97 protein-coding genes and 3 pseudogenes (2 of these 100 only partly in view) are annotated in these 112961 nt (G+C 70.7%); 41 read left to right on the top strand and 59 right to left on the bottom strand.

All coding sequences use genetic code 11. From position 1 onward, the window contains the following. Positions 1-879: the 5' portion of a GNAT family N-acetyltransferase gene (locus tag AB0K52_RS13840; protein ID WP_363531026.1), read on the bottom strand. It extends 162 nt beyond the left edge of the window; the window shows 879 of its 1041 coding nt (coding positions 1-879); the start codon lies at positions 877-879; its stop codon lies beyond the left edge, outside the window. Positions 880-1054: 175 nt separating this feature from the next. Here AB0K52_RS13840 and AB0K52_RS13835 point away from each other — a divergent pair, with 175 nt between their 5' ends. Both AB0K52_RS13835 and AB0K52_RS13830 read left to right on the top strand, forming a co-directional pair. Next, positions 1055-1663, top strand: a complete 609-nt coding sequence (locus tag AB0K52_RS13835; protein WP_363531023.1) for a SigE family RNA polymerase sigma factor — start codon at positions 1055-1057, stop codon at positions 1661-1663. Next, complete coding sequence (locus tag AB0K52_RS13830; RefSeq protein WP_363531020.1) at positions 1656-2810, top strand: hypothetical protein; 1155 nt, start codon at positions 1656-1658, stop codon at positions 2808-2810. The genes AB0K52_RS13835 and AB0K52_RS13830 overlap by 8 nt, the downstream gene beginning before the upstream one ends. Before the next feature lie 62 nt (positions 2811-2872). Here the strand turns inward: AB0K52_RS13830 and AB0K52_RS13825 are convergent, their stop codons facing one another. The 3 genes from AB0K52_RS13825 to AB0K52_RS13815 all read right to left on the bottom strand — a co-directional run bounded on the left by AB0K52_RS13825 (position 2873) and on the right by AB0K52_RS13815 (position 5508). Beyond that, a complete protein-coding gene (locus AB0K52_RS13825; protein WP_208498324.1) occupies positions 2873-3076 on the bottom strand; it encodes a cold-shock protein in 204 nt (67 codons plus the stop codon). Positions 3077-3224: 148 nt separating this feature from the next. After that, a complete protein-coding gene (locus AB0K52_RS13820) occupies positions 3225-5099 on the bottom strand; it encodes an ABC transporter ATP-binding protein (protein WP_363531016.1) in 1875 nt (624 codons plus the stop codon). Positions 5100-5241: 142 nt separating this feature from the next. Further along, the gene (locus AB0K52_RS13815; protein ID WP_363531013.1) at positions 5242-5508 is read right to left on the bottom strand and encodes a helix-turn-helix domain-containing protein; all 267 of its coding nucleotides are present in this window, start codon (positions 5506-5508) and stop codon (positions 5242-5244) included. Between the two features lie 104 nt (positions 5509-5612). Between AB0K52_RS13815 and AB0K52_RS13810 the strand changes: the two genes are divergently transcribed. Then, a complete protein-coding gene (locus tag AB0K52_RS13810; protein ID WP_363531010.1) occupies positions 5613-6884 on the top strand; it encodes a hypothetical protein in 1272 nt (423 codons plus the stop codon). Positions 6885-6893: 9 nt separating this feature from the next. Here the strand turns inward: AB0K52_RS13810 and AB0K52_RS13805 are convergent, their stop codons facing one another. Beyond that, positions 6894-8513 carry an ABC-F family ATP-binding cassette domain-containing protein gene (locus AB0K52_RS13805; protein WP_208498320.1) on the bottom strand — a complete coding sequence of 540 codons (1620 nt, stop codon included), beginning with the start codon at positions 8511-8513 and terminating at the stop codon, positions 6894-6896. Between the two features lie 265 nt (positions 8514-8778). Between AB0K52_RS13805 and AB0K52_RS13800 the strand changes: the two genes are divergently transcribed. Beyond that, a complete protein-coding gene (locus tag AB0K52_RS13800; RefSeq protein ID WP_363531007.1) occupies positions 8779-9588 on the top strand; it encodes a M23 family metallopeptidase in 810 nt (269 codons plus the stop codon). Between the two features lie 263 nt (positions 9589-9851). Next, the gene (locus AB0K52_RS13795; RefSeq protein WP_363531005.1) at positions 9852-10697 is read left to right on the top strand and encodes a M23 family metallopeptidase; all 846 of its coding nucleotides are present in this window, start codon (positions 9852-9854) and stop codon (positions 10695-10697) included. A gap of 119 nt (positions 10698-10816) precedes the next feature. On the opposite strand, the gene AB0K52_RS13790 is transcribed toward AB0K52_RS13795, so the two are convergent. From AB0K52_RS13790 to AB0K52_RS13780, 3 genes are all read right to left on the bottom strand, one after another. Further along, positions 10817-11803 (bottom strand): LacI family DNA-binding transcriptional regulator, encoded by a 987-nt coding sequence (locus tag AB0K52_RS13790; protein WP_363531002.1) that lies wholly within the window; start codon positions 11801-11803, stop codon positions 10817-10819. Beyond that, the gene (locus tag AB0K52_RS13785; protein ID WP_363530999.1) at positions 11803-14655 is read right to left on the bottom strand and encodes a glycoside hydrolase family 3 C-terminal domain-containing protein; all 2853 of its coding nucleotides are present in this window, start codon (positions 14653-14655) and stop codon (positions 11803-11805) included. Before AB0K52_RS13785 ends, AB0K52_RS13790 begins: the two co-directional genes overlap by 1 nt. Positions 14656-14931: 276 nt before the next feature. Further along, a complete protein-coding gene (locus AB0K52_RS13780; protein WP_363530997.1) occupies positions 14932-16176 on the bottom strand; it encodes an ROK family transcriptional regulator in 1245 nt (414 codons plus the stop codon). Between the two features lie 297 nt (positions 16177-16473). Between AB0K52_RS13780 and AB0K52_RS13775 the strand changes: the two genes are divergently transcribed. From AB0K52_RS13775 to AB0K52_RS13755, 5 genes are all read left to right on the top strand, one after another. Further along, positions 16474-18159 carry a hypothetical protein gene (locus AB0K52_RS13775; RefSeq protein WP_363530994.1) on the top strand — a complete coding sequence of 562 codons (1686 nt, stop codon included), beginning with the start codon at positions 16474-16476 and terminating at the stop codon, positions 18157-18159. An 88-nt stretch (positions 18160-18247) separates the two neighbouring features. Then, positions 18248-19231, top strand: a complete 984-nt coding sequence (locus AB0K52_RS13770) for an ABC transporter permease subunit (protein WP_363530991.1) — start codon at positions 18248-18250, stop codon at positions 19229-19231. Next, positions 19228-20163, top strand: a complete 936-nt coding sequence (locus AB0K52_RS13765; RefSeq protein WP_208498299.1) for a carbohydrate ABC transporter permease — start codon at positions 19228-19230, stop codon at positions 20161-20163. The genes AB0K52_RS13770 and AB0K52_RS13765 overlap by 4 nt, the downstream gene beginning before the upstream one ends. Positions 20164-20341: 178 nt before the next feature. Beyond that, positions 20342-21298, top strand: a complete 957-nt coding sequence (locus AB0K52_RS13760; protein ID WP_363530988.1) for an ATP-binding cassette domain-containing protein — start codon at positions 20342-20344, stop codon at positions 21296-21298. Further along, positions 21295-22125: an ABC transporter permease gene (locus AB0K52_RS13755; RefSeq protein ID WP_363530985.1), complete on the top strand. Its 831-nt coding sequence runs from the start codon at positions 21295-21297 to the stop codon at positions 22123-22125. The genes AB0K52_RS13760 and AB0K52_RS13755 overlap by 4 nt, the downstream gene beginning before the upstream one ends. Before the next feature lie 12 nt (positions 22126-22137). Here AB0K52_RS13755 and AB0K52_RS13750 read toward each other — a convergent pair whose 3' ends face one another. Continuing rightward, positions 22138-25017 (bottom strand): BTAD domain-containing putative transcriptional regulator, encoded by a 2880-nt coding sequence (locus AB0K52_RS13750; protein ID WP_363530982.1) that lies wholly within the window; start codon positions 25015-25017, stop codon positions 22138-22140. 312 nt (positions 25018-25329) lie between these two features. Between AB0K52_RS13750 and AB0K52_RS13745 the strand changes: the two genes are divergently transcribed. After that, complete coding sequence (locus tag AB0K52_RS13745; RefSeq protein WP_208498286.1) at positions 25330-25818, top strand: Imm1 family immunity protein; 489 nt, start codon at positions 25330-25332, stop codon at positions 25816-25818. A gap of 77 nt (positions 25819-25895) precedes the next feature. Further along, the gene (locus tag AB0K52_RS13740; RefSeq protein WP_363530978.1) at positions 25896-26441 is read left to right on the top strand and encodes an N-acetyltransferase family protein; all 546 of its coding nucleotides are present in this window, start codon (positions 25896-25898) and stop codon (positions 26439-26441) included. A gap of 193 nt (positions 26442-26634) precedes the next feature. Here the strand turns inward: AB0K52_RS13740 and xylA are convergent, their stop codons facing one another. From xylA to AB0K52_RS13725, 3 genes are read right to left on the bottom strand one after another with little or no spacing between them, the layout of a single operon-like run. Further along, positions 26635-27807, bottom strand: a complete 1173-nt coding sequence (gene xylA / locus AB0K52_RS13735) for a xylose isomerase (RefSeq protein WP_363530975.1) — start codon at positions 27805-27807, stop codon at positions 26635-26637. 14 nt (positions 27808-27821) lie between these two features. Next, positions 27822-29216, bottom strand: coding sequence for a xylulokinase (xylB, locus tag AB0K52_RS13730; protein ID WP_363530972.1), 1395 nt, complete (start codon positions 29214-29216; stop codon positions 27822-27824). Beyond that, the gene (locus AB0K52_RS13725) at positions 29217-31514 is read right to left on the bottom strand and encodes a TIM-barrel domain-containing protein (protein ID WP_363530969.1); all 2298 of its coding nucleotides are present in this window, start codon (positions 31512-31514) and stop codon (positions 29217-29219) included. It lies immediately after the preceding gene. Between the two features lie 301 nt (positions 31515-31815). Between AB0K52_RS13725 and AB0K52_RS13720 the strand changes: the two genes are divergently transcribed. Then, entirely contained in the window at positions 31816-32286 is a 471-nt protein-coding gene (locus AB0K52_RS13720) for a DNA starvation/stationary phase protection protein (protein WP_363530966.1), read from the top strand. A gap of 65 nt (positions 32287-32351) precedes the next feature. Here AB0K52_RS13720 and AB0K52_RS13715 read toward each other — a convergent pair whose 3' ends face one another. Next, positions 32352-33770: an endo-1,4-beta-xylanase gene (locus tag AB0K52_RS13715; protein WP_363530963.1), complete on the bottom strand. Its 1419-nt coding sequence runs from the start codon at positions 33768-33770 to the stop codon at positions 32352-32354. A gap of 195 nt (positions 33771-33965) precedes the next feature. Between AB0K52_RS13715 and AB0K52_RS13710 the strand changes: the two genes are divergently transcribed. Continuing rightward, entirely contained in the window at positions 33966-34391 is a 426-nt protein-coding gene (locus AB0K52_RS13710) for a hypothetical protein (protein WP_363530960.1), read from the top strand. Positions 34392-34465: 74 nt separating this feature from the next. Here the strand turns inward: AB0K52_RS13710 and leuS are convergent, their stop codons facing one another. Then, positions 34466-37279: a leucine--tRNA ligase gene (gene leuS, locus AB0K52_RS13705; protein WP_363530957.1), complete on the bottom strand. Its 2814-nt coding sequence runs from the start codon at positions 37277-37279 to the stop codon at positions 34466-34468. Positions 37280-37597: 318 nt separating this feature from the next. Here leuS and AB0K52_RS13700 point away from each other — a divergent pair, with 318 nt between their 5' ends. The 6 genes from AB0K52_RS13700 to AB0K52_RS13675 all read left to right on the top strand — a co-directional run bounded on the left by AB0K52_RS13700 (position 37598) and on the right by AB0K52_RS13675 (position 47566). Next, positions 37598-38602 (top strand): MoxR family ATPase, encoded by a 1005-nt coding sequence (locus tag AB0K52_RS13700; protein WP_243901415.1) that lies wholly within the window; start codon positions 37598-37600, stop codon positions 38600-38602. Positions 38603-38604: 2 nt separating this feature from the next. Then, positions 38605-39849, top strand: a complete 1245-nt coding sequence (locus tag AB0K52_RS13695; RefSeq protein WP_363530953.1) for a DUF58 domain-containing protein — start codon at positions 38605-38607, stop codon at positions 39847-39849. Continuing rightward, complete coding sequence (locus tag AB0K52_RS13690; RefSeq protein WP_363530950.1) at positions 39846-42197, top strand: transglutaminaseTgpA domain-containing protein; 2352 nt, start codon at positions 39846-39848, stop codon at positions 42195-42197. Before AB0K52_RS13695 ends, AB0K52_RS13690 begins: the two co-directional genes overlap by 4 nt. 10 nt (positions 42198-42207) lie before the next feature. Then, complete coding sequence (locus AB0K52_RS13685; protein ID WP_363530947.1) at positions 42208-43977, top strand: DEDD exonuclease domain-containing protein; 1770 nt, start codon at positions 42208-42210, stop codon at positions 43975-43977. A 607-nt stretch (positions 43978-44584) separates the two neighbouring features. Next, positions 44585-46195, top strand: coding sequence for an HD domain-containing protein (locus tag AB0K52_RS13680; RefSeq protein WP_363530944.1), 1611 nt, complete (start codon positions 44585-44587; stop codon positions 46193-46195). Positions 46196-46321: 126 nt separating this feature from the next. Then, complete coding sequence (locus tag AB0K52_RS13675) at positions 46322-47566, top strand: endo-1,4-beta-xylanase (RefSeq protein ID WP_363530941.1); 1245 nt, start codon at positions 46322-46324, stop codon at positions 47564-47566. A gap of 52 nt (positions 47567-47618) precedes the next feature. Here the strand turns inward: AB0K52_RS13675 and AB0K52_RS13670 are convergent, their stop codons facing one another. The 4 genes from AB0K52_RS13670 to AB0K52_RS13655 all read right to left on the bottom strand — a co-directional run bounded on the left by AB0K52_RS13670 (position 47619) and on the right by AB0K52_RS13655 (position 51910). After that, the gene (locus tag AB0K52_RS13670; RefSeq protein WP_363530938.1) at positions 47619-49205 is read right to left on the bottom strand and encodes a ubiquinol-cytochrome c reductase cytochrome b subunit; all 1587 of its coding nucleotides are present in this window, start codon (positions 49203-49205) and stop codon (positions 47619-47621) included. Then, the gene (locus AB0K52_RS13665; protein ID WP_363530935.1) at positions 49202-50317 is read right to left on the bottom strand and encodes a Rieske 2Fe-2S domain-containing protein; all 1116 of its coding nucleotides are present in this window, start codon (positions 50315-50317) and stop codon (positions 49202-49204) included. Before AB0K52_RS13665 ends, AB0K52_RS13670 begins: the two co-directional genes overlap by 4 nt. Further along, positions 50314-51123 (bottom strand): c-type cytochrome, encoded by an 810-nt coding sequence (locus AB0K52_RS13660; RefSeq protein WP_363530932.1) that lies wholly within the window; start codon positions 51121-51123, stop codon positions 50314-50316. Before AB0K52_RS13660 ends, AB0K52_RS13665 begins: the two co-directional genes overlap by 4 nt. Before the next feature lie 172 nt (positions 51124-51295). Then, positions 51296-51910, bottom strand: a complete 615-nt coding sequence (locus tag AB0K52_RS13655) for a heme-copper oxidase subunit III (protein ID WP_307793012.1) — start codon at positions 51908-51910, stop codon at positions 51296-51298. A gap of 264 nt (positions 51911-52174) precedes the next feature. Here AB0K52_RS13655 and AB0K52_RS13650 point away from each other — a divergent pair, with 264 nt between their 5' ends. After that, entirely contained in the window at positions 52175-52534 is a 360-nt protein-coding gene (locus AB0K52_RS13650) for a hypothetical protein (RefSeq protein ID WP_363531454.1), read from the top strand. 22 nt (positions 52535-52556) lie between these two features. Continuing rightward, positions 52557-53618, top strand: coding sequence for an anthranilate phosphoribosyltransferase (gene trpD, locus AB0K52_RS13645; protein WP_363530928.1), 1062 nt, complete (start codon positions 52557-52559; stop codon positions 53616-53618). 201 nt (positions 53619-53819) lie between these two features. On the opposite strand, the gene AB0K52_RS13640 is transcribed toward trpD, so the two are convergent. The 3 genes from AB0K52_RS13640 to AB0K52_RS13630 all read right to left on the bottom strand — a co-directional run bounded on the left by AB0K52_RS13640 (position 53820) and on the right by AB0K52_RS13630 (position 56943). Next, positions 53820-54602 carry a C4-type zinc ribbon domain-containing protein gene (locus AB0K52_RS13640; protein ID WP_363530925.1) on the bottom strand — a complete coding sequence of 261 codons (783 nt, stop codon included), beginning with the start codon at positions 54600-54602 and terminating at the stop codon, positions 53820-53822. Position 54603: 1 nt separating this feature from the next. After that, positions 54604-55428, bottom strand: a complete 825-nt coding sequence (locus tag AB0K52_RS13635; RefSeq protein ID WP_363530922.1) for a Nif3-like dinuclear metal center hexameric protein — start codon at positions 55426-55428, stop codon at positions 54604-54606. 276 nt (positions 55429-55704) lie between these two features. Continuing rightward, positions 55705-56943 (bottom strand): helix-turn-helix domain-containing protein, encoded by a 1239-nt coding sequence (locus AB0K52_RS13630; RefSeq protein ID WP_363530920.1) that lies wholly within the window; start codon positions 56941-56943, stop codon positions 55705-55707. A 425-nt stretch (positions 56944-57368) separates the two neighbouring features. On the opposite strand from AB0K52_RS13630, the gene AB0K52_RS13625 reads away from it, so the two are divergent. Beyond that, entirely contained in the window at positions 57369-57626 is a 258-nt protein-coding gene (locus AB0K52_RS13625; RefSeq protein WP_363530917.1) for a hypothetical protein, read from the top strand. Positions 57627-57738: 112 nt separating this feature from the next. Here the strand turns inward: AB0K52_RS13625 and AB0K52_RS13620 are convergent, their stop codons facing one another. Next, a complete protein-coding gene (locus AB0K52_RS13620) occupies positions 57739-58533 on the bottom strand; it encodes a metallophosphoesterase (protein WP_363530914.1) in 795 nt (264 codons plus the stop codon). A 192-nt stretch (positions 58534-58725) separates the two neighbouring features. Between AB0K52_RS13620 and AB0K52_RS13615 the strand changes: the two genes are divergently transcribed. Beyond that, on the top strand, positions 58726-60780 hold the full coding sequence (locus tag AB0K52_RS13615; protein ID WP_363530911.1) for a M3 family metallopeptidase: 2055 nt from the start codon (positions 58726-58728) through the stop codon (positions 60778-60780). A 143-nt stretch (positions 60781-60923) separates the two neighbouring features. Here AB0K52_RS13615 and AB0K52_RS13610 read toward each other — a convergent pair whose 3' ends face one another. The 6 genes from AB0K52_RS13610 to AB0K52_RS13585 all read right to left on the bottom strand — a co-directional run bounded on the left by AB0K52_RS13610 (position 60924) and on the right by AB0K52_RS13585 (position 69462). Further along, on the bottom strand, positions 60924-62627 hold the full coding sequence (locus AB0K52_RS13610; protein WP_363530908.1) for a stealth family protein: 1704 nt from the start codon (positions 62625-62627) through the stop codon (positions 60924-60926). 233 nt (positions 62628-62860) lie between these two features. After that, positions 62861-63502 carry a 2'-5' RNA ligase family protein gene (locus AB0K52_RS13605; RefSeq protein ID WP_363530905.1) on the bottom strand — a complete coding sequence of 214 codons (642 nt, stop codon included), beginning with the start codon at positions 63500-63502 and terminating at the stop codon, positions 62861-62863. 97 nt (positions 63503-63599) lie between these two features. Next, positions 63600-65294, bottom strand: coding sequence for a thiol reductant ABC exporter subunit CydC (cydC, locus tag AB0K52_RS13600; protein WP_363530902.1), 1695 nt, complete (start codon positions 65292-65294; stop codon positions 63600-63602). Further along, a complete protein-coding gene (gene cydD, locus AB0K52_RS13595) occupies positions 65291-67042 on the bottom strand; it encodes a thiol reductant ABC exporter subunit CydD (RefSeq protein WP_363530899.1) in 1752 nt (583 codons plus the stop codon). The genes cydC and cydD overlap by 4 nt, the downstream gene beginning before the upstream one ends. Next, positions 67039-68037 carry a cytochrome d ubiquinol oxidase subunit II gene (gene cydB, locus AB0K52_RS13590; RefSeq protein ID WP_363530896.1) on the bottom strand — a complete coding sequence of 333 codons (999 nt, stop codon included), beginning with the start codon at positions 68035-68037 and terminating at the stop codon, positions 67039-67041. Before cydB ends, cydD begins: the two co-directional genes overlap by 4 nt. 18 nt (positions 68038-68055) lie before the next feature. After that, positions 68056-69462 carry a cytochrome ubiquinol oxidase subunit I gene (locus tag AB0K52_RS13585; RefSeq protein ID WP_363531451.1) on the bottom strand — a complete coding sequence of 469 codons (1407 nt, stop codon included), beginning with the start codon at positions 69460-69462 and terminating at the stop codon, positions 68056-68058. Between the two features lie 158 nt (positions 69463-69620). Here AB0K52_RS13585 and proC point away from each other — a divergent pair, with 158 nt between their 5' ends. Further along, positions 69621-70433 (top strand): pyrroline-5-carboxylate reductase, encoded by an 813-nt coding sequence (gene proC / locus AB0K52_RS13580; protein ID WP_363530893.1) that lies wholly within the window; start codon positions 69621-69623, stop codon positions 70431-70433. A gap of 33 nt (positions 70434-70466) precedes the next feature. Further along, a complete protein-coding gene (locus tag AB0K52_RS13575) occupies positions 70467-70907 on the top strand; it encodes a GNAT family N-acetyltransferase (protein WP_363530890.1) in 441 nt (146 codons plus the stop codon). A gap of 229 nt (positions 70908-71136) precedes the next feature. On the opposite strand, the gene AB0K52_RS13570 is transcribed toward AB0K52_RS13575, so the two are convergent. The 5 genes from AB0K52_RS13570 to AB0K52_RS13550 all read right to left on the bottom strand — a co-directional run bounded on the left by AB0K52_RS13570 (position 71137) and on the right by AB0K52_RS13550 (position 75587). Continuing rightward, complete coding sequence (locus AB0K52_RS13570) at positions 71137-72735, bottom strand: endo-1,4-beta-xylanase (RefSeq protein ID WP_363530887.1); 1599 nt, start codon at positions 72733-72735, stop codon at positions 71137-71139. Between the two features lie 282 nt (positions 72736-73017). Then, the gene (gene bfr, locus AB0K52_RS13565; RefSeq protein WP_363530884.1) at positions 73018-73500 is read right to left on the bottom strand and encodes a bacterioferritin; all 483 of its coding nucleotides are present in this window, start codon (positions 73498-73500) and stop codon (positions 73018-73020) included. 175 nt (positions 73501-73675) lie between these two features. Further along, positions 73676-73861 carry a (2Fe-2S)-binding protein gene (locus AB0K52_RS13560; protein ID WP_363530881.1) on the bottom strand — a complete coding sequence of 62 codons (186 nt, stop codon included), beginning with the start codon at positions 73859-73861 and terminating at the stop codon, positions 73676-73678. 123 nt (positions 73862-73984) lie between these two features. Then, entirely contained in the window at positions 73985-74992 is a 1008-nt protein-coding gene (locus tag AB0K52_RS13555) for a GntG family PLP-dependent aldolase (protein ID WP_363531448.1), read from the bottom strand. Positions 74993-75032: 40 nt separating this feature from the next. Continuing rightward, a complete protein-coding gene (locus AB0K52_RS13550; RefSeq protein WP_363530879.1) occupies positions 75033-75587 on the bottom strand; it encodes a TetR/AcrR family transcriptional regulator in 555 nt (184 codons plus the stop codon). 107 nt (positions 75588-75694) lie between these two features. Here AB0K52_RS13550 and AB0K52_RS13545 point away from each other — a divergent pair, with 107 nt between their 5' ends. The 6 genes and pseudogenes from AB0K52_RS13545 to AB0K52_RS13520 form a co-directional block, all read left to right on the top strand. Then, positions 75695-76954, top strand: coding sequence for an MFS transporter (locus tag AB0K52_RS13545; protein WP_363530876.1), 1260 nt, complete (start codon positions 75695-75697; stop codon positions 76952-76954). A 115-nt stretch (positions 76955-77069) separates the two neighbouring features. After that, positions 77070-77216 (top strand): annotated as a pseudogene (locus AB0K52_RS13540) (leucine zipper domain-containing protein); the annotation flags it as partial. Positions 77217-78399: 1183 nt separating this feature from the next. Continuing rightward, positions 78400-79071: a DUF3159 domain-containing protein gene (locus tag AB0K52_RS13535; RefSeq protein ID WP_363530873.1), complete on the top strand. Its 672-nt coding sequence runs from the start codon at positions 78400-78402 to the stop codon at positions 79069-79071. A gap of 103 nt (positions 79072-79174) precedes the next feature. After that, complete coding sequence (locus AB0K52_RS13530; RefSeq protein ID WP_363530871.1) at positions 79175-79855, top strand: Crp/Fnr family transcriptional regulator; 681 nt, start codon at positions 79175-79177, stop codon at positions 79853-79855. Positions 79856-79877: 22 nt separating this feature from the next. Beyond that, positions 79878-80075, top strand: coding sequence for a hypothetical protein (locus AB0K52_RS13525; RefSeq protein ID WP_363530868.1), 198 nt, complete (start codon positions 79878-79880; stop codon positions 80073-80075). A gap of 191 nt (positions 80076-80266) precedes the next feature. Then, positions 80267-81010 (top strand): annotated as a pseudogene (locus tag AB0K52_RS13520) (hypothetical protein); the annotation flags it as partial. A 111-nt stretch (positions 81011-81121) separates the two neighbouring features. Here the strand turns inward: AB0K52_RS13520 and AB0K52_RS13515 are convergent. The 3 genes from AB0K52_RS13515 to AB0K52_RS13505 form a co-directional block, all read right to left on the bottom strand. Further along, on the bottom strand, positions 81122-81802 hold the full coding sequence (locus AB0K52_RS13515) for an alpha/beta fold hydrolase (RefSeq protein ID WP_363530865.1): 681 nt from the start codon (positions 81800-81802) through the stop codon (positions 81122-81124). A gap of 127 nt (positions 81803-81929) precedes the next feature. Further along, a complete protein-coding gene (locus AB0K52_RS13510; RefSeq protein WP_363530863.1) occupies positions 81930-82148 on the bottom strand; it encodes a Beta-galactosidase C-terminal domain in 219 nt (72 codons plus the stop codon). 56 nt (positions 82149-82204) lie between these two features. Further along, positions 82205-82711 (bottom strand): hypothetical protein, encoded by a 507-nt coding sequence (locus AB0K52_RS13505; protein ID WP_363530860.1) that lies wholly within the window; start codon positions 82709-82711, stop codon positions 82205-82207. Between the two features lie 136 nt (positions 82712-82847). Here AB0K52_RS13505 and AB0K52_RS13500 point away from each other — a divergent pair, with 136 nt between their 5' ends. Further along, positions 82848-83306 carry a PH domain-containing protein gene (locus AB0K52_RS13500; RefSeq protein ID WP_363530857.1) on the top strand — a complete coding sequence of 153 codons (459 nt, stop codon included), beginning with the start codon at positions 82848-82850 and terminating at the stop codon, positions 83304-83306. Here the strand turns inward: AB0K52_RS13500 and AB0K52_RS13495 are convergent. Beyond that, positions 83303-84214 carry a 2-hydroxyacid dehydrogenase gene (locus tag AB0K52_RS13495; protein WP_363531445.1) on the bottom strand — a complete coding sequence of 304 codons (912 nt, stop codon included), beginning with the start codon at positions 84212-84214 and terminating at the stop codon, positions 83303-83305. The genes AB0K52_RS13500 and AB0K52_RS13495 overlap by 4 nt on opposite strands. 147 nt (positions 84215-84361) lie before the next feature. Between AB0K52_RS13495 and AB0K52_RS13490 the strand changes: the two genes are divergently transcribed. The 3 genes and pseudogenes from AB0K52_RS13490 to AB0K52_RS13480 form a co-directional block, all read left to right on the top strand. Next, a complete protein-coding gene (locus tag AB0K52_RS13490) occupies positions 84362-85513 on the top strand; it encodes a PQQ-dependent sugar dehydrogenase (RefSeq protein ID WP_363530854.1) in 1152 nt (383 codons plus the stop codon). A 44-nt stretch (positions 85514-85557) separates the two neighbouring features. After that, positions 85558-87135 carry a metallophosphoesterase gene (locus AB0K52_RS13485; protein ID WP_363530851.1) on the top strand — a complete coding sequence of 526 codons (1578 nt, stop codon included), beginning with the start codon at positions 85558-85560 and terminating at the stop codon, positions 87133-87135. Positions 87136-87244: 109 nt separating this feature from the next. Continuing rightward, positions 87245-87571: pseudogene (locus AB0K52_RS13480) on the top strand (VTC domain-containing protein); the annotation flags it as partial. Positions 87572-87762: 191 nt separating this feature from the next. Here AB0K52_RS13480 and mgtE read toward each other — a convergent pair. The 7 genes from mgtE to AB0K52_RS13445 all read right to left on the bottom strand — a co-directional run bounded on the left by mgtE (position 87763) and on the right by AB0K52_RS13445 (position 97245). Continuing rightward, positions 87763-89109 carry a magnesium transporter gene (mgtE, locus tag AB0K52_RS13475; RefSeq protein ID WP_363530848.1) on the bottom strand — a complete coding sequence of 449 codons (1347 nt, stop codon included), beginning with the start codon at positions 89107-89109 and terminating at the stop codon, positions 87763-87765. 318 nt (positions 89110-89427) lie between these two features. Further along, complete coding sequence (locus tag AB0K52_RS13470; protein WP_363530846.1) at positions 89428-89871, bottom strand: transposase; 444 nt, start codon at positions 89869-89871, stop codon at positions 89428-89430. Between the two features lie 159 nt (positions 89872-90030). Then, positions 90031-91518: an Asp-tRNA(Asn)/Glu-tRNA(Gln) amidotransferase subunit GatB gene (gene gatB / locus AB0K52_RS13465; RefSeq protein ID WP_363530843.1), complete on the bottom strand. Its 1488-nt coding sequence runs from the start codon at positions 91516-91518 to the stop codon at positions 90031-90033. Between the two features lie 5 nt (positions 91519-91523). Then, positions 91524-93023 (bottom strand): Asp-tRNA(Asn)/Glu-tRNA(Gln) amidotransferase subunit GatA, encoded by a 1500-nt coding sequence (gatA, locus tag AB0K52_RS13460; RefSeq protein ID WP_363530840.1) that lies wholly within the window; start codon positions 93021-93023, stop codon positions 91524-91526. 2 nt (positions 93024-93025) lie between these two features. Continuing rightward, positions 93026-93325 carry an Asp-tRNA(Asn)/Glu-tRNA(Gln) amidotransferase subunit GatC gene (gene gatC / locus AB0K52_RS13455; RefSeq protein ID WP_208498107.1) on the bottom strand — a complete coding sequence of 100 codons (300 nt, stop codon included), beginning with the start codon at positions 93323-93325 and terminating at the stop codon, positions 93026-93028. A gap of 354 nt (positions 93326-93679) precedes the next feature. Continuing rightward, the gene (locus AB0K52_RS13450; protein WP_363530836.1) at positions 93680-95494 is read right to left on the bottom strand and encodes an ABC transporter ATP-binding protein; all 1815 of its coding nucleotides are present in this window, start codon (positions 95492-95494) and stop codon (positions 93680-93682) included. After that, positions 95491-97245 carry an ABC transporter ATP-binding protein gene (locus AB0K52_RS13445; protein ID WP_363530833.1) on the bottom strand — a complete coding sequence of 585 codons (1755 nt, stop codon included), beginning with the start codon at positions 97243-97245 and terminating at the stop codon, positions 95491-95493. Before AB0K52_RS13445 ends, AB0K52_RS13450 begins: the two co-directional genes overlap by 4 nt. 252 nt (positions 97246-97497) lie before the next feature. Between AB0K52_RS13445 and AB0K52_RS13440 the strand changes: the two genes are divergently transcribed. Further along, positions 97498-98055 (top strand): hypothetical protein, encoded by a 558-nt coding sequence (locus AB0K52_RS13440; RefSeq protein ID WP_363530831.1) that lies wholly within the window; start codon positions 97498-97500, stop codon positions 98053-98055. A gap of 82 nt (positions 98056-98137) precedes the next feature. Beyond that, positions 98138-98725 (top strand): hypothetical protein, encoded by a 588-nt coding sequence (locus AB0K52_RS13435; protein WP_363530828.1) that lies wholly within the window; start codon positions 98138-98140, stop codon positions 98723-98725. Here the strand turns inward: AB0K52_RS13435 and AB0K52_RS13430 are convergent, their stop codons facing one another. The 3 genes from AB0K52_RS13430 to AB0K52_RS13420 all read right to left on the bottom strand — a co-directional run bounded on the left by AB0K52_RS13430 (position 98726) and on the right by AB0K52_RS13420 (position 100516). Further along, the gene (locus AB0K52_RS13430) at positions 98726-99592 is read right to left on the bottom strand and encodes an NAD(P)H-binding protein (RefSeq protein ID WP_363530825.1); all 867 of its coding nucleotides are present in this window, start codon (positions 99590-99592) and stop codon (positions 98726-98728) included. A 149-nt stretch (positions 99593-99741) separates the two neighbouring features. Next, a complete protein-coding gene (locus AB0K52_RS13425) occupies positions 99742-100146 on the bottom strand; it encodes a DUF1761 domain-containing protein (RefSeq protein WP_363530822.1) in 405 nt (134 codons plus the stop codon). A gap of 55 nt (positions 100147-100201) precedes the next feature. After that, positions 100202-100516: a cupin domain-containing protein gene (locus AB0K52_RS13420; protein ID WP_363530819.1), complete on the bottom strand. Its 315-nt coding sequence runs from the start codon at positions 100514-100516 to the stop codon at positions 100202-100204. Between the two features lie 56 nt (positions 100517-100572). On the opposite strand from AB0K52_RS13420, the gene AB0K52_RS13415 reads away from it, so the two are divergent. Next, complete coding sequence (locus tag AB0K52_RS13415; protein WP_363530817.1) at positions 100573-100875, top strand: metalloregulator ArsR/SmtB family transcription factor; 303 nt, start codon at positions 100573-100575, stop codon at positions 100873-100875. An 11-nt stretch (positions 100876-100886) separates the two neighbouring features. Beyond that, on the top strand, positions 100887-101537 hold the full coding sequence (locus AB0K52_RS13410; protein WP_363530814.1) for a class I SAM-dependent methyltransferase: 651 nt from the start codon (positions 100887-100889) through the stop codon (positions 101535-101537). Here AB0K52_RS13410 and AB0K52_RS13405 read toward each other — a convergent pair. From AB0K52_RS13405 to AB0K52_RS13365, 9 genes are all read right to left on the bottom strand, one after another. Further along, positions 101501-102118 carry a tyrosine-protein phosphatase gene (locus AB0K52_RS13405; protein WP_363530811.1) on the bottom strand — a complete coding sequence of 206 codons (618 nt, stop codon included), beginning with the start codon at positions 102116-102118 and terminating at the stop codon, positions 101501-101503. The two genes, AB0K52_RS13410 and AB0K52_RS13405, sit on opposite strands and share 37 nt — an antisense overlap. A gap of 69 nt (positions 102119-102187) precedes the next feature. Beyond that, positions 102188-103303, bottom strand: a complete 1116-nt coding sequence (locus tag AB0K52_RS13400) for a response regulator (RefSeq protein ID WP_363530808.1) — start codon at positions 103301-103303, stop codon at positions 102188-102190. Positions 103304-103378: 75 nt separating this feature from the next. Beyond that, positions 103379-104182 (bottom strand): 23S ribosomal RNA methyltransferase Erm, encoded by an 804-nt coding sequence (gene erm / locus AB0K52_RS13395; RefSeq protein WP_363530805.1) that lies wholly within the window; start codon positions 104180-104182, stop codon positions 103379-103381. Between the two features lie 195 nt (positions 104183-104377). After that, positions 104378-105931 carry a cation acetate symporter gene (locus AB0K52_RS13390; protein WP_363530803.1) on the bottom strand — a complete coding sequence of 518 codons (1554 nt, stop codon included), beginning with the start codon at positions 105929-105931 and terminating at the stop codon, positions 104378-104380. Then, complete coding sequence (locus AB0K52_RS13385; RefSeq protein ID WP_363530802.1) at positions 105931-106281, bottom strand: hypothetical protein; 351 nt, start codon at positions 106279-106281, stop codon at positions 105931-105933. The genes AB0K52_RS13390 and AB0K52_RS13385 overlap by 1 nt, the downstream gene beginning before the upstream one ends. Next, positions 106278-107027, bottom strand: coding sequence for a LytTR family DNA-binding domain-containing protein (locus tag AB0K52_RS13380; RefSeq protein WP_363530799.1), 750 nt, complete (start codon positions 107025-107027; stop codon positions 106278-106280). Before AB0K52_RS13380 ends, AB0K52_RS13385 begins: the two co-directional genes overlap by 4 nt. A 199-nt stretch (positions 107028-107226) precedes the next feature. Continuing rightward, positions 107227-108222 carry a histidine kinase gene (locus AB0K52_RS13375; protein ID WP_363531442.1) on the bottom strand — a complete coding sequence of 332 codons (996 nt, stop codon included), beginning with the start codon at positions 108220-108222 and terminating at the stop codon, positions 107227-107229. Between the two features lie 160 nt (positions 108223-108382). Next, positions 108383-110062, bottom strand: a complete 1680-nt coding sequence (locus tag AB0K52_RS13370) for a cation acetate symporter (RefSeq protein ID WP_363530796.1) — start codon at positions 110060-110062, stop codon at positions 108383-108385. Then, positions 110062-110418 (bottom strand): DUF485 domain-containing protein, encoded by a 357-nt coding sequence (locus tag AB0K52_RS13365; RefSeq protein WP_363530793.1) that lies wholly within the window; start codon positions 110416-110418, stop codon positions 110062-110064. The genes AB0K52_RS13370 and AB0K52_RS13365 overlap by 1 nt, the downstream gene beginning before the upstream one ends. A 304-nt stretch (positions 110419-110722) precedes the next feature. On the opposite strand from AB0K52_RS13365, the gene AB0K52_RS13360 reads away from it, so the two are divergent. Next, a complete protein-coding gene (locus AB0K52_RS13360) occupies positions 110723-111142 on the top strand; it encodes a VOC family protein (protein WP_363530791.1) in 420 nt (139 codons plus the stop codon). An 86-nt stretch (positions 111143-111228) separates the two neighbouring features. Here AB0K52_RS13360 and AB0K52_RS13355 read toward each other — a convergent pair whose 3' ends face one another. The 3 genes from AB0K52_RS13355 to AB0K52_RS13345 form a co-directional block, all read right to left on the bottom strand. Next, positions 111229-111555, bottom strand: coding sequence for a hypothetical protein (locus tag AB0K52_RS13355; RefSeq protein WP_363530788.1), 327 nt, complete (start codon positions 111553-111555; stop codon positions 111229-111231). Between the two features lie 72 nt (positions 111556-111627). Continuing rightward, positions 111628-112083, bottom strand: a complete 456-nt coding sequence (locus AB0K52_RS13350; protein ID WP_363530785.1) for a VOC family protein — start codon at positions 112081-112083, stop codon at positions 111628-111630. Between the two features lie 87 nt (positions 112084-112170). After that, positions 112171-112961, bottom strand: the 3' portion of a protein-coding gene (locus tag AB0K52_RS13345) for a sigma-70 family RNA polymerase sigma factor (protein WP_363530782.1). The gene runs 187 nt beyond the window's last position; only the last 791 of its 978 coding nucleotides appear in the window; the start codon falls outside the window, past its right edge; the stop codon is at positions 112171-112173.

Genomic DNA, 112961 nt, shown 5'->3' with positions numbered 1-112961 from the left:
GCGCAGGTTCGCGAGCTTGAGGAGCAGGCCGAGGCGGTGGCCGCGGTGGCCGGGGTCGACGATCGTGATGGCCTGGTGGGCGTCGCGGTAGTCGCCTTCGTCGACGCCGACCTCGGTCCAGGCGACGATCTCGCCGGCGGCGTCGAGGGCGACGGAGTGGGCGATGACCCGTCCTTCGGCGGCGTAGACGGCTTCGCTGGCGCGCAGCTTCTCGGGGGTCACGTGCTCGATCTCCATCTCGATCTCGCCGAGGGGGATCTCGTTGATGATGGTGGTCTCCATGCGGCACATGGTCTCGAGGAGGTCGTCGGGGACGGGCCCGATCCACTGGCGCACCTCGTAGGCGTCGCCCGCGGCGGCCAGCGCCTTCGCGTACTCCTCGGCTTCGCGCTCGGCGCCGAGCGGGTCGACGGGGCTGCGGCGGTTGACCGTGGTGAGGGCCTTCTTGTAGCCGCGGTCCTCTAGGAGCCGCGCGTATTCCTCGTGGCGCTCAGGGCCGCCTTCCCAGTAGACGGGCGCGCCGGTGAGCACGGTGGTGCGCCCGTGCTCGGCGCAGACGCGCTCGACATGGTCGAGGAGGGCGCTGCCGATGCCGCGGCCGCGGTGGTCGGGGTGGACGGCGCCGAAGCGGACGATCGCGAGTTCGCGGTTCTCGTCGGTGAAGAAGGTGGTCCGGGTGTGGCCGAGCAGGGCGCCGTCCTCCACGTACGCGTACCAGTGGTTCTCGCGGCCGGGGAGGGCGTGGGTGAAGAGGGTCTTGAAGAACCGCTCGACGGGGGCCGGGTTCTCCGGGGTGTCAGCCTGGTGGGCGGCTGTCATGACGGCGAAGGCCTCTTCGATCAGTTCGCGGTCTTCGGCGCTGAATTCGTTGATTTTCACTGGGACAGTGTGCCCGGGGCGGTCCAGGGTCACAATCCGGTTTCGGTGAACGCCTCGGACCTGTCCGTTCGGTCAGGTGTAGCCGACCGTTCGTACGATGCGGATCGCTGCCCGTTTTCCCGTCTTGACGGGTATCTCCACTCCACTGCCCGCTCCATCTAGAACGGAACCGATCGTGACCGGATCGTCAGTCCCCCCAGGGGAACCGCCCGGGCCTCCCCTGCCGCCGCCCACGCGGCAGAGCGAGTTCGAGGACTTCGTGCGGGCCCGGTCCGGGGCGCTGTGCGCCTCGGCGTACCTGCTCACCGGCGACCGAGGGCTCGCCGAGGACCTGGTGCAGGACGCGCTGGCGCGCACCTGGCGGTCGTGGAAACGCCTGCACCGCACCGCGAACGCCGAGGCGTACACCCGCCGCACCATGTACCACCTGCATGTGAGCCGCTGGAGGCGCACGAAGGTCGCCGAGGTCTCGACCGAGGCCGTGCCCGAGCGCCCTGGCGACGAGCCGGACACGGCGCTGCGCCTGGCCGTGCACGCGGCCCTGCTCTCGCTGCCGGCGAAGCAGCGCGCCGCGATCGTGCTGCGCTACTTCGAGGACCAGACTGAGGCGTCGGCCGCCGCGATCCTCGACTGCCCCGTGACCACCTTGCGCGCCCGCGTGCAGCGCGGCCTGCGGCGGCTGCGCAACGGCTTCCCCGAGCTCGTGCTCGGCGGGGACCCGGGGACCCATCTCGCGCGCTGGGAGACCGAGTTCGCGAACGTGAGGGGAGAGGCCAATGCCTGACTCGATCCGCGAAGTGCTGCAAGGCATCGCAGAGGGCGGAGCGCCGGAGCGGGACCTCGCCGCGGGCGCGTACCGCAAGGCCCGGTCGATGGCGCGGCGGCGGCTCGCCGTCGCGGTCGCCGTGGTCGCCGGGCTGGCAGCGGCGGGCGGTGCGACCGCCGCCCTCGTCGACCGCGACCGCGCGGAGGAGCTGCCGCCGGCTGACGGCCCGACGGCGAGCGAGACGGCGACGCCGTCCGATCCGGAGACGACCGCGACGGAGACCGGGGCCGCCTGCAGCGTGCCTGAGGGCTGGTCCGGTTGGGGCCCTTCGGGTTCGATGGGCGACCTGACCGCCATTCCGGACGGGCTCGTGTTCGAGGTCAGCCAGGACGACATCTCGTCCGAACCGACGTTCTTCCGCTTCGAAGGCGAAGAGGGGAACGAGGTCCTGCGGGACGGCGAGTACCACATGGCGCCCGACGGGAACCGCTTCGCGGTCGGCGGCGCGGAGGCATGCGCCGGATCGCTCGCGTCCCTCACCGGCGACAACCTCGACGAGCTCGGGGTCTTCACGGTGCAGTGCGCCCCGTCCTGGTCCCCCGACTCCGACCGGGTGGTGCTCAACCTGGCCGACGCCGAGAGCACCGGCGCGTACCTGCTCGACGTGGCGACCGGCGAGGTCTCCACCGACCTGCCCGAGGAGGTCGGCTGCTCGCCGCGCTGGTCGGCCGACGGCGAGTACCTGGTCAGCTCGGACGGGTCGGTCGCGATGCGGCCGGACGGCAGCGGCCGGGTCGAGCTCGAAGGGGCGGCGGCGTGGAGCGGCGACGACGGGTTCACGGGCCTGTCGTCGATCTCGGCCGACCTCAGCCGGGCGTGCCTGCAGTACGACGACGAAGGGACCGCCGCGGCCGGGCACACCCGGGCGGCCCGCTGCGACCGGTACGTGGACACCGCGACCGGCGAGGTCCTGGACCTCCCGGTGGACGCCGGACAGCCCAACGCGGTGTTCCTGGCGGACGGCTCGATGATCGTGTGCGACGACCGGTACGGCGAGATCGTGGTCACCCTCGTCGACGCGGACGGCACGGTCCTCGACACCCGGACGCTCCCGGGCCAGGGCACGGGCGGGACGATCCTGCGGGGCTACTACACCACGCTGTAGGACCCGGGACGCATAGAAGCCGCTGTCCTTCGCTCGGAAGGGCAGCGGCTTCGGCCAGTCGGTTAGAGCGCGCGCAGGTTGGCGGCCTGTGGGCCCTTCTTGCCCTGCTCCACCTCGAACTCCACGCGCTGGTTCTCCTCCAGCGAGCGGTAGCCGCTCCCGGTGATCGCGGTGAAGTGAACGAAGATGTCGGGGCCGTTGTCATCGGGAGCGATGAAGCCGAAGCCCTTTTCGGAGTTGAACCACTTAACAGTGCCTTGCGCCATTACTGCGTTTCCTTGCTTTGATTTCCAGACCCCGCCGTCCGTCCGCGCCGGAAACCCGGCGCGGCCTGCGACAACGCGGCCTGTGTGTACTGCCATTGCTGGCCTTTCACCACTTCGGCGAAAAATACTCCGAACCGGCTTCTGCACCCTACAATACTCCGACCTCCTCGAACTGGGTCTTATACAGCTCGGCGTACGGGCCCCCGCGGGCCACGAGTTCCTCGTGGGTGCCCGACTCGGCGACCTTCCCCTCCTCGAGGACCACGATCGTGTCCGCCCGCCGCACCGTCGAGAGGCGGTGGGCGATGACCAGGGAGGTGCGGCCCTCGAGTGCGGAGTCGAGGGCGCGCTGGACGGCCGCCTCGGACTCGGAGTCCAGGTGGGCGGTGGCCTCGTCGAGGATGACGATCGGCGGGGCCTTGAGCAGGACCCGCGCGATCGCGAGGCGCTGCTTCTCGCCGCCGGAGAACCGGTAGCCGCGCTCGCCGACGACCGTGTCGAGCCCCGATTCGAGACGGCGCACGGTGTCGCCGATCTGGGCCCGGTCCAGGGCCTCCCAGATGTCCGCGTCGGTCGCCTCGGGGCGGGCGTACTGGAGGTTCGCGCGCACCGTGTCGTGGAAGAGGTGCGCGTCCTGGGTGACCATGCCGATGTGCGCGGCGAGCGAGGCGGCCTTGAGGTCGCGCACGTCGACGCCGCCGACCTCGACCGCGCCCTCGGTGACGTCGTAGAGGCGCGGCACCAGGGTCGCCGTGGTCGTCTTGCCCGCGCCCGAGTGGCCGACGAGCGCCACGAGCTGCCCCGGCGCGACCTCGAAGGAGACGCCGTCGAGGATCTGGCGGCCGTTGTCGGACCGGTCGGGCCGGGCCAGGTCCTCCAGGCTCGCCAGGGAGACCTCGTCCGCGCCCGGGTAGCGGAACCGCACGTCGCGGAAGGCGATCGACGCGGCCTCGGCGGGGAGCTCCCGGGCGTCCTCCTTCTCGCGGATGAGCGGCTGCAGGTCCAGGACCTCGAAGACGCGCTGGAAGCTCACCAGCGCGCTCATCACGTCGACGCGCACGTTCGACAGGGCGGTGAGCGGGCCGTACAGGCGCGTCAGCAGCAGCGCGAGGGTCACGACGGTGCCGGCGCTGAGCTGCCCGGCGAACACGAGCGCGCCGCCCAGACCGTACGCGAGGGCCTGCGAGAGGCCCGCGACGAGGGTGAGCGCGACGATGAAGGTGCGGGCGTACATCGCGGTGGTGATGCCGATGCCGCGCACCCGGTCGGCCTTCTCGGCGAACTCCGAGGACTCGGTCGCGGGGCGGCCGAAGAGCTTCACGAGCATCGCGCCGCCCACGTTGAACCGCTCGGCCATCTGCGTGTTCATGGCCGCGTTCAAGTCGAAGCCCTCCTTCGTGAGCGCCGCGAGCTTGCGGCCGACCCACTTGGCGGGCACCAGGAACACCGGCACGAGCACGAGCGAGAGCAGCGTGATCTGCCAGGACTGGAAGAACATGACGCCGATGATGAGCGCGACCGCGATGCCGTTCGAGACGAGCCCGGAGAGGGTGCTCGTGAAGGCGCGCTGCGCGCCCATCACGTCGTTGTTCAGGCGGGAGACGAGCGCGCCGGTCTGGGAGCGGGTGAAGAACGCGACCGGCATCGACTGCACATGGTCGAACACGACCCGCCGCAGGTCGAAGATGATGCCCTCACCGAGCTTCGCGCCGTACCAGCGCATGGCGAGGTTGAGGAGTCCTTCGACCGCGGCAAGGCCGGCGATGACGGCGGCGATCGTGACGACGCCGCGCTGCGTGCCGTCAGGACCGGTGAGCTCGTTGACGATGTCGCCGGCGAGGACCGGGGTGGCGACGCCGATCGCGGCGATGAGCGTCACGAGCGCGATGAAGAGCCCGATGTCGCGCCGGTACGGCTTCGCGAAGCGGATGATGCGGCGCTTGACGCCGCGGGAGAGTTTGACGCCTTTGAGGTCGTCCGCGCGCCGCATGGAGCGCATCGCGTCCCATCCGGCAGGTCCCATCGATGACACCGGGCCTCCTGTGTTCAGGTGTGCCCAAGTGCGTCGTCGGCCGCGCTCGTCGTCCGCCTGCGAAGCGGAGAGCGGGATGGGCTTGGGCTTGCTGCTGTCTCGTCGACACCGTCAACGCCCGGCCCGGCCCGGTTTATTTCCGCGGCCCCTTGCGGGCGCCTCCCCGGGTGCGCAGTTCGGTGCCGGACTCGGCCAGGAGCCGGTGCACGAAGCCGTAGGAACGCCCTATGGTGGAGGCGATGTCCCTGATGCTCTGCCCTTTCTCGTACTCGACGCTCACGAACTCGGTGAGCTCTCGGCGCTCGTCGCCTCTCACCTGGCGGTTCGGGTCGGTCCTGGCGGACTCGGCCGCGGGGAGGCCGGGAACACCACTGCTGCGGGGTGGAACCTCTGGTGCCATGTGTCCTTTCCTATGCACGGAGGGTAATGAAGGTGCGTTGTGAAGTTTGCCGGAGTTTTCTCGCCCGGCGGTCGCTTGTGTCGGATACCCGATAGTTTCGTAACGTGACCGCACCGCAGAGCTCCTACACCGACCGGGTCGACGCCGTCGACGCCCTCGCCCCGGCCCGGCAGCGCCATGGGCGGCTGCGCGACATCGGCATCTGGATCACGCTGCTGGTGGCGACCCTGACGCTCGCGTCGGTCGCGGTCGAGACCTCGTCCGAAGTGGTCGGACCCTCGACGCTGCCCTGGTGGCCCGCGCAGAACTTGACGTTCCATGTCACGGTCGGCATGGTGGTCGCCCCGCTGACGGCCGCCGCGGTCCTCGCGGTCGCCTCGCGGCCCGCGGCGGCGCGCATGTCCTGGAACACGCTCCTGGTGCTCTCCTACCTGGCCTCGATCACCTGGGCCGGGGCCCTGCACACCAATGTGGACCCCACGACGATGACGACGGCGACCGCCGGCGCCCGGCAGGCGATCGCGCTCCTCGTGTCGTACACCGGATCGCAGGCGGGCCTGGCGATCACGGTCGTCGCGATCTCCTGCCTCTCGGTGCCGCTGACGCTCGTCGCGGTCAAGTCCGTGGCCGGACCCGTTGCGGCGCGGGCGCTCTCGCCGGTGCTCATCCTCGGGCCGTGGGCGGCCTGGACGACGCTCGGCATCGACGGGATCTCCGCGGCGGCGTGCGCGGCCGTGCTCGCTTGCGGCGCTGTCGTCTCGGAGCGGAGGGTCCGGGGCGCGGACGCGTTCTGGGGCGCGGCGGCCGCGGGCGGCCTGCTCGGGATCGCGGCCCTCTTGTCGTACGGGGCCGCGTGGTTCGCGGTCTCGCTGCTGGCCGTCTTCTTCGCGCGGCGGCGCTCTTCGCAGATCCTGGTCGCAGCCGGTGCGGCGCTGGCCGTTCTGGGTCTGGCCGCGGCCCTGGGGAACTCGTGGCCGTACGGGCTCGTCGACACCTACAACGCGGCGATCGGCGAGATCGCGGCGCACCCGGGTCAGCTGTGGTGGCTCGCGCTCATGCCCGCGCTGGTGTGCGTGGCGTGCGGCCCGGCGATCATCGAGAGCCTGCGGCGCTTCGGATCGAGCGCGGCGTGGCCGCTGATGATCGGGCCGCTCATGGCCCTGATGATCGCGCCGCTGAGCGGATCGAACCCGGAGCAGCCCGAGTACGGCTGGATCGCCTTGTGCCCCTGGCTCATCGTGGCCGCGACCGCCCCCCGCATCCACGGCCTGCGCGCCCCGCTCGGCTTCGAGCGGAGCAAGCGCTCCGTGCGGGTGCCGCTGGTGACCGCGGGAGCGGGCGCCTGCGCGGCGATCGTGCTCATGTACTCCGGCTGAGCGCGGCGCTCACGCCAGCTCGACGAGCTCCATCAGGTCGTCGGACCACAGGTCCTCGTCGCCGTCGGGCAGCAGGATCGCGCGCTCGGGACGCAGCGCCTCGACCGCGCCCGGGTCGTGCGTGACCATCACGATCGCGCCGCTGAACCCGTCGACCGCGTCGAGCACCTGCTGGCGGCTCGCCGGGTCGAGGTTGTTCGTGGGCTCGTCGAGCAGCAGCACGTTCGCGCCCGAGCACACCAGGCTCGCCAGCGCCAGCCGCGTCTTCTCCCCGCCCGAGAGCACGTGGACGGGCTTGTGCACGTCGTCGCCGGGGAACAGGAACGCGCCCAGGATCTTCCGCAGGTCCGCGTCCGGCAGGTCCGCGCCCGAGTCGGAGGCGGCCGACTGCATCTGCTCGAGCACCGTTCCGGTGTGGTCGAGCGTGTCGTGCTCCTGCGCGAAGTAGCCGATGCGCAGGCCGTGGCCGGGCTCGACCTGGCCCGTGTCGGGTTCGAGCGTCCCGGCGAGCATCCGCAGCAGCGTGGTCTTGCCCGCGCCGTTGAGCCCGAGGATGACCACGCGGGAGCCGCGGTCGATGGCGAGGTCGACGCCGGTGAAGATCTCGAGCGAGCCGTAGGACTTCGACAGGCCCGTGGCGGTGAGCGGGACCTTGCCGCACGGGGCGGGCTGCGGGAGGCGCACGTCGGCGACCTTCTCCTGCAGCAGGTCCTCTTCGAGGTTGTCGAGCATCTCCTCGGCGCGGCGCAGCATGCCCTTGGCGGCCTTGGCCTTCGTGGCCTTGGCGCCGAGCTTCGCGGCCTGCTTGGTGAGGGTCGCGGCCTTCTTCTCGGCGTTGGCGCGCTCGCGGCGGCGGCGCTCGGCGTCCTCGGCGCGCTGGCGCTGGTAGGCCTTCCAGCCGAGGTTGTACGCGTCGATCACCGAACGGGTGGGGTCGAGGAACCACACCTTGTTGACGACCTCGTCGAGGAGGTCGACGTCGTGGGTGATGAGGACGAGGCCGCCCTTGTGCCCGGCGAGGAAGCCGCGGAGCCAGTTGATGGAGTCGGCGTCGAGGTGGTTGGTGGGCTCGTCGAGGAGGAGGATGCCGTCGCCGTCGTCGGAGAAGAGGATGCGGGCGAGCTCGACGCGGCGCCGCTGGCCGCCGGAGAGGGTGGAGAGCGGCTGGGCGAGGATGCGGTCCTCGAGGCCGAGGTTGGAGCAGATGCGGGCGGCCTCGGCCTCGGCGGCGTAGCCGCCGCGGGCGGAGAACTGCTCTTCGAGGCGCGAGTAGCGGTTGACGAGCTTGTCGCGCTTGGCGTCGTCGGCGACCTCGGCGAGGGCGGCCTCGGTCTTGGCGAGGTCGGCGAGGAGCTGGTCGAGGCCGCGGGCGGAGAGCACGCGGTTGGACGCGGTCTGGGTGAGGTCGGCGAAGCGCGGGTCCTGCGGGAGGTACCCGAACGGGCCGTTGCTCTCGATCTTGCCGGTGTACGGCTGGGTGAGGCCCGCGAGGACGTTCATGGTGGTGGTCTTGCCGGCGCCGTTGCGTCCGACGAGGCCGATCCTGTCGCCGGGCTGGATCCGCAGATCGGCCCCGGACAGGAGGATGCGCGAACCGGCGCGCAGCTCGAGACCGGTGGCGGTGATCATGGGGCACTCCTAAAACGGCGATGGCGGGCCGATTGGCCGCAGACTCACCAAGTTTAGGCGGAGTCGTGGGTCACGGTCGCGTTGATATCGGCCGAGCCGGATTGATTCGTAAGGAACCGGCCACTTTGTGTGACCGATCTCAGCCTTTCGGTGGAAGGGACGCCGCCGGGCGTGCACAGTTCGCCCGAAATGGAACCAGTTCGGGCGTTGTATCGCCTGGTCACAGACCAATAGTCCAAATCATCCCATGTAGGTTTCCGTCCCTATGGAGACACCTCAGGAATCCACCGCACACCAGAGCGGCTCGCTGACGGGCCGTCGACTGAAGTCACTGATCCGCCGAGGCCGAGAGCGGGGCGAAGCCCTGATCCGCCGAGGCCGTCGCGAAGCGCTGATCCAGCTCGCCCGGATCCGTCGCGACCATCACCGTCCGCGTCTCGCGAAGGCGGGCCTCGGACTGGCCGTCCTCGTGGGCGTGGGGCTCGCCTCCGCCGTCGGGCAGCACGCCGCGGCGCAGGCCGCCGGAGCCCAGGTCGGCGAGAGCCAGACCGTGGTCCAAGGCGACTGGGCGGTCGACACCGTGCTCGCGGACATGTCCGCCGCCGCGAAGGCCGAGAAGGAGAAGGCGGCGGCCGAGAAGGCCGCCGCGGAAGCCGCGGCGGCCGAAGCCGCGAGGCTGGCGGCGCTGCCGTGGACGCTCCCCTCCGACGCGCGCATCACCTCGTACTACGGGATGCGCGACGGCCGACTGCACGGCGGCACCGACTTCGGCGATTTCGAGGGCGAGGAGATCTGGTCCGTCGGCGAAGGCACCGTGACGTACGTCGGCTTCGAGCCCGGCGGCTACGGCAACGTGGTCTACATCGACCACGGCAACGGCGTCCAGACCCGGTACGCCCACGCGTCCAAGGTCCTGGTGAAGGTCGGCGACAAGGTCGGCAAGGGCGAGACCGTGATCCTCGCCGGCAACACCGGCGGCTCGCGAGGTCCGCACCTGCACTTCGAGGTGCTCATCGGCGGCAAGAAGGTCGACTCGCTCGCCTGGCTCGAGAAGCAGGGCCTCAACCCGGGCTGACACGGACTACACAACTGGGATGGGCGGCGGCCCCGGGGATCCCCCGGGGCCGCCGTCGTGCCCGAGGTGCCGGGTTCGCAGCCGCGCATCCGCGACTACCTGGCGAAACAACGCGAACACTCTCGGTGAGACACCTCCTCTTTTCGTAGGAGAAGCGGCTGACCCGAGGTGCCGACCTCTGCCGCAAGAGGACCACTTCGAGCGTTGTATCGCCTGGTCATGGGCTTGTTGTCCAATTCGGGTCTGTTAAGTTTCCCCGCGCTATGGGCAAACATGACGACACCAGCGAATCCGCTGGCAGAGAAATGACCAGCCGCCGGCTCAAGGCCATGCTCCGGCGCCGCCGCATCCGTCGCGAACGCCACAGCTGGCGTTTCGTGAACCTCGGGCTCGCCGCCGCGATCATCGTCGGTTCCGGCCTCGCGGCCCTCTCCGGGCAGCACGCCGCGGCGCAGGCCGCCGACGCCGAGGCGCAGCAGAACGACACGGTCGTGCAGGCCGACTGGCAGGTCGACTCCGTCCTGGCCGGGATGCGGGCCGAGTGGGCCGCCGAGCAGGCGGCGCGCGAGAAGGCCGCCGAAGAGGCCGAGAAGCAGGCCGCCGAAGAGGCGGCCAAGAAGGCCGCCGAGGAGGAGGCCGCGCGCCTCGCCGCGGAGGAGGCCGAGCGGCTGGCCGCTGAAGAGGCCGAGCGCGCCGCCGCAGAGGCGGAGGCCGCCGCCAACCCGTGGTCCGCTCCCACCGATGCGCGCATCACCTCGTACTACGGGATGCGCGACGGCCGGCTCCACGGCGGCACCGACTTCGGCAGCAACCAGGGCGACCCGATCTCGGTTGTCGGCGCCGGCACCGTGACCTACGTCGGCTACGAGGCCGGCGGCTACGGCAACGTGGTCTACGTCGACCACGGCGACGGCATCGAGACCCGCTACGCGCACGCCTCCGAGGTGCTCGTCAGCGTCGGCGACGAGGTCGCCGAGGGGGACACCATCATCCTGACCGGCAGCACCGGCAACTCGACCGGCCCGCACCTCCACTTCGAGGTGCTGCTGAACGGCGAGAAGGTCGACTCCCTCGCGTGGCTCCAAGAGCAGGGCGTGGACGTCGGCTGAGCCGAACGACTTTTCTCTCTCCTTACAAGTGAATACAGTGCGGCGGCCCCGGGGCACGGCGAAGCTTGCGAGCCGTGAATGCGAACAGCATCTCCCCGGGGCCGCCTTGCCGTCTCGCCCTAGCGCAGCGTCAGCTGCGGTTCGATGAGGGTGGACTCGGGGACGTCGAGGCCGTCGAGCTTGCGCATGAGGTGGCGCACGGCGGTCTCGGCCAAGGTCTCGGCCGGGACGAGCACCGAGGGCAGCTGCGGGTGGGTACGCTCGGCGACCTCGTCGGGGCCGATCACGACGACATGGAAGTCCTCCCCCACGCGCTTGCCCGCGTCCGCCAAGGCGTGCATGACATGACCGACGGCGGGCTCGTTGTGGACGGCGAGGCCCGTGAGCTCCGGCTTGGACGTGAGCAGCTCCTTGACGGTGCGCTGCACGGAGGCCGGGTCGTCGGGGCAGGGCCAGACCTCGGCCCGGGACCCGGCGCGGTGGAGGAAGCCTTCGCGCACCCGCTCGGCGAAGCCGGTGCGGCGCGCGTAGACCGCCTCGGAGGCGCCGAGCAGCGCGACGTCGCCGCAGCCGCGGTCCACGAGGTACCTCGCGCACATCCGGCCGGCCGCCTCGAAGTCCAGGTCGACGCAGGTGAGGCCCTCGGCGTCCGCCGGGAACCCGATGAGGACGCTCGGGAGTCCCAAGCGCCGCAGGGCCTCCACGCGCGGGTCGCGCACCTCGACGTCCATGAGGATCAGACCGTCCACTATGGCTGAAGCGGCGACGCGGGCGAGCCCGGCCGGCCCTTCGTCGGCGGTCATGAGCAGCACGTCCTGGTCATGGCGGCGGGCCTCGGTGACCGCACCCGACGCGAACTGCATGAGCACCGGCAGGTGCATGCCGTCGCGCAGCGGGAGCATCATCGCCACGACCCCCGCCCGCCGCGAGGCGAGCGACCGCGCCCCGGCGTGCGGGTGGTAGCCGAGGTCGGCCACGGCCGCCATGACGCGGTCGGCCGTCTCCGGGGAGATCGACCGCTTCCCGCTCAGCACATAGGAGACGGTGCTGGCGGCGACGCCGGCCCGCGCCGCCACATCGGCGATCGTGACGCCCCGGCCGGCCACTACCGCTCCCCGCCGAAGGTCAGCGTCGAGAGGCGCACCGGCCCGGACTCGAACGTCACGTACAGGTCCTTGACGCCCTCGACGCCCCCGAGCTCGACCGTGACGTCCGCGTAGTCGTAGACGCCGGCGGTCGCCGGGGTGTCGATCTTGGCGAGCACGTCGCCGTCGAGCGGGTCGTCCACGCGCAGGGTCAGCTGCGAGGCCTGGCCCGCGACCCGCGCGGTCACCGTGGCGTAGCCCGGTTCGCTGTGCCCATGTTCGGCTCCGCCGAAGTCGCAGTCGCCGAGCATGATCCAGCCGCCCGCCTCCTCGGCGGCGATCACGTCGCCGGAGGTGCGGTTCTCGTCGCGCCACAGCACGCCCTCGTAGAGGTCGTTCGCGGTGGCGGCCAAAGGCTTCGAGAGGTCGCGGGCGCCCACGGTCTCGCCGTCGACGCGCACCGAGGCGGACAGGACGATGTCCGTGGCGGAGCGGCCGACCATGAGGCGCTGGCGGGACTTCTCGACGATCATGCGCCCGGTCACGTTGTCCCAGTGGGCGAGTTCGTCCACGGGCACGGTGAAAGCGACGGTGCGGGTCTCGCCCGCGGCGAGGCGGACCTTCTCGAAGCGGCGCAGCTGGCGCAGCGGCTGCTTCACGCGGGAGCCGCACTGGTGCGTGTAGAGCTGCACCACCTCGACGCCGTCGCGGTCGCCGGCGTTGGTGACCTCGACGGTCACGGCGAACTCGTCGCCCGCCCCGGCGTGCTCCTTGTCGGCCTTCAGGTTCGCGTACTTGAACTCGGTGTAGGACAGGCCGTGGCCGAACGGGTAGAGCGGCTGGCCGAGGTAGTAGAGGTAGGTCGCGTCGGAGGCCACGATGTCGTAGTCGAGCATCGCGGGCAGCTCGGCCGCGTCGGTGTACCAGGTCTGCGGGAGCCGGCCCTCGGGGTCGCGGTCGCCGTACAGGACGTCGGCGAGCGCGTTGCCCCACTCCTGGCCCCCGTGGCCCGACCACACCACCGCGGGCACGTGCTTGGCGGCCCAGTTCGCGGCATAGGGGTACGAGGAGGACATGACCAGGATCGTATTCGGGTTGGCGGCGTGGACGTGGCGCAGGAGCCACTCCTGGGCGTCGGCGAGGCGGAGGTCGGTGCGGTCCTCGGTCTCGCGGCCGTTGACCAGCGGGTGGTCGCCGAGGACGGCGATCACGACGTCGGCGTCCCGGGCGGCCTCGACGGCGGCCTCGTGGCCCTTGACCACGAACTCGAAGTCGAACTCGGCGGCTTCGGCGCGGTCGGCGCTGAGGACGACGCGGCCGTCCTCGATGGCGAACCACTTGCCGGCCTCGGCGCCCTCGGCGCGGTGGATCTGCTGGACGGCGACCTTGCCGCCTTCGAGCTCGACGATGCGGAAGGTCTCGTGCACGTCGAACTCGTGCGGTCCGACCGAGTCGGCGCCCACGGTGCCGTCGAGGCGGCCGTCCACGTACCTGCCGGTGGCGACGTTGCGGGCGGTGTAGGACCAGCCGCCCCAGTCGAAGAGGTCGAACTGGGCGGCCGCGCCGGTCGTGTCGGTGATGTCGATGGCCTTGCCGTCCTCGACGGCGGTGGCGTAACCGGTCTTGTGGCGCAGGCGGATGCGGGAGACGCCCTCGCAGTGGACGACCTCGGCGCGCTCGGCGAGGGCCTGGCGGGCGGTGACGGCGTACGGGAGCGTCCCGGAGTACCAGTCCTGCATCTGGGTGTCCGCGAGCGGGCCGATGACGGCGATCTTCTTGGGCGCCTTGAGCGGCAGGATGCCGTCGTTCTTGAGCAGGGTGATCGACTGGGCGGCGGCCTCGCGGGCGAGGGCCTGGTGCTCGGGCGAGTTGACGACCTCGTCGCCGATGTGCGCGTACGGGTCCTCGGGGTCGAACTCGCCGAGGCCGAAGCGCACGTGGAGGTTGCGGCGCACGGCCGTGTCGATGTCGGCCTCGTCGAGCAGGCCGCGCTCGAGGGCGGTCTCGACGTGGACGAGGACGTCGCGGGAGCGCTCATCGTCCTGGGTGAACGAGTCGAGGCCGGCCTTGACGGCGGCGGCGTACGCGGTCGGGAGGTCCTCGAAGTACCCCTGGAGGATGGCGAGGTTGTTGGGCGCGTAAGCGTCCGAGACGATGAAGACCTCTTCGTCGGTCCAGGTGCGCAGCTCGTCGTTCACCAGGGGCGTGACGTGCGCGGGGCGGCCGTTGACCAGGTTGTAGGAGAGCATGACCGCGACGGCGTCGCCGCTCGCCAGTGCCGGGCGGTGGGCGGCGAACTCGTATTCGCGGAGGACGCGCGGCGGCATGTTCGAAGAGGTCTCGCAGCGGTCGGCCTCGTTGCCGTACGCCAGGAAGTGCTTGACGGACGGCGCGGTCTTCCACACGGCGCCGTTGTCGCCCTTGAGGCCCCGCGCGTAGGCGGCGCCCATGAGGCCGGTCATGCCGGCGTCCTCGGAGTAGCCCTCCTCGTTGCGGCCCCAGCGGGGGTCGCGCAGCGGGTTCACGGTGGGTGCCCACACGTTGCGGCCGACCTTGACCGGGTCGTTGTGGTTGAAGGCGAGCACCTCGTCGGCGACGGCGGCGCCGACCTGCTCCACGAGCTCCGGGTTCCAGGTCGCGCCGAGGGCGACCACCTGCGGGAAGACGGTGGCCTCGCCGAGCCACGCGAGGCCGTGGAGCGCTTCGGTCCCGGTCTTGAACGGGCCCATGCCGAGGCGTTCGACCGGGCGGTGGTACTGGTGCAGGAGGCCGATCTTCTCGTCGAGCGTGAGGCGCGAGAGCAGGTCGGCGACGCGCTCGGCGCGCGGCAGGTTCGGGTCGCGGAAGGCGGGACGCAGGTCGGTGTCGCTCATGGGTGGACTTCCTTTTGGACGTCGCTGTCGTGTGAAGGGCCATGTCGTTGCAGAGCTCTGTCGAAGCGCTTCGATGACCGAGGCTTCACGGCCTGGTTCTGAAACAGGAAATTGTCTTGTCGAAGCGCTTCGATTGAGGATGCAAGATTTCTACACCCCGGCTTCGGCCCCAGTCAAGGCAGGTGGGGCCGCACGATGCGGAATTTGACGGGTTTCACCCGTTCCGCAGGCTTTTAACCTGCGGAAACAGGCGGGGTAACAATCGTGAAACAGACGCTAGGAACCCAGCGGGGTGGGCATCTTCCCGGAGTCGATGTCGTTGAGGATGCCGGTCGCGGCACCGAGGGCGGGGGCTTCGTGGCCGAGTGCCGAGACCACGATCTCGGCGCCGCCGGCGCCGGAGGCGTGGGTGCGGGCGGCGAGCTCGCGTTCGGCGGCCGGGCCGATCCAGGGGCTGAGGGCCTGGTAGTGGCCGCCGAGGACGACCGCTTCGGGGTTGAGGAGGTCGACGGCGAGCGCGATGCCCGCCCCGAGGGAGCAGCCGATGCGGTCCAGGGCCTCGAGCACGCGGGGCTCTTCGGCGCGGGCGCGGGTGACCACGTCCTCGACCTCGGCCTCGACTTCGGCGCCCGCGATGTCGTCGGATTCGGACAGCGCCTTGAGGACGGCGCTGATGCCGGCGAGGTCTTCGACCCGGCCCACCCGTCCGTCCACGTCGATGAGGAGGTTGCCGATCTCGCCGGCGAATCCCGTCGCACCCCTGCGCAGTTCGCCGTCGACGATGAGGCCGGCGCCGAGGCCGATCTCACCGGTCAGGTAGATCATGTTGGACACGCCGGCCCAGGAGCCGAAGCGCTGCTCGGCGACCGCACCGAGGTTGGCGTCGTTGTCGGCGGTCACGGCGTACTTGGGGTCGCGCATGGCCTGGCGGAGGCGGCCGGTGAGGTCGAAGTCCTCCCAGCCGAGCATCGGGGCGCGCTGGACGACGCCGTCGTTGTCGATCATGCCGGGGACGGCGACGGCGAGCCCGAGGATCTGGCGGCCCTCCGAGTCCATCTTGTCGACGGCGCGCTTGGCGAGGCCCGCGAGGGCCGAGACGGAGCGGCCGGGGGTCGATCCGCCGCCGTCGTGGGCGCGGCGCCAGGACAGGAGGCGGTTGCCTGCGAGGTCCACGGCGACGAGCGTCATGTAGTCCACATTGATTTCCACGCCGAGGGAGGCGTAGTAGCCGGTGTCCACACTGAGCAGCACCGCGGGGCGGCCGATGTTGCCGATGACCGAGCCGGACTCGCGCAGGACGCGGCGCTCGATGAGCTCCGCCACGAGCGAGGAGACCGTGGCCTTGTTGAGGCCGGTCTTGGCCGCGAGATCCGCACGGGAGCAACGGCCTTCGGCGCGGACCTGACGCAGCACGAAGCCGAGGTTGTTGGCCCGCACGTCCGTGAAGTCGGCGCGTCTGGCCCTTCCCCGCGCCTCCGCGCCGGCGGCCCCGGCCGACTTCGATGCGATGCGCATCGCCATGTCTCGTCCTCCTGCTGTGTCTCTCGGCCCGCTTATGGCGCCGGATGCGGGCCGTAATTGAGCATTGTCGTGGATCGCGACAACGGGTTGTCGGGCGGTCCCTGACCGTTGCGCAGCGAAGCGTTTCACCACAAGGGCCGTTCCCGAATCGTGACCAATCCGCGTCCGTATCGCCTGACCCCCGGCTTGTGTCGGGTGCCACCGTGCGCTACTTTAGTTTATCGAATAGCCGAACTAATTATCGGCCAGACCCCCCATAAGACCCTCACAACGCAGTACGACCGAAAGGACAGCAACGTGGCTACTCCCTCAGACGGGTCGGTCTTCCGCCGCCGCTCCCTGTTCAAGGCCGCCGGGCTCGGCGCCGCCGGTGCCGCGGGCCTGCCTCTCATCGCCGCCTGCGGCGACATCGAATCCGGCGGGGGCACCTCGCAGACGACCTCGGGCTTCGACTTCCTCCCCGAGTACAAGGAATGGCCGCTCCCGGTCCAGCCCGACCTGGTCGGCGAGCCGCCGAACCACCCCTCCGGCTTCACCACGTACCCGGAGCCGGTCCCGGCGATCGAGAGCCTCCCCTCCAACAGCGGGACCTACGAGATCACCGTCCCGATCTGGGGCGAGGCCCCCTCGAACGACGACCCGTACTTCGCGGCCATCGCCGACGCCAGCGGCGGCACCACCGTCAACCTGCGCCAGGCCGACGGCAACACCTTCGCCGAGACCTCGGTCCAGTGGCTCAACGCCAACGAGTACGGCGACGGCATCATGCTCTTCAGCTGGATGCTCTTCGCCCACCCCAACTTCCAGGAGACGGTGGTCAACTCGTTCTACGACCTGACCGACATCGTCAAGGGCGACATCTCCGAGCGCTGGCCGCTCCTCGCCGGCCTCCCGACCGCCTCCTGGGGCCAGTCGGTGTGGTCCACCGACCCCGAGGACCCCGAGACCGCGCGCGTCTTCGGCATCCCCGGCTCCTTCTCCGGCGGCCCGGGCAACGCCATGTTCGCCCGCACCGACATCCTCGAGGAGCACGGCCAGGCCCTGCCGACCACGGTCGAGGAGCTCCTCGAGGTCGCCCGCGCGGTCTCCGACGACGCCGGCGGCCGCTGGGCCTTCGGCGGCACCGACTACCTCACGCCGCAGTGGTTCGGCCTCGCCGGCGGCGACGGGTGGGCCTACATCGACGGCAAGCTCGTCCACAACTGCGAGCGTCCCGAGTACACCGAGTGGCTCGAGTTCCGCCGCACCATCTGGGACGAGAAGCTGGTCCACCCGGACCTCCCCTCGGGCACCCTCGACGGCCAGGCCCTGCACAAGGCCGGGACGATCGTCTTCCAGCTCGACGGCATCTCCTGGTGGCAGGGGTTCATCGACCAGTCCACCGCCGAGGGCACCGGCGGCACCATCGCCCCGCTCCCCGCGCTGTCCGCCAAGGGCCGCCAGCCGCTCGTGCACGTCAACACCGGCGTGGACAGCTGGACCTTCCTCAACAAGGACCTCTCCAAGGAGCAGGTCGAGGAGTTCCTGGACTTCGCGAACTTCTGCTCGGCGCCGTACGGCACCACCGAGTACGAGCTCCTCAACTACGGCATCGAGGGCACGCACTTCACCTACGGCCCCGACGGGACCCCGGTCTACAACGAGGTCGGCACCAAGGTCGTCCAGGCCCCGGTGAACCACAAGACGATGTCCGGCCACGTGCAGCAGTTCCTGACCGGCACGCCGGACATGGTCCAGGCCCGCTTCGACTACAACGCCTCCGTCAAGGAGTTCGCCGAGGTCAACATCTTCGAAGGCATGCGCGTCGAAGGCCCGTCCGAGTTCAAGTCCGCCGGGCAGGTCCTCATCGACCAGCAGAACGACATCGCGTTCGGCCGCGCCGACCTGTCCGCCATCCCGGACATGGTCGAGACCTGGAAGAACAACGGCGGCGAAGTCGGCCGCGAGCACTACACCGCGGCTTACGACAAGCTGCACGGCTAAGACGCCCGGCCGGGCCGCGACCACTGTGGTCACGGTCCGGCCATGCCCGTCCCGCACAGGTACTCACTGACTGGATTTCACACAAGCGATGGCAGCTCTCCAGACCTCAGCGCCCCCGGCCCCGAGCCGCGGGCAGGCCCGCCCCCGCGCGAAAAGCAAGCGGACCGCGGCCCAGCGGCTCCGGCACGACTGGCCCCTGCTGCTCCTGACCCTCCCGGCGCTGGCGCAGCTCGCGGTGTTCTTCTACTGGCCCTCGGCCTGGAACATCATCGCGTTCATGGACTACAGCCCCCACCGGCCGTTCTGGGAGAACCCGTTCGTGGGCTTCGCGTGGTTCGAGCGGCTGTTCGCCAACCCGTACTTCATGCCCGCCCTGCTCAACACCCTGAAGTACGCCTTCGCGAACCTGCTGTTCCTGTTCCCGCTCTCCATCGTGCTGGCGCTCGTCATGCACTCGGTCATCTCCACGAAGATCCGCAGCGCCTTCCAGTCGGTCGTGTACCTGCCCTACTTCTTCTCCTGGGTCCTGGTCGTGACCGTCTTCGTGCAGACCCTCGGCTCCGACGGCCTGGTCTCCAACTGGATCCTCGGCTTCGGCGGCGAACGCCTGACCTTCATGTCCGATCCGGACTCGTTCCTGTTCCTCGCCTGGCTGCAGTGGGCGTGGAAGGACGCGGGCTGGGGCATGATCATCTTCCTCGCGGCCCTGGCCTCGATCAACCCGAGCCTCTACGAAGCGGCCGCAGTCGACGGCGCGAGCCGGTGGCGGCGCATGTGGCACATCACGCTGCCGGGCATCCGGCCGGTGATCGTGCTGCTGCTGATCCTCCACATCGGTGGCATCCTCAACGTCGGCTTCGAGCAGTACCAGCTGCAGCGCAACGCCGTCGGCTACCAGACCACCGAGGTGCTCGACACCTTCGTCTACTACCGCAGCGTCATCGGCACCGAAGGGCCCTCCTTCGGCACCGCGGCGGGCCTGTTCAAGGGCGTGATCGGGCTGGTCCTGGTCCTCATCGCCAACAACGTCGCGCACCGCCTCGGAGAGCAAGGGATCTACCAGAAGTCATGACCGCCACCGACATCAAGCTCAAGCCCGCCAAGAAGAACGCGCGCCCGGTCTGGGACGAGGAGCCGTCCTTCGTCGGCAAGGCCGTCAAGGCCCTGTTCCTCATCTGCTACGCGGCGGCCATCGTCCTGCCGATCTGGGCGGTCGTGGCGACCAGCTTCGCCAGCGAGGAAGCCCTCGCCCGCGCCGGCGGCAACCTGCTGCTCATCCCGACCGACCTGAGCCTGCAGGCCTACCAGGAGATCTTCGACGGCGGCGCGCTCACGCGGTCGCTGATCCTCACGATCGGCCTCACCGCGGGCGGCACCGCGCTGTCGATGGTCCTGACCATCGGCGCGGCGTACGGGCTCTCGCGGCCCGGCTCGCTCCTGCACCGGCCGCTGCTCATGCTCGTGCTCTTCACCTTCCTGTTCGCGCCGGGCCTGTACCCGAGCTTCCTCGTGGTGCAGAAACTGGGCATGTTCGACAGCTACCTCTCGCTGGTGCTGCCGATGGCGCTCAACGCCTTCAACCTGATCGTGCTGCGCTCGTTCTTCATGAACTCCGTGCCGACCGAGCTCATCGACGCCGCCCGCATGGACGGCGCGGGCGAGTTCCGGACCCTGTTCAAGATCGTGCTGCCCATGTCGAAGGCGATCCTCGCGGTCATCGCGCTGTTCTACGCGGTGGGCTACTGGAACATCTACTTCTCGGCCGTGCTGTACATCCCGGGCCTGGAGACCCAGCCGATCCAGGTCGTGCTGCAGCGCATGCTCATGTCGACCCAGGGCCTGCCGGGCGCGGCCGCCGACGTCTCGCAGTACCAGACGCAGGCGCCGGACTCGGCGCTGAAGATGGCCGTGGTCGTCTGCACGATCGTCCCGATCGTCATCATGTACCCGTTCATCCAGAAGCACTTCACGAAGGCCGTCATCACCGGCGCGATCAAGGGCTAAGGCTCGCGGGCTTCGCCGTGACCGGCTGATCACCTCCCCCGGTGAGAAGGGCCGCCTCCGCACTCGCGGAGGCGGCCCTTTCACGTACGCGGCGTGAGTGAAAGCGCAGTGGGACCGGAGTGAAAGGCGGGGCGCGCACGCTGGGGGCACAGGAAGCCGACCAGGAAAGGCGCACCTCATGCGATACGCCATCGAAGTCCGAGGGCTGAAGAAGTCCTTCGGCGAGGTCCACGCCCTCAGCGGCGTGGACCTCGCCGCGCCCCCCGGCACCGTGCTCGGCGTGCTCGGCCCGAACGGGGCCGGGAAGACCACCGCCGTGCGCGTCATGTCCACCCTCACCAAGCCCGACGCCGGGACGGCCCGCGTGCTCGGCCTCGACGTCGTCGAACGGGCCGCCGAAGTACGCGAGCGGATCGGGCTCACCGGCCAGTACGCCGGGCTCGACCCGAACCTCTCCGGGGAGCAGAACCTCGTGCTCGTGGCGCGGCTGCTCGGCGCGTCCCGCCGCCAGGCGAAGACCCGCGCGCACGAGCTGATCGAGCGGTTCGACCTCGCGCACGCCGCCGCCCGCGCCGTGGGCGAGTACTCGGGCGGGATGCGGCGCCGCCTCGACCTCGCCGCCTCGATCGTGCGCCGGCCCGAGGTGCTGTTCCTCGACGAGCCGACGACCGGACTCGATCCCCAGAGCCGCAACGGGTTGTGGGAGGTCGTGCGCGACCTCGTGGCGGCCGGGACCACGGTCCTGCTCACCACCCAGTACCTCGAGGAGGCTGACCAGCTCGCCGACTCGATCGCGGTCATCGACACCGGCCGCGTCATCGCCTCGGGCACGTCCTCGCAGCTCAAGCAGGCCGTCGGCGGGCAAGTGCTGCGGCTGACCCCCGCCCGGCCGGACGCGGCCGAGCAGATCGTCCAGCTCGCCGAATGGGCCGCGGGCGCGCAGGCCCGCTTCGAGGACGGGGTCGTGACGGTCCCGGTCGGCCACGCGGGCGAGGCGCAGGCCGTCATGGCCCGCGTCGGCCAGGCCGGGGTCGACCTGGCCGGGTTCGGGCTCCACGAGCCGACCCTCGACGAGGTCTTCCTGCAACTCACCGGACACCGCACGAACACGACCGAGAAGGAGCCGGCGGCATGAGCGCCATGGCAACCGAGACACCGCGCACCGCGGCGGCACGCCCCGAGACGACGTGGACCTCCAAGCGCGGGACGCTCGCGCAGTCCGCCACGATGGCGGCCCGCTCGCTCGCCTCGATCCGGCACGCGCCCGCGCAGCTCGTCGACTTCTTCATGATCCCGCTGATGATCCTGCTCTCCATCACCTTCTTCATGGGCGGCCAGATGATGGGCTCCTGGCAGGACTTCCTGCAGTACGCGGGCCCGACCATCATCGCCATGGGCCTGTTCTTCGCCGTCACCGCAACGGGTCTGGGCCTGTACGGCGACATCAAGGAGGGCGTGTTCGACCGGCTCACCGCCATGCCCGTGTCGCGGTTCGCGCTGCTGGCCGGTCGGGTCGCGGCCGACATGGTCAAGTACGCGTGGGCGCTGCTCGTCGTCGGCGGGGTCGCGTTCGCGATCGGCTACCGCGCCGAGGGCGGCGTCCTCGGCACGGCCGCGGCCGCCGGGGTGCTGCTGCTGTTCCTGTTCGCCGCCTCGTGGTCGATGGCGCTCGTGGGCCTCACCGCCAAGAGCGAGGAGCAGATCCAGACGTGGATGATCAGCCTGCTCATGCCGCTCGCCTACACGTCGACGATCTTCGTGGAGATCGACACGCTCCCCGGCGCGGTCCAGTGGTGGGCCGAGATCAACCCGCTCACCGCGCTCGCGGACTCCATGAGGGTGTTCCTCGACGGCGGCGACCCGGGCGACGAAGTGCTCGCGCTCCTCGGCTGGTGCGCCGCGCTCGTCGCGGTGTTCGTGCCGCTGTCGCTGCGGGCCTACCGGCGCAGGCTCAGCGACTGAGCACCGGGAGCATCAGGAACTGAACGGCCAGGTGCTCTGCTCGAGCATCGCGGCGGCCCGGGCCTCCAGGTCCGGGTCGCCCTTCTCGCGTGCGAGGGCCGCGAGCTGGCGGTAGAGCTGCATTGTGACCTCGGAGAAGCTGCGGTACTGCGGCAGGTCGGTCTCGGCGTCCAGCAGCTCGCGCAGCGCCTCGTCGAGCCTTCCCATGCGGCGCAGGCAGATGGCCGCCGCGTTCCGGGCGGCGAGGGCGTTCTCCAGGTTGCCGATCCGCTCGGCCCGCTCCCGGTAGGCGCGCATCCGCTCCAGCATCGCCGCGGGGTCGTCGCCGTGCTCGGCGTCGATGCGCCACAGGTGCTCGGCGATCACCGAGTCCGCGAGGTCAGCTCCGAACTCCGCCTCGGCCGCGATCGCCCGCAGCAGCAGGGTCCGCGCGCCCTGGTAGTCCCCGGCGGCCATGAGGTCGTTCGCGAGTCCCTGCCAGGAGAGGATGAGCCCGAAGCGCTCGCCGAGCGCCGCGAAGATCGCGTTCGACTCGGCCAGCTCCGCTGCCGCGTCCTCCGGACGGCCCTCCTGGTACGAGAGCTCGGAGGTGAACAGCAGGCCGATCCCCCGCACCCAGGAGCCGCCGCTGGTGCCGGCCCGCTCGATGATCTCGCCGAGCCGGTCCGAGTCGCCGGCGATCATCGTCCGGATCATCGGGATCATCCGCAGCAGCGGCTCGACCTCGTAGAGGTCGTGCTCCTCGCTGATGCGCTGCGCCGCGGCGAACTCGGCGTCGATCGCGGCCGGGTCGAGCCGCCCGGACCACAGGCCCCAGCTGCCCGCCATGGCGACCTTCGCGCGGTGCAGCGGGTCCACGTCGTCATCGGGGCCGAGCGGCATCGCGCGCACCTGCCGGGCCAGCTCCATGCCCTCGTCGCGGTAGCCGCGCATCCACCAGTACCAGGAGAGCGGCGCGATCGCCCGGTAGGCGGCGCGGGCATTCCCGGCGGCGACCATGCGGCGGATCGCGGCGAAGAGGTTCGCGTGGTCGGTGCCGAGCCGGTCCAGCCACGCCACCTGCTCGGCGCGCATCAGATGCGGCTCGGCCTCCTCGGCGACGGCCGTGTAGTGCTCGGCGTGCCGTTCGAACCGCTCGGCGGTCTCTCCGGCCTCGGCGAGCCGCGCGGCGGCGTACTCGCGCACGGTCTCCAGCAGCCGGTACCGGCCGCCGGGCAGGCGCTGCACCAGCGACTTCTCGACCAGGCCGGTGATCTCGTCGGCCGTCGCCGAGCACACCTCGCACGCGGCGGCGAGGTCGGCGCTGCCGCTGAAGACCGACATCCGCGCCAGGACCGAGCGCTCGGCCGGGTCGAGGAGGTCCCAGCTCCAGTCGACGACCGCGCGGAGCGTCCGCTGGCGCGGCTCGGCCGTGCGCGGGCCGCGCCCGAGCAGGCCGAACCGGTCGCCGAGGCGCGCGGCGAGATCCTGCAGGCTCATGGACTTGAGGCGGGCCGCCGCGAGCTCGATCGCGAGCGGCAGGCCGTCCAACGCGGCGCAGACCTGGAGCACCAGGTCCGCGTTCGCCTCGTCGACGGCGAACGCGGGATCGCTCTGCCTCGCCCGCTCCTCGAACAGCGCCGCGGCCGCGTGCGAGCGCAGGTCCGCCACGGACGCGACGCCTGCGGGGAGCGGCAGCGGGCCGACCCCGAGCACGGCCTCGCCGGTGATGCCGAGCGCTTCGCGGCTCGTGGCGAGCACCCGCAGGCCCGGCACGCGGCCGAGCAGGTGCGCCAGCAAGTCCGCGGCGTCCTCGATGAGGTGCTCGCAGTTGTCGACTGCGAGAAGGAGTTCGCGGCCCCACAGGGCTTCGGTGAGGCGGGTCCGCGGGTCCTCGCTGCGGCGGGCGAGGATCGACTCGCCCAGGCCGATCGCGTCGCCGACGACCTCGGGCAGCCGCTGCGGGTCGGCGACCGGCGCGAGCTCGACGAGCCGCACGTCGCGGCCCTCGGCGGCCAGCCGGTGCGCGGTCTCGACCGCGAGCCGCGTCTTCCCGGTCCCGCCCGGGCCGGTGAGGGTCACGAGGCGGTTCGCGCCCAGGAGCCCGGTCACGGCCGCGATCTCCGGCTCGCGGCCGATGCACGCGGTCAGCGGTTCGGGCAGGCGGTGCGATCGCTGTTGCGGCGCTTGCGGTTCGGTGCCGCGCAGCACGTCGAGGTGGGCGTCGCGCAGCGCCCGGGAGGGGTCCACGCCGAGTTCGTCGGCGAGCTTGCCGCGCACGGCGTCGAACACGGCCAGGGCCTCGGCGCGGCGACCGGCGGCAGCCAGCGCGAGCATGTAGCGGGCGGCGTCGGGTTCGTTGAGGGGGTCGGCGCCGTGGCGGGCGGCGAGGTCGGCGAGGACGGCGCCGGCGCCTTCGAGGCGGAGGCGGGCGTCGAGGTGGAGGGCGGCGACGGCGTCGCGGCGCATGGCGAGGCGGGTGCGGGCGGCGTCGGCGAAGGCGTGGCCGTCGAGGTCGGTCAGGGCGGGGCCGCGCCAGAGGGCGAGGGCGGCTTCGGCGGCGGCGCGGGCGGCGGCAGGGGCGTCCTCTCTAGAGGCCGCTTCGGTTCGCGCGGCGAGGGTTTCGAAGGCGTCGACGTCGGTTTCGGCGGCGTCGAGGCGGTAGCCGCCGGGGCCGTGCTCGAGGCGGGGCCCGAGGAGTCCGCGGAGCCGGGAGAGCTGGGTGTGGAGGGCGGCGTTGGCGTTGGCGGGCGGGTGGTCGGGCCAGGCGGCGTCGATGAGGGCGGCGGCGGTGACCGGGCCGGGTGCGAGTGCGAGGCGGGCGAGGAGCGCGCGCTGGCGTCCGGCGGGGACGGTGAGCTCGTTCCCGTCCTCGTCGAGGAGTCGCAACGGCCCCAGGAGTTCCACTCGCACGCGGTCTATCTTGCCGGGCGGGGGCGGTGCCGGGAGAGCCGGTTCGGGAGCCGGGCGGGGACTCCCCATTGGAATCTGCTACTTGCATGAACAGGTTGTGACGGCATATCAGGGCCTTATCCGTGCATTTCTGTCGTGTTCCCGACTGAATCGAACACACGGGCCGATCACGCCCGTACTGTCGTTCACAAAACCCCGGAACAGTACGACCCCATGTGAGGTGCGGTGTCCGCCATGGCGATCAGTCTCGATTACCACCACGATTCCCAGTCCCGCACTGCCGAGTCCCGCGCCCCGGAAGGAGAACCCCCCATGAGTCCTGGCCCCGCGGGCGCGCACATCGCCGGCTACTGCGTCGAGTTCCGCCTTCGGACCCGCGAGAACGGGACCCGGGTGCTCCTCGCCCACGACCCCGACGGCGTGGCCGCCGCCATCGCGACGATCGTCGCGGCCGACCTGGTCCAGACCGCCACCGCGCTCGTGCGCGACCGGCCCGGATACGAGCCCGGCGGCCGGCCCGACCACGGTCTGAAGATCACCGCCGACAAGGCGGCCGAGGTCGGGGCGCTGGCGTACTACGGCCCGGGCGGCGAGGACTACGGTCCCGGCGCGTGGGTGACCTACTCGGACGAACCGCAGGCCCCCCACTTGCGGCTCTACCGGGACATGGACACGGAGAGCACATTCCCTCCGGACGCGCACATCGCGTTGAGCACGCTGGCGCGGGCGGTGGAGGACTTCCGTGCGACGGGAGGTCTGCGCCCGTCCGGCTGCATGTGGCGGCCGAGCACGGTGTGGTGAACGTCCGCCGCGGTGGTCTACCGCTTGGCGGGAACGTGGCCTGGCACCGCTCCCGCCGGCGGTTAACCTTGCCGATCATGAGCACCAGTGACGCCGTGGCCGTGCGCCTCGCGCAGGCCGGGGACGCGCCCGCCGCGAGCGCGATCCTCAACCACTACATCGCCGAGTCGGTGAGCAACTTCCGGACGGAGCCCTACGGCCCCGGGGAGTGGGCGGAGCAGTTCGCGGCGAACGCGGACCGCTTCCCGTACCTCGTCGCGGAGGTCGGCGGGGCGGTGGCGGGGCTGGCGTACGCGAGCGCCTGGCGGCCGAAGCAGGCGTACGCGTGGACGGCGGAGTCGACGGTGTACGTCTCCCCCGGGCACCAGGGGCTGGGCATCGGCTCGCTGCTGTACGGCGAGCTGCTCAAGCGCCTGGAGGAGCAGGGCTTCCGCAGTGTCATGGCGCAGGTCTCGCAGCCGAACCCGGGCAGCGAGGCGCTGCACGAGCGTTTCGGCTTCGAGCTGGTGGGCAGCATCCGCGACGCGGGGTTCAAGCACGGCGCGTGGATCGGCGTGGGGATCTGGCAGAAGACGCTCGGGGCGCTCGCGGTCCCGCCCGCGCCGACGGCCCCGGTCGCGTGAGCCGCTGAGGTTCCAATGAACCTCTAATGGTTCTCGCGTGGAACGCAGAGCCGCGGTCCCTAGTCTTCAGGGCAGGGGAAAGAAACCTCCTGAGGGGTGACGAGCCGCAAGGCGAGTCGAATCCAATTGATGGGTGTGGGGTAGCGATCGGGCCCGGAGCGGAAGCTCCGGGCCCGATCGCATTTCCTTGCGTCTAGCGCACGCCGTAGAGGTGCTCCAGGGCGAGCTGGTCGAGGCGCTCGAAGGCCATGCCCTTGGCGGCGAGGCCGTCGACGTCGACCTTGACGTCCTTGAGGTCGGCCCAGGTCTCGCCCTCGCCGAGGGTGGGGACGGCGAGCTGGTCGACGCGGGCGTCCTTGAGGGCCTGCTGGACCTCGGGGTCGGCGCGGAAGGCGCGGACCTTCTCCTGCAGGATCTTGTAGTTGCGCATGCAGGCGGCGGCCGAGACCCACACGCCGTTGTCGTCCTCGGTGCGCGGGGGCTTGAAGTCGAAGTGGACGGGGCCGTTGTACTGGCCCTTGGCGATGCCCTCTTCGACGGCGTCGACGGTCCAGAAGGCGCCGCCGACGTTGCCCGCGCCGAAGCGGAGGTCCTGGTCGTAGCGCGGGCCGGTCTGGCCGTTGAGGTCGATGTGGTAGAGCTTGCCGTGCCACAGGGCCTGGCGGATGCCGGCGGCGTAGTCGAGGCCGGCCATCTCCTCGTGCCCGATCTCGGGGTTGAGGCCGACGAGTTCGGGCTGCTCGAGCTCGTTGATGAACGCGAGGGCGTGGCCGATGGTCGGCAGGAGGATGTTGCCGCGGGGCTCGTTCGGCTTGGGCTCGATGGCGAAGCGGATGTCGTAGCCCTGCTCGGTGACGTACGCGCCGAGGGTGTCGAAGGCTTCCTTCATGCGGGCGAGCGCGGACTGGATGTCCTTGGCGCCGCCGGACTCGGCGCCTTCGCGGCCGCCCCAGGCGACGTAGATCTCGGCGCCGAGCTCGGCGGCGAGGTCGATGTTGCGCATGACCTTCGAGATGGCGAAGCGGCGCACGTCGCGGTCGTTGTGGGTGAAGCCGCCGTCTTTGAAGATCGGGTGGCCGAACAGGTTGGTGGTGGCGGTGGTGACCTTGAGGCCGGTCTCGTCGAGGGCCTTGCGGAACGCGCCGACCTTGGCGTCGCGCTCGGCTTCGGAGGCGTCGAAGTCGAACACGTCGTTGTCGTGGAAGTTGACGCCGTAGGCGCCGATCTCGGCGAGCTTGCGCACGGCGCGGTCGGCGCTCATCGGGGCGCGGGTGGCCGAGCCGAAGACGTCCTGGGCCGCCCAGCCGACCGTCCAGATGCCGAAGGAGAACTTGTCCTCGGGCACCGGTGCGTACTTGTCGGTCATGATCTGTCCTTTTCTTAGTGATGTGCGGCCCAGGACGAGGTCTCGTCCCGGAGGGTCGCGTACTGCGCTGACACGTTGACGGCGGCGATGCCGGTGATCCGCGCGGTGTCGCCTGTCTTCCACTGTGGCGGGTTTTGCGAGCCGGTGAGGGCCCAAGCCGCTTGTTTGGCCGCCCCGAGGGCCACGTATTCGGCCGAGGGGGGCACTTCGACGTCGACGCCGAAGACGCTCGGGGCGATCTGGCGCACGGCCTCGGAGGCGGACGCGCCGCCGATGAGGAGCACGCGCTTCGCTTCGAGCCCTTGGGCGGCCATGGCGGCGAGCCCGTCGGCCTGGGCCGAGAGCATGCCTTCGACCGCGGCGCGGGCGAGGTCTTCGCGCGTCGCGCCGGTCGTGAGCCCGGCGATGACCCCGGTCGCGTCGGGACGCTTGGGGGTCCGCTCGCCGTCGAGGTACGGCAGGAGGGTGAGGCCTCCGGCGCCGGGGGCGGCCGCGAGCGCGAGCCGGTCGAATTCGGCGTGGTCGACGCCGAGGAGGGTCCGGAACGTGTCGAGGACGCGGGCGGCGTTGAGGGTGCAGACGAGCGGCAGGAACCGGCCGGTGGCGTCGGCGAACCCGGCCACGAGCCCGGAGGCGTCGGCGGCGGGGACGTCGGAGACGCCGAAGACGGTGCCCGAGGTGCCGAGCGAGACGACGACGTCACCGGGGCCGAGGCCCAGGCCGAGCGCGGCGCCGGCGTTGTCGCCGGTGCCGGGCGCCACGGCAGCGCCCGTGGGCGTGCGGCCGACGACCTCGTTCGGGCCGGCCACGCGCGGCAGGCGCAGTTCCCGGCCGAAGGCCTGGACCAGGCGCTCGGCGACGTAGCCGCCGGTGCGCGGCGACCAGTAGCCGGTGCCGGAGGCGTCCGAGCGGTCGGTGGTCGCCTCGGCGGCGGTGACCCCGCGGAGCTTCATGGTGAGCCAGTCGTGCGGGAGCATCACTGAAACAGTTTTCGCCGCGTTCTCGGGCTCGTGCTCGGCGAGCCAGGCGAGCTTCGTGGCGGTGAAGGACGCGGCGAGGACCAGGCCGGTGTCGGCGGCCCAGGCCTCGGGACCGCCGTGGTCGGCGGTCAGCCGCTCGGCCTGGGGGGCCGAGCGGGTGTCGTTCCACAGCAGGGCGGGGCGCACGACCTCGTCGTCCGCGTCGAGCGCGACCATGCCGTGCTGCTGCCCGGCGACGGCCACGGCCTCGGCCCTGTCCAGGAGGCCTTTGCCGGCCTCCTGGAGGGCCTCCCACCACGCTTCGGGCGGGCACTCGGTCCCGTCCGGGTGGGAGGCGCGACCGGAGTCGACGATCTCGCCCGTTTCGGCTTCGACCAACAACACTTTCGTCGACTGCGTCGACGAGTCGACTCCGGCCACCAGGGTCATCTACTTACGCTCCAGCTCCACTTTCGCGGGCTTGCCCGCAACGTCTACGACGCTCACATTAGCGATATCCGCCGGGCCTGTCGACACCAGGGTCACAACAGTTTCTGAAACTGTTTCAATCTCGACCGCGGTGTCGCCGTCGACGTCGCTGATCACGATGCCGCGGTCGGGCGCGCCCCACACTTCGAGCGTGATGCCCTCGAACGCGCCGTCGCCGATCTGCAGGCCGGCCTCGACGCGCGGCAGGACCGCGCCGTAGCGCACGAACACCGGGAAGGTCTCCAGGCCGTGCTTGGTGTCGATGTAGCGCCCGCCCTCGAGGACCTCCTTGGTCCAGAAGTCGATCCACCGGCCCTCGGGCAGGTAGACCTTGCGCTCGCCCGACGGGTCGTTGACCGGCGCGACGAGGAGGTCCTTGCCGAGGCGGTACTCCTGGTCGGCGTTCCACGACACCGGGTCGGCCGGGTCGTCCACGTTGAGGGCGCGCAGCACCGGCTCGCCGGTGCGCGAGGCGTGCACCGCCGCCGAGTAGATGTACGGCATCAGCGAGTAGCGCAGCTTCAGCGACTCCACCGCGAGGCGCTCGGCCTCCTCGGAGAACTCCCACAGCTCGCGGGTGGTCGTGCCGTGGTAGCGCAGCAGCGGCGAGAGCGCGCCGAACTGGGCCCAGCGGATGTACAGGTCGTCGGTGGGCGTGCCGTTGAAGCCGCCGGTGTCATGCGACCAGAACGGGATGCCCGACAGGCCGTGCGAGAGGCCGCCGCGGATGGTGCCGCCCAGGCCCGCCCACGTGGTCTGCACGTCGCCCGACCACTGCGCGGAGTGGCGCTGCCCGCCGAGGAACGACGAGCGGGCCCACACCAGCTCGTGGCCGTTGACCTCGCGGGTCACCTCCACCACCGCGTCGTTGTAGAGCAGGGTGTACACGTTGTGCAGCTCGGTGCCCGTCATGCCGTTGTGCGCCACCGCGTCCGCCGGGACGCCTTCGGCGAAGTCGGTCTTGTACAGGGCCGCGCCGGCCTGCAGCGGACCGCGCAGCAGCTCCTTCCACCACTCGACGGCGTCGGGGTTGGTGAAGTCGACGATGCCGCTGGCCTGGTGCGAGCCGTGCCAGACGTCCGCCACGTAGGTCTCGCCCTCGGCGGTCTTGAGGAAGTAGCCGCGCTCGTCGCCCTCGGCGAAGACCGGGGACTTCGCGGAGATGTACGAGTTCATCCAGAGGCAGACCTTGAAGCCCTGCTCGGCGAGGTCGGCGAGCATCCGCTCGGGCTCGGGGAAGTTCTCGCGGTCCCACTGCATGTCCGACCAGTGCGGCTCGTGCTGCCAGAACGTGTCCAGGTGCAGCACGTCGCACGGGATGCCGCGCTCGCGGATCTTCTTGGCCCGCTCCATGACCCGCTCCTCGGAGTCCACGAAGAAGCCCGAGGAGATCCAGGTGCCGAAGGCCCACTTCGGGGGGAGCGAGGGGCGGGAGGTGAGGCCGTCGAACCGGTCCAGGACCTCGACCGGGGTGCCGCCGAGCACGAAGTACTCGAGGGCGTCGTCGGGCACGAGGATCTCGACGGCCGCGTGGGTCTGCTGGGCCACGTCGAACTCGACCGGCGCGCCGGAGTTGACGACGATGCCGTAACCGCGGTCCGAGACGTAGATCGGGGCGTTCTTGTACATGCGGATCGACTCGGAGCCGAACGCGTCGAAGTTCCACATCAGCGGGCGCTGGCCGCGCGCGTTCAGCGGCGCGAAGCGCTCGCCGAAGCCGGCGAAGGCCTCGTCGGGTGCGGCCGTGAAGGACTCGTGGAACGCGACCGGCTCCCCGTCGACGAGGGACCGGCCGAAGGGGAGGGTGCGCAGGCGGCCCGAGATGTCGGTCTCGCCCGGGTTCTGAGCGACGAGCGTCCTGCCCGCCGCGTCGGTGTACTTGAGTGACCAGGCGCCGAGGGTGGCGACGGCGCGCACCGGTCCGGCGTCGACGACGACCGTGTCGCCCTCGACCGAGACCTTCGCGTCGGCGTAGGCGCCCGCGTGGACCAGTTCGATGATCTTCTCGACGGCGGGGCGGGCGGACGGGTCGGCCGCGAGGCGGGCGCGCACGACGCCCTCGGCGACGGCGGCGAGCTCCACGTAGAGCTCCTCCCCCGCGCTCGTGACGGCCTTCAGGAGCACCGAGGCGGGGCCGGTCTCGGCGACCTCCGCGCTCGTGACGGCCGACAGCCCCTGCTCACCGTTGGCGCGCTGGGGAAGCTCCGGGGGGTCGGCGACGAAGAACTCGCGGGCGACCAGCGGCGGGCGGTAAGGCATTCGAGGCTCCTGCCTGTTGAGGGTTGGTACGGCGCTCGGGCCGGGGTGGGTCGGCACGACTTCATTAGTTTATCGACTATCCGAACAAATAGCGACCGGGGGCGACGAGATTCCCGACGGCATCCTTCGTTTCCGATCGGTGCTCACGCTCGCGCTCCCGGTCCGCCGAGTCGCCAGCGCGGCGGGCGCGGGAAAGCTACCCTGGGGCGTGCGGCCGCCCGAAGCCGCGCAGCGCTCACGGGGGAGCGCGCACAAGGTCATGCACGACGTTCCGCAGCCCAGTCCGATGCGAGGTACCGAGATGTCCACCGTCCGCTCCAGCCTTTCCGACGAGAACCGCGACACCACCGCGAAGGCCCTGCAGGGCGCGCTCGTCGACCTCATCGACCTGTCCCTGGTCGGCAAGCAGGCGCACTGGAACGTCTACGGCAAGAACTTCCGCTCCCTCCACCTCCAGCTCGACGAGATCGTCGTGTCGGCGCGCAACGCCACCGACCTCGTCGCCGAGCGGGCCATCGCGATCGGGGTGAGCGCGGACGGGCGGGCGCACACGGTCGCCGACACCTCCTCGGTCCCCAAGATCCACGACGGCCAGATCAGCGACACCGAGGTAGTCTCGCTGTTCATCGAGGCCTACACGGCGATCATCGCGAACATGCGCGAGCGCATCGAGGTCACCGAGTCGGCCGACCCGGTCACGCAGGACCTCCTCATCGGCATCACCGCCGAGCTCGAGAAGCAGAGCTGGATGTTCCAGGCCGAGCTGGCCTGAAGTCGGACGGCGGCACGGGCCGGGACGCCGCAGGCGTCCCGGCCCGTGCCTGTGCGAAGAGGGGTCTAGGCGGGTGTGCAGGTGACGGTCGGGACCGAGGCGGTCGAGCCGTCGTTCTTGGTGATGTTGAAGCCGAACGTGGTCGACTGGCCCGCGGCGAGCGTGCCGTTGTAAGCGGCGTTGGCGCCGGTCACGGTCGCCCCGGTCAAGGTGCCGGTCACGCTCCAGGCGTTGGAGATCCGCTCCGATCCCGGCCAGGTCCAGGTGACCCGCCAGCCGGTGAGCGCCTGGTTGGCCTTCACGGTGGCGCTGTAGGTCGCGCCGGTGTTCCAGGGGCTCTGGACCGAGAGCGTCGCGGTGCAGCCGTCGCCGGGCGGGGGCGTGCTGGTCGCGGGGTCGGTGGTGGCCGGGGTGGTGGTGGGCTCGCCGGTGCCGCCGCCGCCGAGGGCGTTCAGCGTCGAGGTGTAGGCGGGCTTCTTGGAGAAGTCGTCGTTGAACAGCAGCGCCGCACCGGTGCCGGGGAAGGTGCCGGGCACCCACGAGTCGTTGTCGCGCAGGCCCCAGACGGTGATGCCGGAGCAGTCGGCGAGTTCGGCGCAGATCTCGGTCACGCGCCGGTAGTCCTCCGCCTGCTGCGCGAGTTCATTGGCGTCGGCCGGCGTGTTGAGCCGGATGTCCAACTCGGTGATGCGCACCTTCAGGCCCAGGTCCACGAATCGCTGCAGGTTGGCCTCCATCGTGGAGGGGACCTGGCCGAGGATGAGGTGGGACTGGAAGCCGACGCCGTCGAGGATGTTCTGCGACTTCAGGCCCTGCGCGAGCCGGTAGATCGTGTCGGACTTGGCGTTGTCGCCCTCGATCGAGTAGTCGTTGATGTAGAGGTCGGCGTTCGGGTCGGCCGCGCGGGCGGTCTGGAACGCGGTGGTGATGTACCCCTCGCCCATGGTGCGCAGCCAGAACGAGTCGCGCATGGCGCCGTTGTTGTCGCTGACGACCTCGTTCACGACGTCCCAGGAGTCGACCCGGCCCTCGTAGCGGTTGGCCACGGTGTTGATGTGGTCGACCATGGCCGAGCGCATGGCCGTGGCGTTGAGGCCCTGCACCCAGCTGGGGGTCTGGGCGTGCCACACGAAGGTGTGCCCGTGGACGGACTGGCCGTTGTCCTCCGCGAAGTTCACGAGGGTGTCGGCCTGGGAGAAGGTGTAGTTGCCGTCCTGCGGTTCGGTCGCGTCCCACTTCATCGCGTTCTCGGCGGTGACGGAGTTGAACTCGGCGGCGATGGTGTTGCGGTACTGCGTGTTGCTCTGCAGCTTGTTGACGTCCACTGCGACGCCGATGTCCTTGCCGATGGCGTCCGCCGCGGCGCGCAGGGTGGTCGCCTGGGCGCCCGCGAACTGCGTCGAGAGCCCTATGCCGAGCGCCGCGGTCGCGAGGGTGACGGCCCCCGCGATCAGGGCGCGACGGCGTTGACGGTTGTGCAGCACGTGAAACTCCTCAAGGTGGTGCCGCGCCGTGAGGGAACGAGGCTGTTCGAAAGATGGGGCCCGCGCTGGAGCGGAGCGCTCCCAGCGAGGTGAGTGACAGCCTAGCGAATGCATAGATGTTGGTCAATACCGATGAATGTCGATCATCGCGCTTCGCAGGTGTCCCTCCGCACCGCGCGGCGGTACGCTGCGGCAATGGAACTCGACGAAACAGCGCCCGTGCGGGGCGCCAACCCGCCAGCCAAAGTAGTCACCGCCCTGGTGCTGATGTGGATCAACGCCGCGGGGGCGGCGCTGGGCTCCGCCCTGATCAGGGCCGGCATGGACGACGCCCCCGCCTCGGGCGACCTCCTCAGGGCGCAGGTGTTCCTGCTCCCAGTGGTCGCCTTCGCCTACGCGGCGGCCGCCACCGGACTGCACAAGCGCAAGAACTGGGCGAGGATCATCGGACTGGTCCTCGCCGTGATCGCCAGCGCCACCGCACTCCTCAGGTTGCCCGACATCCCGCCGGGCAGTGTCCTCGCCGTCATCTGGAGCGCCGCCGTATTCGCGATGCTGATCTCCGCTGACGCGCGGGCGTGGTGCGGACTGGCGCCCAGGGTGCGACGGGCGGGAACCTGACCGGCCCCTGCCGTATACACAGTGGAGGGCGGGTCCGATCGGACCCGCCCTCAGTGGACTACTGGGCGTCAGCGTTACTTCGCGACGATCGAGACCATCTTGCCGGCCACCACGATGACCTTCTTGACGTCCTTGCCCGCCAGGTTCGCGGCGACCTTCTCCTCGGCCAGCGCGGCGGCCTTCACCGTCGCCTCGTCGGCGCCCGCGGCGACCTCGATGCGGCCGCGCACCTTGCCGTTGATCTGCACCGGGTAGGTGACGGTGTCCTCGACCAGGTGCGACTCGTCGGCGACCGGGAAGTCCACATAGGCGATGCCGCCTTCGTGGCCCAGGCGCTCCCACAGCTCCTCGGCGATGTGCGGGGCGATCGGGGCGGCCATGGCGACCAAGGCCTCGGCGACCTCTCGCGGCACCGGGTTCAGGCCGGTCACGTGGTTGTTCAGCGTGATCAGCTTGGCGACGGCGGTGTTCATGCGCAAGTGCTCGTAGTCGTCGCGTACCCCGGCGATGGCCTTGTGCAGCTCGCGCAGCGTCTCCGGCGCGGGCGCGGCGTCGACGACGGTGACCTCGCCGGTCTCCTCGTCGACGATGTTGCGCCACAGGCGCTGCAGGAAGCGCTGCGAGCCGACGATGGCGCGGGTCTCCCACGGCTTGGACTCGGCCAGGGGGCCCATCGACATCTCGTAGACGCGGAAGGTGTCGGCGCCGTAGGAGGCGCAGACCTCGTCCGGGGTGACGACGTTCTTCAGGGACTTGCCCATCTTGCCGTACTCGCGGTTCACCTTCTGGCCGTTGTAGGTGAAGACGCCCTCGGCCTCCTCCCGCACCTCTTCGGCCGGGACGTAGACGCCGCGGTCGTCGGTGTAGGCGTACGCCTGGATGTAGCCCTGGTTGAACAGGCGGCGGAACGGCTCGCGGCTGGAGACGTGGCCCAGGTCGAACAGGACCTTCTGCCAGAAGCGGGCGTACAGCAGATGCAGGACGGCGTGCTCGACGCCCCCGATGTACAGGTCGACGCCGCCCACGTCCTCGGCGTCCTGCGGGCCCATCCAGTACGACTCGTTGGCCGGGTCGGCCAGCTTCTCGGCGGCCTGCGGGTCGGTGTAGCGCAGCTCGTACCAGGAGGAGCCGGCCCAGTTGGGCATGGTGTTCAGCTCGCGCGTGTAGGTCTTGGGGCCGTCGCCCAGGTCCAGCTCGACCTCGACCCAGTCCTTGGCGCGGCCCAGCGGCGGCTCCGGCGCGGAGTCGGCGTCCTCGGGGTCGAAGGTCTTGGGCGAGAAGTCGTCCATGTGCGGCAGCTCGACCGGCAGGTGCTCCTCGCTCAGCGCCACCGGCAGTCCGGTCTCGTCGTACACGATCGGGAAGGGCTCGCCCCAGTAGCGCTGGCGGCTGAACAGCCAGTCGCGCAGGCGGAACGTGGTCGCGCCCTCGCCGCGGCCGTGCTCGGCCAGCCACTCGACGATGCGGGCCTTGGCCTCCAGGACGCGCAGGCCGTCCAGGATCCCGGAGTTCACCGCGACGCCGTCGCTGGTGTAGGCGCTCTCGCCGTCCCAGGGGGCCTCGCCGGAGATGACCTGGCGGATCGGCAGGTCGAAGGCCTTGGCGAACGCGAAGTCGCGCTCGTCGTGGGCGGGCACGGCCATGATCGCGCCGGTGCCGTAGCCGGCCAGCACGTAGTCGGCGATGAAGACCGGCACGGTCTCGCCGTTGACGGGGTTGGTGGCGTAGCCGCCGGTGAAGACGCCGGTCTTCTCCTTGGCGTCGGCCTGGCGCTCCACGTCGGTCTTCGCGGCGGCGAACGCCCGGTAGGCGGCTACGGCCGCGGCCGGGGTGTCGTGGCCGCCCGTCCACGCGGCGGGCACGCCGGCGGGCCAGGACTCGGCGGTCAGGGCCTCGACCAGCGGGTGCTCGGGGGCCAGGACCATGTAGGTGGCGCCGAACAGCGTGTCGGGCCGGGTGGTGAAGACGCGGATGTCGCCCGCGTAGGTCCCGAAGTCGACGTACGCGCCGGTGGACTTGCCGATCCAGTTGCGCTGCATGGACTTCAGCGAGTCAGACCAGTCCAGGCCGTCCAGGTCGGACAGCAGCCGGTCGGCGTACGCGGTGATGCGCATCATCCACTGCTTCAGGGTGCGCGTGTACACCGGGAAGTTGCCGCGCTCGGAGCGGCCCTCGGAGGTGACCTCCTCGTTCGACAGCACCGTCCCCAGCCCCGGGCACCAGTTCACGGGGGCCTCGGTGACGTACGCCAGGCGGTGGCCGTCGATGACGCGGCGGCGCTCGACCGCGCCCAGCTCCGCCCACGGGCGCCCGTCGGGGGTGGCCCGCTCACCGGACTCGAACGCGGCGATCAGTTCGTCGATCGGCCGGGCCCGGTCGGCCTCGGTGTCGTACCAGGAGTTGAAGATCTGCAGGAAGATCCACTGCGTCCACTTGAAGTAGTCCGGGTCGGTCGTGGCGAACGCGCGGCGGTTGTCATAGCCCATGCCCACCAGGCGCAGCTGGCGCCGGTACCGGTCAATGTTCTCGGCGGTGATCTCGGCGGGCTGGCGGCCCGTGGCGATCGCGTACTGCTCGGTCGGCAGGCCGAACGCGTCGAAGCCCATCGGGTGCAGCACGTTGTACCCGGCCATGCGCAGGTAGCGCGAGTACGCGTCCGTGGCGATGAAGCCCAGCGGGTGGCCCACGTGCAGCCCCGCCCCCGAGGGGTACGGGAACATGTCCATGACGAACTTCTTGGGCGCCCCGGCGCGCGGATGGTCAGGCTCGGCCAGCGGCCCGGCCGGGTTCGGGGCGCGGAAGGTCTGCTCGGCCTCCCAGCGCTCCTGCCAGCGCGGTTCGATCTCGTTGGCCAGCTTGGCGTCGTAGCGGTGTGCGGGTTCGGTCATGGCTAGTCCTGTGTTCCGGTGGTGGCGCTGGGTTCGGGCTCGGTTTCCGGGATAGACCCTCCTCGGCGCCGCCTGGGAGCCGCAAATCGGCTCAGGCAGCAAAAAACCCCTGGCATGCAGGGGTGGCCGTGCTGGTTCTCTCCAGCACGGCTATCTAAGGAGCGCGATCGCCCGGGGCATGCCCCCAGTGTAGCCGAGGGCCCTACGGCGGCGCAGGACATGGTCACTGGGCGCGTCCGAGTAGGATGGCGGACAGGCGACCGTAACGCGCAACGGCGTGTCAGGTCGCGCAATCCGCAGAACTTCCCGGGAGGACCATTGACCTTCGAGTCGTCCCCAGGCCAGCCGCCTCAGGCTCCCGCGCCGCTCTCGCCTCAGGAGTTCAAGGCGACGGCCGAGGGCATCCTGACGAACGTCGAGTGGGTGATCGAGGGCAAGTCCCACACGATCAAGCTCGCGATCGCGGTGATGCTCGCGGAGGGCCACCTGCTGCTGGAGGACGTGCCGGGGGTCGGCAAGACCCAGCTGGCGAAGGCGCTGGCCCGCTCGGTGGACTGCTCGGTGCGGCGCATCCAGTTCACGCCGGACCTGCTGCCCTCGGACGTCACCGGGGTGAGCATCTTCGACCCTGAGAAGCGCGACTTCGTGTTCAAGCCGGGCGCGATCTTCGGGAACCTGATCCTGGGCGACGAGATCAACCGCGCCAGCCCCAAGACGCAGGCCGCGCTCCTGGAGTGCATGGAGGAGCGGCAGGTCACCGTCGACGGGAACACGTACAAGCTGCGCAGCCCGTTCATGGTGATCGCCACCCAGAACCCGGTGGAGATGGAGGGCACCTACCCACTGCCCGAGGCCCAGCGCGACCGGTTCGCGGCCCGGCTGGCCATCGGCTACCCCGACATCAACGCGGAGCTGGCGCTGCTGGACCGCCGCGAGGAGTACAACCCGCTGGACGCGCTGCGGCCGGTGGCGGACGCGGAGATGATCGTGCGGATGATCGCCGCGGCCCGGGCGGTGCACCTGGCGCCGGAGCTGAAGCGGTACGTCGTCGACCTGGTCGCGGCGACGCGGCAGAACGCGCAGGTCCGCCTCGGCGCGAGCCCCCGCGCGACCCTGCAGCTGCTGCGCTGCACCCAAGTGCTCGCGGCGATGGACGGCCGCGACTTCGCGCTGCCGGACGACGTCCAGCAGCTGGCCGTGCCGGTGCTCGCCCACCGCCTCATCCCGACCACGGAGACGACGATGGGCGGCGGCGACACGAAGGCGATCGTCTCGGACATCCTGCGGCACGTCCCGGTGGTGTCCCACCCGGGGAGGTATTAGGCGTGGAGCTCACCGGGCGCGGCAAGACGCTGCTGGCGGTGAGCGTGGTGGTCGGGCTCGTCTCACTGGTGGTGGGCGAGGGCGACCTGCTGCGCGCGGCGGTGCTCGCGCTCATCGCGCCGCTGGGCGGGCTCGTGATGCTGCGCTGGACGCGGCCCTCGCTCGAGTCGAACCGGGTGCTCAACCCGGCGCAGGTGGAGGCCGGGCAGCCCACGCAGGTGCGCCTGGGCATCCAGAACACCGGCCGCGGCCGCCCCCCGGCGCTCATGCTCGAGGACCGCATCCCCTACCGGCTCGGGAACCGCCCGCGCCTGGTGCTGGAGCGACTCGCCCCGGGCGCGCGCAGCGTCGTGAACTACACGATCACGCCCGGCACGCGCGGCGCGTACGAGCTGGGGCCGCTGACGGTGCGGACCTCGGACCCGTTCGGGCTGGCCGTCTCGGTGCAGGAGTTCCCGCTCACGACCGAGCTCATCGTGACCCCGCGCATCCAGCCGCTGCGCAGCCTCCTGCTGCCGGGCGGGGCCGGGATGTCCTCCGGGGAGTCCGCCGCGCACGCGGTCGCGATCACCGGCAACGACGACATCGCCGTGCGCGAGTACCGCAGCGGCGACGACATGCGGCGCGTCCACTGGAAGGCCAGCGCCCACCGCGGGCAGCTCATGGTGCGCCGCGAGGAGCAGCCGTGGGAGAACAACGCGGCGGTCCTGCTCGACGTGCGCCGCGGCGCGCACCGCGGGGAGCTCTCCAGCTTCGAGTGGATGGTCGACGCGGCCGCTTCGGCCACGGTGCGGCTCTCGCGGGACGGCATCGACCCCTGGCTCATCACCGCGCACCACGACTTCGAATGCCGCCAAGGCGATTACAGCCAGGCCATGCGGTACCTGGCGACCGTGGCCGCCGCGCCCGAGGCGCCGATCGGGCATATGGTCGAGAAGGCCCAGCGGCCCCGGTCCGTCTCCGGCATCGTCGCGTTCCTGGGCCACCTGAGCCCTGAGGACGCCGCGACCCTGGCGCGGCTGGCCAAGCGCGGCGGCGCGTGCACGGCGCTGGTCGTCGACCCGGTGCGGTGGATCCCGAAGGCGCAGTCGAGCCGCGTCGACCCGCGCGAGCGGGCGTTCGCCGAGCAGCACGCCGCGGCCGTCGCCACGCTCGCGAACGCGGGCTGGCAGGTCATCCCGGTGATCGCCGGGACCGAACTGCGCCGGGTGTGGACCCGCCTGGGCGCGTGGAGGACTCTCGCATGAGCGGACAGCGGCACGCCACCATGGTCGCGGCGGCGACGCTCGCGCTGACGTTGACGCCGCTCATCGGCATCTTCGAAGGCATCGGCTGGATCGTCCCGGTGCTGTTCACCATCGCGGTGATCGCCACCGCCGCGTCGCTCACGCGCGCCGCCGGGCGCGGCCAGGGGCTCCAGACCCTCGCCATGTGCGCCGGGCTCCTCATCGTCCTCACCGCCGGGTTCAGCGGCGGCACCGCGATCCTGTTCGTCATCCCCACGCCCGACACGTTCTCGCACTTCGGGCTGCTCGTGGGCGAAGGCATCGCCGGGATCGTCAGGGAGGCCCCGCCGGTCCCCGCCGAGGGCGGCATCCTCTTCCTGACGCTCTTCGGGATCGGGCTCGTCGCGATCCTCCACGACATGTTCGTGGTCGGGCTGCGCACCCCGGCGCTCGCCGGGCTCACCCTCCTCACCATGTACCTCGTGCCGGTCTCGGTCGCGCCCGACGCGACCGCCTGGTTCTGGTTCATCCTCCCCGCCGTCTCCTACCTGTGGCTCCTCGCCGACGACAACCTGCGGCGCGTCTCCGCGTTCGGGCACCGCTTCACCGGCGCCGGGCAGCTCGTGTCGCAGCGGTTCCCGTCCCCGATGGCGCGCACCGCCCGCTGGTCGGCGCTCGGGTTCATCCTCGTCACGCTCCTGTCCCTGACCGTGGTGCCCACCAACACCTCCGGGTTCATCGACCGCATCGCCGAGGGCTACCAGGGCGGCGACGCCGCCGGCCTCGGCGACGTCAACCCCTGGGCGCAGCTCTCCGGCTCCCTCAACCAGCCCGAGGAGGTCGACGTCCTCCGCGTCTCGACCACCGATCCCAGCCCGCAGTACCTGCGCATGCACGTCCTCGACGAGCTCAGCTCGGACGGCTTCGCGCCCAACGACTACGACGACCGCGAAGCCCTCGTGCTCGACGGCGCCCAAGGCGAGACCTTCACCGCCGAGATCGAGAACCTCCGGATGGAGGCCCCGGTCCTGCCCGTCTACGGAACACCCGTGGACCTCGCGGTTGACGGGAACTGGGAACGCGACACCGCCACCGACGTCATCGTCGGCGACAACAGCGACATGGGCGACGTCGAGAACTACACCCTCACCTACACCGACCCCGGCTTCGACGCCGAGACCCTCGCGAACGCCGACGGCATGGATCCCGACGACGAGCGCTGGGACGCCAACACCAGCCACCCCGACGTGCCCGAGCTGACCGAGATCGTCGAGCAGGCCCTCGGCGGCGCGACCACCGTGCACGAGAAGGTCCTCGCCGTCTACAACCACCTCTCGGTCGCCAACGGCTTCCAGTACAGCCTCGAGACCACCGACGCGGGCAACGACGAGGCCATCCTCGACTTCCTCCTGACCAAGCGGGGCTACTGCCAGCAGTACGCGGCCGCCATGGCGTGGATGCTGCGCGAAGCCGACGTCGCCGCGCGCGTCGTCATCGGCATGTCCAAGGGCGGCCGCAGCGGCGAAGAGTGGGTCCTCACCAGCCACGACTACCACGCGTGGGTCGAGGTCTACTACGACGGCCCCGGCTGGGTCACCTGGGACCCCACCCCGACCAGCGGCGTCCCCGGATCAGTCTCCTTCCCGTGGACCACTGAGCCGGCCCCCGAGGACGAGGAGACCACCGAGCCCGGTGCGACAGCGGACCCCAGCACCGAACCCAGCGAAGCGCCCAGCACCAGCGCCGCCGACCCGTCCGCGGAAGCCGAAGCGCCCACCGACGGCCCCACCGGGCAGGCCGCCGACAACGGCACCGGCGGCGGCCCCGCGTTCAACCCCGCGTGGCTGCTCCTGCTGCTCCTCGCCGCCGTGCCGTTCGCACCGGCCGTATGGCGCACGCTCCTGCGCCGCTCCCGGCTCGGCCCCGCCCGGCTCAGCGCCAAGACCGCATGGGACGAAGTGCTCGACCTCGCCCTCGACTACGGCGTGGGCCTCAGCGACTCGCTCACGCCCCGCCAGGCCGCCGGAGTCCTCGCGCAGGCCGCCCCCGGCGCCCGCGAGGCCGCCACCGCGCTCGGCTCGGCCATGGCCCGCCACCGCTACTCCCCCAAGGGCGCCGACCCGACCGGCCTCGCCGACGCCGTGCACGACCTCCGCTCCGAACTGGACCGGCGGGCCGCGCGCGGCCGCCGCGCCCAGGCCCGGTTCTGGCCCGCCTCGCTCCTGGTGAAGCTCAGCGCGAAGCAGGCCGAAGAGAGTGCCCGCCTCGCGCGGCGCTCCGCCCGCGCCGCCGACCGGGTGCGCACGGCGGTGCGGCGCCCGCGACGTTCGAACAGCCGCAAGGACCGGGCTGTCACACGCCGCCCTTAGGGTGGCGTACATGTACAGAAGCGGTGCTGCACGCAGTGAGCAGGCTCAGGGCGACGGCGGGCTCACCGACACCGGCTACACCCAGCCGACCCTCGACAGCCTGGGGACCCCGCTGGCCGAGGTGACGTTCTGCGTGGTCGACCTCGAGACCACCGGGCTCGCCGCCGACGCCTGCGGCATCACCGAGATCGGCGCCGTCAAGGTCAAGGGCGGCGAGGTCATCGGCGAGTTCGGGACCCTCGTCAACCCCGGCGAGTCCATCGACCCGCGCGTCACCCGCCTCACGGGCATCACCGACGAGATGGTCGCCGACGCGCCCGGGATCGAAGCGGTCCTCCCCGCGTTCCTCGAGTTCGCGCGCGGCGCCACGCTCGTCGCCCACAACGCCGGTTTCGACATCGGGTTCCTGCGCCACGCCTGCGAACTCACCGACACGCGCTGGCCCCGCCCGCCGGTGGTCGACACGGTCGTCCTGGCCCGGCGCCTCACCGAGAAGAGCGAGGTCCCCAACCGGCGGCTCGGCACCCTCGCGCGGCTCTTCGGCTCGCCGGTCACCCCGAACCACCGGGCGCTCGACGACGCCCGCGCCACGGTCACGGTCCTGCACGGCCTCATCGAGCGCGCCTCCGGGCACGGGGTGACCACTGACGCCGACCTCGTCGAGTTCTGCCGCGCCATTCCCTCTGAGCTGCAACGCCGCAAGCGCCACCTGGCGGACGGGCTCCCGCACGCCCCCGGCGTCTACATCTTCCGCGACGCCGACGACCGGGCGCTCTACATCGGCGTCTCGGTCGACGTGGCCGCCCGGGTCCGCAGCTACTTCTCGGCGGCCGAGCAGCGCCGGCGGCTGCGCGACATGCTCGCCTCAGCCGAACGGGTCGAGGTCGTCGAGTGCGCGCACCGGCTCGAAGCGGGGGTCGCGGAGCTGCGGCTCATCTCCGGCGGGAAGCCGCCCTACAACCGGGCCGCGAAGTACCCCGAGCACCGCTCGTGGGTGCGGCTGACCGACGAGCCGTACCCGCGCCTGCAGATCTCGCGCACCCCGCCGGGGCCCGGCACGCCGCGGCTCGGCCCGACCTCGGGCACGCAGGCGCAGGCCGCGATCGGCGCGATCGAGGCGGCCCTGCCGATCCGGTCGTGCCGGACCCGCTTGTCCCCCAAGCGGATGTCGCCCTCGTGCGTGCTCGGCGAGATCGGCAGGTGCGTCGAGCCGTGCCGCCACAGCGTGACCACCGAGGAGTACGCGGCGGTCGCCGAGCGCGCCGCCCGCGCCATGGACGGCGACCCCGCGCCGATCGCCGCGGCCGTCTCCGAGCGCCTGACCGAGCTCGCGGAGGCCGAGCGGTTCGAGACCGCCGCCGAGCGCCGCGACGAGCTCGGGGCGTACCTCCAGCTCGCCGCCGCGACGGAGCGCACCAGGAGCCTCGTGGCGGCCGGCGAGATCGTGGCCGCGGGCCGGGCCAAGGGCGGCGGCTGGGAGGTCGCCGTGATCCGCCACGGGCTGCTCGCCGGGGCCGTCCGCACCCCGCCCCGCGCCGATCCCATGCCGCACATCGCGAAGCTCCGCGAGACCGCCCGCGTCGTCGACCCGCTCGACGACGTCGCCGACGCCGCCCACGCCGCCGAGACCCGACTCCTCCTCGAATGGCTCACCCGTCCCGACGTCCGCCTCGTCACCGTGGAACGCCCCTGGGCCAGCCGCCTCGACGGCGCCGGGCGCTGGGACGGCGCCATCCCCCACGACCCTTCCTCCTGGCGCCGCTCCAACGGCGAACGCTGACCGACCGCGCCCCCCGAATCCGTCCCGCCCCCGTGTCACACCCTTGAGCCACCATCGAAACCGGGGGCGACCGCATCCCGACACACCCGACCCCGGGGGCGACCGCATCCCGACACACCCGGGGGACGCGACGCCGGCGTCCTGTCACACTCCTGGGGCACCATCGAGACCGGGGGCGGTCCACCGCCGACACACCCGACCCCGGGGGCCACTTCCGTCCACATCCTGAGACGCCACGCCGAACCCTCCGCTGTCCCAACGGAACTCACCGTGTCATCCGCCGAGACGCGCGCAATCAGGCGAATCGGACGTGAGTCGTCTCGCATTCATTTGCGGCGCTTAGGGTTTCCACGCACCACTCCGCGCGGGTACTGTGTGTCATCCGCCGATGGCGGCGGCCCTGCCGAAATCCGACAGTGTCTAGTGTCGATTCTCTCCAAGAATCGTTGTACATCTAGAATGCGGTCAACCTTGGGCATCGGAGGCTTTCATGTTGCGCGCATTGCTTTCGGCTACTCGGTCTGCCAAACCTGAAGACCCGTGGGACCTCGCGGGCAAGGTGGCGCAGCTCGAAGCGGCACACCGTGCGCACTGCGAGCAGCCCGACATGCTCCTCGTCCGCCGCGCCTACCGCATCGCCGAGCAGATGCACCGCGGCCAGGCCCGCCGCTCGGGCGAGCCCTACATCACCCACCCGATCGCCGTCTCCACCATCCTCGCCGAACTCGGCGTCGACACCGCCACGATCGCGGCCGGGCTCCTCCACGACACCGTCGAGGACACCAGCTACTCCCTCGAAGCCCTCCGCGGCGACTTCGGCGACGAGATCGCCGTCATGGTCGACGGCGTCACCAAGCTCGACAAGATCCACCTCGGCACGGCCGCCGAGGCCGAGACGTTCCGCAAGCTGGTCCTCACCGCCGGACGCGACATCCGGGTCATGGTCATCAAGCTCGCCGACCGCCTCCACAACATGCGGACCATCAAGTTCAAGAAGCGCCCCAGCCAGATCCGCATCGCCGAGGCCACCAAGGACGTCCTCATCCCCCTCGCCGACCGGCTCGGCCTCTACGTCATCAAGCGCGAGCTCGAGGACATCGTCCTCGAGACCCTCGAACCCGAGGTCTTCCAGGCCATCCACGAGCACCTCGGCTCCGACACCGACCGCAAGCGCCAGGTGGCCGTCATCGCCCCGCAGGTGCGCCGCGCCCTGCGCGAGTTCAAGGTCGCCGCGCGCCTGCTCGACCGGCCCCGGCACCCGTACTCGATCTACCGCGAGATGCAGAAGCACCCCGGCACCGGCCCCGCCGACCCGCCGCGCCTGGTCATCGTCGTCGACGGCCCCGCCACCGACTGCTACGCCGCCCTCGGCGCGATCCACAAGCTCTGGAAGCCCATCGGCGGCAAGTTCCGCGACCTCATCGCCGCCAAGAAGTTCAACCTGTACCAGTCGATCCACACCGCGGTCGCCGGCCCGGGCGGCGTCCCCATCGAGTTCCTCATCCGCACCAAGGAGATGCACGAGACCGCCGAGGTCGGCATCGTCGCGGGGCTCCGCCAGAGCGGCTCCAACCCCGTCGAGATCCAGCTCCCCTGGCTCCAGCGCCTCCTCGACTGGCAGCACGAGGTCGCCGACTCCGGCCAGTTCCTCGACTCGCTCCGCTGCGACCTCGCCGACCAGGACATCCTGGTCTTCACACGCGACGGCGGGCAGCTCACGGTCCCCAAGGCCTCCACCCCGGTCGACGTCGCCTACTGCTCCGGCCCCGCCAAGGGCCACCGCCTCATCGCCGCCTACGTCAACGGCGAGATCGCCCCGCTCGCCCAGAGCCTCAAGGACGGCGACACCGTCGAGCTCGTCCTCACCAACGAGCAGCCGTACGGGCCGTCGAAGCAGTGGCTCGAGCACGCCAAGACCCCCGAGGCGCAGCTGCACATCAACGACTGGTTCGGCTCGATCGAGGACGTCGACTCCACCGGCGAGCTCCCCGTCGTCCCGATGCAGCGCTTCGAGGACGAACTCAAGGCCGGAAAGAACCGCCTGTGGCGCTCGCTGATCGCCCGCGGGCGCGGCCTCGCGGGCGAGCAGCCGCTCCACGGCGTCGCGTCGTCCCTGGGCTTCCCCGACCTCGATTCGCTGTACCTCGCGCTCGCCCGCGAGAAGCTCGACCCGGACGAGCTCGCCGACAAGCTCATCACCACCGTCGACCGCTACTGACGCATCGATCCACGAACGCCGCCGCGCTCTCGGAGCGCGGCGGCGTTCGACGTTTCCCCCTTGACTCCCGCCCGGCGGGCTGCTGGAATACATGGCGGTGAAACTTCCATGGAAAGTAGCAATCAAATGACCGAAACTTTCAGTGCCGATCGCATCCGGCGCCACCGCAGCGCGGACGCGACGGTCACCCTCACCGCCGACGGCGCGCCCCTCGCCGGACGCGAGGTCACCCTCGAGCAGACCCGCCACAAGTTCCTGTTCGGCTGCACCGGGTTCGAGCTCATCGACCACGCCAACGGCACCAGCGAGGACCCTGAGGGGGACGCCCGCAACGCCGAGCTCTGGGAAGGCCTGTTCAACTTCGCGACCCTCCCGTTCTACTGGGGCCGCTACGAACCCGAGCGCGGCAACCCCGACGCCGCGCGCCTGCGCCGGGCCGCCCGGTGGTTCGCCGACCGCGGCCACCCGGTCAAGGGGCATCCCCTCGCCTGGCACACCGTCAGCGCCGACTGGCTGCTCGACCTCGACAACGAGGAGATCGCCCGCGTCCAGGTCGAGCGCATCAAGCGCGAGGTGGGCGAGTTCGCGGGCGTCATCGACATGTGGGACGTCATCAACGAGGTCGTCATCATGCCGATCTTCGACAAATACGACAACGGCATCACCCGCGTCTGCCGCGACATCGGCCGCATCCCCATGGTGCGCATGGTCTTCGACGCCGCCCGCGAGGCCGGCCCGAACGCCGTGCTGCTGCTCAACGACTTCGACATGTCCGCCGCGTACGAGTGCCTCATCGAGGGCGTCCTCGAGGCCGGTGTCAAGATCGACGTCCTGGGCCTGCAGAGCCATATGCACCAGGGCTACTGGGGCGAGGAGAAGACGGAGGCGATCCTCGACCGCTTCTCCCGCTACGGGCTGCCGATCCACTTCACCGAGACCACCATCGTCTCCGGCGACCTCATGCCGCCCGAGATCGAGGACCTCAACGACCACCAGGTGCCCTCGTGGCCCTCGACCCCCGAAGGCGAAGCGCGCCAAGCGGACGAGATCGAGCGCCACTACCGCACGCTCCTGGCCCACCCGTCGGTCGAGGCGGTCACCTACTGGGGCATGAACGACGCGGGCATGTGGCTGGGCGCCCCCGGCGGCTTCGTGCGCCTCGACGGCTCCCCCAAGCCCGCGTACGACCGCCTCCACCACCTCGTGAACGAGGAGTGGGGCACCCCGGCCACGACCCTCACCACCGACGAGGAGGGCCGCCTGCGGTTCAATGGCTTCCTCGGCGATTACCGCGTCACCAGCGGAGGCCGCGACGCCGCGTTCACCCTGGACGCGGCCGGCGAGGCGCACTTCTCCGCCGAACTCGAGTAGCGCGAGCAGAACGGGGCCGCACCTTTCGGTGCGGCCCCGTTCTCATGCCTTGCTAGTGCTTGCCCGACTCGATCTCGTCGCGCCGCTCGGCGCGGCCGTCCTCGGACGGCTCCTCGATCGACTTGAAGAAGCCCTTGTCGGCGGGCGGCAGCGCGCCGATGCGGTTCATCTTCTTCGGGACCACCCAGCCGTTGTACTCCAGCTCGGTGTGGCCGTGCTCGTCCGGCTCGGCGAGCGGCTGGTGCACCTCGTAGAAGCGGCCGTTCGGGTCGCGCATCAGGATGCCCGTCTCCAAGCCGTGCGCGAGCACCTCGCGGTCGTGCTGCTGCAGGCCCAGGCAGATCCGGTACGTCACGTAGTAGGCGATGATCGGCAGGACCACGAGGCCGATGCGGCCCGCCCAGGTCATGGCGTTCAGGCTGATGTCGAACTTCTCGGCGAACACGTCGTTGCCGCCGGAGATCACGCCGATGATCCAGAAGACCACGACCATGACGCCGAGGCTGGTGCGGCCCGCGTTGTCGCGCGGACGCTGCAGCAGGTTGTGGTGGCCGCGGTCCTTGGTGAACCGCCGCTCCAGCGCCGGGTACAGCAGCGGCAGCATGACCGAGAGCCCCATGCCCACGATGCCCGGCCAGAACACCGGCGGCAGCGTGAAGTACGGCGGGATGCGCAGTTCCCAGGCCGGGAAGAGGCGGATCAGGCCGTCGAGGTACATGACGTAGAAGTCGGGCTGCGAGGCCGAGGACACGACCGAGACCTCGTAGGGGCCGAAGAGCCAGATCGGGTTGATCTGGAACAGGCCCGCCATCGCCCCGAGGACGCCCCAGATGAACAGCATGAAGCCGACCTGCTTCATGACGTAGTTCGGGAACATCCGGAAGCCGACCACGTTGTGCTCGGTGCGGCCCGGGCCGGGCCACTGCGTGTGCTTCTGCACGAACACGAGACCGACGTGGACCGTGATGAGCGCCAGCAGGAGCAGCGGGAACACGAACACGTGGATGATGTACAGCATCGAGATGACGCTGGTGCCCGGGAACTGCCCGCCGAACAGCGCCGCGGAGGCCCACGGGCCGATGAACGGGATCGACTCGGTCATGCCCTCCATGATGCGCAGGCCCGTGCCCGAGAGGCCGTCGTCCGGCAGCGAGTAGCCGAAGAAGCCCTCGAAGAAGCCGAGCCAGAACAGCACGATGCCGATCATCCAGTTCGTCTCGCGCGGCGCGCGGAACGCACCGGTGAAGAAGATCCGGAGCATGTGGACCAGGATCGACGCCATGAACAGCAGCGTCGACCAGTGGTGCATCTGCCGCATGAACAGGCCGCCGCGCACCTCGAAGGAGAGGTCCAGCGCCGAGTGGTACGCCTGCGACATCTCGATGCCCTGCAGCGGCACGTACACGCCGTTGTAGGTCACCTCGACCATCGAGGGCTCGAAGAACAGCGCCAGGAACGTGCCCGAGAGCAGCAGCAGGATGAACGAGAACAGCGCGATCTCGCCCAGGAGGAAGGACCAGTGGTCGGGGAAGACCTTGTTGAACAGGATCCGGGAGGGCAGTGCGAGCTTGAAGCGGTCGTCGAGCTCGCCGCCCGCCTTGGTCAGCAGGCTTTCACTCGTGCCTTTGCGGCGTTTCACTTCTCATCCTCCTCGGGGAGGGACGGGCGGTTCCAGAACGCCGGCCCCGGGGGCACCAGGAAGTCCGACTTCGCGATGAAGAAGCCCTCGTCGTCCACGGTGAACGGCAGCATCGGCAGGTGCCGGGTGGCCGGGCCGAAGACGGGAGCGGCGTTGTCCACCACGTTGAACTGGGACTGGTGGCACGGGCACAGCAGACGCTGGGACTGCTGCTCGTAGAGGCTGGTCGGGCAGCCGACGTGGGTGCAGATCTTCGAGTAGGCCACGAAGTTGCCCCACAGCGCCTCGGCGTCCACGTACATCGGGTACAGGTTGCCGCGCAGCTTCTCGGCGTCCTCGTCCCGCAGGTGGATCAGCAGGACCGGCGAGGTCGGGTGCTGGTTGGTCGCGCCGTGGTCGATGGCCGGGTAGACCGTGATCTGACCGCCGACCGAGACCATGTCGGGGCGCACCAGGGCGCCGTCCTTCATCATGAAGCGGATCGGCTCGCCGTCGTTGTGCTTCTCGGCGTTCCAGCCGGTGACGGTGAGCATGTCGCCCGGGTCCTTGATGAGCGCGCCGAGCGGCGCGATCGCGGCCAGGCCCAGCGGAGCGGCGCCCAGAAGGGCGGCCTTCACCAGGAACGGGCGGCGCTTGATCCCCAGGTCCTCGACCATGTTGTCGACGGTGGCCTCGGCGATCTTGCGGTCATCCGAAGTGGACCCGCCGTCGTGGCGGTCCTGCACCAGCTCCTCGATCGGGAGCAGCTTCTTCGCCCAGGTGAGGACGCCGACGGCGAAGAACAGCAGCGCGAACCCGAGCGTGAAGCCCAGCACCGGCGTGTACCAGGTCTGGAGGTCGCGCCAGGACGCGGCGCCCTCGTACTCCCAGGGCCACCAGATGTAGGCCGCCACGAACGCGGTCGCGAACAGACCCGAGACGAGGAACAGGCCGCCGACGATGCGCTCCATGCGCTTCTCGGCCTTCGTCCCCGGCTTCGCGAAGCGCGGCTCGTAGTGAATGATCTCGATGTCGTCGCGACGCAGGCCCTCTTTGTAGACCTCGAAGCGGCTGAGCTTCGGGTTGCTCAGGTCCACCGGTTCGGGCGGGTTGCTGTCGTTGTGCGCACTCACGATTTACCTGCAATCCAGAGCGTGGTCAGCAGGAGCGCGGTCATGCCGACCAGGAAGATGGCCAGTCCTTCGGTGGCCGGTCCGAACCGGCCCAGAGTGAAGACGCCGCCCGGGTCCCTGTCCTCGTTCACGAGGTACTGGACGTAGGCGATGAGCTCGGCCTTCTGCTCGGGGGTGAGCTCGTTGTCGGCGAAGACCGGCATGTTCTGCGGGCCGGTGAGCATCGCCTGGTAGATCTCCTCGTTGCTGACGCCCTCCAGGGTCGGGGCGTGCGCGCCCGAGGAGAGGGCGCCGCCGCCGCCGGCGTAGCCGTGGCAGGAGGAGCAGTTGACGCGGTAGAGATCGCCGCCCGCGGCCACGTCGGCCTCGTCGACCATCGCGTCGAGGTCTTCGGGGGTCCCGGCGCCGCCGCCCAGGTACTCGATGTACGCCCCGAGCCACTCGGCCTCTTCTTCGGTGAAGACCGGGTAGTTCGTGCTGGGGGCCTGCGCGCCCTGCGCCGCCATCGGCATGCGACCGGTGTTCACCTGGAACTCGACGGCGGCGGAGCCGACGCCGATGAGGCTCGGTCCACGCCCTTCGACGCCCTCGCCGTTATCGCCGTGGCAGGAGATGCAGCTGGTGTCGTAGAGCTCCTGGCCCTTGACGGCCTCGGAGTCGATCGCGTTGGCCTCGGACTCCTGGGCGTACAGGCTCGGGGAGAACGCCGAGTAGAGCCCTCCGACGATGACCAGTGCGCCGGTGAACCTGGCCAGCGCGCCGAGGCGCTTGCGCCAGCCTCGCCGGCGTTTCGCTGATGCAGCCACGGTTGTTGCCTCACCTTTATCTAGCTCTCGGACCGGACCGGGCCCTGTTCGGTCCCGATTCGGCCGGCGGCCGCCTCCGGGCGGCGGCCGTCGCAATTCTCGGATACGGCTCCGGCGCGGGGGCCGGGGCCTGACTTGCTGTGGGCCGGAACTAAAAGCCGGCCGAGGTGTTTCAGTACTGGGCCATCGGAAGGAAGTAGATCACGGCGAAGAGCGCGATCCAGACCACGTCGACGAAGTGCCAGTAGTAGGACACCACGATGGACGCGGTGGCCTGGGCGGGGCTGAAGCGGCCCATCGTCGTCCGGATGAGGTAGACGATGAACGCGACGAGGCCGCCGGTCACGTGGAGGCCGTGGAACCCGGTGGTCAGGTAGAACATCGTCCAGTAGCCGTCGGCCGAGATGGAGTGGCCTTCGGAGACCAGGTTCCGGTACTCGTTCACCTGGCCGAGGACGAAGACGAGGCCCATCACGAACGTGACCGCGAACCAGAGGCGCAGCTTGTACACGTCGCCCTTCTCGGCGGCGAAGACGCCGAGCTGGCAGGTGATGGACGAGGCCACGAGGATCACGGTGAACACGAGCGCGTACGGGATCTCGAGGTGGTGGTAGCCGGCCTCGTACATCGCGGGCGCGGCGGCCTGGATGGAGAAGTACATCGCGAACAGGCCCGCAAAGAACATCAGTTCGCTGCTCAACCACACGATGGTGCCGACACTGACGACGTTGGGCCGCGTCAGTGAGTGGATACGGCTGGGGTCGATAGTTGCTTCGGCGGCAGTCACGCGCACATTATTACGGCCCGGCGGGCTCAAGCTGCGCATGGGGTGTGTTTTTCGCGCGTGTCGCGCGGCGGTAGGCTCCCAGGCTCTTCACATCGTGTGCCCAGGTCATTCCCGGTTCGGCCAATGTGGGCACTCGATCGGCCGGAAGTGGCCGCGCCGGTCTTCCCATTTCAGTGTGGCCGGTTTAATATGCGAAGCGTGACTACCTCAACGTCTGAGTACGCGGTCCTGCTGTACAGCCATCGACCCGCGGTCATCGAGCAGATGCGCTCGGCGATCGGCGAGGAGCCGGTGGAGGGGGTGAGGATCGAGTACGCCGTCGCGGGCGAGTACGACGAGGCGGTGTCGCTCATCGACAAGTACGCCGTGGACCTGGTCCTGCTCGACGGCGAGGCGCAGCCGGCCGGCGGGATGGGGATCGCCCGGCAGCTGCGGGACGAGTTCGACGAGCCGCCGACGCTGGCGGTCGTGGTGGCCCGGGCCGCGGACCGGTGGCTGGCGGCGTGGTCGCGGGCGGACGCGGTGCTCATGCACCCGCTCAACCCCGTGACAACCGGTCAGACGGTAGTAGACTTGCTGGTCAGCCGCGCACAAGGCGCGGCACCGGCGCAGCGCGCCGCCTGACCACCCCTTTTCAGGAGACCTTATGTCCAGCCCGACCTGGCCCGATGTTCTCGGCCGTCTCTCGAACGGCGACCACCTCGACGAAGCCAGCGCGGACTGGGCGATGGCCGAGATCATGGCGGGCAACGCCGATCCGGCCCAGCTCGCGGCGTTCGCGGTGCTGCTGCGCTCAAAGGGTGAGACGCCCGAGGAGATCGGTGCGATCGCGGGCCGGATGCTGGCGGAGACGACCCGGCTGGACCTGTCGGACCTGGGCGTCGCGGTGGACATCGTGGGGACCGGCGGCGACGGCTCGAACTCGGTGAACATCTCGACGATGGCGGCGATCACGGTCGCCGCGACGGGCGTGCCGGTGATCAAGCACGGGAACCGCTCGGCGTCGTCGAGCGTGGGCTCGGCTGACCTGCTCGAGGCGCTGGGCGTCGACCTGGAGGCGACCGCGGAGCGGGTGGAGGCTTCGGTGCGCGAGGTCGGGATCGGCTTCGCGTTCGCGCGGACGTTCCACCCGGGGATGCGGCACGCCGGGCCGGTGCGCGCGGCGCTCGGCATTCCCACGGTGTTCAACCTGCTCGGGCCGCTGACGAACCCGGGCCAGCCCGCGGCGGGCCTGATCGGCTGCGCGGACCCGGTGAAGGCGCCGCTCATGGCGCAGGTGTTCGCGGCGCGGGGCGCTTCGGTGTTCGTGGTGCGCGGCAACGACGGCCTGGACGAGATCTCGACCTCCGACACGACCTCGGAGTGGATCGCCTCGGGCGGGCGCGTCTCGCAGGGGTTCATCGACATCACCGAGTGGGGCCTGGAGCGGGCCGGCGCGGAGGCGCTGCGCGGCGGCGACCTCGAGTTCAACACGAACGTGGCTCGCGAGGTGTTCGCGGGCGGGAACCGGCCGGTGCGGGACGCGGTCCTCATCAACGCGGCGGCGGCGCTGGCCTCGCGGCAGGGGCTGATCGACGGGGTCGACCTCCACGACGTGAAGACCCGCAAGGGCCTCATCGAGTCGAACCTCGAACTGGCGGCCAAGGCCATCGATGACGGCAAGGCGACCGACCTGATCGAGCGCTGGGCCGCGTTCAGCCGGAAGTGATGCGAGCGGATCGCCCCCGAGAGCGGGGGGCGACACGCCGAGGATTCGTCGGACCCCGAAACACCGGTCCAAGCCCCTGCCTGACGGCTCGCAAGCATCACCGAGACCGGGCCGCCGGGCGGACCTATCGCATATGCCGGTCGTATACGAGACGCCGAGGGCGGGAGGCGCGATGCGCCTCCCGCCCTTTCACTTGATCGTCTACGTGTACTTCTTGAGCTCGTCCTCGGAGGCGAGCGATGTCGGCTTCGACTGCGGCAGTTCGGTTCTGATGAGGATGCTGCCGCATTCCTCGCAGCGCAGGACCTCGTCGATCGGGGCGGCCTTGATCGGCTGCATGTCGGCCGGGGACTTCTCGATCCGGCACGAGCCGCAGCGGCGGCCGACGAGCTCGGCGGCGGCGATGGGCTGCTTGGCGTGGATGCGCTCGTAGAGTTCCACGAGCCGGTCGGGGATGTTGATGACGAGCGCCTCGCGGGTGGAGGTCGCGTCGGCGGTCTCGGTGTCGATCTCGCCGAGCTGGCGGCCGCGGTCGGCCTCGGCGTCGGCGAGGACCTGGCGGGACTCCTCGACCTGGCGGCGGATCTCGGTGAGTTCGGCTTCGAGCGCTTCGCGGCGCTCCATCAGCTCGATCTCGTCGTCCTCGAGGGTGCCCTGGCGGCGGGCGAGGGATTCGAGTTCGCTCTGCAGCCCTTCGAGTTCCTTCGCGGTGGCGGCGCCGGAGGCCATGCGGGCGCGGTCGGCGTCGGCGCGCTTGGTGACGAGCTCGACTTCCCGCTCGACGCGCTCGATGTCGCGGTCGAGGTCGGCGAGGTCGCCGGTGAGGTTCGCGGCCTTGTCGGCGAGGGCGCGCTGGCGCTGGACGGCCGTGGCGTACGACGGGTCGGCGTCGAGCTTCTTGCGGCGCTGGCCCAGCTGGGTGAGCTGGGTGTCGACCGCCTGGAGTTCGAGCAGTCGGCGCTGATCGAAAAGGTCGGCTTTCAACCTAGTTCACCCCGGTTCTCTGGTGGATGGTCCACGGATCGGTGTCGAGGTCGGAGACGAGGACGTCGTCGACCAGACGGGACAGTTGCTCGCCAACGATATCGAGCCACGGTCGCTCGGTGGCCCAGTGGGCGGCGTCGATGAGGGCCGGGCCGCTCCGGGCGGTGTGCTCGCTGGCCGGGTGGTGGCGGAGGTCGGCGGTCAGGTAGGCGTTTGCTCCGGCCGCGGTGGCGTCCGCGAGGTAGGAGTCGCCGGCGCCGCCGCAGACGGCGACGGTGCTGATCTGGCGGTCGGGGTCGCCCGCGGCGCGCACGCCGCCGACGGTGGGCGGGAGGGCCTTGGCGGCGCGTTCGAGGAGGGCGGCGAGGGTGAGGGGCGCGGGGAGGCGGCCGATGCGGCCGATGCCGCGGCCGGAACCGTGGTGCTCGGGGTCGATGAGGGGCCGCAGGGGCCGGAGGTCGACGAGGCCGAGCCGGTCGGCGAGGGCGTCGGATACCCCGGGGTTGGCGACGTCGGCGTTGGTGTGGGCGACGTAGAGGCCCATCCCGGATTCGATGAGGGTGTGGACGAGGTCGCCCTTGTAGTCGGCGGCGGGGTCGAGGCTGGAGACGCCGCGGAGGAGGAGGGGGTGGTGGGCGACGATGAGGTCGCAGTCGTTCTCGATCGCCTCGATGACGGTGGCGGGCACGACGTCGACGACGCAGAGGACCTTGCGGACGGCGTTGCCGCCGCGGCCGCAGACGAGGCCGACCCGGTCCCAGTCCTCGGCCCAGCGGCGCGGGTACAGGTCGTCGAGGGCAGCGGTGATCTCGCTGAGCGTGCGCATCATTGGAGTTTAGGGCCTCGGCGGCGGTTCCGGTCGGGCGCTGGGCGGTGCCCGGAGCTCGAGCAGCATGGCTCCGGGCACCTATACGCACCGTGCCGGTGCAGCCGATGGCGGCAGGGGGTGGTCGGGGATCCCCGGCGAGTCGGTATCCGAGTCCGTTTGTTCGCTCGCAAGACGGAAGGCCCTCCGAATACCGGTGTTGTATTCGGAGGGCCGACAACGAAGCGAGCGGGCAAACGGGCCGGATAACGGCCGCCGGGGATCCCCGACCACCCCCTAGTTCAGAGCGCCGACCTCTTCGGCGAGGCGGCGCAGCTCCTGTCCCGGTTCGCCCTTGGTCCGGTGCAGGATCTGGTCGATGAGTTCGATCGCGACGGGGCGGCAGCGCACCTCGGCCGGGGCGTGCCGGTCGGCCGTGACGAGGTGGCGGCTGGCCCGCTCCATGTCCCCCACCTGGACGCAGGCGCGCGTCATGTCGAGGTGGTGGTGCGCGCGCCGTTCGGCGACGAGGTCGGCGAGCGCGGCGGGCGAGATGCGGTCGTGGACGGCGAGGGCGTCGCCGCCTTCGCCGAGTTCGACGAACGCGGCGGCCCGGTGGAGCATGACGTTGGTCGGTCCGAAGGACGTGTAGTAGTAGTTCGCGTCCCGGCCGAGGATGTTGGCGGCGCGGGTGGCGCTGTCGAGCAGGTCGTCGCTGGTGGTGCTGTCCCCGGCGAGCGCGGCGGCCATGGCCCCCTGCAGGAGCAGCGCGCCGTAGACGCTGATCTGGGCCGGGGTGGAGCGCTCGCCGCCGGTCTCGGAGATGAGGCCGTGGGCGACCTGGACGTTGAGGTCGAGTGCGGCCTGGTGGCGTCCGAGCGCCCTGAGCGCGTTGGCGACCCGGGTGGTGGCGATGCCGGCGAGCAGCGGGTCGTTGCCGCGGTTGGCGGCGGAGATCGCGCGGTCGGCGGCGAGCCAGGCGAGCTGGGCCTCCCCGAGTTTGCGCAGGACCGTGGAGGCGATCTGGTAGACCTGCGTCATGAGCTCGGCGGCGTCGGCGCTGGTGCCGCCGACGGGCCGGTCCTCGGCGACGGGCGTGTCGCGCAGCAGCTGGATGAGCGAGCGCGCGACGACCGGGTAGTGGCCCTTCTCGAAGGCGAGCCAGCAGTAGTTGACCGATCCGCGGAGCTCGGGGATCGGGGTCGATTCGATCGGGGCGGCTTCGAGGAAGCGGCCGAGGCGCTCGTAGCGTTCGAGGGACTGGCGGATGGACTCGACCTCCACCTGGTCGAGGCAGCCGCCCATGCCGGGCCGGCGCTTGGGTTCGCGGCCGAGCAGCTGCCCGGCGTCGATGCTCAAGGCTTCGGCGAGTTCGGTGATGACGGAGTACTTGTCGAGGCGGCGGACGCCGCGCTCGATCTTGTCGACCCAGCTCTTGGACTTGCCGATGCGGTCGGCGAAGACCTGCTGGGACATGCCGCGGCGTTGTCGCCAATAGGCGACACGCCGCCCCATCGGTTGCGTTTCGGACTCCATGTCAGACCCCACCGTCTATAGGAGTTGGTTTGCGGACTACGGGACGTGCGTCAGTGTGTTCGGTTGCGGCGGCCGTTCCTCCGGCCATGAGTCACGGCCGCCTCGTCGGGGCGCCGGGCGGTTGTCGGCTGTGCCCGGTTGTCTTGACCCGCACGGGGCCCGGTGTCCTTTGCGGCAGTGCCCTTTGGGGACGCCGGGTGTGTCGCCTATGGCGCTCCGACACTAACTGTTTACCGTCTTTTCCCTTCCGGCACAACGGCCGCCAACTGCCAATATCACGCTGTGCTTGAAGCCGCTTACAGTCTTGCTCGGCCGCGGCACCAGATGGCGGCTTATCTGGGGTTATGCCGGGTTTCGGTCGCCCGTTCGCGGGAAATCTGCACATGCAACGTGTCGATTCAAGGGCCTGCATCGTTGTGTCAGATATGAGACACAACCGAGTCGTCGCGCGCCGCGAACATCGGCGCGCCTTCCGCAGAGCGTTCCTGACGGCCGCCATCGCCACCGCGGCGGCGACCGCATTGGGCTTCGCCGTCGCCTTCTCCCCGCTCGCCGGGTGGGTGGCCATGGGCCTCGCGGCCGCGGCGGCCGCCACCCTCTGGATCGAGTCGCGCAGCGGCCGCGCCGCCTCGGGACCGCCGGTCACGCAGGTGTACTTCATGGGTCAGCCGGGCGACAACTGAACGAGCGCCGCCTCAGGCGCGCAAGGGCTTTCGCCGGGCCGGGTGCAGGAAGCGGCGGCCGCTCCACCAGGCGGCCGCCGCGTCCCGTTCCGAAGCGCGGTGGGGCGGGGCCTCAGTTGAGTCGGACCACCAGGCACTTGCCGCCCTGGTAGACGCCGCCGTCGACGTTGAGGACGAGGCCGTCGCAGTAGCGGCGGGCCTGGGTGACCTGGCTGGGCTCCAGCTCGGTCGTGTCGGGGATGGTCGAGTGGCCGTGCACGAGCTCCTCGCCGCCGAAGGAGCGGAGCATGCCGCGCACCCGGGCGGGGCCGTCCGGGCCCATGAACTCGTGGCGGCGGGTGAGCTCGCGGAACAGCTGCCACCACGCCTCGGGCTCGTCGGCGGCCATGATCTTGCGGACCGCGGCGTTGACCGCCTCCACGCTGCGGCCGTAGCCCAGGTACGACTCGGTGTCGGCGTGCACCAGGAGGGCGCTGCCGGCGACGTGGAGCACCCGGCGGGTCTCGAGCCACTTCACCTCGTCGTCGGTGAGGTCGCCCAGTTCGTCCTCGAAGCCGCCGTTGAGGACCCACCAGTGGAGGAACTGGCGGTCCTGGCCGTCGACGTCGGTGAAGGCCACGTCGCCGAAGCGGCGCGAGCCGAGCAGGAGCACCTCGTGGTTGCCGATGAGGGTGTCCACGAGCCCGCCCTCGGCGGCCGCCTGGCCCGCGAGGCGGCGCAGCAGCCGCACCACGGCCACGCCCTCCTCGCCGCGGTCGAACAGGTCGCCGAGGATCCACAGTCGAGCGTTGCCGCCGGTCCATTTGGCGTCCCCGTCCACCAGTCCGCGACCTCGCAGCGACTCGACGAGCGCGTCGAAGTGGCCGTGGATGTCGCTGGCCACGTAAAGCGGACTGGAATCAGACATGGGCTCGATATTAATGCGGAGCGCACCCGTTCGGTGAAGTTGCGGGCCGCGCAGTTCCGGGACCGTCCATCTCGCTTGCCGGACGGCTAGGACCCGGAATAGGATTCGGCCACCGCAGTTTTTCCGAGCGGCCCGGCGGCGCGTCCGCCGAGCCGCCGCACAGCGCCGGTCCGACCGCAGCGAGGAGCCTCCGTGACCGAGAACCCGTTCCTGTCCCCTTCCGACCTCCCCTACCAGCTCCCGCCGTTCGAGGCGGTCGCGACCGAGCACTACCTGCCCGCGTTCGAGGAGGGCATGGCCGAGCAGCTGAAGGCCGTCGACGCCATCGTGGGCGACCCTGAGGACCCCACGTTCGAGAACACCGTGGTGGCCCTCGAGCGGTCCGGCCTCGGCACCCTCAAGCGGGTCAGCCTCGTGTTCTTCAACAAGCTCTCCTCGGACACGAACGACGACCTCAACGCGATCGAGTCCGAGATCAGCCCCAAGCTCGCCGCGCACGCCGACAAGATCCTCCTCAACGAGGAGCTGTTCAAGCGCATCGAGGCGGTCTGGTACAAGCGCGACGTGCTCGGCGCCGAGGCCCTGGGACTCGACGAGCAGGACGAGCGGCTGCTCGAGCGGTACCGCACCGAGTTCGTGCGCGGCGGCGCCGCGCTCGACGCCGACGGCAAGGCGCGGCTCTCGGCGATCAACACCGAGCTGGCCGAACTCGCCTCCAAGTTCAACCAGCAGATCCTCGCCGACATCAACGACTCGGCCGTCCACGTCACCGACCGGGCGGAACTCGACGGGCTCGGCGAGGACCAGATCGGGGCCGCCGCGGCCGCGGCGAAGGAGCGCGGCCTCGACGGCTGGCTCATCACGCAGTCGAACTTCTCCCGCCACCCCCTGCTCGAGGACTTGAAGGACCGCGGCCTGCGCGAGCGCCTGTACCGGGCCACGATCGGGCGCGGCGCCGGGAACGCCGAGACGCTGCTGCGCATGGTGCGCCTGCGCGCCGAGAAGGCCCGGCTGCTCGGCTTCGAGCATTTCGCCGCGTACATCGCCGCCGACCAGACCGCCGGCGACGCCGGGGTCATCGCCGAGCGCCTCGCCGGCCTCGCCGAGGCCTCGGTGCGCAACGCCCGCAAGGAGGCCGCCGAGCTGCAGGAGGTCATCGACGCCGACGGGGGCGGCTTCGAGCTCGCCGCGTGGGACTGGTCGTTCTACGCCAAGCGGGTGCGCCAGGCCAAGTACGGCTTCGACGCCGAAGCGCTCAAGCCCTACCTCGAACTCGAACGCGTCCTCGTCGAGGGCGTCTTCTACGCGGCCGAGCAGGAGTTCGGCCTCACCTTCGAGAAGCGCGCCGACCTCAAGGGGTACCACCCCGAGGCGACGGTGTGGGAGGTCTTCGACGGCGGCGAGCCCCTGGGCCTGTTCGTGGGCGACTTCTTCACGCGCGACTCGAAGAAGGGCGGCGCGTGGATGAACCCGCTCGTCGTCCAGTCCGACCTCACCGGCGACAAGCCCGTCGTGGTCAACAACCTCAACATCGTCAAGCCCTCCGAGGGCCAGCCCGCGCTCGTCACCGTCGACAACGTGACGACGCTGTTCCACGAGTTCGGGCACGCCCTCCACGGGCTGCTCTCGGCCTGCCGCTACCCCAAGACCTCGATGACCTCGACGCCGCGCGACTTCGTCGAGTACCCGTCGCAGGTCAACGAGATGTGGGAGGACTGGCCCGAGGTCACCGCGAACTACATGCGCCACTTCGAGACCGGCGAGGCCGCCCCGGCCGAGCTGATCGCGCAGTGGAAGGCCGCCGCGAAGTTCGGCGAGGGGTTCGCGTCCACCGAGTACCTGGGCGCGGCCCTGCTCGACCAGGCCTGGCACCGGCTCGCCCCGGACGAGGTGCCGGACGGCGGCGACGACCCGCACGCGGCCGTGAAGGCCTTCGAGCGCAAGGCGCTCGAAGACGCCGGGATCTACATGCCCGAGATCGCCCCGCGCTACCGCTCGGGCTACTTCGCGCACATCTCGATCGGGTACGCCGCCGGGTACTACTCCTACATCTGGTCGGAGATCCTGGACGCCGACACGGTCGAGTGGTTCAAGGAGAACGGCGGCCTCACCCGCGCCAACGGCGACCACTTCCGCGCCACCCTGCTCAGCAAGGGCGGCTCGATCGACCCGATGGAGTCCTACCGCCGCTTCCGCGGCCGCGACGCCGTCATCGAACCGCTCCTCGAACGGCGCGGACTGCAGTAATCAGCCGCGCAGGGGTCCGGAGCGATCGCTCCGGACCCCTGCGCATATTCGACTTCAGCGACATGTCCCCCTCAGGGAGCGCCCCGTTTTCCACGACACGGGGAGGGTCCGACGTGGACCGTTCACGAGGCATGCTCGATTCCCTACAGCGCCAAGGTCTTCTCCCACGGCGAGGGCACCGGGAAGTACGACTCGAGGAAGCGGCGCATCAGCGCCGAGCGCTCGTCGACCAAGTCCTCGGGGAGCCCGGAGTCGTTGATGCAGAATGTGTCGCGGTCGCGCCGCTCCAGCAGCAGCTCCAGCCGCTGCTCGACGTCCGGCATCCCCAGCTCCACGTACGCGTCCTGCGCCTCGCCCTCGACCGCGCGGCCGGTGAAGCAGGCGTAGTAGTGCTGCAGGGTCACCGTCGAGACGTCGGTGACGTTGCGGAAAGCGCTCCGGGCCGTGCGCGCCAGGTCCTCCTCGAACTCCTTCGCGATCTCGGCGAGCACGGTGCGCTGCAGCGGGTACGGCACGTGCTTCATCATCCGCGAGATGGTCCGCCCGAACGCGCGCTCCAGCAGCGCCCGGTCGTTCTTGAACGCCGCGTTCGGCGGCGAGTCCGCCGTGCTCACCGGGTCCATCCCGATGAACGTCTGCGCCGGGAAGAACCGCGCGATGCCGCTCGGCTCGAAGAACAGCCGCGGGTCGAGCGGCTTCCCCACGAACATGTCGTCGTTGAAGTACAGGAAGTGCTCCGAGAGCCCCTCGATACGGTGCAGCTGCGTCTCGATCGCGTGGGAGTTGAAGGTGGGCAGGCAGTCCGGGTCGTCGAACAGGTCCCGGTGGTCGATCACCGTGAGGCCGGGGGCGTCCGCGTCGAGCCAGTGCGGACGCTGCTGGTCGGTCACCAGGTACACGTGGCGCACCCACGGCGCGTTCAGGTGGAGCGACCGCAGCGAGAACCGCAGCTCCTCGCGGTCGTGGAAGCGCGCCGCGTTCGCCGACTCGGCGTGGTACGGCGACTGGTCGGCCTCGGCGCGGCGGCGCAGCCACGCGTGGTCCGAGCCGTCGACCCACGTGTAGACCACGTCGATCGGGAAGTCCACCTGGCCCGGCCCGGGCACGGCGAACTCCGGCCGGGTCGACACGCCCGGGAGCGCCTCGCGCGGCCCGCCCGCCAGCGGCGTGAAGAGGCGCCCGGGGGCGATGGCCCGGGCGCCGTCGTCGCGGACGACGGGACTGATCCGGTTGTGCCTGGGCGCCAGCAGGTGCCCGTCGCCGGTCGGCGTCCAGAACTCGACGTCGCAGCCGTAGTCGGCGCCGAAGAGGAGCTCACGGGCGGCGTCGGTCCACAGCCAGGAGGCGCGGACCATCGGCACGTCGCCCATGTCGGCGCGACGGGCCCACTGCGGCCGGTTGAGGCCGAGCTCGGACTCGCGGAAGGCCGGCTCGGGCGCGGCGAGGCGCCCGCCGGTGGAGTCGCAGAGCATGGCGAGGGCGGTGAGCACCCGCTGGCGGTCGGCGGCGCTGGCCGCGAGCACCGGCCGGGTGAGGCTGAAGCCGGGCACGGCGAAGGAGTCGACGCCGGCGGCGGTGAGCATCGCGGTGACGATCTCGAGGTTGCGGCGCCAGACCTCCAGCGGCGTCGCCTCGGCGAGCGTGTAGGCCGGGCGGATCTCGCCCTGGTGCAGGAGGTGGGCGGCGGCGAGCTCGGAGAAGAAGCCGTACGGTTCGGTGACTTCGGTGCGGGCCTTGGCCTTCGGCGGATCGAGCGGCCGGGTGGCGGTGAGTTCCGCGGATTCGTGGAGCGGGGGGACGTGGGCGGCCGCTCGGGTTGCGATGCGACGGTCATTGTCTGCGAACAATCGACACCTCCTGACACTCACGGCGTTTCGCCGTTCCGGGGTGGACCGGAGCTGGGACCGGCACGGAGAAGGCAGGTCGTCACTGACCACGCCTGAACGTCACGTGGCCGGACATTGACACTGCTACCAACAGTAGGCCACAGTTCGGTGACAGCATCGTGTCAGATTCGCGTCCGGGACGTCAACCGCCACGGGCGCCGCCCTCGGCGACGCCCGTTCGCGGATTGAGTTCCCTACTCCCCCAAGGGAAGTCGTGCGATGTGCTCCCAGGTGTAGGTGGAGGCGTCGGCCGATTGGATGACTCGGACGAGATCCACTCCACTGACGGTGATTTCGGTCCTACCCGGGCGAACGTCGCGAAGCTTGTTCTGGATCGCGCCGCGGCGCGGGTCGGCGCCGGTGTCGGCGGAGCGGTAGGAGAGCGAGACGTGGCCCGGGCCGCCGCAGGGGCGGCCGTGGTCGCCCTCCACGATCTCGTTGACGGCGTCCACGCAGGCGTTCACGAGCCGGCGGAACTCGGTGTCGGGGAAGGTGTCGAGCATGATCGCGCCCGTCGCGGCGAGCGCGGGCCCGATGGTGAGGGGGAAGGCCTTGATCTCTGCGGTCTTCTCACGGAGCCGCCCGATGAGCTTCTCCCGGGTCGGCCCGTCGATCGACGCGGCGTCGCACTCGACCGAGGCGACGGTGGCGTGGAGCCATTCGTGCGGGACGTGCTTGTCGCCCGCGGCGAGGTCGATGACCCCGCGGTAGGACTCGGCGACCGCCTTGACCTGGTCGAGGTCGGTCAGGTACACGTGGAGTTTGGTCCACCCCTCGGGCCAGCGCTGCCCCGAGTTCGGGGCTTTGGGTCCGGTTGCGGGCGCGGATGTGTTCACTGCTGCATCAGCCTTAGCGCGGTTCGGTGCGGCGGTCCCGGGCGGGCGCCGTCGCAGGTCGTTTCCACCGATGGATTGGTAGCACCGTGTCGGGAGTCTACCCAGGAGGGGCCACGCCCAAAAGCCGGTTGTCCGGCGCGTCACGCCGCGGCGTCGGGACCGGGGGCCGCAGGTGCACGATCCGGTCGACGACGCCGTCGGGCAGCGGCCGGTGGGTGATGATGACGGCGGTCTTGCCTTCGAGCGCGGCGGCGGCGGTGCGGAGCACCCGTGCGGCGGTGGCGGCGTCGAGGTGCGCGTCGGGTTCGTCGAGGACGAGCACTTCGCGGTCGGCGAGAAGGCAGCGGGCGAGGGCGATGCGGCCGCGCTCGCCGCCGGAGACGGCGCGGCCGTGCTCCCCGAGCGGGGTCTGCAGTCCCTCCTCCAGCCCCTCGAGCCAGTCGCGCAGGCCCGCCCAGCGGAGGGCGCGCGCGAGCTCCTCGTCGGCCGCGCCGGGCCGGGCGAGGCGCAGGTTCTCGGCGAGCGTGGTGTCGAAGACGTGGGCGTCCTGGGAGCACAGGCCGACGGTGCGGCGGATGTCGTCGCCGTCGTACTCGGCGAGTTCGACGCCGCCGAAGCGCAGGCTCCCCTCGTAGGGCAGGAAGCCCATGAGGGCGGCGGCGAGCGTGGACTTGCCGGAGCCGGAGGGGCCCATGATGGCGACGCGCTCGCCGGGCTGGACGGTGAGGTCGAACCCCTGCAATGCGGGCGCCTCGGCGCCGGGCCAGGTGACGGCGAGGCGTTTGATCTCGATGAAGGGCGGGCCGCCGAGCGGGTTCGGCTCGTACTCCATGGGCTCGACCGGGTCGGGGCGCGGCTCCTCGGCCTGGGTGATCTCGAGGAGTCGGCGGCCGCATGCCTTGGCGACGGCGGTCTGCTGCGCGGCGGCGGGCAGGGCGAGCACGGGTTCGAACGCGGCGAGCGGGACGAGCGCGACGACGGCGAGGAGGACCCCGTCGAGGGTCCCGGCGGCGACCGCGGGGATGCCGGTCCACAGGGCGCCGACGACGGCGAGCGCGAGGGCGAGGAGCCCGGCGGACTCGCCGATCCCGGCGCTCCAGGCGATGCGGGCGTGGGCGCGGCGGAGCCGGTCGTCGCCTTCGAGGACCCGTTCCAGCGCTTGGGCGTCGGTGCCGGCGGCGACGAGTTCTTCGCGGCCGTGGAGGCAGGAGCGGACGCCTTCGGTGAGGTCGCCGCGGGCGGTCGCGGTGGCGCGGACCGCGTACCGGGAGGCCCAGGTGGCGAGGGCGGGCCCGGTGAGGGCGGCGGCGAGGAGGCAGGCGGCGAGGATGAGCCCGGCGGCGGGCAGGAGCGTGGCCTGCAGGCCGACCGCGCCGACGGCGACGATGACGGCGGCGGCGAGCGGCAGGGCGCCGCGCAGCCACCGGTCGCCGACGCCGTCCACGTCGTCGACGAGGCGGGCCTGGAGGTCGCCGGAGCTCCACACGGGGACTCCGGCGGGCGCGAGGCGCACGAGCTTGCGCCACACCGCGACGCGGAGCCGTTCGAGGCCGCGGAAGGCGGCGTCGTGGGAGACGAGGCGTTCGGCGTAGCGGAGCACGCCGCGGCTGATGCCGAACAGCCGCACCGAGGTGATGGCGACCATCAGGTACAGGATCGGCGGCTGCTCCCAGGCGCGCGAGATGAGGTAGCCGGAGACGGCCAGGAGCGCGAGCGCGCTGAGCTGCGCGAGGGCGCCGAGGGTCGCGCCGAGGCCGAGCCTCAGGGCGATCGTGTTGCGCGGCAGGCTCACCAGTCCACCTCTCGGTCGGCGATCGCGCGCACCGCGGGGCGGTGGGAGGCGATCAGGACGGTCCGCTGTTCGCGGTAGGGCGCGAGCGATTCGAGGACGGCCTGCTCGGTGTCGGCGTCGAGGTGGGCGGTCGGCTCGTCGAGGAGCAGCACGGGCGGGTCGAGGAGGTCGGCGCGGAGCAGCAGCCGGGCCAGGCCGACCCGGGCGGCCTCGCCCGCGGAGAGCCCGGAGCCGTCGGCGGCGACGGTGCGGTTCGCGGCGGGCGCGTGCGCGGCAGCGATCGCCTTCGCCACAGCGGGATCGGAAACGCGCGCGTTCATGGCGCCGCGAGCGCCGCCACGGCTGTCCGGGACGGCGAGGCGCACGTTCTCGGCGACGGTGCCGTCGATGAGGACCGGCCGCTGCGGGAGCCACGCGATGGAGCGGCGCACCGCGGCGAGGTCGAGGTCGGACAGTTCGGTGTCGTCGAACGCGATCGAGCCCGAGACGGGCTGCCGGAACCCGACGAGGGCGGCCATGAGCGTCGACTTCCCGGCCCCGGAGCGGGCGGTGAGGACCGTGGTCTGGCCGGCCGGGATCGTCAGGCTCAGCTCGGGCAGCGGCGGACGGCCGGGGTAGGCGAAGACGGTGCGGCGGAACATGATCGTCGGCGCGCGGCCCAGAGGGGTGCGCATCACGCGGGCGGCGGTGAGCGCGGCGGCGTCCGATTTGGCGCTCGGCTGCCCTGGGGGCGTCGCGGTCTCGCGGTGGTCCTGGTGCTCGGGGGTCTCGGCGAGGATCGCGAAGACCCGCTCGGCGGCGGCCAGGCCCTCGGCACTGGCGTGGTAGTGCGCGCCGACGTTGCGCAGCGGCAGGTACGCCTCGGGGGCGAGGATGAGGACGAGCAGCGCGGTCCGCAATCCGGCTTCGCCGGTCAGGCCGCCGTCCACGAGGTCGACGCCGACCGTGACCGCCACGACCGCGACGGACAGGCTCGCGGCGAGCTCGAGGACCAGCGCCGAGCAGAACGCGACGCGCAGCAGCGCCATCGAGCGGCGGCGGTAGGCGCCGGTCGTGACCTCGATGGCCCTGGTCTGCTTCGCGGCCCGCCCGAACGCCTTCAGCGTCGGCAGGCCCGCGACGAGGTCCGCGAAGTGGTGCGCGAGATGGGAGGTGGACTCCCACTGGCGTTCGGCGCGCGAGCGCGTGTACAGGCCGATGAGGACGCCGAACAGCGGGATCAACGGCAGCGTGACGAGGACGATGACCGCCGCGGGCGGGTAGGCGGCGAGCATGACGGCGAGGACGCCGACCGGGACGACCACCGCGAGCACGAGCTGCGGCAGGTAGCGCGCGAAGTAGTCGTCCAGGGCGTCGATGCCGCGGACGAGCAGCATGGCGGTCTCGCCCGAATGGCGCTTCCCCGAGGGCAGCCGCATGAGCTGCTCGAGGGCTTGGCGGCGCAGGCCCGACTTGACGGTCGCGCTCGCGCGCTGCGCGGCCGCTTCCTGCACCGATGCCAGCAGCGCCCGAGCGGCGAGCACGGCCGCCAGCGCGGTGAGCTGCGGCCCGAGGGCGTCGAGGCCCTTGCCTGCGGCGAACGCGCCGGCGATGAGGCTCGCGATGAGCCATGCGGACGCGACCGCGCACGCGATGCGGGCGAGCCCGAGTCCTGCGCACACGCCGATGAAGACGGTCGCGCCGCGGGCGCGGTGCAGGAGGCGGCGGTCGAACGCGCCGCGGGCGGGTTTGGCGGCCAGCTGGGTCATGCGACCGGGATCCTCTCGACCATCACGCGCTTGCGGAACACCCAGTACGTCCAGCCCTGGTAGAGCAGGATCACGGGCAGGAACACGACCGCGGCCCAGGTCATGATCCCCAGGGTCTTCTGCGTCGCGGCGGCGTTCTCGTGGGTGAGGCTGTTCGCCGCATCCGATGTGGACGGCAGCACGTCGGGCCACAGGGCGCAGAAGACCGCCGCGGAAGCGGACGCGATCGTCAGCGCGGTCGCGGCGAACGCCCAGCCGCTGCGGTCCTTGTAGTCCAGGGCGAGGCCCGCCGCGAGCGCGAGCACCGCGAGGACGATGAGCACCAGCGAGGCCCCGTTGCCGTAGGCGATCTGGGTCCACAGCAGGAACGCGAGCGCCGGTACGGCCGTGGCGACGCCGAGCTTCCAGCCGAGCCGGCGGGCGCGGTCGGCGAGGTCGCCGGTGGTGCGCAGGTGCAGGAAGTACGCGCCGTGCGTGGCGAACAGCAGCAGGGTCGTCAGACCGCCCAGGAGCGCGTATCCGTTGAGCAGCCCCCAGATTGAGCCGGTGTAGTCGAAGTTCGCGTCCAGCGGCACGCCGCGCACGAGGTTGGCGACCACGACGCCCCACACGAAGGCGGGCGCGACCGAGCCGGCGAACAGGCAGCGGTCCCAGTTGCGGCGCCACCGGTCCGTGTCGCCCTTGCCGCGGTACTCGAAGGCGGTGCCGCGGATGATGAGCCCGACGAGGATCGCGAAGAACAGCAGGTAGAAACCGGAGAACAGGCTCGCGTACCAGTGCGGGAAGGCCGCGAACATGGCGCCGCCCGCGGTGATCACCCAGACCTCGTTGCCGTCCCAGACCGGGCCGATCGTGTTGATCATCGCGCGCCGCTGGCGGTTGTCGCGCCCGAGCACCGGCAGCAGGATCCCCACGCCGAAGTCGAAGCCCTCCAGGATGAAGTACCCGGTGAACAGGACCGCGATGAGCGTGAACCAGAGCGTCGTCAATTCCATCGGATCGTCCTCGGGCGGCTAGTAGGCGAAGGCCATGGGCTTGTCGGGGTCGTCGGACGGGCTCGACGTCGCCATCGCGCCCTCCTCGTCCGGCGGGCCCGCCTTCGCGAAGCGCAGGAACAGCCGCAGCGCGACGACGGCGAGCACGAGGTACACGAGTGTGAACCCGATGAACGAGATCGCGACCGTGGGCGCGCCGACGCGCGGCGACACCGCCTCGCTCGTCTGGTACAGGCTGAACACCACCCACGGCTGGCGGCCCATCTCGGTGAAGATCCAGCCCGCGCTGTTGGCGAGGAACGGGGTCACGGCCATCCACATCGCGATCGGCCAGAACAGGCGGTGCTCGGGCAGGCGGCCGCGGCGCGTGAACCACCAGACGATGACGGCCATGGCGACCGCGAGCATCCCGAACCCGATCATCGCCCGGAACGACCAGTAGGTGAGCGGGATGTACGGCGCGTACTCCCCCGGCCCGTACAGGTCCTGGTACTGGGCGTTGAGGTCGTTGATGCCCTGCACCTCGCCGTTGAACGAGCCGGTCGCGAGGAACGAGAGCAGGCCGGGGACCTCGATGATCGGCGTGCCGCGGGAGCCGTCGAGCGAGCCGATGGTGAGGATCGAGAACGGCGCGTTGTACGTGGTCTGGTAGAGCGCTTCGGCCGCGGCCATCTTCATCGGCTGCGTCGCGGTCATGACCTTGCCGAGCGAGTCGCCCGAGAGGACCAGGCCGAGGCCGCCGACGATCGTCGTGAGGATGCCCAGGCGCATCGCCGGGCGGTGCACGTCCAGGTCGCGGCGGTGCATGAAGTGGTAGCCGGAGACGGCGACGACGACGGTCCCGGCGGTGAGCCAGGCTGCGAAGACCGTGTGCGGGAACGCGGCCAGCGCGACCGGGTTGGTCAGGACCGCGCCGAAGTCGGTGAGCTCGGCGCGGCCGGCGGTCTCGTTGAGCTGGTAGCCGACCGGGTTCTGCATGAACGCGTTGGCGGCGAGGATGAAGTAGGCGCTGGCCATGGTGCCGAAGGCGACGAGCCAGATGCAGGCGAGGTGCAGGCCGGGCTTGAGGCGGTCCCAGCCGAAGATCCACACGCCGATGAACGTGGACTCCAGGAAGAACGCCACGAGCGCCTCGAACGCGAGCGGCGCGCCGAAGACGTCGCCGACGAAGCGCGAGTAGGCCGACCAGTTCATGCCGAACTGGAACTCCTGGACGATGCCGGTGACGATGCCCATGGCGATGTTGATGAGGAAGAGCTTGCCCCAGAACTTGGTGGCGCGGAGGTAGGCGCTCTTGTGGGTGGTGCGCCAGAGGGTCTGGAGGATCGCGACGAGGAGCGAGAGGCCGATGGTGACGGGGACGAAGAGGAAGTGGTAGACGGTCGTGACGCCGAACTGCATTCGCGCCAAGTCCAGAACGTCCATATCGCCCCAATCGCTCATTGAGTGCCCAAGTGTGATTATCGTGGCAGCTCGACTCGTCCCAGGGGTTGAAACGCGCGACTGCATTGGTTTTCGCTTCGCGGAGACTGGAGGGACAATTGCCGGGCCGTCGAGGGACCGGGCCTTCGAAGGGAAGGGGAATGGCGATGCGGACTGTCGCGGTGCTGGGTGCGGGGAAGATGGGGCAGGCGATCGTGTCCGGCCTGCTGCGGGCCGGCTGGTCCGGCGAGTCGGTCGTGGCGACGGCGCGCAGTGCCGAGCGGGCCGCCGAACTGCGCGAGGCCTACGGCATCCGCGTCGAGCCGAACACCGAGGCCGTGCGGCACGCGGACGTCGTCGTGGTCGCGGTGAAGCCGCAGGACGCGGGAGCGCTCCTGGAGGAGCTGGGCGGCGTGTTCGAGGGCAACGCGCCGGTGGTGAGCATCTGCGCGGGCCTTCCCGTGGCGTTCTTCGAGAAGCGGCTGCCCGACGAGACCCCGGTGATCCGGGCGATGCCGAACACGCCCGCGCTCGTCGACGAGGCGATGACCGTGCTCTCGCCCGGGACGCACGCTTCGGACGCGCACCTGGCGGCGGTCGAGGAGCTGTTCACGCCGCTGGGGCGGACGCTCGTGGTCGAGGAGAGGCACCAGGACGCCGTCACCGCGATCTCCGGTTCCGGGCCCGCGTACTTCTACTACCTGGCCGAGGCCATGACCGAAGCGGGTGTCCTCATGGGACTGCCGCGCGCGGTCTCGAAGGAACTCGTCACGCAGACCGCGCTCGGCGCGGCCCGGATGCTGCGCGAGACCGACGCATCCCCGGTGGAACTGCGCGAGGCCGTCGAGTCCCCCGCTGGGACGACGATCAGCGCGGTGCGGCAATTGGAGAACCACCGGGCGCGCTCGGCGGTGACCGACGCGATCGAGGCCGCGCGGGACCGGGCGCGGGAGATCGCGAAGGAATATGCGTAGCCGGCGGGGCATTTCGGGAAGGACGGTCGCGTGATGCGGATCAAGCGCGGGAAGTTCGCCGAGCTGGACGGCGCGACGGTGTTCGCGCTGGCGCGGCTGCGGCAGCAGGTGTTCGTGGTCGAGCAGGCGTGCGCGTACCCGGACCTCGATGACTACGACCTGGACCCCGAGACCGTGCACTTCTGGGTGGAGGGCGACACGCCGACCGAGGCTGTCGCGTGCCTGCGGGTGCTCCGCAATGGCGACGCGTGGAAGATCGGCCGGGTCTGCACCGCGCTCCCGGCGCGCGGGACCGGTTTGAGCGCCAAGGTGTTCGGCGCGGCGATGGACTTCCTGGGCCCCGAGGCCGAGGTGACCCTCGGCGCCCAGACCTATGCGGCGGGCTTCTACCGCAGGTTCGGATTCACCGAAGAGGGCGAGGAGTACGACGAGGACGGCATCATGCACATCGAGATGCGCCGCCCCCGGGCATGAAACCGGCCATGCCCGCCGGGTCGGAACGTCCCGCGGGGGACCCGGTCTCGGCGAAGCGTGCGAGCCGTGAATCGGCTCAGGCTCGACCTCGTCGAGCATGTAGAACGTGTCGTTCACCCGCAAGGGTGAGAGTAAGTCCGGGAGCGGAATCCCGGATCTATCATTCCGCTCCCGGACGCCTTGCCCCCCTGTCTATACCTCGGGCTGCGCCAATCTACGGCTCCGCAAGCTACGCCGTGGGAGGCTCGAGCTTGGTCGGGTCGACGACGCCCCAGTAGGCCGCCTTGGCCTGGAGCCGGTCGTCGAAGAACAGCGGGGCCTCGTGCGGGCGCGAGACGGGCCAGGTGCGCAGCCACGAGACCGCGTCGTACAGGCCCCACATGGTCACCGACTCGAGGTCGTCCGCGCGCTCGCGCAGGACCTCGAAGAGCTCCTTGTAGTACCAGCCCTGCGCGACCAGTCGCTCCGGCGGCGTCGCGGGCAGGCTCTCGGTCATCTCGTTCGAGACCGACACGTCGAGCTCCGTGATCGTCTGGAGCACGCCGAGGGTGCGGAACAGGTCGATCGACTCGCCCAGCAGCTTCGGGTCGCGCCGGTAGTCCACGTGCGCCTGGTGCCCGACCCCGTCCACCGGCACGCCCTCGCACTTGAGGTGCTGCACCAGGTTGAACATCGCCTCCCGCTTGTCCGGGAACTCGGTGTTGTAGTCGTTGATGAAGAGCTTCACCTTGCGCGGGAAGGCCTTCCGGGCGATCTTGAACGCCTTCTCGATGTACTTCGGCCCGCCGAACACCTCGTACCAGCGCGAGTGCCGCAGGCCGTCGGCCTCCTCGGGGTCGACGACCTCGTTGACCACGTCCCAGGCCCAGACGCGGTCGCCGTAGTGGGCCGCGATCGCCTTGACGTGCGCTTCGAAGCGCTGCAGGAGCAGCTGCTGGTGCGCGCGCGTGTTCCGCAGCGGCCGGCCGTCCGCGTCGAGGAACCACCAGGCGGGAGTCTGGTTGTGCCACAGGAGGGTGTGCCCCCAGATCTTCATGCCGTGGGCCTCGGCGAAGGCCACGATCTGGTCCGCCCTGGTGAAGTCGAAGACGCCCTCGGTCGGCTGGATCGCCTCCGGCTTCATCTGGTTGCCGGTGGTCACCTGCGCGAAGTGCTTGGCGAGGAGCTCGGCGGGCTTGCCGACCACCTCCAAGGGCTCGACGGCGCAGCCGAACGTGAAGTCGTCGGCGAGGAAGTCCTTGAGCGGCAGCATGTCCTGGATCTCCGGTTCTGCTATGCGGGTGAGGGTGAACGCGTCGAGGAGGATCGGCGTCAGGCTCGAGGCCGACTCGACGTAGAACTGCAGCTTGTCGGCGGGCTGGGCGATCGAGTACGTGCCGGAGAACTCGGTCCAGGCGGCGTCGGTGACGGCGGTGTTCCACTTGACGCCCTCGTAGTGCGAGGTCTCGCCGACGTCGCGCTGCACGGTGGTGCGCAGGTCGGTCGCGGCCTCGCCGTCGGGCAGGCGCAGGTAGACCTTGAGCTGGTAGCGCACGCCCACTTCGATGTGAGCGGTGATGTCGATGGCGGCGCCGTTCCAGGTCTCGGTGCGGCCGGTGATGAGGAGGCGCTGCTCGGGATCGACGGCGACGGCGGCCGCGCCGCGGCCGGCCCAGCCTTCGGTGGTGCCCGAGGAGAAGTCGGTGGAGAGGAGCAGGTCGTCGGCGTGGGCGGGGCTCGCGGCGAGGGCGACGAACCCGGCCGGGAGGAGGGCGGCGCCGCCGGCAGCGGCGGCGGCCGTGAGCACGGCGCGGCGGCTCGCGGCAGGCGGGAGGGAAGGGCGGGTCATTCGGCGCACTCCGTTGGTCGCGATGATCGAGGGGGTCCGGCCGCTCCATCGGGGGGTCGGGGAGCGACCGGAGATCGCTTGGAATTCCGAAAGTTTCGGAAACTTTCATTCAAAGCATTGATATGTTACGATCCTCGCGTCGACGCTGTCAAGGCGGCGACCCACCACTGTGGCGGAGATGTGAGGGGCTCTGCCGCAACTAGAAAGGGGACCGGCCGCATGGCCGGTCCCCTCAGGGCTTTTCGCGCCCGCGCGCCTGGTCGGCGCCGTCGCGAGGCTGGTTCACTCGCCCTCAGGCTGCTCGATGAGCGACTGGATGTAGAGCGGCTCGCCGATCTTCTCCAGGATCTCCAGCTGCGTGTCCAGGTAGTCGATGTGGTGCTCCTCGTCCTCGAGGATGCTCCTGAACAGGTCCCGCGAGACGTAGTCCTTGACCGACTCCATGTGCTCGATGCCGCGCTTGAGGCGGTCGATCGCCTCGACCTCGATCTGGCGGTCGCACTCGAAGATCTCCTTGACCGTCTGCCCGATGCGCAGCGGGAAGAGCCGCTGGTAGTTCGGCATGCCGTCGAGGAAGAGAATCCGGTCGGTCAAGATCTCGGCATGGCGCATCTCGTCCATCGACTCGGCCCTGGTGTACTTCGCCAGCTTCGCGTAGCCCCAGTGCTCCTGCAGCTTGTAGTGCAGGAAGTACTGGTTGATCGCGGTCAGCTCCGCGGTCAACTGCTCATTGAGGAATTCGATGACCTGCTTGTCGCCCTGCATTGCAATCCGTCCTTCCCGGTCCGTCACATGCCGGTTCAGTGACCGACGATCTCAGACTAGGACCAGGTGGGGACCCATTTCCAGCCAGGAATGCCTAAAATAGGACAACCTATCCTAACGCAGGACAACCTAAAGCGCCCGTCATTTCCGTCGAATCCGGTGACTTGGGCTGCACTCAGGCCGCGGCCGGAACCGAGTTCGTGAAATAACTCTCGATCATGTCGACCAGCCGGTCATGGCAGGTGCCGCAGCTCGTGCCGGCGTCGCAGGCCTCGCCGATGGCCTCTTCGGTGTGCGCGCCGGCGCTGATGCAGTCGCGGACTTCGCTCTCATGGACTGCGTGGCAGATGCAGGCGTACACGCACCGACCTCCGGAAGGTTAGGCTCGACTAAAGTAGGCATGCCTAACCTACCTGCGGGCGGTGGCGATCGGCAACCCCCGATCCGGTGGACCGCCGGGAGCCGATCGGACGACCCCGGGCGTTCAGCCCACGAGCGTGCTGAGGACCTTCACGGCGTGCTCGATCCCGGCGTCGTCCACGTCGAGGTGGGTGAGCATGCGGCCCCAGTCGGGCCCGAGCACCGAGATCTTGACGCCCTGCTCGGCGGCGGCCTGGGCGACCCGGGCGATGTCCGGGAGGCGCAGAAGCACGATGTTGGTCTCGACCTGCGCGGCGTCGCAGATGCCGAACGGCTCGAGCGAGCGGGCGAGATGCCGGGCGCGCGCGTGGTCCTCGGCGAGGCGGTCGATGTGGTTCGCCAGCGCGTGCCGTCCGGCGGCGGCGAGGAACCCGGCCTGGCGCATGCCGCCGCCGAGGCGCTTGCGGATGACGCGGGCGCGCTGGGCGCGTTCGGCGTCGGTGATGAGGAGCGAGCCGACGGGCGCGCCGAGGCCCTTGGAGAGGCAGACCGAGACGGTGTCGAAGAGGGCGCCGTACTCGTCCAGGGCGACGCCGGTGGCGGCGTGGGCGTTCCAGATGCGGGCGCCGTCGAGGTGGAGGGCCAGGTCGTAGGCGTCCGCGAGGTCGCGGAGGGCGCGCAGCCGCTCGATGGGCTGGACGGTCCCGCCGCCGATGTTGTGGGTGTTCTCGACCGCGATCGCGCGCGTGGTCGTGGAGTAGGGGTGCGGGACGTTGATGAGCGGTTCGATCAGGGCCGGGTCGAGGCGGCCGTTCGGGGCGGCCCAGGTGCGGGTGGAGATGCCGCCGAGCGCGGCGGCGGCGCCCATCTCGTAGTTGACGATGTGGGACTTGACGTCGCAGAGGAGTTCGTCGCCGGGGCGCACGAGGAGTTGCAGGCCGATCTGGTTGGCCATGGAGCCGGTCGGGGTGAAGACGGCGGCTTCCTTGCCGAAGAGCGCGGCGGCCTCGGCTTCGAGGGCGTTGACGGTGGGGTCCTCGCCGTACACGTCGTCGCCCACTTCGGCGCCGGTCATGGCGGCGAGCATGGCCGGGGTCGGGCGGGTCACGGTGTCGGAGCGGAGATCGACGATCATGGGCCGACCCTACTGCGGCCGGTGGGGCGGAACGCGTTCAGGCGGTGTCGGTGGAGAGGCCGTCGAGGACGAGGTCGAGCAGGAGCGAGCGGGCGCGTTCGGGCGCCCAGGCGTGGTGGCGGCGCAGGTGCACGTAGGGCCAGCAGACGGTGTTGAAGACGAGGTCGCCGGCTTCTTCGGGATCGGTGGCGGGGGTGAGGGAGCCGTCGGCGGCGCCGTCGAGGATGAGCCGCACGAGGGGGGCGACGACGTCTTCGCCGGGTTCGTCGAACAGGCCGGTCTCGTGGAAGGCGGTGTCGAAGGCCGAGAGCAGGGCGAGGTGTCGGTCGAAGACGCCGCACATGGCCTCGAGGGCCTGGCGGAGGCGTTCGCGGCCGGTGCCGGTGGCGGTGAGGACGGGCCACAGGGATGCGCGGTAGTCGGTGATGAGGCGGCGGACGAGGGCCTTTCGGAGCTCTTCCTTGCCGCCGATCTGGCGCCAGAGGGTGGCGCGGGAGATGCCGGCGCGGTCGGCGACGTCGCCCATGGTGAGGCGGTCCCAGCCGGTCGTCCCGAGCAGGTCGGTGGCGGCGGCCAGCAGCTTCTCGTCCATCGTGGTCCTTCCGTGCGCGTCGCCGCGCCATCATCCCATGGGCCTGTATCCTAGGCCGCCGTGAAACATGGTGTTGCACGGTCTGGAACGGTCGGTATCATCGGGGCATGTCCCTTCGGCAACACCTGGTCGACACCACCCCTCTGCGGATCAGCCGCGACTTCCGCTGGCTCTACATCGGCCGCACCGGGCTCCTGGTGGGCGCCATGCTCACCGAGACCGCGCTGATCTGGCAGATCTACCAGCTCAGCGGCTCGAACCTCGCCGTGGGCGCGGCGGCCGCCTCGGGCGGCATCGGCATCGTCGCGGGACTCCTCGTCGGCGGCGTGCTGGCCGATCGCTTCGACCGGCGGCGCATCCTCGTCGGCGTGCGCGTGCCGGGGCTCATGGTCGCCTTGGCGCTCTTGATGAACGCACTGCAGGACGAGCCGCTGCTGTGGTTCCTGTTCGCGGCGGTCGTGGCGGACACGTTCCTCGCCGGGCTCAGCATCCCGGCCTCGTTCGCGGCCGTCCCGTCCCTCGTCGGCCAGGAGAACGTCGCCGCCGCGTCGGCCCTGAACGGCCTCACCGGCCAGCTCACCGGCGTCTTTGGACCGGCCCTCGCGGGGATCGTGATCGCCGCCGGCGGCACCGAGTGGTGCTACGCGCTCAACGTGGTCGGCTTCGTCGTCTTCGCGATCGCGATGATCTTCGTCGGCCCGATGCCGCCCGACCACGGCGGCGACGCGAAGGAGACCGACTCGTACTCGCTCAAGGACGCGTTCGCGTTCGTGCGGCGCAACAAGGTCGTGGCCGGGGTGCTGCTCATCGACATCATGCCAATGCTCTTCGCCTGGCCCAAGGGCCTGTTCCCGGCGCTCGCGACCGAGCAGTTCCACGGCGGCTCCGTGGCCTTCGGGTTGCTCTCGGCCGCCGCGGGGGTGGGCGCGTTCCTCGCCGCCGCCTTCAGCGGGCGGGTCACCAAGGCCGCCAAGCCCGGCCTGGTCGTGGTCATCGCCGCGAGCATGTGGGGCGCGGCGATGGTCGGCCTCGCGCTCTCGCCCTGGCTCGCACTGGGCCTGGTGTTCCTGGCGGTCTCGGGCGCGAGCGACCTCGTCTCCGAGGTGCTGCGCACGGGCCTGCTCCAGAACCACACGCCCGACCGGCTGCGCGGCCGCGTGACGAGCCTGTGGCTCGCCCAGGCGACCGTCTCGCCGGCGCTCGGCAACCTCCAGGCCGGCGCCCTCGCCGGACCGCTCGGCCTCGGCGGCGCGATCCTCGCCGGCGGCATCGCGTGCATCGCCGGCGTGGCGGTCGTGGGCTGGCGCCTCCCGGCGTTCCGGCGCGCGACGATGGAGGCGCCGCAGCGCGAGCCCGCGGCGGTCTAGGTGTTCTGTCTTGGGAGGTTGTGAACACCTCACCGGTTTATTGGGTGGGAACGGAGCGAGGGCCTTCTGGTTTGGTGTGCATCGCTGAATGACACGCCTGACCAGAAAGGCCCTCATGCCTCACTCTAACGCGCCCCTGACCGAGACCGGCAGACCACGTCTGGCCCGTTGCGTGGTCGATGACGGCTGGCCCGTGCGCCGCGCCGCCGAGCGCTTCCAAGTCGCCCCGGCGATCGCGTGGCGTTGGGCCGACCGCTACCGCCGGGCGAACGGGCCGGACAGCGACCGGTCTGATGCCGCAGGACAGGCCCTAAGTACGGGTTGTCGCCGTTGCCGATGCCGAGCACCGGCAGGTACATGCGCTCGCCGTCCGCGGTGAAGCCGTCGTAGACGATGTCGAACAGGTCCTGGATGCCGAAGGCGCGCAAGGCGTCCACCATCATGTGCGCGGCCTGGTTCGTGGCGGTCCGGTCGGTGGAGTTGAAGCTGCGCGACCAGTTCGGCTGCGTGCCGCTCGGCGCGCGGAAGCCCATGCTCGGCAGGTTCGACAGGCCCGACCGCCAGGCGCCGCTCACCGCGGCGCTCGCCTCGACGCGCAGGCCGCCGTCGACGAACGCCGCCACGTACCGCGCCGACCAGTCGCCGGTGCGCAGGAGCACCGTGCCCGCCGTGTCGACCACGGGCACGTCGGCGGCCATGTCGGCCAGCAGCGACGACAGCCGCTCGGTGAACTCGCCCATGTCGGTGCAGGCGGGCTCGGGCGGGCGCTGGCCGGTGCGGGCGTAGGCGGCCCAGCCGGAGACGTCGCCCTTGCCCACCGCGTGCGCCTCGAGCTGCTCGAACAGCTCGGGCGAGAGCAGGCGCAGCGTCACGCCGCCGTGGAAGCGGCGCAGGTGCAGCTCGAAGATGAGGCCGTCGCGGTACCAGCGGATCCACGGCCCGCCGTCGCCGCCGCGGATCTCGGGCGCGCCCAGCTCGCTCATCATGGTGCGCAGCACCTCGCGGAAGATGAGCGTGCGGTGCTGCTCGCCCTGGCGGCCGCGCTCGGCCGAGCGCAGGACCATGACCTCGATGGAGTAGAAGTCGGCGCGTCCCGCGACCGGGGTCTGGGGCGGGATCGAGTCGGCGATGGCGTTGCCGGTGTCGTAGCCGGTCTCGGCGCGCCACATGCCGATGTCGACCTCCGCGGAGCGCACCTGCCAGCCGAGGTCGGTCATGGCGCGCTGCAGGTCCGCCTTGTTCCAGCGCCCGAAGTCGGTCTTTCTCGCCCGGCGGAGCAGGTCGACGAGCTGCGCTTCACTGATCCGGTGTGTGCCGAGCATCCGTTACCGTGCCAATCCGTCCGTAGGTGGGGCTGCGGGCAAAGCCCGGCGTGCCACTGCGGTTAGGGTAGCCTTGCCTGCGGCAGCGGGTCGAGAGGTGAGGGTTGGCAGTTGTCCAATACTGTGCGGCAAGACACGCTTGTCAGCCTACTAGGCGGCAAGCGCGGTGCTTTCGACGCCACCGCCCCGGTGGTGGTGTTCATCCTCACCTGGTTGCTCACCGGTAACTCGATCGCTTGGGCCGCAGCGACTTCACTCCTGTCCGCCGGAGCGATCGCGATCGTCCGGCTCCGGCAGCGCCGCAAGCCCCGCGCCGTCGTCCTCGGCCTCCTCAGCGTCGCCGTCGCCTGCCTCATCGTCCTCTACACCGGTCGCGCGCAGGACATCCTCCTCCCCCGCATCGTCACCAACGCCGCCAGCGCCCTCGTCTGGGCCGGCTTCATCGTCTTCCGCCGCCCCCTCCTCGGCCTCATCGTCGGCGGCCTCCTCGGCCAGAAGACCCGCTGGCGCCGCGACCCCCACCTCCTCCGCGCCTACAGCGCGGCCTCCTGGGTCTGGGTGGCGATGTACGCCCTCCGCGTCGCGATCCTCACCCCGTTCTGGAACAGCGACGAAGCCCGCCTCGCCGTCGTCGCCGGCGGCCTCGCCCAGATCGCCCTCTCCTGGCCTCTCCTCGTCCTCTGCCTCATCATCAGCGGCTGGGTCATCCGGGTCGTCCTCCCCCCGGACCACCCCGGCATCCGGCATCCGGTCGACCCGGCCGAGACCCCGGAGCCGGAGAAGTCCGCGTCGTAACGCGGTTCCCTTCCGCCCCAAGCGAAACGAATTCCAGTCGGTTTTCCGACATTCGGCGTTTCACTGACCCGGATTCGTTGTGTGTACCAATACACTCAACTACATGGAAACCCGTAGTCAAGTTCTGTGGAATCCGCTACTCAGCGATCAGGACCTGGACGCACTCAAGCCGGAGGCGCGCGTCAACTGGTACCCGAAGGGCGCGACCCTGGTCAAGGCCGGCGAGCATTCCGACTATGTGGTCTATCTCCGCTCTGGACACGTGAAGTCCTGTACGAAGGACCCGCGCGCGATCTTCGGCATCCACGGCCCGGGCTCGATGATCGGCGACCTAGCGCCGCTGACGGGCGAGCCGAGGTCCGCCGACCTGGTGGCTCTGACGCAGATCGAGGTACTGCATATTCCCGGCGATGTCTATCTCAAACTGCTCCAGTCGAATCCGGACATCCACCTGGCCGTGACGCGTCGACTCGCGAAGAGGGTCCGGGAAATGGGCGAGGTGCAGGAGGAGTCGTTCCTCAGCAGCGAGCGTCGGCTCGCCCGCGCAATCCTGAGGATCATCGACTCCGGCATCGGCGCACAAAGCAAGAGCGGTCTCGTCATCGCCGGCTTCAGCCAATCGGACCTGGCCGACCTCGCCCGCGTCTCCCGCGAGTCGGTCTCTGGGGTGCTCAAGCAGTTCAAGGCCCTCGGAACCGTGACGACGGGACGGGAACGGTTCACCATCCACGACACCGCCGCGATCGAGGCGCTCGCCATGCGCCGCGACCGCTCCCTCATTTAGCTCCGAAACGGACTGATCCGCCATGCCAGACTTCGACCCCGAGATGATCGAGCTCGTCGCCACGATCGTCGGCTTGTTCGCGACGCTCGCCGCGACAGTGCTAGCGGCGATCCAAGTTCGGTGGATCAAGCGCGACAGGCTGGACGCGCAACGACTGGAAGCCCCTCCCGAGTCCTCGGACCGCCCGAAGCAAACGACAGATGGGAAACCAACGCAGTGAACCGCGTCCGGGGCGAGGTCTACAACGGCTTCAAACTGATCGAACTGCTCCGACAACATGTTCCATCGGACTTCGATCCGGAGGAGTTCGTCATCGCGGGCAGCGGGCGCCTGTGGGCGGGAGGCATCACTCCACGCTTGTCAGACCTCGACCTCCTCGTGCGGCCAGGTAGCGAAACCTGGAGACGCGCCATGGAAATCGCGTTCGAGCACGCGTTGATCTTCGACGCCGCGCCACTGCGGTCGAGCAAGTACACCGGCGACAAGATCGCGCGGCTGTACGGCGGGGTAATGGAAGTCTGCCAGACCTGGCTTCTACCCGGAAGCGACACCGAAGCGTTGCTCGAAAATGCGGACATCATCGACGGGCTGAAATACCTCCCGCTGGCAGAAGTGATGGCCTACAAGCTGTGGCTGAACCGGAGGAAGGACCGGGCCGATCTCAAGGCCATCCGCGAGTACCTCAGCGCCCGCCATTCGATTCCCCATCTTGACGCCGCCTTATGCCATGCTGTCCATCAACTGCGCATCATCGAGGAGGTCGCCGTGGGAATCCCACCGCACTCAGAAACCGAAGCCGCCCTTGACGAGCTCACGAAGCAGATAGATCATGCCCGCGCCAACGTCGCGCATGCCGACACGAAGGCCGCCCTGCTGGCCGCAGGCGCGATTCCGGTGGCGGCATTGTTGTTCGCCGCGCCGTCGTTAACCGAGCGCGTCAGCGTCTTCAGCGTTCTGGGCTGGGCAGCGGCCGCATCGATGCTCATGGGAATCGGCTTCCTCGGGGCGGCCGTGTGGCCCCGGATCTCGGGGCGCACCGGCATTCGAGCGGGCGCCCGGCGCTCGCCTGAAGCGATCATCGAGACCGCGCTGCAGACCTCGACCGACCCGAAACGGCAGCTGCAAGATTCCGCCGAGGAACTCTCGATGCTGGCTACCCTGGCGCTCAGCAAGTTCCGAAAAGTGCGCGCCGCCATGACCTGCTTCGCCATAGCCGGACCGCTCATGGCGATCGCGGCGATCGGGTTCGCTGTTTCCGGCTTAGGGTCAGGCGATGCGTTCCTGGAGCTTCGCCGTGAAGAGGTCCGGGAACTGGAGGTTCCAGATGTGGCCCGCTTCGGGGATGAGGTCGAGGCGGGCGTTGGGGAGTGTTTCGGCGAGTTCCTTTGCGGGGGCGATGTTCTCTTTGTCCTTGGTGCCGCAAAGGATGAGGGTGGGGGTCTTGAGGTCGGCGAGGCGGGGGCGGAGGTCGAGGGCGGCGAGTTCGGCGAGGCCGGTGAGGAAGGCGTGCTTGCCGGCGGTGCGGAGGTCGGCTTTCGCCTGCGGTCGGCGTTCGGGGCGGCCGCCGGCGTACATGCCCGACATGAGGGCGACGATCATGCCGGTCGGCATCAGGCGCATGAGGTTGCGCTGGAGGGCGACGCCGGGAGCGTGGGCGGTGCCGCCGGAGAGGGTGAGGCTCGCGATGCGGACGGGGTCGTCGAGGGCCGCGAGCATGGCGACGGTGGCGCCGACGGAGATGCCGACGAGGTGGACGGGTTCGGATTCGGCGGCGATGAGTTCGGCGACGGCGAAGGCCGCGGGTTCGAGGCCGAAGGGACCGGGTGCCTCGCCGTGGCCGGGAAGGTCGGGGGCGAGGACCTTGTGGCGCTCGGCGAGCGCCGCGATCTGGGGCTGCCAGGCGCGGGAGCTCGAGCCGAGGGCGTGGACGAGGACGATCACGGACATCAGGGGCTCCTCAGTGGGTGCTGCGGGATCCCTGTGACAGTAGTGGACGGGTGCGACATCCAGGCCTCGCGAATCACCGCGCAGTCGCCGGGTTTCAGGGAGAGCGCCGGGGACCAGCCGGTGCCCCTCAGGAGGTTGCGGCCGGTCGCGGGAATTCGACAGGGTCGTTGCCGTGGTTGATGGCGAAGACGTACGTGCGGCCGTCCGGGTGGGAGCGGCGGACTAGTTCGAGGCCGGCCGCCGCGTCGGGGAAGTCGCCCCCGACGCCGAGGTCCGCGAGGAACGGGTCGAGGTCGGCGAGGCGGGACGATTGGCAATCGCATGCAACTTGGCGACCACTGAACAAGATGAAAAGTCTCCGAGCGTTTCCAACCCGCAAGGCAGTGGCGTCGGTCGATACCTTCAAGGGCGCTGGCGGTAGGGCGGGAGGCCCCGCTTGTACGCGTCCCAGAGGCTGCGCATGACGAAGATCTTCTCGTCGAGCTCGTCGTCGGTCGAGAGCACGCGGCCCGAGTACGGCGCCTGCAGCCGCCACGGCTTCTGCTCGGGGTCGAGCAGGTACACCACGGGCACCGTGCGGCTGGCGCGGCGCTCGGCCCTGATGTCGGCGATGTCGGTCCAAGCCGCGAACCGCTCGATGTGCTTCTGGGAGGCAACGGCTTTGAGCGGATGGATGCCGCGCTCGTCGAGCACCACCCCGCGGTTGCGCGCGCCCGCGTACGCGGCCCCCAGCGCGACCGCGATCGCGAAGAGGAACAGCGCCAGCAGCGTGTAGTGGTACCAGCGGCCGATCGCGAGCATGTACGCGGCGGCGGGGACGAGCGCGGCGACGAACGAGAAGGCGGAGAGGAAGAGCGCCCGGCCGAGCACCTGGCGCGTCGTAGGACGGAATGTGATCTTGACGGCCACGTCCACCCCCACCAGGCTCGCACCGCTGCTCTTGAGCTGATCGTGCCACGTTCGACGGGCGCGTCAAGCGACAATCCGACAGAAACCGGACCGGCCACTTTGCGTCCCCCGTGCCCGGGTGTGTCAGGCTGGTGCCATGACGAGCACCGACGCCTCCACCGGTCCCCTCCGCGCCACCCGGCGCACCGCCCGCAGGCTGCGGGTACGCCGCCCGGCGGCGGTCACCGGCGCGGCCTTCGTCGCCTGGCTGACCGTGATCCCGATCTCCGTGGCGCTCATGGTCGAACGCCCGGTCTGGGGCGTCGCCTCCACCGTCCTCGGCCTCGCGCTCCTCCTCGCGCCGGTCGCGGTCTCCATGTGGGCCTGGCGCTCCGGCATCGACGTCACCAGCGAGGGCATCGCGATCCGCGGCATCTTCACCAGCCGCACCATCGCCTGGAAGCACATCGACGGCTTCGCCACCGGCAACGAGGGCGTCGCGGCCATATTGGACGACCAGTCCCAGGTCCGCCTCGACCCCCTCAAGCCCGAGAACCTCCCCCAAGTCCTCGCCATCGGCGGCCAAGAGCTCCGCGAGGACGGGTCGGAGGACTAGTAGCCGTCGACCACGACGTTCTCGAGGGGTTCGCCTGCAGCGAAGCGGTGGATCTGGGGGCCGACTGGAGCGTAGGCGCGGTCGAGGGTGCCGTCCACTGAGGCACCCGCGTGCGGAGTGATGAGGGCGCCTTCGAGGTCCCAGAGCGGATGGTCGGCGGGCAGGGGCTCGGGGTCGACGACGTCGACCGCGCAGCGGAGGCGACCGGAGGCGACCTCGGCGACGAGGGCGTCGGTGTCGACGATCGGGCCGCGCGCGGCGTTGACCAGGAGCGCGCCGTCCTTCATGTGCGACAGGAACTTCGCGTCCACCAGACCGCGGGTGGCGTCGGTGAGCGGGAGGATCAGGATCACCACGTCGAAGCCCGGCAGGAGCTCGCCGATCCGGTCGATCGCGTGGACGCCGGGGCGGGCGCGGCGGGCGACCTTCTCGACCTCCGCGCCGAGCACGGTCAGGACCTCGGCGACCTTCTCGCCGATATCGCCGGCGCCGACAATGAGGGCGCGCTTGCCCACGACCGTGGTGGTCCACTCGACCTTCCACTCGTGGCGGGTCTGCTTGCGGGCGAACACGTCGAAGCCGCGCATCGAGGCGATGACCGCACCGACGGTCCATTCGGCGGTGACGCCGGTGTGCACACCGCGCGCGTCGCACAGGGTCACGCCCGGCGGGACGGCCGGGACCCAGACCTCGGCGCCGGCGCTGAGCAGCTGGATCGCCTTGAGCGAGGTCATCTCCTTGAGCGGGGTCGTGACCTTTGACTGGGCGAGGAACGGCGGCACCCAGAAGTCGAGGGACGCCGGATCGGAGGGGTAGTCGCCGCGCCCGTCGTAGACCTCCACGTCGACGCCGTCGGGCAGCGGGCCGAGCAGAGCGCGGCCCTCCTCGTGCGCGATCCAGACCTTCACGCTCACGTCCTTCCCCTCGGATTCGCTATATCCTATAGGATCTTGGATTTCGGGCGGCAGGGGTTAGTCCCGCGTGATCCGGGGAACCGGCAGGGCGTGGAAAACAGCGCCGCTGCAGCGTCGGCCCGAAGCTATAGTCTTGGGGCCATGCGCAGGTTGCTCTCGGCCGCGGCCGCCACCGCCGCCGCACTCACGCTCGCATCGTGCTCCTTCGGCGAGCCCCCCGAGCCCGAGACCGGCGAGCCGCCGAACCTCCCCACCCCGAGCGGCGAAGCCCAAGAGCAGACCTCGTTCATGGACGTCGTCGCCGAAGGCCTCGAAGTCCCCTGGGGCCTCGACTTCCTCCCCGACGGCACCGCGATCGTCGGCGAGCGCGCCACCGGCCGCATCCTCACCATCGCCGTCGCCGAAGACGGCACCACCGGCGAACCCGAGGAACTGCGCACCGTCGACATCGCCGACACCGGCGAAGGCGGCCTCCTCGGCCTCGCCGTCTCCCCCGACTTCGACACCGACCAGGCGATCTACGCGTACTACACCACCGACACCGACAACCGCATCGCCAGGATCGACACCGCCTCCGACGCCGCCCCCGAACCGATCCTCACCGGCATCCCCGCCGCCCCCGACCACAACGGCGGCGCCCTCGACTTCGGCCCCGACGGCTTCCTCTACGCCGCCACCGGCGACGCCGGCGACGGCAACGCCGCCCAGAACCCGGATTCACTGAGCGGCAAAATCCTCCGCATCACCACCGACGGCGAACCCGCCGAAGGCAACCCCACCGCCGACTCCCCCGTCTACAGCCTCGGCCACCGCAACGTCGAAGGCCTCGCCTGGAACCCCGCCGGCCGGCTCTACGCCACCGAGTTCGGCCAGGACGTCGCCGACGAGATCAACCTCATCGAACCCGGGAGCAACTACGGCTGGCCCTTCTTCGAGGGCACCGACACCGACGACGCCTACGCCGACCCGGCCCTGACCTGGGAGCCCTTCGAGGCCTCCTGCGCCGGCGCGGTCTTCCTCGAGGACACCCTCGTCACCGCCTGCCTGCGCGGCCAGCGCCTCTGGATGGTGCAGTTCGACGAGACCGGCGTGCCCGCGGCCGAGCCGCAAGCGACGGCCGTCAACGAGTTCGGTCGGCTACGATCGGTCGCCATGGGTCCCGACGGGATGCTCTGGGTGACGACCTCCAACCGCGACGGCCGCTGCGACGAGGACCGCGGCTGCACCCCCGACGAGGCCGACGACCGGATCCTCCGGTTCTCCACCAGCTACGCGGCCCAGGGAAGGGTCTGAGCCGCGACGTACCCACCTCCCAAGCCGCACGAGGAAGGCGCTAGATGAACGACCGGCTCGCCGCCGCACTGCACCGCATCCAGGGCGCCGCCCGGACCGCCGGGAGGCACGCGGCATCCCTCTGGCGCAGATCAAGGGCGGGCTGGGCGCGGCTGCGTCGCTCGGAGCGGGCGCGGCGGTTCGCCCTGGTCGCCGCCGTCTTCATCGTCGGCGTCGGCGCGGCCGCGGGCGGCCTCGCGCTCGTGGGCGGCACCAAGGCCGACATCGGGCCGTTCGACACCACGGTCTCGCTGCACCCCGACATCAGCGGCGAGACCAAGGTGACGATCCCGCCGCTCGGCGACGTCATCTTCGACAGCCACGACGGCCCGGTCGGCCTCAACCTCAGCCTCGACTCGGTCGATCCCGAAGAGGCGCAGGACATCATCAACACCCCCGGCGGCGTCACCAGCGCTTCGAAGAGCCTCGCCTCCGACGTCACGGACGCGGTGGTGCGGGTCGTCGTCGAGGCGCTCGCGATCGTCACCCTCTGCGGTCTCCTGGTGGGCGCCCTGGCGTTCCGCACGATGCGGCGCGCGCTGCTCACCGGGCTCACCTCGCTGGCGGTGACGGCGGCCCTGATGGGGTACGCGGCCGCGACGCTGCGCGCCGAGTCGATCTCGCAGCCGCGCTACGAGGGCCTGCTGGCGTACGCGCCCAGCGTGGTGGGCAACGCCGAGGACATCGCGCAGAACTACGAGGAGTACGTCGCGAACCTGCAGAAGTTCGTCACGAACATCTCCGAGTTCTACGCGTTGGCGATGGACATGCCGCAGCTGGGCATCCAGGACGACTCGATCCGGGTCCTCCACGTCTCCGACATCCACCTGAACCCCTCGGCCTGGCACCTCATGGAGTCGGTGGTCGAGCAGTTCGACATCGACGCGGTGGCCGACACCGGGGACTTGAACGACTGGGGCTCGGAGCAGGAGGCCGAGATCTTCTCGCGGGGCGTGGAGCAGATCGACGCGCCGTACGTGTTCGTCAAGGGCAACCACGACTCGGTGACGACGGTGGCCGCGCTCTCGGCGTACGACAACGTGATCGTGCTCGACGGCGAGGTGCGGGAGATCGCGGGCCTGGAGTTCGCCGGGGTCGCCGACCCGCGGTTCACGCCGGACAAGGGCGCGCAGCCGTCGAGCGAGTACGCGCAGCAGATGCTCACCGAGTCGGGCGAGCGGCTGCAGCAGGCGATCGTCGACGCGGGCGGTGCGGATGTGGCGATGGTGCACGAGCCGCCGATGGCGGTACCGCTCACGGGCGCGGTGCCGCTGGTCTTGGCGGGGCACACGCACGAGCGGGCGGTACAGGACCTCGGCGAGGGCACCACGCTCATGGTCGAGGGCTCGACGGGCGCGGCGGGGCTGCGGAACTTCCAGTCCGAGGACCCGATGCGCATGGAGATGGACGTGCTGTACTTCGACCCGGTCACGAAGGCGCTCACCGCGTACGACTCGATCTCGGTCGGCTCGGGGACGGAGACGGACGTGACGCTCGACCGCACGGTGATCCCGGCCGAGGAGCAGGTCGACGGGGGCGAGATCCAGAGCGGGACGCAGCCGACTGCGCCGCAACAGGATTGAGGCCGCCATTGAGCCCGACGCACATTCTGAGGTCTTCTTGAGTTGACCCGGGGTTCAGTCCGAGTCGCGCCGGATTCACTCATCGCGTTCCCGACGAACAGGAGCGCCGATGCGCGAGACAGGCTTGCCGACTGACGCCAGGGACGAGGGCCGGCTGCGCCGCACCGCGAGCGCGCTGCACTCGTTCAACCGGTTCGAGATCAAGTACCTCCTCCCGTACGACGAGGTGCCGCGGCTGCGCGAGGAGCTGGCCGCGCGCATGGAGTCGGACCCGTTCACGACCCGCGGCGGGCACCCGGTGTGCAGCCTCTACTACGACTCGGCCTCGCTGCGGTACTACTGGGAGAAGATCGAGGGCCTGCGGTTCCGCCGCAAGCTGCGGGTGCGCGCCGACGGCGAGCGGCACGAGCTCACCGATGACTCCCCGGTGTACGTCGGCGGCCTACAAAGTTGTACGAGTGCCTGTTCGGCTCCGGTGCCGCCCTCGACGCGGTCGACACCGCGCAGGCTGCGGCAGCGCTGAACGGCGCCGATGTCGGCGGACCGAGTTCCTGGCAGGGGAGCTCGCCGCGGAGTGAGACGAAGGCCCTGGCACAGCATGATGCCAGGGCCTTCGTCACGCGCGTTTCAGCCGGTGAGGGCCGGGCCGAGGATCAGGGCCGCCACCGAGAAGTAGATGAGCAGGCCGGTCGCGTCGCACAGCGTCGAGACCATCGGCGCCGAGACGAGCGCCGGGTCGATGCCGACTTTCTTCGCCAGCAGCGGCAGCAGTGAGCCGACGAACGTCGACCAGGTGCAGATGACCAGGAGCGTCACCGCGATGATGAGCCCGATGTCCCAGCCGTAGACGAACCCGACCACCGGCCCGCCGACGATCGCGAGCATCGACCCGAGCAGGAACCCAACCCGCGACTCGCGCCAGGTGATCCTGAACGCGTCGGAGAACCGCACCTCGCCGACGGCCATGGCGCGGATGATCGTCACGGACGCCTGCGAGCCGGAGTTGCCGCCCGTACCGGTCAGCAGCGAGATGAAGACCGCCAGCACCGTGACGTTCGCCAGGTAGGTCTCGTAGTAGTTGAGCACCGTCACCGTGAGCGAGGCCGAGACGGCGAGCACGAGCAGCCACACCGCGCGCTTGCGCGCCAGCATGAACACGCCCGCCGAGAGGTACGGCCGCTCCAGCGGCTCGGCCGCACCGGCCAGGGTCGCGTCCTCGGTGTCCTCGGCCTCGAGGATCTCCATGGCGTCGTCCCAGGTGATGAGGCCGACAAGGCGCTCTTCGTGGTCCACGACGGAGAGCGCGTTGAGGTTGGCCTCCTGGATGAGGCGGGCCGCCTCCTCCTGGTCGGTGTCGGTGGAGACCTGGTAGTGCTCGTCCGCGATCAGCTCGTGGACGGGCGTGTCGGGGTCGGCGCTCACGAGGTCGGCGAGGGTGACGGTGCCGAGGAGCTTGCGGTGCCCGTCCGTCACGGGCAGCACGTCGAGGTGCCGTGGGCGCTCGCGCAGGTGGCGAATGCGTTCGATCGCGGCGGCCGCGGTCATCGAGGCGCGCAGCGACACGTAGTCGGGGGTCATGATGCGCCCGGCCGACTCGGGCTCGTACCCGAGGAGCTGGGCGGTGGTGCGCCGGTCGGCGGCGCTCAGCTGGGACTGGAAGCGGGTCGCGACCTTGGCGGGCATCTCGTCGAAGAGCTTGGCCCGGTCGTCGGCCTCCATCGAGTCGAGCAGTTCCCGCACGAACTCGGTCTTCAGCCCGTCGATCAGCTCCTGCTGGTGGACGGTGTCGAGCTCTTCGAAGACGGCCAGCGCGCGGTCCTTCGGGAGGAGCCGGAACCGCAGGGCCTGCTCGGCGAGGTCCATGCGGGGCAGTTCTTCGGCGAGTTCGACGGTCGAGGTGTCGGCGAGTTCCAGACGGAGTGCCGCGAGCTCGTCTACCGCCGCGGGCGAAATGGGCTGGATGACCTGAGCCATGTCAGCCACCTCCTAAAACACGAGGAAAGGGCCGTGCCCTTGAACCCGCGTAAGGAAGTGCAGGTCAGCCCGTCCGCTCCAATGTAAGAGGACGCGAGGCACGGTAAAAGGAAAATGGGAAGAACGCGTCGGTATCTCGACTGGATCCGGGGTCGTCACCCATGGCCCTCACCTCCTCGGGTCGCGGCTTTGCCTAGCGCGGTCAAGGGTAGCAATCCTCTGTGAACAACATCGCTCTCTGGGGTGCCCAAAGACTCGCGGCTCACACTGGGACTGAACGGACATTGACATCCACCCGTACGAAACGTGACTCCTGGCTTACAGGCAAGAATGCGCCTGGGTACAGGTGGGTTCCTGGTTCAGCGGGCCGAGCCGGGTTTCACCGGTACCGTTCCGGGTGAATCGAGCCGTCTGAGCGTGCGAGCGTCGTTTGAACCGCGGCGGGCCGACCCTGCTTCCCCGACGGTTGCCCGACAGCGAAGCGAAGAAGTTCCGGTACGCCGAATGGCAGTCGCGCAGCGCCTGCTGCAACGGCACACTCGATACCTCGGCCAGCCAGGCCCTCTCCGGAGTGCGCTTCGCCGCCGTGATCAACCGCTTGTCGAGCTCTGCCGTCGTCGGGAGTGGCTTACCCTCGGCATGCGCGCTGCGACGAGCCGCGACCGCGTCGTTGTATACCGTTCGAACACATCCGAAGACACGCGCCAACGACTTGCGTTGCGACGCGGTCGGATACACACGAAACCGATACCTGAGCAGCACACCTGGATCAACGACCACGCCCCACAAACCGAAACGGACTCGCGGGCATGAGCGTGCTCACAGGCTTGTCGCCCTTGGCATGCCGCAAGGACCGACATGCGCTGAACCAGAGCGCGTCGAGGGCCGGGCGGTGCGCACCGCCCGGCCCTCTCGTCGTCGTTAGCTCAGCTTGTCGATGATGATCTGGCGGACCGTGCCAGCGTCGGCCTGGCCCTTGGTGGCCTTCATGACCGCGCCGATGAGGACGCCGGCGGCGGCGTGGGTGCCACCGCGGATCTTGTCGGCGACGGCCGGGTTGGCGGCGATGGCCTCGTCCACGGCCGCTTCGAGCGCGCCCGTGTCGGAGACGACCTCGAGGCCGCGCTTGGCGGCGACGTCGGCCGGGGAGCCCTCGCCGGCGAGCACGCCGTCGATGACCTGGCGGGCCAGCTTGTCGTTGAGGCGCCCGTCGTCGACCATGCCCTGGAGCTCGGCGACCTGCGCGGGCGTGATGGCCAGCGCGCCGAGCTCCTCGCCGGACTCGTTGGCGCGGCGGGAGAGCTCGCCGAGCCACCACTTGACGGCGCCGGACGGCGTGGCGCCGGCGGCGACGGTAGCCTCGATGAGCTCGACCGCGTCGGCGTTGACGACCGACTGCATCTCCTTGTCGCCCAAGGACCATGCGGCCTGGAGGCGCTCGCGGCGCTGGCGCGGGGGCTCGGGCAGGGAGGCGCGGAGCTCCTCGACCCATTCGCGGGACGGCTCCATGACGGCCAGGTCGGGCTCGGGGAAGTACCGGTAGTCGGTGGCCTCTTCCTTGGAGCGGCCGGGGCTGGTGGTGCCGTCGCCTTCGTGGAAGTGGCGGGTCTCCTGGATGATCTTCTCCCCCGCGTCGAGGAGCGCGGACTGGCGGCGCACCTCGAAGCGGACGGCGCGTTCGACCGAGCGCAGTGAGTTGACGTTCTTGGTCTCGGTGCGGGTGCCCCACTCGTCGCCGGGCTTGTTCAGCGAGAGGTTGACGTCGCAGCGCAGGGAGCCCTGCTCCATGCGGACGTCGGAGACGCCGAGGGAGCGGACGATGTCGCGCAGTTCGGCGACGTAGGCGCGGGCGACCTCGGGGGCGAGGGCACCGGTGCCGGGGACGGGCTTGGTGACGATCTCCACGAGCGGGATCCCGGCCCGGTTGTAGTCCACGAGGGACTCGGTGGCGCCGTGGATGCGGCCGGTGGCGCCGCCGACGTGGAGGGTCTTGCCGGTGTCCTCTTCGAGGTGGACGCGCTCGATCTCGATGCGGTAGTCCTTGCCGTCCACGACCACGTCGACGTAGCCGTTCTCGCAGAGCGGCTCTTCGTACTGGCTGGTCTGGAAGTTCTTCGGCATGTCCGGGTAGAAGTAGTTCTTCCGGGCGAAGCGGGTCCACTCGGCGATGTGGCAGTTGAGGGCCAGGCCGATCTTGATGGTGGCCTCGACGGCGGCCTTGTTGGCGACCGGGAGGGCGCCGGGCAGGGCCAGGCACACCGGGCAGGTCTGCGTGTTGGGCTCGGCGCCGAAGGCGGTGGAGCAGCCGCAGAACATCTTGGTGTTCGTGTCGAGTTCGATGTGGGTCTCGAGGCCGAGGACGGGCTCGTAGGTCTCGACGGCCTTGTCGTAGTCGTTCAGCTTGGTCATCCCGGCTACTTCCCTTCAGTCTCGGGCGCGGTGTCGGCGAGCAGGGTGTCCTGGGTGGACTCCAGGGCGGCCGCGACGCGGTAGGTGATGTCGTCGCCCATGACCGGGCCCATGACCTGCAGGCCTACGGGCATGCCCTCGGAGAGGCCGACCGGCACGGAGACGCCGGGGCCGCCGTAGAGGTTGGTCGGGATCGTGTAGAGGTCGGCGAGGTACATCTGGTACGGGTCGCCGGTGCGCTCGCCGAACTTGAAGGCGATGAACGGCGTGGTCGGGCTGATGATGGCGTCGACCTGCTCGAAGGCCTTCTCGAAGTCCTGCTTGATGAGGGTGCGCACGAGCTGGGCCTTGCCGTAGAACGCGTCCACGTACCCGGCGCTGAGCGCGTAGGTGCCGAGGATGATGCGGCGCTTGACCTCCGGGCCGAACCCGGCCTCGCGGGTGAGGCTCATGACCTCTTCGAGCGAGTGCTGCCCGTCGTCGCCGGCGCGCAGGCCGTACCGGACGCCGTCGTAGCGGGCCAGGTTGGAGGAGGCCTCGGACGGGGCGATGAGGTAGTAGGTGGGCAGCGCGTAGGAGAAGGACGGGCAGGAGACCTCGACGATCTCGGCCCCGAGCTTCACGAGCTGCTCGACGCCGGCCTCGTAGGCGGCGATGACGCCGGCCTCGGCGGCGTCGGCGCCCTCGGCGAACTCCTTGACGACGCCGAGCTTGAGGCCCGAGAGGTCGCCGTTCGCGCCGGCCTTGGCGGCGGCGACGACCGGCGGGACGGGCGCGTCGATCGCGGTGGAGTCGCGCGGGTCGTACCCGGAGATGACCTCGTGGAGCAGCGCGCCGTCGAGGGCGTTGCGGGACACCGGGCCCGGGGTGTCGAGCGAGGATGAGAAGGCGATGAGCCCGAAGCGGGAGTTGGACCCGTAGGTGGGCTTGGCGCCGAAGGTGCCGGTGACGGCGCCGGGCTGGCGGATCGAGCCGCCGGTGTCGGTGCCGATGGCGAGCGGGGCCATCTTGGCGGCGACGGCCGCGGCCGAGCCGCCGCCGGAGCCGCCGGGGATGCGCCCGGTGTCCCACGGGTTGAGCGTCTTGCCGAACGCCGAGTACTCGGTGGAGGAGCCCATGGCGAACTCATCCATGTTCGTCTTGCCGAGGATCGGCATCTTCGCGGCCTTGATGCGCTCGGTGATCGTCGCGTCGTACGGCGGGATCCAGCCTTCGAGGATCTTCGAGGCGGCGGTGGTCGGCAGGCCCTTGGTGACCACGACGTCCTTGACGGCTACGGGCACGCCGGCGAGCGGGCCGAGCTCCTGGCCGGCGGCGACGGCGGCGTCGACCTCGGCCGCGGTGGCGAGCGCGCCGTCGCGGTCGACGTGGAGGAACGCCTTGATGGTGCCGTCGACGGCGGCGATGCGGTCGAGGAACGCGGTGGTGACCTCGACGGAGGTGAGGCGGCCCTCGCGGATGTCCGCGGCCAGCTCGGCGGCGGTCTTGTCGATGATGCGGCTCACGGCTAGGCCTCCTCGTCCAGGATGCGCGGGACGCGGAAGCGGTCCTCGGCGGTGTCGGGGCCGCCGGCGAGCACGGCGTCGCGGGGCAGGGACGGCTGGGGCTGGTCTTCCCGGAAGACGTTCACGAGCGGCACCGCGTGCGAGGTCGGCTGTACGCCGTCCGTGTTCACCTCGGCGAGCGTCTTCATCGATTCGAGGATGACGTCGAGCTGGCCGGCGAAGGCGTCGAGCTCGTCATCGGTGACTTCGAGGCGGGCCAGCCGCGCCAGGTGCGCGACTTCCTCGCGTGAAATCGTACTCACGACAGGTGTTTCCTAACGGTTACTAGCTGCGGGAAGACCAGTCGAGTCTAGGCCGTGCGCGGTCGGCGCCAGAGGCGGGCACCGCCCAGTGTGGGACTCGCGGACCGGGGCGCGGCGGGGGTGTGACGCACGGATCGCGAAAATCGATCGACACGGATCGAGTGACCTGGATACGACCCCCTAGCCACTGGACATGTGACGTGATACTCTTTCGTCACTGGTTCGGAACGGGTTTCCTGGTTTCCTTTCTGTTTCCTTGCTAAGAACGAGTCGGTGGGTGTTCCGACTTGTGGTGGTGTTCTCGAGCCAGTACAGGCCCCGGGCTTAGGCCCGGGGCCTGGTTCTTTGTATGGACTACAACGCATTCCCACTAGACGCGAATGCGCTCACTCGATCATTCCCCGACTCGTCGATGTCGCCGTGCCAAGCGCGCCAGAGAGCCGCGTAATGGCCGTCGAGCGCGATCAACTCGTCGTGACTCCCCAATTCGGCGACCCGTCCGTCTTCGACCACGGCGATGCGGTCGGCGTCGTGCGCGGTGTGCAGCCGGTGCGCGATCGCGATCACGGTGCGCCCCTCGAGGACCGCCGCGAGTGCCCGTTCGGTGTCGCGGGCCGCGCGCGGGTCGAGCATCGCGGTGGCCTCGTCGAGGATCACCACATCGGGGTCGGCCAGGATGATCCGCGCCAGCGCGATCTGCTGCGCGCTGGCCGCGTCGAGCTCCCGGTTCTTGCCGCCCAGCGGCGTGTCGAGTCCTTCGGGCAGGTCGAACGCCCAGTCCGCCCCGACAGCGGCGAGGGCGTCGTCGAGCTCCTGGTCGGTGGCCTCGGCCCTGGCGAGGATCAGGTTGTCGCGCAAGGAGGCCGTGAAGACGTGGTGCTCCTGGGTCACGAGGGTGACGCGCTTGCGGCGCTCGTCGAGCGGGAGCGCGGCGACGTCGACGCCGCCGATCGCGGCGCGGCCCTCGCGGGGCACGTCGGACCCGGAGATGAGGCGCGCGAGTGTGGACTTGCCCGCGCCGGAGGGGCCGACGACGGCGAGGCGCTGCCCGGCCGGGACGCTGAGGGTGACGCCGTGGAGCACGTCGCGCGGGCTGGTCGGGTAGGCGTACCGGACTTCCGTGAGGTCGACGGTGCCGTCCGCGGGCCGCTCGGCGGTGGCGTTCGCCTCGGCGTCCTCGGCCTCGGCGACGCCCTCGATGCGGGACATGGCGGCGAAGCCGCGCTGGACCTTCTCGACCCACATGAGGATGTGGTCGATCGGGAACATGATCTGGCGGGTGAGGACCGCGCAGGAGGCGACGGTGCCGAGGGTGACCTCGCCGTTGAAGTAGAACGCGCCGCCCACGAGCAGCACGGCCGCGGTCGGCAGCGCGTACGCGGCGTCGAGGAACGGGAAGTAGACGCTGCGCAGGAACAGCGTGTAGCGGGCGGCCTTCCAGTGCTTGGCGACCGTCGCGTCGCCGGCGGCGTCGCGCTGCGCGCCGAGCCGGTAGGCCTCGGTGGTGCGGGCGCCGTCGGCGGACGCGCCGATGGTGTCGCCGATGGTGGACTCGGCCTCGCGCTCGGCGAGGTAGCCGTTGCGGCCGCGCTTGAGGTACCAGCGGGTGCCGGTGAGCAGCGGCGGGACCACGACGAGCATGCACAGGCCGAGCAGCGGGCTGGCGATGAGCATGGCGCCGAAGAAGACCAGGACCTTGAGGATCGAGACGGTGACCTGCGGGAGGCCGTCGCGGAACAGGACCCCGGCCTCGGGCACGTCCGCGGAGGAGCGGGTCATGAGGTCGCCGGAGCCGGCCTGCTCGACCACGGGCATCGGCAGGCGCAGGGCGCGCTCGACGAACTGGACGCGCATGCGGGCCGAGAGCCGCTCGCCGAGGCGGTAGGAGACGTACGTGCCGGCCCAGGTGAAGCCCACGACCGCCACGATCGAGGCGACGATGCCGAGCGCGAGCCGGTCGACCTCGTTGGCGCCGGAGCCCGCGGCGAGCTCGTCGAGCATGTCCCCCAGCAGGATCGGGGCGACGGCGGCGGCGACCGCGGCCACCAGGTGCAGGCCCACGGCGGCGGTCGCGCGGCGCTTCTCGGAGGCGAGGAGCCGGAAGAACGCGCGGCGGACCGTCCGGGTGTCGGCGATCGGCAGTTGGTTCGTCCTCTTGTCGGCCGTCATGACTCTCCTCGGGTGACGAGTGCGCGGTAGTCGGCGTGGGCGGCGATGAGTTCGCGGTGCGTGCCGTGGGCGATGACCTTGCCGCCCTGGAGGAACGCGACCTTGTCGGCGCGGCCGAGCCACAGCGGCGAGGTGGTGGCGACGGCGGTGGCGCGGCCGCCGCGGGTCTCGGCGAGGCGCTCGACGATGCGGGCCTCGGTGTGCGAGTCGACCGCGGAGGTCGGCTCGTGCAGGAGCAGGGCCTCGGGGTCGGCGGCGATGGCGCGGGCGAGGCGCAGCCGCTGGCGCTGGCCGCCGGAGAGGGTGCGGGCCTGGTTGTCGACCTCGGTGTCGAGGCCGTCGGGGAGGGCCTCGATGACGTCGTGCGCGGAGGCGGCCTCGATGGCGGCCTCCACCCGGTCGCGGCCGTCCAGCGCGGCGACGGCGGCCGCGACGGTGCCCGCGAAGAGGTACGCGTCGTGGTCGGCGACGAGCACGCGGCGGCGCAGCTCGTCGCGGTCGAGCTGCGCGACGGGCACGGTGCCGAAGCGCGCTTCGGACTCGGTGAACCCGCCGATGCGGTCGAAGATCGCGGCGACCTGCTCGGAGTCGGAGGAGGCGACGGCGAGGAGTTCGCCGCCCGCGACGGTGAGGCCGGACTCGGGGTCGTGCAGCTCGGCGCCTTCGCGCGGGCCGGGCGTGGTCTCGGCGGGCGCTTCGCGCTCGGGGGTGTTGAGGAGCTCGCAGACCTTGCCGGCGGCGACGCGGCCCTCGATGATGCGGTAGGTGCAGCCGATGAGCCAGTGGACGGGCAGCAGCAGCGCGCCGGTGTACCCGAACGCGGCGACCATCTGGCCCGGTGTGAGGTCGCCGGAGGCGACTTGGCGTCCGGCGATCCAGATGACGACGCCGAGGAGGATCGCGGGTGTGCCCTCGCCGAGCGAGTTGAGCCAGGCGGTCGGCCCGGCGACCTTGTACCCGGCCGAGCGCAGGGCGTCGGAGTCGCGCCGGTAGGAGGCGTTGAAGCGGGCCTCGCCGCCGATGCCGCGCAGGACGCGCAGGCCGGAGACGATGTCGGAGGCGCGCTCGGTGATGTCGCCGACGCGCTCGCGGTACTGCTCTTGGCGGTCTTGGAGGCGGGTGAGCAGCGGGCCGGTGATGAGGCCGACGATGATCACGCCGATGAAGATGGTGGCGCCCAGGGCGACCGAGGTGTTGAACAGGAGCACGCCGACGGTGATGAGGCCGACGAGGCAGCCCGCGGTGGGGGCGAGGGAGTCGACGGCCCACGAGATCCGGTTGATGTCGGTGGCGCCGACGCTCACCACCTCGCCGGTGGTGAGCTTCTTGCGCAGGTCGTCGCCGAGGCGGTTGACCTTGCGGGTGGCGAGTTGCAGGACCCGGTAGGAGGCGTCCGCGCGCCAGTACACGGTGAGGCGGTGCGACCAGACGATCATCCCGGCCGTGACGAATCCGGCGAGGACCATGCCGATCGCCCAGAACGAGAGCGCGCCCCAGTCGCGTTCGCGCAGGCCGTGGTCGACGGCGCCGGTGAGGAAGAACGGCAGCGCCGGGAGGGAGCCGAGGGCGATGCCGGAGGTGACGAGCGCGGCGGCCATGAGGCCCTTGCGGCGCACGGCCAGCCATAGGAGGAGCCGCCAGGGCGTGCCCGGCGGCGGCGCGGCGTTCGCGGCGGACGCTGGATCGCCCCGTGTCCCTTCGGGGAGCAACGGGTCGTCCAAGGGCAGCTCGGGGGCGCGGAGGAACCTCACTAGCCGAGCGTAAAGGGAGGGTCCGACAGGCGGCAATCGATTAACCCCCCGAACGGGTGCCTAGCAGCGGATTTCGACCCGCGCGCGAGTCCGGAAGAGACGAAGCTCGCATTCCCGAAAATAGAACGAATCGGACCCTCGTTGAAATTGCCTCACATCGGCTCGTACACTCAGCGCGTCACACCGGTACCTGACCACACCGAGGAGGCCGCCATCCGGACGCAGCAGCGTCGCTCCGGCAACCGCCCTCGTGTGGCGGGACTCCTGACGGCGGGCTCCGCACTGGCCTTCGGCCTGCTCGGATGGATTGCGGCCCATGGCATCTCCGCGTGGCTATTGCAGCACAGCCACGGCGGCGCGGCCCCGTGGCACCTCGACCGCCACGCGGGCGAGGCGGCGCTCTTCGCCGGGTGCCTCGCACTGGGCTCGCTCCTCGCGCTGCTGGCGGCCCCGGCCACCGGCCGACCGGGAGGCCCCGGCCGCAAGCGCACCACCCGCCTCTCGGCCCTCGTCTCGGTCGGCGCGTTCCTCGCGACCGACATGACCGAGCGCATGGTCGCCGGCGACCACCCGGTGCCGCCGTTCACGGTGCTCCTCATCGGCCTCGCCGTGTACGCGGCGATCGGCACCGGCACCTCGCTGCTGTGGCGCTACTGCCTGACCAGGGCCCAAGGCGTGTCGCGTCTCCTCGACCGGACCGACCCGCAAGCGCCGCAATGCCACTCGACGTTCGCCGAACGCACCGAGTCGTTCCGTCCGGCCCGCTTCGCCGGCATCTGCGCCGGCCGCTCGCCGCCCGCGCTGGCGTAATCCCCCGCCGCCGCACCGCGACCGCGGTGCCGCCTTGCCCTGCCCGGCCGACGTCCCGCGACCATCCGACAGGAGCCACGCCATGCCTGCCCTGCGATTCGAAGACCTCCTCCAAGACCCCGACCGCGAACGCGACGGCGACCGCTGGGGCGCCGACGGCCGCCCCGTCCTCCTGCTCAGCGAGACCGGCGCCGACCGCTCGGCCTGGTGGCCGGTGGCCGCCCGCCTCGCGAGCGAGCACGCCGTCGCCGTCCTCGATCTCCCCGAACACCGGCCGATCGGCGACCAGGCCGAAACCCTCGCCGACTACGTCGCCGCCATGGGCACACGCGCCCCGATCGTGGTCGGCCACGGCCCGGCGGCCCTCGTGGCGACGCTCTTCGCGGCCCGCTACGTGGCCCACGCCGTGGTCAACATCGAAGCGCGCCTTGACGAATCATTGCCCGACCCCGACCGCGAACGAGCGCGGCAGGAGATCGTCGACGGCCCCCGCCGCCCGCGATGCCGCTACCTGTCGGTCTTCGCCTCCCTGCCCGGCGCCGGGTACGAGACCTGGCTGGAGGGGCGCATCCCGGGAGCGGTCTGCACGACGTACGAGACCGAGGGCGCCTTCCCGCACCTCAACGCGCCCAAACGCTTCGCCGCCGACATCCGCGACCTCGCCGCGTGATCAGGCGGGCCGCAGCCCCGCGAGGAGCGCAGCGTGGTCGGCGGCCCAGTCCCGGTAGGTGCGGGGCGGGCGGCCGAGGAGGCGGGCCGCGTCGTCGGTGAGCTCGGGGGCCCGGCCCTCGAATGCGGCGTACCTGGCGATGAACGAGGCCGCCAGCTCCGGCGGCAGGCCCATCGCGGCGATCAGGTCGGCGAACTCCACCACTGTGGACTCGCGGAGCCGCAGGGGCCTGCCGGTCACGTCGGCTATGGTCGCGACCATTTCGGCCTGTGTGACCGCCGCCGGGCCGGTGAGGACCGGCTTGGTCCCGTGCAAGCCGTCGTCGAGCAGCGCCAGGGCGGCGACTTCGGCGACGTCCCGCGGGTCGATGACGGCTTCGGCGAAATCGGCGTAGGGCCAGGCCACCTCGTCGCCCGCCGCGAGCTGCCCGCCCCACTGCGGGAGCGCCATGTGGGCGTACACCTGGGGGCGCAGGCTCACCCATGCGAGGCCGCTGGACTCGGCGGCGGCCTCGCATTCGCGGTTGCGGTCGCGGACGTACCGCGACGGCTGCAGCGCGAGGTCCTGATCGACGTTGTACGCGGCCAGCGCGACGAGGCGGCGCACGCCGCGCTCGCGGGCGAGGTCGGCGAACGCGGCCGTGGCGTCACGGATCGCCCTGGAGTTCATGAAGACCGCCGTCACGCCTTCGAAGTGCGGGGCGATCGTCTCGGGCCGCGACGGGTCGCCGGCGACGACCTCGACGCCGGCCGGGAGTCCGGCGTTCTCCGGATCACGGCTGACGGCCCGGACCGCGACCCCGCGCGAGGCGAGCGCGGCGACGAGCGGACGGCCGACAGCGCCGGTGGCACCGGTTACGAGGATCATGGGGCTGCTCCCATCGGGTGGCGGACGATGCACGACCTACCTTGCCCTGCAACGGGACCCGTGTCATCGCACTGTCGCAGGCATCCGGTGCTACCGCCCCGGTCGCAGCTCGCACGCCGCCTTGCTCCCCCGGGCGCACCGGCGAGGCGTTAGAACAACCCGATCACGAGCGCCATGGCGAGGAACAGCACGAGCTGATACGCGGTGTTCAGTACCGTCAGCTTCGCGGGCTTCAGCTCGAACGCGTTGTGCTGCAGCAGGGTCGATGCGGAGAGCGTCGACCACGCCGCGAACCCGACGACCAGCGCCAGCCACACCGAGTCGTCACCGGCGGCCTCCGCCGCGATCGCGATGCCGAATGCGAGCCCGACCGCGCTCAGGCCGTTCGCGATGAGCAGCTGCACCATGTTCCGCCTGCTGGCCCGCTTGGAATCCGCCGGGTCGATGCCCGTCAGTGCCGCCCAGAGAGCCGAGAACGCCTTGCCGTACCAGACTCCCGCCACGACCATGCCCACCGCGAGCGCGAGCGCCGTCGCCGACCAGTTGATTCCCATGGCGCTGATGATGGCAGGAGACCCCGACATTTCGGCCCCGAACCGCGCCGGCGCCTCACCCTTCCGGGTAGAAGACGAACAGGCGGCAGCCCGTGGTCGATTGCGGGACGTGGCTGGAGCCGGCCGGGCAGTGGATGAACGAGCCGGGCGGGTAGTCGCGCACGCCGTCGTTGAAGACGCCGGAGACGACGAAGACCTCTTCGGGTCCGGGTTCGTGGACGTCGAGGTCCGGCCAGACGGCGCCGGGGGCGATGTCCACGACATGGCAGGAGCGGCCGCCTTCGCCCTGCCACATCCGGCGAAGGGTGATGCCGTCGGTGAAGTTGCGGGCGGGGACGTCGTCCACGTGCGACCAGATCATGTCGGTCATGACTCCTCCATATATCAGTAGATTGTGATACGAACGGAATGTATCATGCAACCCTGATGGATTACCTCGACGTAGACGACCGGCTGTTCGACATCGGGCGCGCGCTCGGCTGCCGCGTTCGCCTTGCGCTGCTTCGCACACTGGCCGCGGGCGAGGCCTCGGTCGGCGAGTTGGTGGCGCGCACGGGCAGCACCCAGCCGAACGTCTCCAACCACCTCGCGACGCTCCGCGACGCCGGTCTGGTGGCGGCCGACCGGGACGGCCGGGTCATGCGATACCGGCTGTCGTCGGCGAGCGTGGGCGATCTGGTGCGGGCGCTCGACGCCGCTGCGGGCGATGCCCGCTCCAGTGGCGCGTAGGATGCTCGACCATGCCTGATGCGTCCGAACACCTCAGTGCCACAACGGAAGCGTATGACCGGGTGGCGGTCGAGTACGCCGAGATCGTGCGCGACGAGTTCGACGGGCTCCCGCTCGATCGGGCGGTGCTGGCCGCGTTCGCCGAGTACGTGCGGTCGGGCGGGCCGGGGCTCGTGGCCGAGTTGGGGTGCGGGCCCGGCCGGGTGACCGCGCACCTGCGGGATCTGGGGCTGGAGGTCTTCGGCGTGGACCTGTCGCCCGCGATGATCGACATCGCGCGGCAGGAGCATCCCGATCTGCGGTTCGAGGTGGGCTCCATGGACGCGCTCGACCTGCCGGACGGCGCGCTCCGCGGCGTCGTCTCCTGGTACTCCGTGATCCACGCCCCGCCGCGGAAGGTGGCGGCGTACTTCGCGGAGTTCCGCCGGGTGATCGCCCCTGACGGGTGTCTGCTGGTCGCGTTCTTCGAATCCGAGGGCGACCCGGTCACCCAGTACGACACCCGAGTGGTTCCGGCCTACCGCTGGCCGATCGACGAGCTCGCCCGGCTGCTGGGCGAGGCCGGTTTCTCTGAGATCGGCCGGATGCTGCGCGAGCCGCGCGCCGGGGAACGCTACCGCCGCGGTCACCTGCTGATGCGCCGCCTCACCGCTTCGAAGTGAGCATCGGCGACCCCCGCGGCCGCGAGGTACGCGGCCACTCCCCCATGCGCGCTGTCGAAGTGGTCGAGCAGGTCCTGCATGGTCTCCGGGTCGGTCCCTTCGGTGAGGGCGTAGTCGGCGACGATGTCGTCAGGTGACGCTCCGGCGATCGTCAAAGCCAGCGCCACGAGGATGCCGGTCCGGTCGCGGCCGCCATGGCAGTGGACCAGGACCGGGCCCGGCGGTGCCTCGGCGAGCGCGATGAACGCGGCGGCGACGCGTTCAGGAGCGTGGTCGACCTCGGGCCGGTAGTCGTCGGGTGCGGTCGGGTCGAAGCCCGGGTAGACGCCCAGCAGCGGCAGGTTCACATAGACCTCGTCATCGGCGAACGGGCTCGGGAACTCCCGCGCCTCCCAGCCGTGCCGCAGATCGATGATCCGCCGCACCCCGAGCGCGCGGACCGCCGCAATGCCGACCTCGGTCAGCAGGTCGTGGTTGTCCGAGCGCAGCAACGCATTCACCCGAACCGAGCCGCCGTTCGCGAGCGGAGTCCCCCCGAGATCGCGGGCGTTCACGCAGTCGGGCAGATCGAGAAAGGGCATCGGCGCTCCATTCGGCTCGGCGGCGTGGGGGCGAACGGTACAGCAGGGGGCTTCGATCGAGGTGCCTTGTCAGTTTCCGGTGAGCCGGTCGATCCAGCTGGAGCCCCCGGCGGCGGGCTGCTGGTCGCGGCGGCGGTCGGCCACGAACTCGACCACGATGTCGACGAGCTTCTCGGGGCTGTTCGTCGTGGTGATCGCGCGGGGGTGCAGGGCCGCGGCCGTGTGCGCGCTCGGGTTGCTCGAGAGGATCACGGCGGGCGTGGGGATGCCCGCGGTGACCATGCGGTCGAGGAGCTTCGTCCCGGCGGTGTCGCCGTCGGGTTCGCCTTCGCGGCGCATGTCGGTGATGACCAGGTCGTACGGCCGGTGCCGGAGCGCGCGCACGGCCTCGTCGGTGGAGAGCGCCGTGTCCACGGTGATCCCGGCCGTGCGGAAGAGCCGCACCAGGGTCTCGTTCCATTCAGGATGGTCGTCGACCCACAGGATCGCGCCGCCCTGGAGGTCGCCGGCGGCCAGCGCGAGTTTCGTCGCGGCGCGGCGGCTCCGGGTGTCGGACGGGGCGGGCTGGTACGCGGGCGGCTGGTAGGCCGGTGCGGGCCGGCCCCAGTACGGGGCGTTCTGGCCCGGCGCCGGGTAGTACGGGTTGCCGGGCGGCGGGGCCAGGACCGGGTACGTGGGCGGGATGTTCGGGGCCTGCTGGTTCGGGGCGGTCAGGGTGGGCTTCGGTTTGTGGCCGACCGGCCGCGGGGCCTCGGAGGCGTCGGCCGGGGGCGTGGCGAGCAGGGCCGGGTCCGGTTCGGGGGGCGCGGTCTGGACGTCTTCGATGTCCTCGTCGGCGGGTTCGGCGGGCGGGGACGGGACGACCGGAGGGGACGGCGGAGGGTTGCCGTAGACCGTGCCGTTGCCGGGCGGGACCGGTTGGGCCGGCAGGGGGTAGAGCGAGGCCCAGTCCGGTTCGACCGGCGGCGGGATCGGCGCGGGGCCGCGCCCTGCGGCCTGCTCCGCGGCCTGCTCGATGGCCTGCTGGGCGAGTTCGACTGTGACCCAAGGGGTCTCGACCTTGGTCATGCGCGGGGCCTGGGCGGTGAAGATGCGCTTGGCGACGGCCAGCGCGATGAAGCCGAAGCCGATCCAGAGGAAGGCGGGCAGCACCTTGATCAGTTCGATCCAGATGGCTTCGCTCATCGTTGGCTCCAAAAGGGGGTACCGGGGCCGGGCGTCTCCACCTTAATCGCCCATTGCCCCGGTACCTCCGGTGGCTCAACGGGTCAGGGCCTCGTAGAGGGCGATCCAGCGGTCCGGCGGGACGTGTCCGACGACCTGCCCGCGGTCGATGCCGGCCTCGGCGCAGGCGCGGTGGGCGTCGCGCCGGGGCACGACGCGGCACAGGGAGGCCACGAGGGAGCCGCCGACGCCGGAGAAGCCGAGGTCCACGAGGTCGCGCCAGTCGGCCAGGTCGGCCTCGGGCAGCAAGGGCGTCGGGCGGCGGCGCAGGTGGATCGCGGCGGCGTCGACCTGCGGCACGGGCCGGAACTCGCGGCGGTCGATGCGCATGCCGAGTGCGAACTCGAACGCGGGCCAGTGCTCGACGGTGAGGCGGCTCCAGCGGCCGTAGTCGCCGGTGTGCTTGCGGGCGAACTCGAGCTGGGTCACGAGTGCGGCCGAGGCGAGCGCGGGCGCGTTGAGGCACCAGCGGACGATGTCGGTGGTGATCCCGAAAGGCGCGTTGGCGACCACGTGGAACGGCTCGTCGGGCGGGTGCACGTCGCGGAAGTCGGCGCGGTGGCAGCGGAAGTGCTCGTGGTGGCCGAGCCGGGAGCGGAGGCGTTCGGCGAAGTGGCGGTCCTTCTCGTAGGCGGTGACGCGGCCGGCGCGGCCCAGCAGCGGCCGGGTCACCATGCCGTCGCCGGGGCCGACCTCGACGACGTGGTCGCCGGGGCCGATGCCGGCCGAGTCGACGAACTCGCGGGCGAGGTGCGGGTTGCGCAGGAAGTTCTGGGAGAGCGCCTTGCGGTTCGAGAGTTGCCTGGTTTCGCGGGCGCGCGGAAATTGGCTGCGGGACATGGGAAAGCTCCATGAGACGAGTCGAATCAGGACGAATCGATTCGCCTAGGCCCGCACAGGGGCGCAGCCGCCGGTCGGACGGCGGTCGAGTGAGAAGCGCTTGCGGGGGCCTAGGCCGCCGCGCGCAGCCGAATGAAGCACGGGCAGAACGCGGCGCACGCGTTCAACCCCGGAGATCCTGCCATGCCCGCGAGGCTATCCGGTTTCGCCCGAAGCGTCCACCCGTTTAAGGGAGCCCTGCGGCGGGCGCTGTCCGCGCCTCGCGCGCGGGATCGCGCCGGTGTCGCCCGAGGAGTAGCGGCCGGGCACGTGGAGGCGCAGCACCGCCTCGCTGGCCCAGTCCGGCACGTCACCGGGTCGGGAGGCGGCGGCCATGACGAGGAACGCGAGCGGCACCGTCCACAGTGCCGGTTGAGCCAGGAGCACCGAGACGACCCCGGGTTCGAGGTCGAGGACCACCGACGCGAGCGCGGCCCCCGTGGAGGTGCACGCGCCCACGAGCAGGCCCGCGGTCGCACCGGTCGCGGTGAGGCCGCGCCACCAGATGCCGAGTGTCAGCAAGGGGCAGAAGGTGGAGGCCGCCACCGCGAACGCCCAGCCGACGAGCACGTTGATGTCCACATCCGCCGCCGGGAGCGACAGCGCGACCGCGAGCGCGGTGCCGACCACGACCCCGAGCCGCAGCCGCGAGAGCGACCCGCCGAACAGGTCGTGCGAGAGGCCCCCGGCCAGCGCGAGCAGGAGCCCCGACGAGGTCGAGAGGAACGCCGCGAACGCGCCTGCCGCGACCAGTGCGGTCAGGACCGCGCCCGCCGTGCCCGGAACGATAGCGCCGGGCACCAGGAGCGGCACGACGTCCGTCTCCTCGGGTTCGGGCGTGGTGACGCGGCCGAGGAGCCCGTACACGATGGGCCACAGGTAGAACATGCTGAGCAGCACGATCACCGAGACGGCGACGCGGCGGGCCGCGCGGGCGCCCGCGACGGTGTGGAAGCGCATCACGACGTGCGGGAGACCCATGGCGCCCAGCGTGGTCGCGACCAGGACCGAGATCGTGGCCAGCAGCGGGTGCCCGGAGCCGTCGAGGTCGAGGAGCGGGCGCGACCAGTCGGGGTCGGCGCTCAGGTCGAGGGCCGCCTCGCGCCGGTCCCGGCCGGCCAGCGCGATGAGGAACACCGCCGGCCCGGCGATGAACGCGAGCTTCACCAGGTAGTGGAAGGCCTGCACGTACGTCGCCGAGCGCATCCCGCCGACCGCGATCGTGGAGGAGACCACGAGGCCCGCGCCGACCACGCCGATCCAGTACGGGATGCCGGAGACGAGTTCGAGCACGACCCCGGCCGCCTTGAACTGCGGCAGCAGGTACAGGAGCATGATGACGAGCACGACCAGCCCGCACATGCGCCGGATGCGCGGCGAGCCGAGCCGGTACTCCGCGAAGTCGGGCACCGTGTACGCGCCGCTGCGGCGCATCGGCCCGGCCGCGAGCGCCGCGACGAGCACGTACCCGGCGGTGAACCCCACCGCGTACCACATCGCGCCCACGCCGTTCTTGACCAGCAGGCCCGCGAGCCCCAGCACCGAAGCGGCCGAGACGTACTCGCCCGCGATGGCGAGGGCGTTCCAGCCGGGGACGATGCTGCGCGAGGCCACCAGGAAGTCCGGTGTGGAGCGGGCGGCGCGCACGCCCCACACGCCGATGACGACGCTGGCGGCGAGGATCAGGCTGATGGCGGCCAGGCCGAGCATCAGTCGCCCTCGCAGTACTCGGACTCGATGCGCTCGGCGCGCCGCACATGGAACGCGGCGAGCGCGAGCAGGACCGGGTAGGGCGCGAAGAACAGCACGGCCCAGCCGAGGCGGCCGGGCGTGAGCACCGCCGCGGTGAGCAGGGCCGCGAGCGCGCACAGGAGCGCGGCGGCGGTGCGGACGGCGAGGCGGCGCTGGCGGTGGAGGGCGCGTTCGGCGTCGGCGAGGTCGATGGCGCTGCGGTCGACCTGGGGTTGGCCCGCGAGGCGGTTGAGGCGGCGCGTGGCGTCGGACCGGCGGCGCAGGGCGAGCCGGGTCTGCGGGCTGGTGACGCGCACACGCTGGTTCATCGGTGCGCGCCGCCTTCCCTGGCGGCCTGGAGGAGCCGTTCGCGCAGGAGCCGGGAGTGGCGGCGGCTGACGGGGACCTCGCCGGGCTCGGTGACGGCGACGAGGCCGGCCGAGGAGGTCACGCGCAGTTCGGTGACGTGGCCGAGGTTGATGAGGAAGGAGCGGTGCGCGCGCACGAAACCGGCTGCGTCCCAGACCTGTTCGAGGTAGGTGAGGGACTGGCGCAGGAGGTGGGAGCCCTGGCTGGAGTGGAGGCGCACGTAGTCGCCGTGCGCTTCGGCGTAGGCGATGTCGTCGCGGCGCACGAACACGGTGCGGCCGGCGAGCTCGACCTGGACGACGGCGAGGTCGTCGGCTTTGTCCCCCACCACGGGCGCGGTGCGGCGGCCGCCGATGCGGGCGACGGCCTCGGCGAGGCGTTCGGGCCGAAAGGGCTTGAGCAGGTAGTCGGCGGCCCCGAGGCCGAAGGCCTCCACGGCGTGGTTGTCGTAGGCGGTGACGAACACGATCTCGGGCGGGTCGGAGAGGCGCCGGAGGATGCGGGCGACGTCCATGCCGGTGAGGCCGGGCATGGCGATGTCGAGGAACGCGGCGTCGAACGAGCCGGAGCCGAGGAGGCGCACCGCCTCGTCGCCGCCGGCCGCGGCCACGACCTCGCCGACGGCGGGCAGCTCGGCGAGCTGCCCGGCGAGTTCGGTGCGGGTGGACGGCTCGTCTTCGACGACGAGCACGCGCAGGGGACTCATCAGCGTTCACTCCGGTTCGGGGAAGGGCCGCGAAGCGGGCCGCTGCGGGGAAGGCGGCCGTCCGACCGGCGGACGCGACCGGGCGTCGCGTTCGGCGGCGTGTCGGACCCGTGTGGGATCGTCGTCCTATTTCCCTGGTTGGTCGGAGGCGGATGCGGGTGGGAAGGGGCATGCCCTACGACCGCATCGAGGGGGCCGGTCATGCGTGCACTCCTCGGGCGTAGCGGGGGATTCTCACGGTCGCCTTGGTGCCCGCGCCCGGGGCGGTGTCGAGCCACAGTCCGTACTCGGGGCCGTACACCGCCCGCAGTCGCCTGTCCACATTGGCGAGACCGATGCGGCCGGCGCCCTGGCGGCTGCCGGTCAGGATCGCCTTCGCGTCCTCCGGATCCATGCCCGCGCCGTCGTCCTCGACCTCGATCACGCACAGCGCGCCCTCGGAGAACCCGCGCACCGCGATGTGGCCGGTGCCGGGCTTCGACTCGAAGCCGTGGCGCACGGCGTTCTCCACGATCGGCTGCACGACGAGGAACGGGATGGGCACGGGCAGGACCTCCGGGGCGATGCGGACGGTGATGTCGAGGCGGTCGTCGAAGCGGGCCCGCTGCAGCTCGAGGTAGGTCTGCACCGCCTGCAGCTCATCGGCGACCGTGGCGTAGTCGCCGGTGTTCGCGAACGAGTACCGCAGGTAGTCCGAGAAGTCCGTGAGCAGTTCACGGGCCCGCTCGGGGTCGGTGCGGGTGTGGGCGCTGATCGCGGCCAGGGCGTTGTGCATGAAGTGCGGCGAGATCTGGGCCCGCAGTGTGCGCAGGTCGGCCGCGGCGATCCGCTCCCGGGACCGGTCGAGGTCGGCGTGGTCGAGCGCGGTCGCCACCAGGTGCGCGGCCTCGGCGACCTCGGCGTCGCTCACCTCCCCCGCCACGACCAGGCACCCCACGAGGTCGCCCGAGACGACCAGCGGCGAGGCCCGCAGCGGCGGGGCCGTCACCGGCTCGAGCACGTCGAGCGTCTCCGCGAGAATGCCCTGGGACGCGACCGGATCGAGCGCGCCGGAGACCGCGATGAACCGGTCGCAGTCGGCCAGCGCCACCGCGTCGGCCGCGAGGAGCTTCGCGAGGCGGCGCGCCGCCACCGGCGCGCCCTTCCCCGTGAGACCGTCCGCGAGGGACTCGCCGATCTGGCGGGAGAGCCGCAGCGCGGCGAGCGTGCCGGAGCCCAGCGCGCGGCGCCGCGTCGAGGCGAGCCTCGAGGCGCGGAGCGAGGCGGAGAGGCGACCGGGGATCACGTCATCACTGTAACGTGGCGCACATAACGGCGGGGAGGGCCGCCCCGGCCCTCCCCGCCAATGGGGCGGCCTAGTGACTCACAGCCCGCTCAGAGCCCGCGCCGGTCAGCGCCCTCACCTGGAGGGTCGCGAACCGGTCCGTGCGGGACTCGTCGCTCATCAGCGTGCCGACCACGGCGCAGATGAGACCGAGCGGAATGGAGACCAAGCCAGGGTTCGACATCGGGAACCATGCGATGTCGACCCCTTCGCCGAGCAGCGAGGTTTCGGCTCCGGAGAACACCGGAGAGAAGACGACCAGGAGCAGCGAGGCGATCAGGCCGCCGTAGATGCCCCAGAGGGCGCCGCTGGTGTTGAACCGCTTCCAGAACAGGCTCAGCAGAAGCGTGGGCAGGTTCGCGGAGGCGGCCACCGCGAAGGCGAGGCCCACCAGGAAGGCGACGTTGAGGTTCTGCGCGAAGATCGCCAGCACGATCGCCACGACGCCGATCGCGATCGAGGCGAGCTTGGCGACCCCGACCTCCTCCTTCTCGGAGGCCTTGCCGTGGCGGAGGACGCTGTTGTACAGGTCGTGCGCCAGCGACGACGAGGACGCGATCACCAGGCCGGAGACCGTGGAGAGGATCGCGGCGAACGCCGCCGAGGCGATGACCGCGAGCATGATCGCGCCGACGGTGGACCCGCCGGCCTCGCCGCCGATGACTTCGGCCAGCTGCGGCGCCGCCGTGTTGCCGGCCGGGTTCTGCGCGGTGATCGCCTCATACCCGACGATGGCGGCCGCGCCGAAGCCGAGCACCAGGGTCATCAGGTAGAAGGCGCCGATCAGGCCGATGCCCCAGTTGATGGAGCGGCGGGCGATCCGGGCGTCCGGCACCGTGTAGAAGCGGATGAGCACGTGCGGGAGCCCGGCCGTGCCGAGGACCAGGGCCAGGCCCAGGCTCACGAGGTCGAGCTTGTTCCACATCGTCTGGACCGCGTCGCCCGGCACCTCCACGCCGTAGCGCAGCCCCGGTTCGAGGAAGGCCGCGCCGTGGCCCGACGCGGCCGCGGCGTCGCCGAGCAGCTCCGAGACGTTGAACCCGTACTGGGCGAGCACCATCAGCGTCAGGACGAGCGCGCCGCCGACGAGGACCATCGCCTGGAAGATCTGCACCCAGGTGTTGCCCTTCATGCCGCCGAGGGCGACGTAGAGGGTCATGATGAGCCCGACGAGGACGATGCCCGCGATCTTCGCGGTCGCCGCGTCCATGCCCAGGTAGGTCTCGCCTTCCTTGATGCCGAGCAGCAGCGCGATGAGCGCGCCGGCGCCGACCATCTGGGCGAGCAGGTAGAAGATCGACACGCTCAGCGTCGAGACCGCCGCCGCGGTGCGGACCGGGCGCTGGCGCATCCGGAACGACAGCACGTCCGCCATGGTGAAGCGGCCGGTGTTCCGCAGCATCTCGGCGACGAGCAGTAGCGCCACGAGCCAGGCGACGAGGAAGCCGATCGAGTAGAGGAACCCGTCGTAGCCGAACAGGGCGATCGTCCCGGCGATGCCGAGGAACGAGGCCGCCGACATGTAGTCGGAGGCGATCGCGAAGCCGTTCTGCCATGCGGAGAAGCTGCGGCCGCCGGAGTGGAAGTCGGCGGCGGTCTTGGTGTACCGGTGGCCCCAGACCGAGATCACGACGGTGATGGCCACCGTGAGCAGGAACAGGACCATGGTCAGGGTGCGGCCGGTGCCTTCGGCTTGTGCGAGGAGGTCCATCAGCGGTCCTCTCCGTAGTGGATGGCGTCGTGGAGCTCGATCGCCTTGGGGTCGTAATTGCGGGAGGCGTAGCGCGAGTAGCCCCAGGCGATGCCGAACGTGGAGACGAACTGGCCAAGGCCGAGGAGGAGCGCCACGTTGATGTTGCCGAACAGGACGGTGCCCATGAAGTCGCGGGCGTACGCGGAGAGGAGCACGTACAGCAGGTACCAGGCGAGGAAGCCGATCGTCGCGGGCACGATGAAGCGGAACAGGCGGCGCTTGAGCTCGGCGAACCGCGGGTCGTCGTGGTACGACGCGAGCTGGTCGTCCGTGACCTCGGGCGGCGGTCCGTCGCGGGTGGGGGTCGTAGCCATCGGGCCGTTCCTCCTTGAAGGGCTGTACTGGGCGGGCGCCCAGGGCTTTTCCGGGCCGACGTTTCTGGCGCATGTCGACGCGGTGACGGGTTTACAAGCAACCTATGAGGCGTGGGCGGCCGCGTGAAGCATTGCTGTGACGCGTGTCGCTAGAGGGTTCGCTTCCTGCGGTGAAAGCCCCGCCGAGCGGTCGGCGAACGGTCGGCGAACGGTTCCCGCGGGTTCCTTCCTCGCGAACGATGAATCCCGCGAAGCGATCTCGTCTGTACTGGTGAAGGCATTGGAACAGCGAAAGGACCGCACGATGGCGAACAAGATGATCTTCCTGAACCTGCCCGTGGCCGACCTCGACGCGGCGAAGGCGTTCTACGAGGCGCTCGGATGGAGCATCAACCCGGACTTCACCGACGAGAACGCCGCGTGCGTCGTCGTCGACGACAACATCTGCCTGATGCTGCTGACCAGGGAGTTCTACACGACCTTCGCCGAGCGTCCGATCGCCGACACCGCGAAGTTCTCAGCCGCCGCCTACGCGCTGGCCCTGCCGGACCGCGAGGCCGTCGACGAGCTCACCGACGCCGCCCTCAAGGCCGGCGGCACCGAGGAGACCGCCAAGCAGGACCGCCGCGCCCAGGAGGCCGAGGTCGGCATGTACGGCCGCACCTTCCTCGACCTCGACGGCCACCAGTGGGAGCCGTTCTACATGCCCTATCCCCAGGCTTGATCCGGGAAACCCTGAGGGCCGCAACGCAAAGCGTTGCGGCCCTTCTTCATGCACTCGGACTGGTGCCGCCGGGCGTGCAGCGGGCCTCAGGCCGGAGGGCTTCCCGGCGGCGGGGCGCCCGGCGGGGACGGGGGCGTCTGGGTTCCGGGCGGGTATGGAAGTTGCTGGGGGGCGCCGGGCGGCGGTCCGCCTTGCCACTGCTGCGGGCCGGGCGACGGGTGCATCTGCGGCTGGTAGTGGTAGCGCGGCTTCCTGGACGCGTTCGCGACGAGCACGATTGTCAGGACGATCCCGCCGATCACCACGAGCAGGCCGAGCAGGAGGAGCAGGTGCCAGGGTCTCAGGGCGCCCACGTCGAGGCCTCCGCCCGTGGGCTCCGGCAGGCTGGGGCTTTCATCGGGGAATTCGTCCACATCGGGCCTCCGTTTGGGCATGTGCGGGTAGACCCTCATCATCCCAGGCGCGGAGGCCCGTGTGAAGGACCGTCAGGAGTGGACGCAGAATTCGTTGCCTTCGGGGTCGCCCATGACGATCCATTCGGCCCCGTTCTCGTTGAAGCGGTCGCTCAAGCGGGTGCCGCCGAGCGCTTCGAGGCGCTTCACCTCGGAGTCGATCTGGTCGGCGCCGACGTGGAGGTCGAGGTGGAGGCGGTTCTTCACGGTCTTCGGCTCGGGGACCTGCTGGAAGAGCAGGCGCATGCCCTGCCCCGCGTCCGTGGTCGAGTCGAAGGGGTCGTCGGGGTTGCGGACCGCGGCGAGGGTCTTCCAGGCGTGGTGGCCGTCGACCTCGGTGAGGAGGTCGGCGGTGATGAAGCCCTTGGCGAGGAGGCCCGCGATGAAGGGCGAGTGGTCCTCGACCCGGTAGTCCATGGCCTCGGCCCAGAAGGCCGCGAGGCGGTGGGGGTCGGCGCAGTCGATGACGATCTTGAAGTGCACAGGCATACCGCGAGCGTAAGGCGGGGGTGTGACAGTGTCCCGGAAACGAAGACCGCCCCGCGCTCCTGCAGCAGGAGGGCGGGGCGGCGGACGTCAGGCCTGCTCGCGGTATTCGGGCGGGAGGCCGAAGAGCGGGAAGAGCTTCTCCGTGTCCAGGAAGTAGTTGAGGCCGGAGATCTTGCCGCCCTCGAGTTCGAGGACGGTGATCGACCACGGCTCCCACACGCCCGGCGTGTCGCTCGGCTTGTAGTGCCCGAACGCCGGGAGGCCGTTGGCGCTGACCGGGACGAGCTTGGAGTTCTCGCAGCCCTTGCCGGTGGTGACCATGAACTCGGCGACGCTCGCGTGGCCCTGGACCCACAGCGGGAACGGCGGCATCGAGAGCGCCACGTCCTGCGTGCACAGGGCCGTGAGGGCGTCCATGTCGTACGCCTCGAAAGCACTCACATAGCCGTCGACGAGCTTGCGCAGATCGGCGTCGTCGATCTCGTAGGACTCGTCGGGCTTGGCGTGGACCTGCTCCATCGTCGCCTTGGCGCGCTGCAGCGCCGAGTTGACGCTCGCGGGGCTCAGATGCAGGGCTTCGGCGGTCTCGGCCGCGGAGAAGCGCAGGACCTCGCGCATGAGCATCACCGCGCGCTGCTTGGCGGGCAGGTGCTGGACGGCGGCCACGAACGCGAGCCGGAGCGTGTCCTTCGCCTCCGCGGCGGCGGCCGGGTCGGCGCCGAAGGCCATCGAGTCGGGGATCGGCTCGACCCACAGGTAGTCGGGCTCGGGCGCGGGCAGGGGCGTGCCCGCGTCGGAGGCGGGCGCGAGGTCCATCGGGCGGGCCCGGCGCTGCGGGCCCTTGAGCATGTCGAGGCAGACGTTCGTGGTGATCTTGT

Source organism: Glycomyces sp. NPDC049804, assembly GCF_040674615.1.
Taxonomy (GTDB): domain Bacteria; phylum Actinomycetota; class Actinomycetes; order Mycobacteriales; family Micromonosporaceae; genus Glycomyces; species Glycomyces niveus.
Note: the sequence above shows the minus strand (reverse complement) of the source record. Positions and strands in the feature narration are given on the sequence as shown.

What these genes read in the sequence shown, in the direction of transcription:
- AB0K52_RS13830 (WP_363531020.1), top strand. Translation starts at nt 1,656, where the DNA reads ATGCCTGACTCGATCCGCGAAGTGCTGCAAGGCATCGCAGAGGGCGGA.
- AB0K52_RS13825 (WP_208498324.1), bottom strand. Translation starts at nt 3,076, where the DNA reads ATGGCGCAAGGCACTGTTAAGTGGTTCAACTCCGAAAAGGGCTTCGGC.
- AB0K52_RS13820 (WP_363531016.1), bottom strand. Translation starts at nt 5,099, where the DNA reads ATGGGACCTGCCGGATGGGACGCGATGCGCTCCATGCGGCGCGCGGAC.
- AB0K52_RS13815 (WP_363531013.1), bottom strand. Translation starts at nt 5,508, where the DNA reads ATGGCACCAGAGGTTCCACCCCGCAGCAGTGGTGTTCCCGGCCTCCCC.
- AB0K52_RS13805 (WP_208498320.1), bottom strand. Translation starts at nt 8,513, where the DNA reads ATGATCACCGCCACCGGTCTCGAGCTGCGCGCCGGTTCGCGCATCCTC.
- AB0K52_RS13800 (WP_363531007.1), top strand. Translation starts at nt 8,779, where the DNA reads ATGGAGACACCTCAGGAATCCACCGCACACCAGAGCGGCTCGCTGACG.
- AB0K52_RS13795 (WP_363531005.1), top strand. Translation starts at nt 9,852, where the DNA reads ATGGGCAAACATGACGACACCAGCGAATCCGCTGGCAGAGAAATGACC.
- AB0K52_RS13785 (WP_363530999.1), bottom strand. Translation starts at nt 14,655, where the DNA reads ATGAGCGACACCGACCTGCGTCCCGCCTTCCGCGACCCGAACCTGCCG.
- AB0K52_RS13780 (WP_363530997.1), bottom strand. Translation starts at nt 16,176, where the DNA reads ATGGCGATGCGCATCGCATCGAAGTCGGCCGGGGCCGCCGGCGCGGAG.
- AB0K52_RS13770 (WP_363530991.1), top strand. Translation starts at nt 18,248, where the DNA reads ATGGCAGCTCTCCAGACCTCAGCGCCCCCGGCCCCGAGCCGCGGGCAG.
- AB0K52_RS13765 (WP_208498299.1), top strand. Translation starts at nt 19,228, where the DNA reads ATGACCGCCACCGACATCAAGCTCAAGCCCGCCAAGAAGAACGCGCGC.
- AB0K52_RS13760 (WP_363530988.1), top strand. Translation starts at nt 20,342, where the DNA reads ATGCGATACGCCATCGAAGTCCGAGGGCTGAAGAAGTCCTTCGGCGAG.
- AB0K52_RS13755 (WP_363530985.1), top strand. Translation starts at nt 21,295, where the DNA reads ATGAGCGCCATGGCAACCGAGACACCGCGCACCGCGGCGGCACGCCCC.
- AB0K52_RS13745 (WP_208498286.1), top strand. Translation starts at nt 25,330, where the DNA reads ATGAGTCCTGGCCCCGCGGGCGCGCACATCGCCGGCTACTGCGTCGAG.
- AB0K52_RS13740 (WP_363530978.1), top strand. Translation starts at nt 25,896, where the DNA reads ATGAGCACCAGTGACGCCGTGGCCGTGCGCCTCGCGCAGGCCGGGGAC.
- xylA (WP_363530975.1), bottom strand. Translation starts at nt 27,807, where the DNA reads ATGACCGACAAGTACGCACCGGTGCCCGAGGACAAGTTCTCCTTCGGC.
- xylB (WP_363530972.1), bottom strand. Translation starts at nt 29,216, where the DNA reads ATGACCCTGGTGGCCGGAGTCGACTCGTCGACGCAGTCGACGAAAGTG.
- AB0K52_RS13725 (WP_363530969.1), bottom strand. Translation starts at nt 31,514, where the DNA reads ATGCCTTACCGCCCGCCGCTGGTCGCCCGCGAGTTCTTCGTCGCCGAC.
- AB0K52_RS13720 (WP_363530966.1), top strand. Translation starts at nt 31,816, where the DNA reads ATGTCCACCGTCCGCTCCAGCCTTTCCGACGAGAACCGCGACACCACC.
- AB0K52_RS13710 (WP_363530960.1), top strand. Translation starts at nt 33,966, where the DNA reads ATGGAACTCGACGAAACAGCGCCCGTGCGGGGCGCCAACCCGCCAGCC.
- leuS (WP_363530957.1), bottom strand. Translation starts at nt 37,279, where the DNA reads ATGACCGAACCCGCACACCGCTACGACGCCAAGCTGGCCAACGAGATC.
- AB0K52_RS13690 (WP_363530950.1), top strand. Translation starts at nt 39,846, where the DNA reads ATGAGCGGACAGCGGCACGCCACCATGGTCGCGGCGGCGACGCTCGCG.
- AB0K52_RS13685 (WP_363530947.1), top strand. Translation starts at nt 42,208, where the DNA reads ATGTACAGAAGCGGTGCTGCACGCAGTGAGCAGGCTCAGGGCGACGGC.
- AB0K52_RS13680 (WP_363530944.1), top strand. Translation starts at nt 44,585, where the DNA reads ATGCTCCTCGTCCGCCGCGCCTACCGCATCGCCGAGCAGATGCACCGC.
- AB0K52_RS13675 (WP_363530941.1), top strand. Translation starts at nt 46,322, where the DNA reads ATGACCGAAACTTTCAGTGCCGATCGCATCCGGCGCCACCGCAGCGCG.
- AB0K52_RS13650 (WP_363531454.1), top strand. Translation starts at nt 52,175, where the DNA reads ATGCGCTCGGCGATCGGCGAGGAGCCGGTGGAGGGGGTGAGGATCGAG.
- trpD (WP_363530928.1), top strand. Translation starts at nt 52,557, where the DNA reads ATGTCCAGCCCGACCTGGCCCGATGTTCTCGGCCGTCTCTCGAACGGC.
- AB0K52_RS13635 (WP_363530922.1), bottom strand. Translation starts at nt 55,428, where the DNA reads ATGCGCACGCTCAGCGAGATCACCGCTGCCCTCGACGACCTGTACCCG.
- AB0K52_RS13630 (WP_363530920.1), bottom strand. Translation starts at nt 56,943, where the DNA reads ATGGAGTCCGAAACGCAACCGATGGGGCGGCGTGTCGCCTATTGGCGA.
- AB0K52_RS13625 (WP_363530917.1), top strand. Translation starts at nt 57,369, where the DNA reads ATGAGACACAACCGAGTCGTCGCGCGCCGCGAACATCGGCGCGCCTTC.
- AB0K52_RS13620 (WP_363530914.1), bottom strand. Translation starts at nt 58,533, where the DNA reads ATGTCTGATTCCAGTCCGCTTTACGTGGCCAGCGACATCCACGGCCAC.
- cydD (WP_363530899.1), bottom strand. Translation starts at nt 67,042, where the DNA reads ATGACCCAGCTGGCCGCCAAACCCGCCCGCGGCGCGTTCGACCGCCGC.
- cydB (WP_363530896.1), bottom strand. Translation starts at nt 68,037, where the DNA reads ATGGAATTGACGACGCTCTGGTTCACGCTCATCGCGGTCCTGTTCACC.
- AB0K52_RS13585 (WP_363531451.1), bottom strand. Translation starts at nt 69,462, where the DNA reads ATGGACGTTCTGGACTTGGCGCGAATGCAGTTCGGCGTCACGACCGTC.
- proC (WP_363530893.1), top strand. Translation starts at nt 69,621, where the DNA reads ATGGCGATGCGGACTGTCGCGGTGCTGGGTGCGGGGAAGATGGGGCAG.
- AB0K52_RS13575 (WP_363530890.1), top strand. Translation starts at nt 70,467, where the DNA reads ATGCGGATCAAGCGCGGGAAGTTCGCCGAGCTGGACGGCGCGACGGTG.
- AB0K52_RS13570 (WP_363530887.1), bottom strand. Translation starts at nt 72,735, where the DNA reads ATGACCCGCCCTTCCCTCCCGCCTGCCGCGAGCCGCCGCGCCGTGCTC.
- bfr (WP_363530884.1), bottom strand. Translation starts at nt 73,500, where the DNA reads ATGCAGGGCGACAAGCAGGTCATCGAATTCCTCAATGAGCAGTTGACC.
- AB0K52_RS13550 (WP_363530879.1), bottom strand. Translation starts at nt 75,587, where the DNA reads ATGGACGAGAAGCTGCTGGCCGCCGCCACCGACCTGCTCGGGACGACC.
- AB0K52_RS13545 (WP_363530876.1), top strand. Translation starts at nt 75,695, where the DNA reads ATGTCCCTTCGGCAACACCTGGTCGACACCACCCCTCTGCGGATCAGC.
- AB0K52_RS13530 (WP_363530871.1), top strand. Translation starts at nt 79,175, where the DNA reads ATGGAAACCCGTAGTCAAGTTCTGTGGAATCCGCTACTCAGCGATCAG.
- AB0K52_RS13525 (WP_363530868.1), top strand. Translation starts at nt 79,878, where the DNA reads ATGCCAGACTTCGACCCCGAGATGATCGAGCTCGTCGCCACGATCGTC.
- AB0K52_RS13515 (WP_363530865.1), bottom strand. Translation starts at nt 81,802, where the DNA reads ATGTCCGTGATCGTCCTCGTCCACGCCCTCGGCTCGAGCTCCCGCGCC.
- AB0K52_RS13500 (WP_363530857.1), top strand. Translation starts at nt 82,848, where the DNA reads ATGACGAGCACCGACGCCTCCACCGGTCCCCTCCGCGCCACCCGGCGC.
- AB0K52_RS13490 (WP_363530854.1), top strand. Translation starts at nt 84,362, where the DNA reads ATGCGCAGGTTGCTCTCGGCCGCGGCCGCCACCGCCGCCGCACTCACG.
- AB0K52_RS13485 (WP_363530851.1), top strand. Translation starts at nt 85,558, where the DNA reads ATGAACGACCGGCTCGCCGCCGCACTGCACCGCATCCAGGGCGCCGCC.
- mgtE (WP_363530848.1), bottom strand. Translation starts at nt 89,109, where the DNA reads ATGGCTCAGGTCATCCAGCCCATTTCGCCCGCGGCGGTAGACGAGCTC.
- gatB (WP_363530843.1), bottom strand. Translation starts at nt 91,518, where the DNA reads ATGACCAAGCTGAACGACTACGACAAGGCCGTCGAGACCTACGAGCCC.
- AB0K52_RS13450 (WP_363530836.1), bottom strand. Translation starts at nt 95,494, where the DNA reads ATGACGGCCGACAAGAGGACGAACCAACTGCCGATCGCCGACACCCGG.
- AB0K52_RS13435 (WP_363530828.1), top strand. Translation starts at nt 98,138, where the DNA reads ATGCCTGCCCTGCGATTCGAAGACCTCCTCCAAGACCCCGACCGCGAA.
- AB0K52_RS13430 (WP_363530825.1), bottom strand. Translation starts at nt 99,592, where the DNA reads ATGATCCTCGTAACCGGTGCCACCGGCGCTGTCGGCCGTCCGCTCGTC.
- AB0K52_RS13425 (WP_363530822.1), bottom strand. Translation starts at nt 100,146, where the DNA reads ATGGGAATCAACTGGTCGGCGACGGCGCTCGCGCTCGCGGTGGGCATG.
- AB0K52_RS13420 (WP_363530819.1), bottom strand. Translation starts at nt 100,516, where the DNA reads ATGACCGACATGATCTGGTCGCACGTGGACGACGTCCCCGCCCGCAAC.
- AB0K52_RS13415 (WP_363530817.1), top strand. Translation starts at nt 100,573, where the DNA reads ATGGATTACCTCGACGTAGACGACCGGCTGTTCGACATCGGGCGCGCG.
- AB0K52_RS13410 (WP_363530814.1), top strand. Translation starts at nt 100,887, where the DNA reads ATGCCTGATGCGTCCGAACACCTCAGTGCCACAACGGAAGCGTATGAC.
- AB0K52_RS13405 (WP_363530811.1), bottom strand. Translation starts at nt 102,118, where the DNA reads ATGCCCTTTCTCGATCTGCCCGACTGCGTGAACGCCCGCGATCTCGGG.
- AB0K52_RS13400 (WP_363530808.1), bottom strand. Translation starts at nt 103,303, where the DNA reads ATGAGCGAAGCCATCTGGATCGAACTGATCAAGGTGCTGCCCGCCTTC.
- erm (WP_363530805.1), bottom strand. Translation starts at nt 104,182, where the DNA reads ATGTCCCGCAGCCAATTTCCGCGCGCCCGCGAAACCAGGCAACTCTCG.
- AB0K52_RS13390 (WP_363530803.1), bottom strand. Translation starts at nt 105,931, where the DNA reads ATGCTCGGCCTGGCCGCCATCAGCCTGATCCTCGCCGCCAGCGTCGTC.
- AB0K52_RS13385 (WP_363530802.1), bottom strand. Translation starts at nt 106,281, where the DNA reads ATGAACCAGCGTGTGCGCGTCACCAGCCCGCAGACCCGGCTCGCCCTG.
- AB0K52_RS13380 (WP_363530799.1), bottom strand. Translation starts at nt 107,027, where the DNA reads ATGAGTCCCCTGCGCGTGCTCGTCGTCGAAGACGAGCCGTCCACCCGC.
- AB0K52_RS13370 (WP_363530796.1), bottom strand. Translation starts at nt 110,062, where the DNA reads ATGGACCTCCTCGCACAAGCCGAAGGCACCGGCCGCACCCTGACCATG.
- AB0K52_RS13365 (WP_363530793.1), bottom strand. Translation starts at nt 110,418, where the DNA reads ATGGCTACGACCCCCACCCGCGACGGACCGCCGCCCGAGGTCACGGAC.
- AB0K52_RS13360 (WP_363530791.1), top strand. Translation starts at nt 110,723, where the DNA reads ATGGCGAACAAGATGATCTTCCTGAACCTGCCCGTGGCCGACCTCGAC.
- AB0K52_RS13350 (WP_363530785.1), bottom strand. Translation starts at nt 112,083, where the DNA reads ATGCCTGTGCACTTCAAGATCGTCATCGACTGCGCCGACCCCCACCGC.